Origin of the sequence: Bradyrhizobium murdochi (assembly GCF_000472965.1) — a bacterium.
GTDB classification, from domain to species: Bacteria; Pseudomonadota; Alphaproteobacteria; order Rhizobiales; family Xanthobacteraceae; genus Bradyrhizobium; species Bradyrhizobium murdochi.
This window is the reverse complement of sequence record NZ_AXAU01000008.1, coordinates 168,055-281,328: the sequence shown is the minus strand read 5'-3', so window position 1 is coordinate 281,328 and position 113,274 is coordinate 168,055. Positions and strand designations below refer to the sequence as shown.

The 113,274-nt window shown below is 63.3% G+C and carries 112 protein-coding genes (1 of these 112 only partly in view); 68 read left to right on the top strand and 44 right to left on the bottom strand.

What is annotated here, in order from left to right; translation table 11 throughout:
* The 15 genes from YUO_RS0117885 to YUO_RS0117820 form a co-directional block, all read left to right on the top strand.
* Positions 1–396 carry the end of a glutamate-5-semialdehyde dehydrogenase gene (locus YUO_RS0117885; protein ID WP_028348526.1) on the top strand. The gene continues 897 nt to the left of window position 1, outside the view, so the window shows 396 of its 1,293 coding nt (coding positions 898–1,293); its start codon lies off the left edge, out of view; the stop codon is at positions 394–396.
* A gap of 31 nt (positions 397–427) precedes the next feature.
* Positions 428–1,060 carry a nicotinate-nucleotide adenylyltransferase gene (locus YUO_RS0117880; RefSeq protein ID WP_028348525.1) on the top strand — a complete coding sequence of 211 codons (633 nt, stop codon included), beginning with the start codon at positions 428–430 and terminating at the stop codon, positions 1,058–1,060.
* Positions 1,061–1,290: 230 nt separating this feature from the next.
* Positions 1,291–1,644 carry a ribosome silencing factor gene (gene rsfS / locus YUO_RS0117875; RefSeq protein ID WP_028348524.1) on the top strand — a complete coding sequence of 118 codons (354 nt, stop codon included), beginning with the start codon at positions 1,291–1,293 and terminating at the stop codon, positions 1,642–1,644.
* Positions 1,645–1,739: 95 nt separating this feature from the next.
* A complete protein-coding gene (gene rlmH / locus YUO_RS0117870) occupies positions 1,740–2,222 on the top strand; it encodes a 23S rRNA (pseudouridine(1915)-N(3))-methyltransferase RlmH (protein ID WP_028348523.1) in 483 nt (160 codons plus the stop codon).
* 100 nt (positions 2,223–2,322) lie between these two features.
* Positions 2,323–3,645, top strand: coding sequence for a murein hydrolase activator EnvC family protein (locus YUO_RS0117865; protein WP_035726926.1), 1,323 nt, complete (start codon positions 2,323–2,325; stop codon positions 3,643–3,645).
* The gene (locus YUO_RS0117860; RefSeq protein ID WP_028348521.1) at positions 3,642–4,997 is read left to right on the top strand and encodes a S41 family peptidase; all 1,356 of its coding nucleotides are present in this window, start codon (positions 3,642–3,644) and stop codon (positions 4,995–4,997) included. Before YUO_RS0117865 ends, YUO_RS0117860 begins: the two co-directional genes overlap by 4 nt.
* Before the next feature lie 173 nt (positions 4,998–5,170).
* Positions 5,171–6,382, top strand: a complete 1,212-nt coding sequence (locus YUO_RS0117855; RefSeq protein WP_028348520.1) for a divergent polysaccharide deacetylase family protein — start codon at positions 5,171–5,173, stop codon at positions 6,380–6,382.
* Positions 6,383–6,478: 96 nt separating this feature from the next.
* Positions 6,479–6,982, top strand: a complete 504-nt coding sequence (locus YUO_RS0117850) for an RNA pyrophosphohydrolase (RefSeq protein ID WP_028348519.1) — start codon at positions 6,479–6,481, stop codon at positions 6,980–6,982.
* 28 nt (positions 6,983–7,010) lie between these two features.
* Positions 7,011–7,532, top strand: coding sequence for an RNA pyrophosphohydrolase (locus YUO_RS0117845; protein ID WP_430649547.1), 522 nt, complete (start codon positions 7,011–7,013; stop codon positions 7,530–7,532).
* Between the two features lie 157 nt (positions 7,533–7,689).
* Complete coding sequence (locus YUO_RS44800) at positions 7,690–7,920, top strand: DUF4349 domain-containing protein (protein ID WP_083754622.1); 231 nt, start codon at positions 7,690–7,692, stop codon at positions 7,918–7,920.
* 80 nt (positions 7,921–8,000) lie between these two features.
* Positions 8,001–8,294 (top strand): hypothetical protein, encoded by a 294-nt coding sequence (locus YUO_RS40965; protein ID WP_035726922.1) that lies wholly within the window; start codon positions 8,001–8,003, stop codon positions 8,292–8,294.
* Between the two features lie 193 nt (positions 8,295–8,487).
* Positions 8,488–8,940 carry an Hsp20 family protein gene (locus YUO_RS0117835; protein ID WP_028348517.1) on the top strand — a complete coding sequence of 151 codons (453 nt, stop codon included), beginning with the start codon at positions 8,488–8,490 and terminating at the stop codon, positions 8,938–8,940.
* A gap of 92 nt (positions 8,941–9,032) precedes the next feature.
* A complete protein-coding gene (locus YUO_RS0117830) occupies positions 9,033–9,533 on the top strand; it encodes an Hsp20/alpha crystallin family protein (protein WP_028348516.1) in 501 nt (166 codons plus the stop codon).
* Between the two features lie 78 nt (positions 9,534–9,611).
* On the top strand, positions 9,612–9,941 hold the full coding sequence (locus tag YUO_RS0117825; RefSeq protein ID WP_028348515.1) for a hypothetical protein: 330 nt from the start codon (positions 9,612–9,614) through the stop codon (positions 9,939–9,941).
* Between the two features lie 139 nt (positions 9,942–10,080).
* Entirely contained in the window at positions 10,081–11,187 is a 1,107-nt protein-coding gene (locus YUO_RS0117820) for a trypsin-like peptidase domain-containing protein (protein ID WP_028348514.1), read from the top strand.
* A gap of 260 nt (positions 11,188–11,447) precedes the next feature.
* Here the strand turns inward: YUO_RS0117820 and YUO_RS0117815 are convergent, their stop codons facing one another.
* The 5 genes from YUO_RS0117815 to YUO_RS0117795 all read right to left on the bottom strand — a co-directional run bounded on the left by YUO_RS0117815 (position 11,448) and on the right by YUO_RS0117795 (position 16,510).
* Positions 11,448–11,855, bottom strand: a complete 408-nt coding sequence (locus tag YUO_RS0117815; RefSeq protein ID WP_028348513.1) for a F0F1 ATP synthase subunit epsilon — start codon at positions 11,853–11,855, stop codon at positions 11,448–11,450.
* Positions 11,856–11,951: 96 nt separating this feature from the next.
* Positions 11,952–13,394: a F0F1 ATP synthase subunit beta gene (gene atpD / locus YUO_RS0117810; RefSeq protein WP_028348512.1), complete on the bottom strand. Its 1,443-nt coding sequence runs from the start codon at positions 13,392–13,394 to the stop codon at positions 11,952–11,954.
* Positions 13,395–13,448: 54 nt separating this feature from the next.
* Positions 13,449–14,327 carry a F0F1 ATP synthase subunit gamma gene (locus YUO_RS0117805; RefSeq protein ID WP_028348511.1) on the bottom strand — a complete coding sequence of 293 codons (879 nt, stop codon included), beginning with the start codon at positions 14,325–14,327 and terminating at the stop codon, positions 13,449–13,451.
* A gap of 93 nt (positions 14,328–14,420) precedes the next feature.
* The gene (gene atpA, locus YUO_RS0117800; protein ID WP_028348510.1) at positions 14,421–15,950 is read right to left on the bottom strand and encodes a F0F1 ATP synthase subunit alpha; all 1,530 of its coding nucleotides are present in this window, start codon (positions 15,948–15,950) and stop codon (positions 14,421–14,423) included.
* Positions 15,950–16,510 (bottom strand): F0F1 ATP synthase subunit delta, encoded by a 561-nt coding sequence (locus YUO_RS0117795; RefSeq protein WP_028348509.1) that lies wholly within the window; start codon positions 16,508–16,510, stop codon positions 15,950–15,952. Before YUO_RS0117795 ends, atpA begins: the two co-directional genes overlap by 1 nt.
* A gap of 176 nt (positions 16,511–16,686) precedes the next feature.
* Between YUO_RS0117795 and YUO_RS48485 the strand changes: the two genes are divergently transcribed.
* Entirely contained in the window at positions 16,687–16,821 is a 135-nt protein-coding gene (locus YUO_RS48485; protein WP_283806412.1) for a hypothetical protein, read from the top strand.
* 332 nt (positions 16,822–17,153) lie between these two features.
* On the top strand, positions 17,154–17,648 hold the full coding sequence (locus tag YUO_RS0117785; RefSeq protein ID WP_028348508.1) for a septal ring lytic transglycosylase RlpA family protein: 495 nt from the start codon (positions 17,154–17,156) through the stop codon (positions 17,646–17,648).
* 229 nt (positions 17,649–17,877) lie between these two features.
* Here YUO_RS0117785 and YUO_RS0117775 read toward each other — a convergent pair whose 3' ends face one another.
* Entirely contained in the window at positions 17,878–20,088 is a 2,211-nt protein-coding gene (locus YUO_RS0117775; RefSeq protein WP_028348507.1) for a primosomal protein N', read from the bottom strand.
* A gap of 149 nt (positions 20,089–20,237) precedes the next feature.
* On the opposite strand from YUO_RS0117775, the gene YUO_RS0117770 reads away from it, so the two are divergent.
* Together YUO_RS0117770 and YUO_RS0117765 are read left to right on the top strand one after the other, a co-directional pair.
* A complete protein-coding gene (locus YUO_RS0117770; protein ID WP_028348506.1) occupies positions 20,238–21,209 on the top strand; it encodes a tyrosine recombinase XerC in 972 nt (323 codons plus the stop codon).
* Between the two features lie 115 nt (positions 21,210–21,324).
* Positions 21,325–21,915 carry a DUF4337 domain-containing protein gene (locus YUO_RS0117765; protein ID WP_028348505.1) on the top strand — a complete coding sequence of 197 codons (591 nt, stop codon included), beginning with the start codon at positions 21,325–21,327 and terminating at the stop codon, positions 21,913–21,915.
* Positions 21,916–22,065: 150 nt separating this feature from the next.
* Here the strand turns inward: YUO_RS0117765 and YUO_RS0117760 are convergent, their stop codons facing one another.
* From YUO_RS0117760 to YUO_RS0117705, 12 genes are all read right to left on the bottom strand, one after another.
* Positions 22,066–22,596, bottom strand: a complete 531-nt coding sequence (locus tag YUO_RS0117760) for a hypothetical protein (RefSeq protein WP_028348504.1) — start codon at positions 22,594–22,596, stop codon at positions 22,066–22,068.
* 236 nt (positions 22,597–22,832) lie between these two features.
* A complete protein-coding gene (lpdA, locus tag YUO_RS0117755; protein ID WP_028348503.1) occupies positions 22,833–24,233 on the bottom strand; it encodes a dihydrolipoyl dehydrogenase in 1,401 nt (466 codons plus the stop codon).
* A 37-nt stretch (positions 24,234–24,270) separates the two neighbouring features.
* Entirely contained in the window at positions 24,271–25,017 is a 747-nt protein-coding gene (locus YUO_RS0117750; RefSeq protein WP_028348502.1) for an SDR family oxidoreductase, read from the bottom strand.
* Positions 25,018–25,096: 79 nt separating this feature from the next.
* Complete coding sequence (odhB, locus tag YUO_RS0117745; protein ID WP_028348501.1) at positions 25,097–26,338, bottom strand: 2-oxoglutarate dehydrogenase complex dihydrolipoyllysine-residue succinyltransferase; 1,242 nt, start codon at positions 26,336–26,338, stop codon at positions 25,097–25,099.
* A 160-nt stretch (positions 26,339–26,498) separates the two neighbouring features.
* On the bottom strand, positions 26,499–29,456 hold the full coding sequence (locus tag YUO_RS0117740) for a 2-oxoglutarate dehydrogenase E1 component (RefSeq protein WP_028348500.1): 2,958 nt from the start codon (positions 29,454–29,456) through the stop codon (positions 26,499–26,501).
* 135 nt (positions 29,457–29,591) lie between these two features.
* Entirely contained in the window at positions 29,592–30,476 is an 885-nt protein-coding gene (gene sucD, locus YUO_RS0117735) for a succinate--CoA ligase subunit alpha (RefSeq protein ID WP_028348499.1), read from the bottom strand.
* 39 nt (positions 30,477–30,515) lie between these two features.
* Complete coding sequence (locus YUO_RS0117730; protein WP_028348498.1) at positions 30,516–30,992, bottom strand: DUF1579 family protein; 477 nt, start codon at positions 30,990–30,992, stop codon at positions 30,516–30,518.
* Between the two features lie 2 nt (positions 30,993–30,994).
* Positions 30,995–32,194 carry an ADP-forming succinate--CoA ligase subunit beta gene (gene sucC, locus YUO_RS0117725; RefSeq protein ID WP_028348497.1) on the bottom strand — a complete coding sequence of 400 codons (1,200 nt, stop codon included), beginning with the start codon at positions 32,192–32,194 and terminating at the stop codon, positions 30,995–30,997.
* 132 nt (positions 32,195–32,326) lie between these two features.
* Entirely contained in the window at positions 32,327–33,295 is a 969-nt protein-coding gene (gene mdh, locus YUO_RS0117720) for a malate dehydrogenase (protein WP_028348496.1), read from the bottom strand.
* A gap of 258 nt (positions 33,296–33,553) precedes the next feature.
* Entirely contained in the window at positions 33,554–34,738 is a 1,185-nt protein-coding gene (zapE, locus tag YUO_RS0117715; protein ID WP_028348495.1) for a cell division protein ZapE, read from the bottom strand.
* Between the two features lie 203 nt (positions 34,739–34,941).
* Entirely contained in the window at positions 34,942–35,478 is a 537-nt protein-coding gene (thpR, locus tag YUO_RS0117710) for an RNA 2',3'-cyclic phosphodiesterase (protein ID WP_028348494.1), read from the bottom strand.
* Positions 35,479–35,658: 180 nt separating this feature from the next.
* Positions 35,659–36,369 (bottom strand): arylesterase, encoded by a 711-nt coding sequence (locus YUO_RS0117705; protein ID WP_198028048.1) that lies wholly within the window; start codon positions 36,367–36,369, stop codon positions 35,659–35,661.
* Between YUO_RS0117705 and YUO_RS0117700 the strand changes: the two genes are divergently transcribed.
* The 4 genes from YUO_RS0117700 (at position 36,368) to YUO_RS0117685 (ending at position 41,386) form a co-directional block, all read left to right on the top strand.
* A complete protein-coding gene (locus YUO_RS0117700; protein WP_028348492.1) occupies positions 36,368–37,081 on the top strand; it encodes an ABC transporter ATP-binding protein in 714 nt (237 codons plus the stop codon). The two genes, YUO_RS0117705 and YUO_RS0117700, sit on opposite strands and share 2 nt — an antisense overlap.
* Positions 37,078–39,648, top strand: a complete 2,571-nt coding sequence (locus YUO_RS0117695; RefSeq protein ID WP_028348491.1) for an ABC transporter permease — start codon at positions 37,078–37,080, stop codon at positions 39,646–39,648. Before YUO_RS0117700 ends, YUO_RS0117695 begins: the two co-directional genes overlap by 4 nt.
* 252 nt (positions 39,649–39,900) lie before the next feature.
* Positions 39,901–40,692: a Bax inhibitor-1/YccA family protein gene (locus YUO_RS0117690; RefSeq protein ID WP_028348490.1), complete on the top strand. Its 792-nt coding sequence runs from the start codon at positions 39,901–39,903 to the stop codon at positions 40,690–40,692.
* A 163-nt stretch (positions 40,693–40,855) separates the two neighbouring features.
* Positions 40,856–41,386: a GNAT family N-acetyltransferase gene (locus YUO_RS0117685; RefSeq protein ID WP_028348489.1), complete on the top strand. Its 531-nt coding sequence runs from the start codon at positions 40,856–40,858 to the stop codon at positions 41,384–41,386.
* 288 nt (positions 41,387–41,674) lie between these two features.
* On the opposite strand, the gene YUO_RS0117680 is transcribed toward YUO_RS0117685, so the two are convergent.
* From YUO_RS0117680 to acnA, 3 genes are all read right to left on the bottom strand, one after another.
* Positions 41,675–42,046, bottom strand: a complete 372-nt coding sequence (locus tag YUO_RS0117680; RefSeq protein ID WP_028348488.1) for a DUF2794 domain-containing protein — start codon at positions 42,044–42,046, stop codon at positions 41,675–41,677.
* A 421-nt stretch (positions 42,047–42,467) separates the two neighbouring features.
* Positions 42,468–43,229: a DUF1223 domain-containing protein gene (locus YUO_RS0117675; RefSeq protein WP_028348487.1), complete on the bottom strand. Its 762-nt coding sequence runs from the start codon at positions 43,227–43,229 to the stop codon at positions 42,468–42,470.
* A 158-nt stretch (positions 43,230–43,387) separates the two neighbouring features.
* A complete protein-coding gene (acnA, locus tag YUO_RS0117670) occupies positions 43,388–46,108 on the bottom strand; it encodes an aconitate hydratase AcnA (RefSeq protein WP_028348486.1) in 2,721 nt (906 codons plus the stop codon).
* Positions 46,109–46,333: 225 nt separating this feature from the next.
* Here acnA and ccmA point away from each other — a divergent pair, with 225 nt between their 5' ends.
* The 6 genes from ccmA (at position 46,334) to YUO_RS0117640 (ending at position 49,970) form a co-directional block, all read left to right on the top strand.
* Positions 46,334–46,936: a heme ABC exporter ATP-binding protein CcmA gene (ccmA, locus tag YUO_RS0117665; RefSeq protein ID WP_028348485.1), complete on the top strand. Its 603-nt coding sequence runs from the start codon at positions 46,334–46,336 to the stop codon at positions 46,934–46,936.
* Between the two features lie 163 nt (positions 46,937–47,099).
* The gene (gene ccmB / locus YUO_RS0117660) at positions 47,100–47,768 is read left to right on the top strand and encodes a heme exporter protein CcmB (protein WP_028348484.1); all 669 of its coding nucleotides are present in this window, start codon (positions 47,100–47,102) and stop codon (positions 47,766–47,768) included.
* Between the two features lie 90 nt (positions 47,769–47,858).
* The gene (locus tag YUO_RS0117655) at positions 47,859–48,590 is read left to right on the top strand and encodes a heme ABC transporter permease (protein ID WP_028348483.1); all 732 of its coding nucleotides are present in this window, start codon (positions 47,859–47,861) and stop codon (positions 48,588–48,590) included.
* Between the two features lies 1 nt (position 48,591).
* On the top strand, positions 48,592–48,771 hold the full coding sequence (gene ccmD, locus YUO_RS0117650; protein WP_028348482.1) for a heme exporter protein CcmD: 180 nt from the start codon (positions 48,592–48,594) through the stop codon (positions 48,769–48,771).
* Entirely contained in the window at positions 48,771–49,364 is a 594-nt protein-coding gene (locus YUO_RS0117645; protein ID WP_028348481.1) for a DsbE family thiol:disulfide interchange protein, read from the top strand. The genes ccmD and YUO_RS0117645 overlap by 1 nt, the downstream gene beginning before the upstream one ends.
* Before the next feature lie 246 nt (positions 49,365–49,610).
* Positions 49,611–49,970: a ComEA family DNA-binding protein gene (locus YUO_RS0117640; RefSeq protein WP_028348480.1), complete on the top strand. Its 360-nt coding sequence runs from the start codon at positions 49,611–49,613 to the stop codon at positions 49,968–49,970.
* A gap of 187 nt (positions 49,971–50,157) precedes the next feature.
* On the opposite strand, the gene YUO_RS0117635 is transcribed toward YUO_RS0117640, so the two are convergent.
* Both YUO_RS0117635 and ftsY read right to left on the bottom strand, forming a co-directional pair.
* Entirely contained in the window at positions 50,158–50,760 is a 603-nt protein-coding gene (locus YUO_RS0117635) for a septation protein A (RefSeq protein ID WP_028348479.1), read from the bottom strand.
* Positions 50,760–51,704, bottom strand: coding sequence for a signal recognition particle-docking protein FtsY (ftsY, locus tag YUO_RS0117630; RefSeq protein ID WP_028348478.1), 945 nt, complete (start codon positions 51,702–51,704; stop codon positions 50,760–50,762). Before ftsY ends, YUO_RS0117635 begins: the two co-directional genes overlap by 1 nt.
* Before the next feature lie 151 nt (positions 51,705–51,855).
* Here ftsY and YUO_RS0117625 point away from each other — a divergent pair, with 151 nt between their 5' ends.
* On the top strand, positions 51,856–52,539 hold the full coding sequence (locus YUO_RS0117625) for an RluA family pseudouridine synthase (RefSeq protein WP_028348477.1): 684 nt from the start codon (positions 51,856–51,858) through the stop codon (positions 52,537–52,539).
* Positions 52,540–52,750: 211 nt separating this feature from the next.
* Here the strand turns inward: YUO_RS0117625 and mtaB are convergent, their stop codons facing one another.
* Complete coding sequence (mtaB, locus tag YUO_RS0117620) at positions 52,751–54,016, bottom strand: tRNA (N(6)-L-threonylcarbamoyladenosine(37)-C(2))-methylthiotransferase MtaB (protein WP_028348476.1); 1,266 nt, start codon at positions 54,014–54,016, stop codon at positions 52,751–52,753.
* Between the two features lie 5 nt (positions 54,017–54,021).
* Positions 54,022–54,894, bottom strand: a complete 873-nt coding sequence (dapF, locus tag YUO_RS0117615; protein WP_028348475.1) for a diaminopimelate epimerase — start codon at positions 54,892–54,894, stop codon at positions 54,022–54,024.
* Between the two features lie 182 nt (positions 54,895–55,076).
* On the opposite strand from dapF, the gene YUO_RS0117610 reads away from it, so the two are divergent.
* Both YUO_RS0117610 and YUO_RS0117605 read left to right on the top strand, forming a co-directional pair.
* Complete coding sequence (locus YUO_RS0117610) at positions 55,077–55,775, top strand: GyrI-like domain-containing protein (protein ID WP_028348474.1); 699 nt, start codon at positions 55,077–55,079, stop codon at positions 55,773–55,775.
* Positions 55,776–55,780: 5 nt separating this feature from the next.
* Positions 55,781–56,476 carry an SIMPL domain-containing protein gene (locus YUO_RS0117605; protein ID WP_028348473.1) on the top strand — a complete coding sequence of 232 codons (696 nt, stop codon included), beginning with the start codon at positions 55,781–55,783 and terminating at the stop codon, positions 56,474–56,476.
* Between the two features lie 140 nt (positions 56,477–56,616).
* Here YUO_RS0117605 and YUO_RS0117600 read toward each other — a convergent pair whose 3' ends face one another.
* Complete coding sequence (locus tag YUO_RS0117600; RefSeq protein WP_028348472.1) at positions 56,617–57,681, bottom strand: MBL fold metallo-hydrolase; 1,065 nt, start codon at positions 57,679–57,681, stop codon at positions 56,617–56,619.
* Positions 57,682–58,199: 518 nt separating this feature from the next.
* Between YUO_RS0117600 and ffh the strand changes: the two genes are divergently transcribed.
* The 9 genes from ffh to YUO_RS48665 all read left to right on the top strand — a co-directional run bounded on the left by ffh (position 58,200) and on the right by YUO_RS48665 (position 64,690).
* Positions 58,200–59,750: a signal recognition particle protein gene (ffh, locus tag YUO_RS0117595; RefSeq protein ID WP_028348471.1), complete on the top strand. Its 1,551-nt coding sequence runs from the start codon at positions 58,200–58,202 to the stop codon at positions 59,748–59,750.
* An 85-nt stretch (positions 59,751–59,835) separates the two neighbouring features.
* Complete coding sequence (gene rpsP, locus YUO_RS0117590; RefSeq protein WP_028348470.1) at positions 59,836–60,168, top strand: 30S ribosomal protein S16; 333 nt, start codon at positions 59,836–59,838, stop codon at positions 60,166–60,168.
* 128 nt (positions 60,169–60,296) lie between these two features.
* A complete protein-coding gene (rimM, locus tag YUO_RS0117585; RefSeq protein ID WP_028348469.1) occupies positions 60,297–60,821 on the top strand; it encodes a ribosome maturation factor RimM in 525 nt (174 codons plus the stop codon).
* 10 nt (positions 60,822–60,831) lie between these two features.
* Positions 60,832–61,551, top strand: coding sequence for a tRNA (guanosine(37)-N1)-methyltransferase TrmD (gene trmD, locus YUO_RS0117580; RefSeq protein WP_028348468.1), 720 nt, complete (start codon positions 60,832–60,834; stop codon positions 61,549–61,551).
* Positions 61,552–61,659: 108 nt separating this feature from the next.
* Complete coding sequence (rplS, locus tag YUO_RS0117575) at positions 61,660–62,040, top strand: 50S ribosomal protein L19 (RefSeq protein WP_028348467.1); 381 nt, start codon at positions 61,660–61,662, stop codon at positions 62,038–62,040.
* Between the two features lie 137 nt (positions 62,041–62,177).
* Entirely contained in the window at positions 62,178–62,312 is a 135-nt protein-coding gene (locus YUO_RS48480; protein ID WP_256441681.1) for a hypothetical protein, read from the top strand.
* Positions 62,313–62,384: 72 nt separating this feature from the next.
* Positions 62,385–63,791: a 3-isopropylmalate dehydratase large subunit gene (gene leuC / locus YUO_RS0117565; RefSeq protein ID WP_028348466.1), complete on the top strand. Its 1,407-nt coding sequence runs from the start codon at positions 62,385–62,387 to the stop codon at positions 63,789–63,791.
* Positions 63,792–63,893: 102 nt separating this feature from the next.
* On the top strand, positions 63,894–64,094 hold the full coding sequence (locus YUO_RS0117560) for a hypothetical protein (protein WP_028348465.1): 201 nt from the start codon (positions 63,894–63,896) through the stop codon (positions 64,092–64,094).
* Positions 64,095–64,318: 224 nt separating this feature from the next.
* On the top strand, positions 64,319–64,690 hold the full coding sequence (locus YUO_RS48665; RefSeq protein WP_028348464.1) for a hypothetical protein: 372 nt from the start codon (positions 64,319–64,321) through the stop codon (positions 64,688–64,690).
* A 323-nt stretch (positions 64,691–65,013) separates the two neighbouring features.
* Here the strand turns inward: YUO_RS48665 and YUO_RS0117550 are convergent, their stop codons facing one another.
* The 3 genes from YUO_RS0117550 to YUO_RS0117540 form a co-directional block, all read right to left on the bottom strand.
* Positions 65,014–65,319, bottom strand: coding sequence for a hypothetical protein (locus YUO_RS0117550; protein WP_028348463.1), 306 nt, complete (start codon positions 65,317–65,319; stop codon positions 65,014–65,016).
* Between the two features lie 132 nt (positions 65,320–65,451).
* Positions 65,452–65,721, bottom strand: a complete 270-nt coding sequence (locus YUO_RS44790) for a hypothetical protein (RefSeq protein WP_083754616.1) — start codon at positions 65,719–65,721, stop codon at positions 65,452–65,454.
* A gap of 285 nt (positions 65,722–66,006) precedes the next feature.
* Positions 66,007–66,336 (bottom strand): hypothetical protein, encoded by a 330-nt coding sequence (locus YUO_RS0117540; protein WP_028348461.1) that lies wholly within the window; start codon positions 66,334–66,336, stop codon positions 66,007–66,009.
* A gap of 108 nt (positions 66,337–66,444) precedes the next feature.
* Here YUO_RS0117540 and YUO_RS0117535 point away from each other — a divergent pair, with 108 nt between their 5' ends.
* The 3 genes from YUO_RS0117535 (at position 66,445) to YUO_RS0117525 (ending at position 68,406) form a co-directional block, all read left to right on the top strand.
* Complete coding sequence (locus YUO_RS0117535) at positions 66,445–66,843, top strand: metallopeptidase family protein (protein ID WP_028348460.1); 399 nt, start codon at positions 66,445–66,447, stop codon at positions 66,841–66,843.
* 110 nt (positions 66,844–66,953) lie between these two features.
* The gene (gene leuD / locus YUO_RS0117530; RefSeq protein WP_028348459.1) at positions 66,954–67,559 is read left to right on the top strand and encodes a 3-isopropylmalate dehydratase small subunit; all 606 of its coding nucleotides are present in this window, start codon (positions 66,954–66,956) and stop codon (positions 67,557–67,559) included.
* Positions 67,560–67,617: 58 nt separating this feature from the next.
* On the top strand, positions 67,618–68,406 hold the full coding sequence (locus YUO_RS0117525) for a glycosyltransferase family 32 protein (protein ID WP_028348458.1): 789 nt from the start codon (positions 67,618–67,620) through the stop codon (positions 68,404–68,406).
* Positions 68,407–68,625: 219 nt separating this feature from the next.
* Here YUO_RS0117525 and YUO_RS0117520 read toward each other — a convergent pair whose 3' ends face one another.
* A complete protein-coding gene (locus YUO_RS0117520; protein WP_028348457.1) occupies positions 68,626–69,504 on the bottom strand; it encodes an HpcH/HpaI aldolase/citrate lyase family protein in 879 nt (292 codons plus the stop codon).
* A 102-nt stretch (positions 69,505–69,606) separates the two neighbouring features.
* On the opposite strand from YUO_RS0117520, the gene YUO_RS0117515 reads away from it, so the two are divergent.
* Positions 69,607–70,251 (top strand): carbonic anhydrase, encoded by a 645-nt coding sequence (locus YUO_RS0117515; protein ID WP_028348456.1) that lies wholly within the window; start codon positions 69,607–69,609, stop codon positions 70,249–70,251.
* A 63-nt stretch (positions 70,252–70,314) separates the two neighbouring features.
* On the opposite strand, the gene YUO_RS0117510 is transcribed toward YUO_RS0117515, so the two are convergent.
* Positions 70,315–71,349, bottom strand: coding sequence for an aspartate-semialdehyde dehydrogenase (locus YUO_RS0117510; protein ID WP_028348455.1), 1,035 nt, complete (start codon positions 71,347–71,349; stop codon positions 70,315–70,317).
* A gap of 189 nt (positions 71,350–71,538) precedes the next feature.
* On the opposite strand from YUO_RS0117510, the gene YUO_RS0117505 reads away from it, so the two are divergent.
* Together YUO_RS0117505 and YUO_RS0117500 are read left to right on the top strand one after the other, a co-directional pair.
* Entirely contained in the window at positions 71,539–72,270 is a 732-nt protein-coding gene (locus YUO_RS0117505; protein WP_235782741.1) for a hypothetical protein, read from the top strand.
* A gap of 219 nt (positions 72,271–72,489) precedes the next feature.
* Positions 72,490–72,870, top strand: a complete 381-nt coding sequence (locus tag YUO_RS0117500; protein WP_028348453.1) for a hypothetical protein — start codon at positions 72,490–72,492, stop codon at positions 72,868–72,870.
* A gap of 163 nt (positions 72,871–73,033) precedes the next feature.
* On the opposite strand, the gene leuB is transcribed toward YUO_RS0117500, so the two are convergent.
* Positions 73,034–74,146: a 3-isopropylmalate dehydrogenase gene (gene leuB, locus YUO_RS0117495; protein WP_028348452.1), complete on the bottom strand. Its 1,113-nt coding sequence runs from the start codon at positions 74,144–74,146 to the stop codon at positions 73,034–73,036.
* A 231-nt stretch (positions 74,147–74,377) separates the two neighbouring features.
* Here leuB and YUO_RS0117490 point away from each other — a divergent pair, with 231 nt between their 5' ends.
* The 6 genes from YUO_RS0117490 (at position 74,378) to YUO_RS0117465 (ending at position 82,755) form a co-directional block, all read left to right on the top strand.
* Positions 74,378–75,574 carry a YbfB/YjiJ family MFS transporter gene (locus YUO_RS0117490; protein ID WP_028348451.1) on the top strand — a complete coding sequence of 399 codons (1,197 nt, stop codon included), beginning with the start codon at positions 74,378–74,380 and terminating at the stop codon, positions 75,572–75,574.
* A gap of 273 nt (positions 75,575–75,847) precedes the next feature.
* The gene (locus YUO_RS0117485; protein WP_028348450.1) at positions 75,848–77,017 is read left to right on the top strand and encodes a saccharopine dehydrogenase family protein; all 1,170 of its coding nucleotides are present in this window, start codon (positions 75,848–75,850) and stop codon (positions 77,015–77,017) included.
* Positions 77,018–77,165: 148 nt separating this feature from the next.
* The gene (locus tag YUO_RS0117480) at positions 77,166–78,947 is read left to right on the top strand and encodes a Rieske (2Fe-2S) protein (protein WP_028348449.1); all 1,782 of its coding nucleotides are present in this window, start codon (positions 77,166–77,168) and stop codon (positions 78,945–78,947) included.
* 638 nt (positions 78,948–79,585) lie between these two features.
* Positions 79,586–80,659, top strand: a complete 1,074-nt coding sequence (locus tag YUO_RS0117475) for a TRAP transporter substrate-binding protein (protein WP_028348448.1) — start codon at positions 79,586–79,588, stop codon at positions 80,657–80,659.
* Between the two features lie 133 nt (positions 80,660–80,792).
* A complete protein-coding gene (locus YUO_RS40955; protein WP_051379487.1) occupies positions 80,793–81,353 on the top strand; it encodes a TRAP transporter small permease subunit in 561 nt (186 codons plus the stop codon).
* Positions 81,354–81,372: 19 nt separating this feature from the next.
* A complete protein-coding gene (locus YUO_RS0117465) occupies positions 81,373–82,755 on the top strand; it encodes a TRAP transporter large permease (RefSeq protein ID WP_028348447.1) in 1,383 nt (460 codons plus the stop codon).
* A 118-nt stretch (positions 82,756–82,873) separates the two neighbouring features.
* Here YUO_RS0117465 and YUO_RS0117460 read toward each other — a convergent pair whose 3' ends face one another.
* From YUO_RS0117460 to YUO_RS0117445, 4 genes are all read right to left on the bottom strand, one after another.
* Positions 82,874–83,659: a molybdopterin-dependent oxidoreductase gene (locus YUO_RS0117460; RefSeq protein ID WP_028348446.1), complete on the bottom strand. Its 786-nt coding sequence runs from the start codon at positions 83,657–83,659 to the stop codon at positions 82,874–82,876.
* Positions 83,660–83,676: 17 nt separating this feature from the next.
* Complete coding sequence (locus YUO_RS0117455; RefSeq protein WP_028348445.1) at positions 83,677–84,306, bottom strand: cytochrome b/b6 domain-containing protein; 630 nt, start codon at positions 84,304–84,306, stop codon at positions 83,677–83,679.
* A gap of 181 nt (positions 84,307–84,487) precedes the next feature.
* Positions 84,488–85,042 carry a fasciclin domain-containing protein gene (locus YUO_RS0117450; protein WP_028348444.1) on the bottom strand — a complete coding sequence of 185 codons (555 nt, stop codon included), beginning with the start codon at positions 85,040–85,042 and terminating at the stop codon, positions 84,488–84,490.
* A gap of 315 nt (positions 85,043–85,357) precedes the next feature.
* Complete coding sequence (locus YUO_RS0117445) at positions 85,358–86,119, bottom strand: SDR family oxidoreductase (protein WP_028348443.1); 762 nt, start codon at positions 86,117–86,119, stop codon at positions 85,358–85,360.
* 88 nt (positions 86,120–86,207) lie between these two features.
* On the opposite strand from YUO_RS0117445, the gene YUO_RS0117440 reads away from it, so the two are divergent.
* The 12 genes from YUO_RS0117440 to YUO_RS44780 all read left to right on the top strand — a co-directional run bounded on the left by YUO_RS0117440 (position 86,208) and on the right by YUO_RS44780 (position 100,749).
* Positions 86,208–87,740 (top strand): malonate--CoA ligase, encoded by a 1,533-nt coding sequence (locus YUO_RS0117440; protein ID WP_028348442.1) that lies wholly within the window; start codon positions 86,208–86,210, stop codon positions 87,738–87,740.
* A complete protein-coding gene (locus YUO_RS0117435; RefSeq protein WP_156908662.1) occupies positions 87,737–88,075 on the top strand; it encodes a DUF3658 domain-containing protein in 339 nt (112 codons plus the stop codon). Before YUO_RS0117440 ends, YUO_RS0117435 begins: the two co-directional genes overlap by 4 nt.
* Before the next feature lie 608 nt (positions 88,076–88,683).
* Positions 88,684–89,082, top strand: a complete 399-nt coding sequence (gene sdhC, locus YUO_RS0117430; protein WP_028348440.1) for a succinate dehydrogenase, cytochrome b556 subunit — start codon at positions 88,684–88,686, stop codon at positions 89,080–89,082.
* A 14-nt stretch (positions 89,083–89,096) separates the two neighbouring features.
* Positions 89,097–89,471 (top strand): succinate dehydrogenase, hydrophobic membrane anchor protein, encoded by a 375-nt coding sequence (sdhD, locus tag YUO_RS0117425; protein ID WP_051379494.1) that lies wholly within the window; start codon positions 89,097–89,099, stop codon positions 89,469–89,471.
* A gap of 3 nt (positions 89,472–89,474) precedes the next feature.
* A complete protein-coding gene (gene sdhA, locus YUO_RS0117420) occupies positions 89,475–91,316 on the top strand; it encodes a succinate dehydrogenase flavoprotein subunit (RefSeq protein WP_028348438.1) in 1,842 nt (613 codons plus the stop codon).
* Between the two features lie 126 nt (positions 91,317–91,442).
* Positions 91,443–92,228 (top strand): succinate dehydrogenase iron-sulfur subunit, encoded by a 786-nt coding sequence (locus tag YUO_RS0117415; protein ID WP_028348437.1) that lies wholly within the window; start codon positions 91,443–91,445, stop codon positions 92,226–92,228.
* A gap of 152 nt (positions 92,229–92,380) precedes the next feature.
* Positions 92,381–94,546 carry a hybrid sensor histidine kinase/response regulator gene (locus YUO_RS0117410; RefSeq protein WP_028348436.1) on the top strand — a complete coding sequence of 722 codons (2,166 nt, stop codon included), beginning with the start codon at positions 92,381–92,383 and terminating at the stop codon, positions 94,544–94,546.
* 118 nt (positions 94,547–94,664) lie between these two features.
* Positions 94,665–96,659, top strand: coding sequence for an ABC transporter ATP-binding protein/permease (locus YUO_RS0117405; RefSeq protein ID WP_028348435.1), 1,995 nt, complete (start codon positions 94,665–94,667; stop codon positions 96,657–96,659).
* 241 nt (positions 96,660–96,900) lie between these two features.
* A complete protein-coding gene (locus YUO_RS0117400; protein WP_028348434.1) occupies positions 96,901–97,728 on the top strand; it encodes an FkbM family methyltransferase in 828 nt (275 codons plus the stop codon).
* A 42-nt stretch (positions 97,729–97,770) separates the two neighbouring features.
* Complete coding sequence (locus tag YUO_RS0117395) at positions 97,771–98,157, top strand: VOC family protein (protein ID WP_028348433.1); 387 nt, start codon at positions 97,771–97,773, stop codon at positions 98,155–98,157.
* An 83-nt stretch (positions 98,158–98,240) separates the two neighbouring features.
* Positions 98,241–98,471, top strand: a complete 231-nt coding sequence (locus YUO_RS44785) for a hypothetical protein (protein WP_083754615.1) — start codon at positions 98,241–98,243, stop codon at positions 98,469–98,471.
* A gap of 226 nt (positions 98,472–98,697) precedes the next feature.
* The gene (locus tag YUO_RS44780) at positions 98,698–100,749 is read left to right on the top strand and encodes an OmpA family protein (RefSeq protein WP_083754614.1); all 2,052 of its coding nucleotides are present in this window, start codon (positions 98,698–98,700) and stop codon (positions 100,747–100,749) included.
* 56 nt (positions 100,750–100,805) lie between these two features.
* Here YUO_RS44780 and YUO_RS0117380 read toward each other — a convergent pair whose 3' ends face one another.
* Positions 100,806–101,762 carry a homocysteine S-methyltransferase family protein gene (locus YUO_RS0117380; RefSeq protein ID WP_028348430.1) on the bottom strand — a complete coding sequence of 319 codons (957 nt, stop codon included), beginning with the start codon at positions 101,760–101,762 and terminating at the stop codon, positions 100,806–100,808.
* 202 nt (positions 101,763–101,964) lie between these two features.
* On the opposite strand from YUO_RS0117380, the gene YUO_RS0117375 reads away from it, so the two are divergent.
* Positions 101,965–102,600 carry a TetR/AcrR family transcriptional regulator gene (locus tag YUO_RS0117375; protein ID WP_028348429.1) on the top strand — a complete coding sequence of 212 codons (636 nt, stop codon included), beginning with the start codon at positions 101,965–101,967 and terminating at the stop codon, positions 102,598–102,600.
* Positions 102,601–102,641: 41 nt separating this feature from the next.
* Here YUO_RS0117375 and YUO_RS0117370 read toward each other — a convergent pair whose 3' ends face one another.
* From YUO_RS0117370 to YUO_RS0117335, 7 genes are all read right to left on the bottom strand, one after another.
* Positions 102,642–104,396, bottom strand: coding sequence for an alkaline phosphatase (locus tag YUO_RS0117370; RefSeq protein ID WP_028348428.1), 1,755 nt, complete (start codon positions 104,394–104,396; stop codon positions 102,642–102,644).
* A 244-nt stretch (positions 104,397–104,640) separates the two neighbouring features.
* The gene (argG, locus tag YUO_RS0117365; RefSeq protein WP_028348427.1) at positions 104,641–105,978 is read right to left on the bottom strand and encodes an argininosuccinate synthase; all 1,338 of its coding nucleotides are present in this window, start codon (positions 105,976–105,978) and stop codon (positions 104,641–104,643) included.
* A gap of 105 nt (positions 105,979–106,083) precedes the next feature.
* A complete protein-coding gene (locus YUO_RS0117360; protein WP_028348426.1) occupies positions 106,084–106,845 on the bottom strand; it encodes a phosphatase PAP2 family protein in 762 nt (253 codons plus the stop codon).
* A gap of 235 nt (positions 106,846–107,080) precedes the next feature.
* Entirely contained in the window at positions 107,081–107,572 is a 492-nt protein-coding gene (locus YUO_RS0117350; protein WP_028348425.1) for a hypothetical protein, read from the bottom strand.
* A gap of 29 nt (positions 107,573–107,601) precedes the next feature.
* Entirely contained in the window at positions 107,602–108,801 is a 1,200-nt protein-coding gene (gene rlmN / locus YUO_RS0117345; protein WP_028348424.1) for a dual-specificity RNA methyltransferase RlmN, read from the bottom strand.
* 178 nt (positions 108,802–108,979) lie between these two features.
* Complete coding sequence (locus YUO_RS0117340; RefSeq protein ID WP_051379485.1) at positions 108,980–109,591, bottom strand: invasion associated locus B family protein; 612 nt, start codon at positions 109,589–109,591, stop codon at positions 108,980–108,982.
* A 164-nt stretch (positions 109,592–109,755) separates the two neighbouring features.
* Positions 109,756–110,595, bottom strand: a complete 840-nt coding sequence (locus YUO_RS0117335; protein ID WP_028348422.1) for an SDR family oxidoreductase — start codon at positions 110,593–110,595, stop codon at positions 109,756–109,758.
* A 113-nt stretch (positions 110,596–110,708) separates the two neighbouring features.
* On the opposite strand from YUO_RS0117335, the gene YUO_RS0117330 reads away from it, so the two are divergent.
* Positions 110,709–111,683, top strand: a complete 975-nt coding sequence (locus YUO_RS0117330) for an NADPH:quinone oxidoreductase family protein (protein ID WP_028348421.1) — start codon at positions 110,709–110,711, stop codon at positions 111,681–111,683.
* A gap of 349 nt (positions 111,684–112,032) precedes the next feature.
* A complete protein-coding gene (locus YUO_RS0117325) occupies positions 112,033–113,133 on the top strand; it encodes a hypothetical protein (protein WP_051379484.1) in 1,101 nt (366 codons plus the stop codon).
* The last annotated feature ends 141 nt before the right edge of the window (positions 113,134–113,274 follow it).

The following is a 113,274-nucleotide window of genomic DNA, read 5'->3' as shown; positions in this document are numbered from 1 at the left end:
GAGGTGCGCGGCGACGACGCCGTGCAGAAGGTCGACGCGCGGGTGAAGCCGGCATCCGATGATGACTGGGATACCGAGTATCTTGATGCCATCATCGCCGCGCGTGTCGTCGACGGCGTTGGCGGGGCAATCACGCACATCCGGAACCACGGCTCGCGCCACACCGATGCGATCGTGGCCGAGGATGCCAAAGCGGCCGAGAAATTCCTCAAAGAGGTCGATTCGGCGATCGTGCTGCATAATGCTTCGACGCAGTTCGCCGACGGCGGCGAGTTTGGCTTCGGCGCCGAGATCGGGATTGCCACCGGCAAATTCCACGCCCGCGGGCCGGTCGGAGCCGAGCAACTGACCAGCTTCAAATACCGCGTTCACGGCACCGGGCAGACGCGGCCGTGACCGCCAGCCCGCGCCCGCGGTGACCCCTCCGATGAAATTGCAATCCGCCGCGCAAGCCGTTCCCTTCCATACCAATGGCATGCGCGTCGGCCTGCTCGGCGGCTCATTCAATCCGCCGCACGCGGCGCATCGCGCCATCAGCCTGTTTGCGCTGAAGCGCTTGAAGCTCGATCGCGTTTGGTGGCTGCTGACCCCTGGCAATCCGCTCAAGGATACCGGCCGGCTGCATGGCCTTGGTGAACGGGCGCATGCCGCGCGCGACGTCGCTGACGATCCGCGCATCGATATCAGTTGTCTCGAAGCTGTCATCGGCACCAAATACACTGTCGACACGATCATTCATTTGCGCCGCCGCGTTTCCGGCGTGCGTTTCGTCTGGATCATGGGCGCCGACAATCTCGCGCAGTTCCATCGCTGGAAGGATTGGCGGCGCATCGCTGCCGAGGTGCCGCTCGCCGTGATCGATCGTCCGCCGCAGAGTTTCCGGGCGCTAGCTGCGCCGGCCGCCCAGGCGCTGGCGCGGTATAGATTGCCCGAGAATCAGGCGGCCCGGCTGGCCGATCAGCAGGCGCCGGCCTGGGTTTTCCTCACCGGCATGAAACTGAACCTGTCGTCGACGGGCCTGCGGAACTCTGACGGGAGCTGGAAGGCAAAAAAGAAGTGACAGTTCGGTCTGAACCGGCGGGTGGGTCACTGGAATATTGAAACCATTAACCCCACATGCCTAATATGGTCCGCGGACGTCGGGATTCGGCGTTCGCGATACAGTGAAAGGAATGGTCCCTGGCCACATCTGTATTGTCCAAGTCTAAGTCTGTTTTGCCCAAGGCAACTAGCAAGAATTCTGGCAAGTCCGCCAAGAACACGGGTAAAACACCGACACAAGCTGCAGCCTTGAAGGCGCAACCCGACGCCGACAAGACGCTGAATATGATCCTCTCCCGCCTCGACGATATGAAGGCGGAAGAAACGATCACCATCGACCTTCGCGGCAAATCCGCCTTTTCCGACTACATGATCGTCACGTCAGGCCGGGCCAACCGGCATGTCGGCGCGATCGCGGAAAACGTCACGAAAGCCCTGAAGGAAACCGGCGTCAAGAACATCCATGTCGAGGGCCTGCCCAATTGCGACTGGGTGCTGATCGATTCCGGCGATGTGGTCGTGCACGTGTTCAGACCCGAGGTGCGCGAATTCTACAATCTTGAAAGGTTGTGGACGCAAAACCCGGCGGCGGCAGCGATCTGAAACCTCGGCCGATGCGAATCGGCTAAGGCGCATGTAGTTTGCCAGCGCGCGCGAAAAGCGCGCGTGCCGGAAAGTGCACGCCAGAAACAGCATTCATGCGCCTCGTCGTGGTTTCAATAGGCCGGCTGAAGCAAGGCCCGGAGCAGGAGCTCGCCGAACGCTACCGCGAGCGCTTCGAGGACATCGGCCGCAAGCTCGGTTTTCGCGGGCTTTCGATCCATGAAATTCCCGAAAGCCGCGCACGCGACACTGCGACCCGGATATCGGAGGAGGCCGCCGCGATTTCGGCGGCGATACCGGAGAAATCCATGCTGGTGGCGCTGGACGAGCACGGCAAGAACATCGATAGCGCGACCTTCGCCCGGCAGCTCGGCGATTGGCGGGACGAAGGGATCGCCAACACAATTTTCGCCATCGGCGGCGCGGACGGACTTTCGCCCGATTTGCAGCGCAAGGCTAAATTACGCATTGCGTTCGGCTCGGCGACCTGGCCGCATCAAATGGTTCGCGTCATGCTTCTTGAACAGATTTATCGGGCCGCCACCATTCTGGCCGGCCACCCCTACCACCGCGCGTAAGGCCCGGTGACGTGAATACAGAGAACGCTGAATAGGCCGGATGCATTCAACGCAGCACATTCATTCATGCCCTAACACCGGCCATCGCGGTGCACCGCTGATGTTAGCCGTCTCGCTTCCCCTGATCCTGCTGTCCGCAAGCTTTGCTATGACGTCGCTTTTGCCAGCGGCGGCGCAACCCGCCGCAACCGCGCAGCAAGCAACTGCCGTTTCGCCCGATGCCATCAAGCAGCGTGAGCAGGAGCTGGAAGCCGCGCGCGAGGAGCAGCGCAAGGCGGCCGAATTGCAGCAGAAGCTGAAGGCCGACATCGCCGCGATCGGGCAGGACCGCTCCAAGCTCAACCAGCAACTGATCGACATCGCAACCCAGGTGCGCAGCATCGAAACCCGCATCGGCGAGACCGAGGGGCGGCTGCGCCCGCTCGACAGCCGCGAACAGCAGGCCCGCGCCTCGCTCGATTCACGCCGCGCTGAAATCATCGAGGTGCTGGCGGCCTTGCAGCGCGCCGGCCGGCGCACGCCGCCGGCGCTGCTGGTCCGACCTGAGGACGCACTGCAATCGCTGCGCACCGCCATGCTGCTCGGCGCTGTCGTCCCCGAACTGCGCGGCCGCGCGGAGAAGCTTGCCGCCGATCTCGGCGAGCTCGTGACCCTGCGCAAGAACATCGCCACCGAGCGCGACATACTTGCGCGGGACCGCGACAGGCTGAAGGACGATTCCATCCGACTGGCGGCGCTGGTGGAAGAACGACAGCGCAAGCAGAGCGCGATCGAAAAGGACATGGAGGCCGAAGGCGCACGCGCCATCACCCTGTCCAGGCAGGTCGACAGCCTGCAGGGCCTGATCGGGAAAATGGAACAAGATCTGAAGAGCGCCGCCAAGGCGGCCGCGACCGCCAGCCTGCAGGGCGCCCCACCTGCCCCGGGCGGCAAGCCCAATCTGGGAGCATTGAAAGATCCCGCCCGGCTGAGCCCGGCGATCGCATTCGCTTCTGCGAAGGGGCTGTTCGCTTTTCCGGTCAATGGCCGCAAGATTCGCAATTTTGGCGGTTCCGACGGCGCGGGCGGCGTGGAAAAAGGCATTTCTTTGGCGACGCGCGCCGGGGCTCAGGTCACAACACCGTGTGACGGCTGGGTTGTTTACGCCGGACCCTTCCGCAGCTACGGACAACTCTTGATCCTCAATGCCGGGGGCGGGTATCATGTCCTGATCGCCGGGATGGAGCGCATTTCGGTAAACATCGGCCAGTTTGTACTTACGGGAGAGCCGGTCGCGACCATGGGAACAACGTCCCAAGTCGCATCCATCCTCGCGACGACCGCGAGCCAGCCGGTGCTCTACGTCGAGTTCCGCAAGGACGGCACTCCAATCGACTCAGGCCCATGGTGGGCGACAAGTGAAGGCGAAAAGGTTCGCGGATGATGCGCAAGACTTCTGTAATTCTTCTCAGCGCCGCCACCGGTGCGGCTTTGACGCTCTTCGTCACGCAGCCTCGTTCCGTGCTGATGGGATCGAGTGCGCGTGCTGCAACGTCGGACACCTACCGCCAGCTCAATCTGTTCGGCGACGTGTTCGAGCGCGTGCGCAGCGACTATGTCGAGAAGCCCGACGACTCCAAGCTGGTCGAATCGGCGATCTCGGGAATGCTGACCGGCCTCGATCCGCATTCCAGCTACATGGACGCCAAGAGCTTCCGTGACATGCAGGTGCAGACCCGCGGTGAGTTCGGCGGGCTCGGCATCGAGGTCACGATGGAAGACGGGTTGATCAAAGTCGTCTCGCCGATCGACGACACGCCGGCGTCGAAGGCCGGCATCATGGCCAACGATATCATCACCAATCTCGACGACGAAGCCGTGCAGGGTCTCACCCTCAATCAGGCGGTCGAGAAGATGCGCGGACCGGTCAACACCAAGATCCGTCTCAAGATCATCCGCAAGGGCCAGGAAAATCCGATCGAAGTGACGCTGGTGCGCGACAACATCCGCGTCCGCTCCGTCCGCGCGCGCATCGAACAGGACGACATCGCCTATATCCGCGTCACCACCTTCAACGAGCAGACCACCGAAGGCCTGAAGCGCGAGATCGGCAACCTCTCGAACCAGATCGGCGACAAGCTGAAGGGCTACATCATCGATCTGCGCAACAATCCCGGCGGCTTGCTGGAGGAAGCGGTCACCGTTTCCGATACCTTCCTGGAGCGCGGCGAGATCGTCTCGACCCGCGGCCGCAATGCCGAGGAGACCCAGCGCCGCGCCGCCCATTCGGGCGACCTGACCAAGGGCAAGCCGATCATCGTGCTGGTCAACGGCGGCTCGGCTTCGGCTTCCGAAATCGTCGCCGGCGCGCTGCAGGACCACAAGCGCGCGACGCTTGTCGGCACGCGCTCATTCGGCAAGGGCTCGGTGCAGACCATCATTCCGCTCGGCAGCGGCAACGGCGCGCTGCGCCTCACCACCGCGCGCTACTTCACGCCGTCGGGCAAGTCGATCCAGGCCAAGGGCATCGTGCCCGATATCGAGGTGCTGCAGGACGTGCCGGACGAATTGAAGGCGCGCACCGACACCAAGGGCGAAGCCTCGCTGCGGGGCCATCTGAAGACCGACGGCGACGAGAAGACCGGCTCGCAGTCCTACGTGCCGCCGGACGCCAAGGACGACAAGGCGCTGAAGACGGCCGCCGACCTGCTGCACGGCATCAAGTCGACGGCAAGCAGCGCTCCAGCGCCCGGCGACAAGGCGGCAGTCGACAAGCCAGCCAAGGCGGCGAACTGATCATAGCCCCGTAAATTTCCCTGAAGAAAAGGCGGCCTCCGGGCCGCCTTTTTGTTGCGCTTCCGGCCCGTCCGCTGCCCTGGCGAGGGCCAGGCGAGGCGCTTTTGCGCGCGGCGCAGCGCTTGAATCCGACTCCTCGTGGTATCGTCGGCGAGGTTGATTCGGGGAGGTCTATGACGGAAACGGCCGACGAACTGAGCACGCCGCTTGGACAGAAGACGGAGCGCCAGAAGCGGCGGTTTCGGCTGCCGTTCACCGCGGTGCAGGCGCTGGCCATGCTGCTCGGCCTGTTCCTGGTCGCCTTCCTGACGATCGCTCTGTTTACCGACAATCCGTTGGGTGGCGAGCCCGTCGCCCACGTCGCATTGCGCGGGCCTGCGGGGGACGACAAGCAGCCGGCGGCTTCCGGCCACACCGAACAGGCCGCAAAAAGTCCGTTACAGCAGGCCCCGGCCGGCGACAATAAGGGTGATAACAGAACCGTCACCATCATCGATGGCTCCAGCGGCAAGCGCCAGGACGTCGTGATCGGCAGCGATGCCGCCGACAAGTCCGGCTCGGACTCCGCGCCGGCAACCGCGATGGCCGGCATCGATCCGCGGCTCCTCGAAAAGTCGCGCTACGGCATGATCCCGGCGGTTGCCGACGGTCTGAAACCCTTCACTGTCTACGCGGCCGACGCCGACCGCACCAAGGCCGCGAAGATGCCGGTGGTCGCCATCGTCATCGGTGGCCTCGGCGTCGGCGCTGCCAAGACGACCGATGCCATCATGAAACTGCCACCGGCCGTGACGCTCGCGTTTACGCCCTATGGGGCGGATCCCGCCAAGTTGGCCGAGCGGGCCCGCGCGCAGCGCCACGAGATCCTGCTGCAGGTTCCAATGGAGCCGTTCGATTATCCCGATAACGACCCCGGCCCGCAGACCTTGCTCACGACGCTGACGTCAGAGCAGAACATCGACCGGCTGTACTGGCACCTCAGCCGGCTCCAGGGCTATGCCGGGATCGCCAATTTCATGGGGGCGCGTTTCACGGCCACCGACACCGTGATGCAGCCGATCATCCGGGAGGCAGCCAAGCGCGGCCTCGGCTATCTCGATGACGGCTCCTCGCCGCGGAGCGCTGCGCCGTCCCTGACGGCTGCCCAATCGATGCCGTTCGCCAAGGCCGATTTCACCATCGATGCCGTACCGACCTCGGCCGAAATCGACCGGACACTGGTGAAACTGGAAACGCTTGCCAAGGAGCGCGGACTGGCTGTGGGCGTCGCCTCGGCGCTACCGGTTTCGATCGAGCGGATTGCCGCCTGGATCAAGACTCTTGAGACCCGCGGCATCATGCTTGTGCCATTGACAACGGCGATGCTGAAATCAAAATCAGGCTAGAGATCAACCTGATGGCAGCAATCCGGGCTCCCTCTGATTGCGCCGCCCCGGCCGGTTTGCGGGTGACTTGCTGCAGCTATAGGAGTCCTGACGGAAATGGCGCGCTACGAGGACCTGCCCTACCGGACCTGCGTCGGCATGATGCTGATCAATGCAGCCGGGCTGGTTTTCATTGGCCGGCGCGCCGGCGGCATTGAACATGTCGACGAATCCCACGTCTGGCAGATGCCGCAGGGCGGGGTCGATCCCGGCGAGGATACATGGGAGGCCGCCAAGCGCGAGCTTTACGAGGAAACCAGCGTTCGCTCGGTGGAGAAGCTTGGCGAAGTCTCGGATTGGCTGATCTACGACATCCCACGCACAGTGGCCGGCCGCGCCTGGAAGGGCCGTTATCGCGGGCAACGGCAGAAGTGGTACGCGGTGCGTTTCACCGGCAAGGATAACGAGATCAACGTCGCCAGCCCCGGCGGCGGGCACAAGGCCGAATTCGTTAGCTGGCGCTGGGAGCCGATGAAGAATCTCCCGAACCTGATCGTACCGTTCAAGCGACCGGTCTATGAGCGCGTGGTCAAGGAATTCGCCAGCCTGGCGGGCAGCTAGCCACTTTCTTTGTGACGCGTCTATCGTGATGCGAACCGGCACTTATCAGGACATGTCCGACAAACCCTATCGCCCCAATGTGGGGATCGCGCTGTTCAACACCTCGGGTCAGGTGCTGATCGGCCGCCGCTTTCGTGATGACGGGCCGGAAATCATCTTGCCGGGTCTGGAATGGCAGATGCCGCAGGGCGGCATCGACGCCGACGAGAACCCGCGCGATGCCGTCATGCGCGAACTCTGGGAAGAGACCGGGGCGGTCAGCGCCGAATACCTCGGCGAGACCGATTGGATGAATTACGAATTTCCGCCGTATGATGGGCCGGTCGACCATCGCTTGGCGAAATTCCGCGGCCAGCGGCAGAAATGGTTCGCATTGCGGTTCACCGGCCGCGACGACGAAATCGACCCACTGACGCAGCGTAACGGCCAGCCGGCCGAATTCGATTCCTGGCGCTGGGAGCGGCTCGAGCGTGTCGCGGACCTCGTGGTGCCATTCCGGCGTGACGTGTACCGGATGGTGGCGCAGCAGTTCGCGGAATTCGCCCGCTAGATTCTATCGAACCGAAAGGCTCTAGACTGCGTCTAACCACACGGTGGATGCGAGGCGCTTGACAGTGGTTTGTCGCTGAATATTTTTGCGCAAAGCGGATTCTCCGCCGTAACCCACTCAGAGGAAACGATAGAGCGACCGTCAAGGGATGACGAAGATGATCGACGAAAAACTGGCCCGTTTGCGTACACATCGCAACAATATCGACCGTTATCGCCGGCTTCTTAAAACCAGGCTGACAGAGCTTGAACAACAGTACATCGAACAGCGGCTCTCCGAAGAACAGTCGGCTCTGGAAAGACTCGCTGCCTCTACATTTCCGCTCACTTTCCAGGCCCCGGAACAACATTCTCGCAGACCGGAGCCGCCGATCTCGTCGGCGGCCTGAGATGTCCGTTGCGGCGCGCCGCTCGTCGACCGACCCGACCAGGGCCGGGAATATTCGGCGTGACCCAATGTTGGTCTGACATGAAGGACGTGACCGTTACCAAGCGCCGCCGGAGTTGGGAATGGCGGGTAACCGACGAGAGCGGCAGGCCGATCATGAGCGGCCGAGAACGCAGCCGGCCGGCCGCCCGCTATCAGGGCTATCGAACCTTGTTCATGCTGCTCGCCATCGGCCAAAGGCCGAATGAAATGCAGGCCCTGCGCTCGGGCCGCAATATCGGGCAAACGGTTGCGCGCGACCGGCCTCACCCGGTCGTGCGAACGGCGCCTCCCGCATCGGCGGGGCCGGGATCGGGTGACTTCACGCCCGATTGAGCATCCGACCAATGGCCTGATGGCGCGGCCCAAAATTTTTCCCGCCCGTCTTGAAACTTTTCGATCGATTTCTAATTCGATTTCTGCCGCGGACAGCGGTGCCGGATGCCAGCCTGGGTCCGGCGAGTTGAGTGGGCGCCGGACGGTGTCCGACGCTCCTTCGTATCCATCTTGCTCTTAGGAGGACTTGGTTATGAGGACCTTCGACTTCTCGCCCCTGTGGCGTTCCACGATCGGCTTCGATCATCTGGCCGACCTGCTCGACAGCAGCTTGCGGCATTCGGCCGACGACAATTACCCGCCCTATAATGTCGAACGTTGCGGCGAAGACGCCTACCGGATTTCGCTCGCGGTGGCCGGTTTCGGCATGGACGATATTGCCGTAACCGCAGAACGCGACACGCTGATCATCGAGGGCAAGAAGCCCGACGCCGAGCACCGCGAATACCTCTATCACGGCATCGCGGCTCGGTCGTTCCGGCGGGTGTTCAATCTCGCCGACTATGTGCAGGTCAAGCAGGCCTCGTTCAAGGATGGTCTGTTGATCGTCGATCTCGTTCGCGAAGTGCCTGACGCGATGAAGCCGCGGCGCATCCCGATCGGCAACGCCGGCGCTTCCCACCAGATCGAGCCGAAGGCGGCTTAAGCCTGCTTCGGCAATACCGGCTTGGTGCGCGGATAACCGGCCGCGCGCAAGCCAATGCAAGCAACATCAGCAATCTCTGTAAGGAGGACATTATGGCTTTTCGCAGTTTGATTCCCTGGTCGAGAAACCAGGAGCTTGCGCCTACGCGCGACACCTTCGATCCCTTCTACACCCTGCACCGGGAGATGAATCGGCTGTTCGACGACGTTTTCCGCGGCTTCCCGACGCCTGCCCGTTTCGGCAGCCCGCTGATGGAAGGTCGCTTCGGATGGCCAAGCATCGAGCTCAGCGAAACCGACAAGGAGCTGAAGGTTTCGGCTGAGTTGCCCGGACTGACGGAAAAAGACGTTCAGGTCGAGATCGCCAACGGCGTTCTGACGCTGCGCGGCGAGAAGAAGTCCGAGCGGACCGACAGTGGCGGCAAATACTTCACCGAACGCTATTATGGCGCGTTCGAACGGCAGATCCCGCTCGACGGCGTCGTAGAAGACAAGGCCGAGGCCAAATTCCATGACGGCGTCTTGACAATCACGCTGCCGAAATCCGAACAGGCTCGTTCGGCCGTCAAGCGCATCCCGATCGTGAACCAATGACGAGAATGGCGGCGGCGCAGTGCGCCGTCGCCACCACCACCAACGTCTCGATCGAAAGGAGAGCAAGGAGACGCGTCGATGAGCAAGGCCGATCTGAGCACCACTGAATTTGCGTTTTTTCATCCCGCCGCACATTACGGCTCCCCAAATGAAGTATTGAACGACCAGCAGCTTTCCGACGCCGAGAAGCGGGTGATCTTGTCGTCGTGGGCATCCGACATGTTCGCGGTCGAATCCTGTCCGAGCCTGCGCGAGATTCCCGGCATGGATCACACCATCCGTCTCGCCGACATTCTCGCCGCTCTGCGCCAGCTTGACGGCGATGAAGAGCTCCGGCCGCGTGCCGAAATCAGCACGCGATGGCGCCCGCGTTGGAAAACCGTATTGCAGGGGCTCTCATCATGCTGACACCAACCATTTTGGCCATTGCATGGGTCAACCACGCAGCCGCCTTGTGGGCGGCGCCATGGCTTGCATTGCAGCATGGCGCGGCACCGCAAGCCGGCTCCTGATCCGCACCTTTCGTAATCCGCGGACGAGAACCCACGTGAACCGACTTTTCGCGATTGTGCTAGCGGGCCTGGTCGGCGCCGCGACCATTGCAGCTCCGGCCTTAGGACAAATTACGAACCTGCGAGGCGGCGGCACGGCGCCGACGCTGGCGCCGCTGGTTCGCGAGGTCACCCCGGCTGTGGTCAACATCGCCGTCCATGGCAAGATCCGTCAGGACAACCCGCTCTATCGCGATCCGCTGTTCCGGGAATTCTTCGACGTCCCGAAACAGCTTGAGAAGGAAATCAACGCTACCGGCTCCGGCGTGATCGTCGATGCGCAGAAAGGCTATGTCCTGACCAACAATCATGTTGTCGATCAGGTCGCCACCGTCCAGATCAAGACCAAGGACGGCCGGCAGTTCTCGGCCAAGGTTGTCGGGCGCGACCCTGGCACCGACATTGCGGTGTTGCGGATTCAATCGCCGGCCGCGCTGAAGGCGATCGCGTTCGGCGACAGCGACGCGCTCGAAGTCGGCGACTTCGTCCTCGCGATCGGCAACCCGTTCGGCCTTGGCCAGACCGTGACCTCCGGTCTCGTCAGTGCACTCGGCCGGACCGGACTCGGCAAACATGGCTATGAGGATTTCATCCAGACCGACGCCGCGATCAACCCGGGCAATTCGGGTGGCGCGCTGGTCAACCTGAAGGGCGAGCTCGTCGGCATCAATTCAGCGATCATTTCACCGGCCGGCGGCAATGTCGGCATCGGCTTTGCAATCCCCGTCAGTATGGCGCGGCGCGTAATGGATCAGATTGTCGAGAACGGGCGCGTCGAGCGCGGCCGGATCGGCATCTCCTTGCGCGAACTAAATCCCGCAACGGACGGCGGGCGCAGCGAGGGGGCGCGGATAGCCGAAGTCAGCCCGGGCTCGCCGGCCGAATTGGCGGGCCTGCGTAAGGGCGACATCGTGCTGAAGGTGGACGACCGCCCTATTCACTCTGCCGCGCAATTGAGAAACCGGATCGGACTCGCGCGGATAGGCGAACAGGTGCGATTGACCGTCGAGCGTTCCGGCGCGCCTCAAATCGTTACCGTTGCGGTGGGACCGGCCACCGAAGCAAGCAGTAGCCAGAGCAACGGCTCGGTTCAGCGACGCTAGAGCCCTTTCGGTTCTGATTGAATCAGAACCGGGCTCTAGATTTTTGTTTTGACGCGTTTTCTTGACGCGAACCGGTGTCCACCCCGGATCAAGTCCGGGGCAGGCTTTCGCTGGAAAACGCTCTAGCTGAGCGGTTCCGGCCGCGCCCCGGCGGCGGCGCTGCGAGAGAAATATTGCCGCAAAAGCTCAGCGCCCGTCACGGTGTGACGAGCGCTGCAAAAACAGGGCCTTCATTGCGCCCCGGAGCGGTGCCCCGGGGCTTAGTGCATAGCGGTGGCGTTGAGCTCGATTTGGATGCTCTTGAAGTGGTCCAGCCGCTCGATGGCGTGATCGAGCTCGGAGCCTTCCTTCTCGGCGAGCTTGGCTTCCATCTCGGCAATGGTCTCGGCGAACTGCGCGCGGTCGACCTCGGCCATCGAGGTAGCGACGTCGGCCAGCACGGTCAGTCCGCCTTCCGACATTTCGGCAAGACCGCCGAGCACGATGATCTTTTGATGTGCGTCGCCTGACGTGATGGTCAGGATACCCGGGCGGATCGCCGCCACGACCGGCGCGTGGCCGGCCAGCACGCCGAAATCGCCTTCCACGCCGGGAACGTCAACCTGATCGACCTCGCCGGAGAAGGCGAGCTTTTCGGGGGAGACGAGATCGAAATGAAAGGTAGCCATGGAGAACCTGCGAATAGCGAATGGCGAATGGCGAATAGCGAATGGTGCAGGAAGTAGCGCTTAACTATTCGCTACTCCCTATTCGCCATTCGCCTCTTAAGCTGCCTCGGCAGCCAGCTTCTTGCCCTTCTCGACGGCTTCCTCGATGGTGCCGACCATGTAGAACGCCGCTTCCGGCAGATGGTCGTACTTGCCTTCGCAGAGGCCGCGGAAGCCCTTGATGGTATCGGCGAGATCGACGAACTTGCCCGGCGAGCCGGTGAAGACTTCGGCGACGTGGAACGGTTGCGACAGGAAGCGCTCGATCTTGCGGGCGCGGGCCACCGCGATCTTGTCCTCTTCGGACAGTTCGTCCATGCCGAGAATGGCGATGATGTCCTGCAGCGACTTGTACTTCTGCAGCACCTGCTGAACCATGCGCGCGGTCTGATAGTGCTCCTCTCCGACGACGAGCGGGGAGAGCATGCGCGAGGTGGAGTCGAGCGGATCCACCGCCGGGTAGATGCCCTTTTCCGAAATCGCGCGGCTCAGCACCGTGGTCGCGTCCAAGTGGGCGAACGAGGTGGCGGGCGCCGGGTCGGTCAAGTCGTCGGCCGGCACGTAGATCGCCTGCACTGAGGTGATCGACCCCTTGTGCGTGGTCGTGATGCGCTCCTGCAGCGCACCCATGTCGGTGGCGAGCGTCGGCTGATAGCCCACCGCCGAGGGGATGCGACCGAGCAGCGCCGACACTTCGGAGCCTGCCTGCGTGAAGCGGAAGATGTTGTCGACGAAGAACAGCACGTCCTGGCCCTGGTCGCGGAAGTGCTCAGCGACCGTCAGACCCGTGAGGCCGACGCGGGCGCGGGCGCCCGGGGGCTCGTTCATCTGGCCGAACACCAGCGCGCATTTTGATTTCACGCTCGGATCGGGATTGCGCGGATCGGCGTTGACCTTGGACTCGATGAACTCGTGATAGAGGTCGTTGCCTTCGCGGGTACGCTCGCCGACGCCGGCGAACACCGAGTAACCGCCATGCGCCTTGGCGACGTTGTTGATCAATTCCTGAATCAGCACGGTCTTGCCGACGCCGGCGCCGCCGAACAGGCCGATCTTGCCGCCCTTGGCGTAGGGAGCGAGCAGGTCGACGACCTTGATGCCGGTCACAAGAATTTCGGCTTCAGTGGACTGGTCAGTGTAGGTCGGCGCTTCCTGATGGATGGCGCGCTTGCCTTCGGACTTGATAGGACCGGCTTCGTCGATCGGTTCACCGATGACGTTCATGATGCGACCGAGTGTGCCATCACCGACCGGAATAGCGATGGGCTCGCCGGTGTCGGTCACTTCCTGGCCGCGCACCAGACCTTCGGTAGCGTCCATCGCAATCGTGCGCACGGTGGACTCACCGAGGTGCTGCGCGACTTCCAGCACCAGGCGGTTGCCCCCGTTCTTGGTCTCCAGCGAATTGAGAATGGCCGGCAGGTGACCTTCGAACTGCACGTCGACAACGGCGCCCATGACTTGGGTGACACGACCGATCTGGTTGGCTGCTGTGGCCATGAATTGCTCTCCTTCGAAATTCTGTACTTGAACGACCGTCAATTGGTTCGTGCGCTAGACCGCCTCGGCGCCGGAGATGATCTCGATCAACTCCTTGGTGATCTGGGCTTGACGGGTTCGGTTGTAGACCAGGGTTTGCTTGCGGATCATTTCGCCGGCGTTGCGGGTGGCGTTATCCATCGCGCTCATCTGCGCGCCGTAGAAAGAGGCGTTGTTTTCCAGGAGCGCTCGGAAAATCTGCACCGCAAGATTGCGCGGCAACAGCCGCGTCAGAATCTCGTCTTCTTCCGGCTCATATTCGTAAGCGGTCGACGGACGGGCATTGGCGGCCGGCTCTTCGACCACCAGCGGAATGACCTGCTGGGCGGTCGGGATCTGTGCGATGACGGACTTGAAGCGCGAATAGAACAGGGTGCAGACATCGAACTCGCCGGCTTCGAACCGTGTCAGGATCTTCTTGGCGATATCCTCGGCGTTGACGAAGCCGAGCTGGCGAACCCCGCGCAGATCGACATGCTCGACGATCTGCTTCTCGAAGGTGCGGCGGAGCTGGTCGTAGCCTTTGCGGCCGACGCAGAAAATCTTGACGTCCTTGCCCTGGCCCATCAAGGAGAGCGCGCGCTCACGGACCAGACGCACGATCGCCGAATTGAACGCGCCACACAGGCCGCGCTCCCCGGTGCAGACGAGCAGCAGATGCACCTGATCCCTGCCAGTGCCGGCCAACAGCGCCGGAGCGCCTGGCGAGGCGGCGGCAGCAGCGGCGATGTTGGAAATCACCGCATCCATCTTTTCGGCGTAGGGCCGAGCCGCTTCGGCGGCGCTCTGCGCGCGCCGCAGCTTCGAGGCCGCGACCATTTGCATGGCCTTGGTGATCTTCTGCGTCGCCTTGGTCGAGGCGATGCGGACCCGCATATCTTTTAGTGAAGCCATTCTCAGTTCACCCCGGCGATCCGGCCATCAGGCCCGACCGCAAGCCACTCTTTCGTCGGGCCCGGCTAGCAGCCGGGCCGCAACGGCAAATCCTCAAGAAAACGTCTTGGCGTAACCTTCGACCACGGTCTTCAGCTTGCCGGCGAGATCGTCGGAGAGGTCGCGGCTGTCGCGGATGCCGTTGAGAATGTCGACGTTCTTGCCGCGCAGCAGCGACAACAAACCGTCCTCGAAGGCGCGCACCCTGTTGAGCGGAAGCGGGTCGAGATAGCCGTTGGTGCCGGCCCAGATCACGCAGACCTGCTCTTCCATCTTCAGCGGCGAGAACTGCGGCTGCTTCAGCAGTTCAGTCAGGCGCGAGCCGCGGTTCAGGAGGCGCTGGGTCGAAGCGTCGAGGTCGGAGCCAAACTGCGCGAAGGCCGCCATTTCGCGGTACTGCGCCAGCTCACCCTTGATCTTGCCGGCGACCTTCTTCATCGCCTTGGTCTGCGCCGAGGAGCCCACGCGCGACACCGACAGACCGACGTTCACCGCGGGACGGATGCCCTGGAAGAACAGGTCGGTTTCCAGGAAGATCTGACCGTCGGTAATCGAAATCACGTTGGTCGGAATGTAGGCCGACACGTCGTTGGCCTGGGTTTCGATGACCGGCAGCGCCGTCAGCGAGCCCGAGCCCTGGTCCTTGTTGAGCTTCGCCGCGCGCTCGAGCAGGCGGGAGTGCAGGTAGAACACGTCGCCCGGATAGGCCTCGCGGCCCGGCGGGCGGCGCAGCAGCAGCGACATCTGGCGGTAGGCGACGGCCTGCTTGGACAGGTCGTCATAGATGATAACGGCGTGCATGCCGTTGTCGCGGAAGTACTCGCCCATCGTGCAGCCGGTGAACGGTGCGATGTACTGCATCGGCGCCGGGTCGGACGCGGTGGCGGCGACGACGATCGAATATTCCAGCGCGCCCTGCTCTTCCAGCACCTTGACGAACTGGGCAACGGTCGAGCGCTTCTGGCCGATCGCGACGTAGACGCAATACAGCTTGATGTTCTCGTCCGGCTGCGCGTTGAGCGGCTTCTGGTTCAGGATGGTGTCGAGCGCGATTGCGGTCTTGCCGGTCTGACGGTCGCCGATGATAAGCTCGCGCTGGCCGCGGCCGACCGGGATCAGCGCATCGATCGCCTTGAGGCCGGTCGCCATCGGCTCGCTCACCGACTTGCGCGGAATGATGCCGGGCGCCTTGACGTCGACGCGCTTGCGTTCGGTGGCCTGGATCGGGCCCTTGCCGTCGATCGGATTGCCGAGCGCGTCGACGACGCGGCCGAGCAGGCCCTTGCCGACCGGCGTATCGACGATGGCGCGGGTACGCTTGACGGTCTGGCCTTCCTTGATCTCGCGGTCGGCGCCAAAGATCACGATACCGACGTTGTCGGTTTCGAGGTTCAGCGCCATGCCGCGGGTGCCGTTCTCGAACTCGACCATTTCACCGGCCTGGACATTGTCCAGACCGTAGACGCGGGCGATACCGTCACCGACGGACAGCACCTGCCCGACTTCGGTAACCTCAGCCTCCTGGCCGAAATTCTTGATCTGGTCCTTGAGGATCGCGGAAATTTCCGCGGCGCGGATGTCCATCAGCCTGCCTCTTTCATCGCGTGCTTGATCGAATTGAGTTTGGTGCGAAGCGAGCTATCCACCATGCGGCTGCCGAGCTTGACCACAAGGCCGCCAATGATGGAGGGATCGACTTTCACGTTGAGCGCGACGTCCTTGCCCGTCACCGATTTCAGTGCGGTCTTCAGCGCGTCGAGATTCTTGTCACTGAGCTGTTCGGCGACGGTGACGTCGGCGGTCGCCTCGCCCTTGAACTTCGCCACCAGCGCGCGGAAGGCGCGGATCACATCGGCGACGGCAAACAGCCGGCGGTTGGCGGTCAACACTTTAAGGAATTTGGCGGTGGTGCCGGTAATTCCCGCCTTGTCGAGCAGGGCATTGAGCGCCTTGGCCTGCGCATCTGCCGAGAAGACCGGGCTGCGGACGAGGCGCTTGAGATCGGCGCTTTCGTTCAGCATGACCTCGAATTTATCGAGATCGGCCCTTACCGCGTCGACGGATTTCTCCTCGCGCGCCAACTCGAACAAGGCCGTAGCATAACGGCCGGACACTCCCGAAACGGACGGATCTTCAGCAGCCACAGAGACGCTCTTTTCAGATGTCAAACTCGCAAGGGAAAAACCGTCGCCGCGGGTAGCAGCGCCTAGCGATCCAAGCCCTTGGAATTCAAGCGGGACTTCGATTTTCGACCGGCACGAGAGGTGCCGGGATCGTTAAAATCGCGGCTTTGCTAACATAGCAAGCGCGCAGGTGCAACATGACGGCGCATGCGGGCGATGCCTTTGTCGCACGTCAATTTTCAGGCCCGGCCGAATACAGTTTGACGGTCAGGCGCGCCGGAATTTTTGACTCGGCGCTTGCAGGCGATCTGGATCGTTCCCCGATCGGCTGATTTGTTCCACCCGTATCTGCATGGCCGCTATGACCGATAACGTTCGGAACGAATCCGGCGGATCGCCTCCATTTCATCATTACTTGCGCAAATCTTTACTCGATGTGCGATGACTGTATTGTTAAGTAATACTGAGTATTGACTTCGTTAAAAACCTATTAACGCGCAAGATTACGGAATATCACTCGACGGTAACAAGATATGTCACCGCGATACATTTCCGATTTACTGCCCAATTCACGCCTCATTGCCTCATCAAACGGCCTCCTGAAGTTGGGACGGGGGTTCCATTTGTCACGTATGTGGCAAATACTATCTGAGGGACTAGTTTAATGTTGCATACCAATAATGTGATGCCGGGAACTCTAACCCGGTCGCGCACGGCGCTCGCCTTGATCGCCGCAACTCTCCTGGTCGGTGGCGCCGTCACCGAAGCTTCCGCAAAATCCAGGCATCATCGCCATCACCACCATCACGCCAGCAAGGCCAAGACGGCTGGCGGCAACTGGCTGGACGCCAATGCCTCGACCGGCTCCCAGAGCACCGGGCGCGGCTTCTCGGGAAAGGCCTCCTTTTACGGCAATGAATCCGGCAGCAAGACCGCATCCGGTCAGCGCTTCAACCAGAACGCCATGACCGCGGCCCACCGCTCGCTGCCGTTCGGCACCAAGCTCCGCGTCACCCATCGCGGCCAGAGCGTGATCGTCACGATCAACGACCGTGGCCCCTTCATCCGGGGTCGCGTGCTCGACCTCTCCAAGGGCGCGGCCCGGGCCATCGGCCTGACCGGCGCCGGCGTCGGCCACGTCACCGCCGAGGTCATCTAAGGCGCGCGATCGCGCGCCGTTTCCGGTCCATCAGATCGCGTAAGCGTTGCGTTGCGTAACCGCCTGCGGAAGTTTCCGCGGCAACAAAGGCCTGCCGTCGCAAAATGACGGCAGGCCTTTTTTTGTTCACCTCTTTGCCGTCATTCCGGGATGGTCCGAAGGACCAGACCCGGAATCTCGAGATTCCGGGTTCGATGCTGCGCATCGCCCCGGAATGACGGCATAGCAATCATAAAAAGCTCTGCGGATCGACGTCGACTTCGAGTTTGAGATTGCCCTTGGTCTTCGGACCCGCAGCGAGCCACTCGCGCAAATATTCCGAGAGGTCGACACTGCGTAGCGACTTCACCAGGATCCGGAACCGATAGCGGCCCTTGATCACCGCAAGCGGCGCTTCGGCAGGTCCCAGCACCTGGATGCGCTCGTCGATCGGCGCCACAGCGGCAAGGCGGCGCGCAAAGCCTTCCGCGGTCGGCCGGTCGCCTGCGGAAATGATCAGGCTGGCGAGCCGGCCGAACGGCGGATAGCCGGTGCGCTCGCGTGAGTCGATTTCGCTGGCGTAAAACGCCTCACGGTCGTTGGCGACCAAGGCCTTCATCACGGGATGCTCGGGCTGATGGGTCTGCAAGTACCCGACGCCGCGGCCCTGATCGCGCCCCGCACGCCCGATCACCTGGTTGAGCAGTTGGAACGTGCGCTCGGCCGCGCGCGGATCACCATTGCCGAGGCCCAGATCCGCATCGACCACGCCGACCAGGTTGAGCCGCGGGAAATTATGGCCCTTCGCGACCAGCTGCGTGCCGATGATGATGTCGACGCGACCTTCGGCGATTTCGTTCAGCTCGCTGCGCATCGTCTCGATCGAGGTGATCAGATCACTCGACAGCACCATGGTGCGCGCTTGCGGAAACAGCGCAGCCGCCTCCTCCAGCAGCCGCTCCACGCCCGGACCGACCGCGACCAGCGATTCCTCGGCCTGGCAATGCGGGCAGATGTTCGGCCGCGGCATCGAGAAGCCGCAATGGTGGCAGACCAGCCGCTGGCGAAAGCGGTGATCGACCAGCCAGGCGTCGCAGATGGTGCAGGCAAAGCGATGGCCGCAGGCGCGGCATAGCGTCAGCGGCGCGTAACCGCGGCGGTTCAAGAACAACAGCGCCTGTTCGCGTTTCTCGATCGCGAACCGAATTTGCTCGGCGAGCGGCGGCGAGATGAAGCGGCCGCGCGGCGGCGGTGCACGGCGCAAATCGATCGCTTCGATATGAGGCATGTGTTGGCCGCCGAAGCGGGACGGCAGCGCGACGCGCTGATAGCGTCCCTTGCGCGCATTGACTTCCGATTCGACCGACGGCGTTGCGGACGCCAGCACGATCGGGATTTTGGCGATATGCGCGCGCACGACTGCCATGTCGCGGGCATGGTAATGCGCGCCGTCATCCTGCTTGTAGGCCTGGTCGTGCTCCTCATCGACAATGATGAGACCCAGATCCGCATAGGGCAGAAACAGCGCCGAGCGCGCGCCGACCACAACAGGCGCTTCACCCGCCGATATCGCCGCCCAATTGCGCTGCCGTGTGCGCGGCGTCAGTTCGGAGTGCCATTCCAGTGGGCGCACGCCGAAACGCTGGGCGAAGCGGTCGAGGAATTGCCCGGTCAACGCGATCTCCGGCATCAGGATCAGCGTCTGCTTGCCGCGCCGGACGGCTTCCGCAATCGCCTCGAAATAGACTTCCGTCTTGCCCGATCCGGTGACGCCGTCGAGCAGCGCGACGTGAAACGTGCCGTTGGCGGCAAGCGCGCGCATCATGTCGACCGCCGCGCGCTGCTGGTGCGAAAATTCCGGCTGCGCAAAGGACGGATTGGGCGCCGGCGGCGCCAGCGGCGGCGGCATCGCCTCGATGGCGAGCGTCCCCTCATCGACAAGGCCGTCGACCACGCCTGAGCTCACGCCCGCCTCCCGCGCCGCATCCGACTTGCCGTGCAGCAGGCCGTCCGACAGCACCTCGATCAGCCGCCGCCGGGCCGGCGTCAGGCGCTGCGGCGCTGGGCCTACCAGCCGCACGCCGAGGCGCATCCGTTCGGGCCCGAGGTTTTCGCCCATCCGCAAAGCCATGCGCAACACCATGCCGCGCGCGGACAGCGTGTAATTGGCGACCCAGTCGACGAGACTGCGCAACTCCTCCTTGAGCGGCGGCACGTCGAGCTTTTCGCCGACGTCCTTCAGGCGGTTGTGCAGGCGCGGATCGGGATTGGCGTTCTCCGCCCACACCACCGCCACCACTTCCCGCGGCCCGAGCGGCACGCAGACCACATCGCCCGCCTTCAGCTCCATGCCGCGTGGCACGCGGTAGGAATAGTTCTGATTGAGCGCGACCGGCACCAGCACGTCGACGACGCGGGTCGACGAGGCCGATGAGCTGGTTTGGCGGGTGGCGTGGTCCATATCAGGGGGAATCAGGCTTGAGGTATCCGGAGCGAAGCTAGCGCCGCCCCGGCCGGTTAGCGAACGGTAAACGAAAGAGGTGCGATATAATGCGCTGAATCACCGTCTCCAAGACAAGCTCTCAAGGCAAGCTCTCGAAGGCAAGGATGATGGCCAGGGAAGTTCCGCCACTGCAAGCGATCGAGCTCGATTGCGTCGACGACGGCCTCGCGCGGGAGACGACGCGCTGGCTGACGCATCTGCGCGCCGAACGGCGGCTATCGCCAAAGACGCTCGAAGCCTACGCCCGCGACCTCCGCCAATGCCTCACTTTCCTCGCCGAACATTGGGGCGACAGGGTCACGTTGAAGAGGTTTGCAGCGCTGGAAGCCACCGACGTCAGGGCTTTCATGGCGATGCGCCGCGCCGACGACATCGCCGGGCGCTCACTGATGCGGGCGCTGGCCGGCCTGCGGTCGTTCGGCCGCTATCTCGAACGGGAAGGCAAAGGCAAGGTCGGAGCCTTGTCCGCGATCCGCGCGCCGAAAATTGCAAAAAGCCTGCCGAAGCCAATCCAGATGGCTGCCGCCAAGCGCTTTGCCGATGCTGACGAGCGCATCGGCGAGGAACGTGATCCCTGGATTCTCGCGCGCGACGCCGCGGTGATGGCGCTGCTTTATGGATCGGGCCTGCGCATCTCCGAAGCGCTGGGACTGAAACGCCAGGACGTGCCCAGACCGGGCGAAGGCGATGTCATTATCGTCACCGGCAAGGGCAACAAGACCCGCATGGTGCCGGTGTTGCAAAATGTGCTGGCGCTGATCGCCGATTACGTTGCGATGTGCCCGCACTCATTGCCGCCGGCCGGCCCGATCTTCGTCGGCTCGCGCGGCGGGCCGCTTTCCCCACGGATCATCCAGCTCACCATGGAGCGACTGCGCGGCGCGCTGGGGCTACCCGACAGCGCCACCCCGCACGCGCTGCGGCATTCTTTCGCAACCCATCTGCTCAGCCGCGGCGGCGATCTGCGCGCGATCCAGGAATTGCTCGGCCACGCCTCGCTCTCGACCACGCAGATCTACACCGGGATCGACAGCGAGCGGCTCTTGGAAGTGTACAAGAGCGCGCACCCGCGCGGATGAATCTCAGCGCTCGGCGCCGACATACTCCCGTCACATCGATGGCCTCTTAGCTTGCCTCTTGCGCTCGTGTTGCGGTTCCGGCAATCGTGCGCCGTCATTCTGGCAGGAGGAATTTATGGGGGCACATGAAAGCATGGAGCATGCGGAGCATGCCGAGCACGCTTCGGGGTCGAACAAGAAGATCGCGTTGCTGATCGCGGTGATCGCCCTGTTTCTGGCGCTGTCGGAAACGCTGGGCAAGGGCGCACAGACCGAAGCCATCAGCAAGAATGTCGAGGCTTCGAATCTCTGGGCATTCTTCCAGGCCAAGAGCATCCGCCGCACCGTGGTGCAGGCGACCGCTGAACACGCCAAGCTCAGCCTCGGCACCGTCGGCGACGATGGCGCAAAGGCGGCGCTGCAAAAGCAGATCGACGACTGGAATAAGACTGCGCAGCGCTATCGCTCGGAGCCGGAGACCGGCGAAGGTTCGGAAGAGTTGGCAAAACGCGCCAAGCGCGCCGAGCACGAGCGCGACGAGGCGACCGCAAAATATCACCACTACGAAATCGCTTCAGCCGCCTTCCAGATCGGCATCGTGCTGGCGTCCGCCACCATCATCACCGGCATGATCGTGCTGGCCTGGGTCTCCGGCATATTGGCAATCGCCGGCATCGGCATCACCGCGCTCGGCCTCTACGCCCCGCATCTGCTGCATTTGCATTGAGGTTGTCATCACCCGCCAACGGGTCGGCCGAATGGCCGCCCGATGACAGGCTCCGGCGGGTGATCCAGTACGCCGCGGCCTGTCGGCTCAAGCACGACCTTCTCTGGGATACTGGATTGCCCGGTTAAGCCGGGCAACGACAGTGAAGAACTACCGTGCCTCGTGCACGCTCTTGCGGAAGCGCGCGATCGTGCGCAGCATGCGCGATGACCAGCTATCACCGTCGCCACGCAAGATTTCCCGGATGCGCTGCTTGATTGGATGGACTAGGGCGGCCGCCTTGGCGCGCATCGCCATGACGAATTCATAGGTCTTCTTGAACCACGCCATTTGCAGCAGCTTCGGCCGCGTGACGTCGAAGATGAACGCGGTGACGCCGACGCCGAGCAATTTGCCGAACACGATCACAACCGCGGCGCTGAACCAGTATTGGTGCGCCAGTAGCCAGAGCCCGGCCAGCTTGAGCGGAAACAGTGGAATCACCGGCACCGCAAATACGATCAGCGTCATCGCCGGCGACAGCGCGTCGACCCGATCGGACAGCCATCGCTTGAAGGCGCGAAGCGGAATCAGCGCAACGATGCGCTCGACGATCGGCTCGAGATGATCCCACAGCCAAGCTTCGATCAGGAAGATGACCGCAAGCAGGACCCAGAACGGCTGAAGTAGGCGGCGCATCATCGATCGTGATCTCTAGAGAGGAATGAGGTCCTTGATTGGTCGCGCCGCTCGATCTCTATGTTCAAAGCATGGTGTTTTCGGGAATGGGATAGTTCTACTGTGTCCTCTCATCCTGAGGAGCCCGCAGGGCGTCTCGAAGGATGTAGGCCACGGACGGGACCTCATGGTTCGAGACGCGCTTCGCGCTCCTCACCATGAGGGTTTATCGCTCTTACCCAGCATGTATCGGGTTCCGATTACATATGGATGGCGCGCTTGCCGACCGCAAGCGCGGCTTCCTTGATCGCTTCCGAGCGGGTCGGATGCGCGTGACAGGTCCGCGCCAGATCCTCGGCAGAACCGCCAAACTCCATGAGAACAGCGGCTTCCTGAATCATTTCGCCGGCCTCGCGGCCGACAATGTGCACGCCGAGCACGCGATCGGTCTTCGCATCCGCGAGAACCTTCACAAAACCCTCAGTGGTCTGGTTGACCTTGGAGCGGCCGTTGGCGGTGAACGGGAATTTGCCTGAGGTGTAGGCAACGCCGGCCTGCTTCAGCTCTTCCTCGGTCTTGCCGACCGACGACACTTCGGGCGTGGTATACACGACGTTTGGGATAACATCGTAGTTCATGTGGCCCGCCTGCCCTGCAATGATCTCGGCGCAGGCAACGCCTTCATCCTCGGCCTTGTGCGCGAGCATCGGTCCCGCCACGACGTCGCCGATCGCATAGACGCCCTTCACGCTGGTCGAAAAATGCGCGTCGATCTGCACGCGGCCGCGGTTGTCGAGCGCGATGCCGGCTTCCTTGCAGCCGAGCCCTTCGGTGTAGGGCACGCGGCCGATGCACACCAGCACCACGTCGGTCTCAATCGTTTCCGCTGCGCCGCCCGCCGCCGGCTCCACCGTCGCCTTCAACATCTTGCCGGAGGCGTCGACCGCCGTCACCTTGGCGCCGAGCTTGAATGCAAAGCCCTGCTTTTCGAGGAGGCGCTGGAATTGCTTTGCGACTTCCCCGTCCATACCGGGCAGGATGCGATCGAGGAATTCGACGACCATGACCTCGGCACCAAGCCGTTTCCAGACCGAGCCGAGCTCCAGCCCGATCACGCCTGCGCCGATGATCAGAAGCTTCTCCGGCACCTTCGCGAGCGACAGCGCGCCGGTCGACGACACCACGCGCTTCTCGTCGATCTCGATGCCCTTCAGCCGCGCGATGTCGGAGCCAGTGGCGATGACGATGTTCCTGGTCTCGACCGTCTGCGACTTGCCGTTAGCGTTGACCTCGACCTTGCCGGCGCTAAGGATCTTGCCGGCGCCGTAGAGGACGTCGATCTTGTTCTTCTTCATCAGGAAATCGACGCCCTTGACGTTGCCGTCGATGCCCTGCTGCTTGAAATTCATCATCGCCGGCAGATCGAGCTTTGGCGCGGAAATGCTGACGCCCATCTTGGCAAAGGAATGTCCGGCTTCCTCGAACATTTCGGAGGCATGCAGCAGCGCCTTCGACGGCATGCAACCGACATTGAGGCAGGTGCCGCCCAGCGTCGCGTTTTTCTCGACCACGGCCACTTTCATGCCGAGTTGCGCCGCGCGCACCGCGCAGACATATCCGCCCGGACCGGTGCCGATGACGACGAGATCGTAGGAAGCCATGATGAAGTCCTGTTAGCTTAAGATAAGGTGTCAGGTGTTACCGGCCGCCCGATACATCCAGGATGGCGCTGGTGACGTAGGAAGCCTCGTCCGAAATCAACCAGACGATGGCGTTGGCGATTTCTTCCGCAGTACCGACGCGCTTCATCGGCACCATATGCGCGAGCCGATGCGCGCGATCGGGTTCGCCGCCGGAAGCATGAATATCCGTATCGATCAGTCCAGGCCGGATCGCGGCGACCCGAATGCCCTCTCCGGCAACCTCATAGCCAAGGCCGATGGTGAAGGAATCAACCGCGCCCTTGGACGCCGCATAATCCACATACGTATTGGGGGACCCGAGTTTCGCCGCGACCGAGGAAAGATTGACGATGACTCCGCCCGCGCCGCCGTTGCGGGTCGACATCCGCTTCACGGCTTCGCGCGCGCACAGGATGCTGCCGGTGACGTTGACCGCCATCATGCGCTGAATGCGCTCGGCCGACATGTCCTCGACTCGTATCGACGGGCCGACAATGCCGGCATTGTTGACGAGCGCGCCAAGCGTTCCGAATTCGTCGGCGGCCTTGAACAGCGCGAGAATGTCCGCCTCGCTGCCGACGTCGCATTTCACGGCGATCGCCTTGCCGTTCTTGCGTTCGATCTGCGAAACGACTTCCTTCGCCGCGGCTTCATTGCTGGCGTAGCCGACCACGACGCGAAAACCGCGCGCGGCGGCGGCGATTGCGGCCGCACGGCCGATGCCGCGGCTGCCGCCAGTGATCACAACAACCTTGTCCGTCACATCAGGCCCCACAAATCAACGTGCATGATCCACGGCTTGTGACGCCGGCGTGAGTGCCGGCGCCGGCAAGCGTGTTGTGTCAGAGATCCAGCACCAGGCGCGCCGGATCTTCCAGGCTCTCCTTGACGCGCACCAGGAACGTCACCGCCTCCTTGCCGTCGATCACGCGGTGATCATAGGAGAGCGCCAGATACATCATCGGGCGGACCTCGATCTTGCCACCGACCACCATCGGCCGCTCCTGAATCTTGTGCATGCCGAGGATGCCGGACTGCGGGGCGTTGAGGATCGGCGTCGACATCAGCGAGCCGTAGATACCGCCATTGGTGATGGTGAAGGTGCCGCCCTGCATCTCGTCGATCTTGAGCTGGCCGTCGCGGGCGCGGCGGCCGAAATCGGCGATCGACTTCTCGATGTCGGATATCGACTTGTGGTCGCAGTCGCGCACCACCGGCACGACCAGGCCCTTGTCGGTGCCGACGGCGACGCCGATGTGGTAGTAGTTCTTGTAGATCAGGTCAGAGCCATCGATCTCGGCATTGACGGCCGGGATGTCCTTCAGCGCCTGCACCACCGCCTTGGTGAAGAAGCCCATGAAGCCAAGCTTACTGCCATGCTTCTTCTCGAACACGTCCTTGTACTGCGCGCGCATCGCCATGATGTGGCTCATGTCGACCTCGTTGAAGGTCGTGAGCATCGCAGCGGTGTTCTGCACGTCCTTCAGCCGCCGCGCGATGGTCTGGCGCAGCCGCGTCATCTTCACGCGCTCTTCGCGCGCGGCATCATCGGCCGGCGATGGCGCGCGGACCTGCACGGAAGCGGCCGGCTGATTTACCGGGGTCGGCGCCGACGCCGCTTTCTCGATCGCGGCCAGCATGTCGCCCTTGGTGACGCGGCCGTCCTTGCCGGAGCCGGGCACGGTCGCGGCATCGATGCCGCTCTCGGCGGAAAGTTTGCGCACCGAGGGCGCCAGCGGCGCGTCTGCTGCCGCAGCCTTCGGAGCCGCAGCAGGCGCAGCGGCGGGCGCTGCAGCCGGAGCGGCGGCCTTGGCGGGTGCGGCCGCGGCCGGCTTGGCGGCGCCGGCCGCGCCTTCATTGATCTGTCCGAGCAGCGCGCCGACGGCGACGGTCTCGCCGTCCTTGGCCGCGATCTCGCCGAGCACGCCGGCGGATGGCGCCGGCACTTCGATGGTGACCTTGTCGGTCTCGAGCTCGACCAGCGGCTCATCCACCGCCACCGCGTCGCCGGCCTTCTTGAACCAGCGGCCGATGGTGGCTTCCGTCACGGACTCGCCGAGCGTCGGAACACGAATTTCAGTCATGGTATGGTTTCCTCAGTAACCTTAAGCGTCATTTAATTCCAAAGTGGTCATCGCCCGCGTAGGCGGGCGATCCAGTACGCCGGGACGGTCGTAGTCGAATTCGAGCGCCATCGGGTACTGGATGCCCCGCCTTCGCGGGGCATGACACAGGATAAGAAGGCTAGTTCAGCGCCTCATCCAGCATGGCCTTGAGCTGCGCCAGATGCTTCGACATCAAACCGGTGGCGGTTGCCGCCGAGGCGGCGCGGCCAGCGTAACGCGGACGCCGGTTCGGCGCGTGGATCTGGTTCAGCACCCATTCCAGATAGGGCTCGATGAAGTGCCATGCGCCCATGTTGCGCGGCTCTTCCTGGCACCACACCACTTCCGCATTCTTGAAGCGGCCGAGCTCCTGTACCAGCGCCTTCAACGGCACCGGATAGAGCTGCTCGATGCGCAGGAGGTAGATGTCGTCGATGCCACGCTTCTCGCGCTCCTCGTAGAGATCGTAATAGACTTTGCCCGAACACAGCACGACGCGGCGGATTTTGTCGTCCGGCGCCAGCCTGGTCTTCTCGTCTGTCAGCATTTGCGCGTCATCGTACAGAATGCGGTGGAAGGTGGTGTCCGCGCTCAGTTCGTCGAGCCGCGAAACCGCGCGCTTGTGCCGCAACAGCGACTTCGGCGTCATCACGATCAGCGGCTTGCGGATCTCGCGATGTAACTGGCGCCGTAGCACGTGGAAGTAATTCGCCGGCGTGGTCGGATACACCACCTGCATGTTGTCTTCGGCGCACATCTGCAGGAAACGCTCGAGCCGCGCCGAGGAATGCTCCGGTCCCTGCCCTTCATAGCCATGTGGCAGCAGGCAGACGAGACCGGACATGCGCAGCCATTTGCGTTCGCCGGATGAGATGAACTGGTCGAACAGCACCTGCGCACCGTTGGCGAAGTCGCCGAACTGGGCTTCCCACATCGCCAGCGCCTTCGGCTCGGCCAGCGAATAACCGTACTCGAAGCCGAGCACCGCCTCTTCGGACAGCAGCGAGTTGATGACCTCGTAATGGCCCTGATCGTGGCCAAGGTGGTTGAACGGCGTGTAGCGGCTCTCGTCTTCCTGGTCGATCAGCACCGAATGGCGCTGCGAGAAGGTGCCGCGTTCGGAATCCTGGCCGGATAGCCGGACGTGGTGGCCTTCCTGCATCAACGTGCAGAAAGCCAGCGCTTCGCCGGTCGCCCAGTCGATGCCGACACCGTTGTCGATGGCCTTGGCGCGGTTTTCCAGGAAACGCTGGATCGTGCGGTGAACCCGGAAACCGTCCGGCACCTTGGTGATCTTGCGGCCGATATCCTTGAGGATACCGACATTGACGCCGGTGACGCCGCGGCGGGCGTCTTCTTCCTGGTCGGCGGATTTGAAGCCGGCCCATTTTCCGTCGAGCCAGTCAGCCTTGTTGGGCTTGTAGCCGGAGCCTGCCTCGAGCTCGGCATCGAGCCGCGCGCGCCAGTCGGCCTTCGCCTTCCCGACCTCGCCTTCGGTCAGCACGCCGTCGGTGACCAGGCGCTTGGCGTAGAGTTCGAGCGTCGACGGATGCGAGGCGATGTGCTTGTACATCACCGGCTGGGTAAACGCCGGCTCGTCGCCTTCGTTATGGCCGTGCCGACGGTAGCAAAACATGTCGATCACGACCGGCTTGTGGAATTTCTGCCGGAACTCGATCGCGACCTTGGCGGCGAACACCACCGCTTCCGGATCGTCGCCGTTCACGTGGAAGATCGGCGCATCGATCATCTTCGCCACGTCGGACGGATATGGCGAGGAGCGCGAATAGCGCGGATAGGTGGTGAAGCCGATCTGGTTGTTGACGATGAAATGCAACGAACCGCCGGTGCGATAGCCCTTCAGGTCGGAGAGGCTGAAGCATTCCGCCACCACGCCCTGCCCCGCGAACGCCGCGTCGCCATGCAAGAGCAGCGGCAGCACCGAGATGCGCATGTCGGGCGGATCGCCGTGCTGATCCTGCTTGGCGCGCACTTTGCCGAGCACGACCGGATCGACGATTTCGAGATGCGAGGGGTTGGCGGTCAGCGACAGATGGATCTTGTTGCCGTCGAACTCGCGGTCGCTTGATGCGCCGAGGTGATACTTGACGTCGCCGGAGCCTTCGACGTCCTCGGGATTGGCGGAGCCGCCCTTGAATTCATGGAACAGCGCGCGGTGCGATTTGCCCATCACCTGGGTCAGCACGTTGAGGCGGCCGCGGTGCGGCATGCCGAGCACGATTTCCTTTACGCCGAGATTGCCGCCGCGCTTGATGATCTGCTCGAGCGCCGGGATCAGCGATTCAGCGCCGTCGAGACCGAAACGCTTGGTGCCGGTGAATTTGAGATCGCAGAATTTTTCGAAACCTTCGGCTTCGATCAGCTTGTTGAGGATGGCGCGGCGCCCTTCCGGCGTAAAACTGATTTCCTTGTCCGGACCCTCGATGCGTTCCTGGATCCAGGCCTTCTGCGCCGCGTTCGAGATGTGCATGAACTCGACGCCGAGCGTCTGGCAGTAGGTGCGCTCGCAGATCGCGACGATCTCGCGCAGCGTGCCGTATTCGAGGCCGAGCACATGGTCGAGGAAGATCTTGCGGTCGAAATCGGCCTCGGTGAAGCCGTAGGTCCGCGGATCAAGCTCCTCGCGATCGCGCGGCGCCTCGATGCCGAGCGGATCGAGCTTGGCGTGGAAATGTCCGCGCATGCGGTAGGCGCGGATCAGCATCAGGGCGCGAACCGAGTCGCGCGTCGCCTGGTTGACGTCGGCAGGGGACAGTTCGGCGCCCTTGGCCTGCGCCTTGGCGGCCAGCCTGGCGCCAACGGCCTTCTCGACGGTGACCCAGTTACCGTCCAGCGCCGAGGTCAGTTCGTCCTGCGGCGTGATCGGCCAGTTGTCGCGGCCCCAGGACGGGCCCTCGGCGTTCTTCTGGACGTCGGCCGAGGGGTCTTTCAGGCTCTTGAAGAATTCCTGCCAGTCGCTGTCGACCGAGCCGGGGTCCTGCTCGTAGCGGGCGTAGAGCTCGTCGATATAGGTGGCGTTGGTGCCTTGCAGAAAAGAGGAAAGGGCAAATGCTGCGTTCGCGTCCTGGCGAGACATGATGACGTCCTGGTGAGTTTCGCTTTGCGCATGGAAAACGGCGCTGTAGCCGGTCCGGAAGGCCCGAACCAGCTCGGTAAGAAGCTTTACCCTATTTAAGACGGATATTCCCGTCTAAAAGGACCAAGAACTGAATTAAGATTTCAATTTTTCGGCAAGGGTATGTCCGAGTCGTGCCGGAGACGGAGACACCGTAATTCCGGCCGCTTCCATGGCCGCCGTCTTGGAGCCGGCGTCGCCCTTGCCGCCGGAAATGATGGCGCCGGCATGGCCCATGCGGCGGCCGGGAGGGGCGGTGACGCCGGCGATGAAGCCAACCATCGGCTTTTTCCGGCCGCGCTTGGCCTCGTCCTTGATAAATTGGGCGGCGTCTTCCTCGGCCGAGCCGCCGATTTCACCGATCATGATGATCGAGGTGGTTTTCTCGTCCTTGAGGAACATCTCCAGCACGTCGATGAACTCGGTACCCTTGACCGGGTCGCCGCCGATGCCGACCGCGGTGGTCTGGCCGAGGCCCTCCTGGGTGGTCTGGAACACGGCCTCATAGGTCAACGTGCCCGAACGGGAAACGATCCCGACGCTGCCCGGTTTGAAGATATTGGCCGGCATGATGCCGATCTTGCATTCGCCCGCGGTCATCACACCCGGGCAGTTCGGCCCGATCAGGCGCGATTTCGATCCCGACAACGAACGCTTCACGCGCACCATGTCCAGCACCGGAATGCCCTCGGTAATGCAGACGATCAGCGGAACCTCCGCATCGATCGCTTCGCAGATCGCGTCTGCCGCACCCGGCGGCGGGACATAGATGACGCTGGCGTCAGCGCCGGTCCTCTCGCGCGCCTCACGAACGGTGTCGAAGACGGGCAAGCCGAGATGGGTCGAGCCGCCTTTGCCCGGCGAGGTGCCGCCGACCATTTTGGTGCCGTACGCGATCGCGGCTTCCGAATGGAACGTGCCGTTCTTGCCGGTGAAACCCTGACAGATGACTTTGGTGTTGCTGTCGATCAGAACGGACATGATTGCGAACGCTTTCTTCGGTGACCGTGAACGAGGGGGTTAATGAATGCGCCGGTACGTGCCGGTGAGCACGTCGGCCCATCCTTCGGCATCAGGCGAGAACTGGATCTTCATGGTGTAGTTGTTGTCGTCGGCGACTTCATAGACGTGGCGCGCATTGCCGCGCAGCGAGCCGCGCACCAGGGTCAGCTTGTTGCCGACCCAGGCGCCGGAGGCAGGTGCCGGCGAATAGTAGCCAAGCGAATCGTGCCAGAATAATTTGTAGGTCCGGTCGTCACGGTCATAGGTGAACACGCCGTGGGTGGCGAAAGTCTCCTTGCCGTCGCGCATCTGGCGGGCATCCTGAATCAGGTAGAACCCGTTAAGATCCATCCGTGCGACCACATGCGAGGTCGCCGGACCGCCCGCGGTCCAGCGCGACGGGTAGACCATTTCCTCGCCCGCCCACTCGCCCGCAAAAACCGCGAGCCGGCGGTGTTCTTCCAGCGGTGTCGGAGCGGCGAGACGGTCAGGCATCGCTAGCCTCCTTTGACGGCTTTCACGATTTTCTGTGCGGCATCGTCGAGATTGTCGGCAGGTACCACGTTGAGGCCGGATTCGCGGATGATCTGCTTGCCGGCGTCGACATTGGTGCCTTCGAGCCGCACCACCAGCGGCACTTTCAGGCCGACTTCCTTCACCGCGGCGACCACGCCCTCAGCAATGATATCGCACTTCATGATGCCGCCGAAGATATTGACCAGGATGCCCTTCACGTTCGGATCGGCAGTGATGATCTTGAACGCCGCCGCCACCTTCTCCTTGCTGGCGCCGCCGCCGACGTCGAGGAAGTTGGCGGGCTCCATGCCGTAGAGCTTGATGATGTCCATGGTCGCCATCGCAAGACCGGCGCCGTTGACCATGCAGCCGATGGTGCCGTCGAGCGTGACGTAGTTGAGATCATACTTCGACGCCTCGACTTCCTTGGCGTCTTCCTCGGTCAAATCGCGCAAGGCCACCGACACTTCGGGATGGCGGAACAGCGCGTTGTCATCGAACGATACCTTGGCATCGAGCACGCGCAGTTCGCCCTGCTTGGTGACGACGAGCGGATTGATCTCCAGCATCGCCATGTCCTTGGCAACGAAGGCCGTGTAGAGCTGCGTCACCAGCTTCTCCGCCTGCTTGGCGAGATCGCCGGTGAGCTTCAGGGCTTTGGCGACCGTGCGGCCGTGATGAGCCATGATGCCGGTTGCCGGATCAACGGAGAAGGTCACGATCTTCTCAGGCGTGTTGTGGGCGACGTCCTCGATATTGACGCCGCCTTCGGTCGAGACCACGAACGCGACTTTAGAAGTTTCACGATCGACCAGGATTGAGAGATAAAACTCCTTGTCGATGTCGGAGCCTTCCTCGATGTAGAGGCGATTGACCTGCTTGCCTTGCGGGCCGGTCTGCACCGTGACCAGCGTCGCCCCCAGCATTTGCTTGGCGAATTCGTTGACCTCGGCGACTGATTTCGCGATGCGGACGCCGCCCTTGTCGCCGGCGGAAGCTTCCTTGAATTTGCCCTTGCCGCGACCGCCGGCATGGATCTGGCTCTTCACCACCCAGATCGGGCCGGGAAGCTGTTTGGCGGCGGCTTCCGAATCCGAGGCCTTCAAGACAGGCGCGCCGCGCGAAATCGGCACGCCGAATTCATGCAGCAGAGCCTTGGCCTGGTATTCGTGGATATTCATTTGGACGCTCCCCAAAATCCCTAGCGGCGAGTTCTACAGTTCACCGGCATTGGTAGTTGGCATACCATATACCAATATTACTGCAACCCTGAAAAAGCTTTCGCCCCAACAAGGGGCGAAAGCCGAATAAAATCAACGACCGAGCAGGTCGGGCGCGATCTTCTTGCAGGCGTCGACCAGACCTTGAACCGCGCCGACCGACTTGTCGAAGGCTTCGCGATCCTTGCCAGCCAGCTCGATCTCGACGATGCGCTCGACGCCCTTCGAACCGATCACGACGGGGACGCCGACATACATGTCCTTTACGCTGTATTCGCCATTGAGATAGGCGGCGCAGGGCAGCACCCGCTTCTTGTCCTTCAGATAGCTCTCGGCCATCGCGATCGCCGAAGCGGCCGGCGCGTAGAATGCCGAACCGGTCTTCAGGAGATTGACGATCTCGGCGCCGCCGTTGCGGGTGCGGTCGACGATCTCGTCGATGCGGGCCTGCGAGGTCCAGCCCATCTTGACCAAATCAGGCAGCGGAATGCCGGCGACCGTGGAGTAGCGCGTCAGCGGCACCATGGTGTCGCCATGGCCGCCGAGCACGAAAGCGGTGACGTCCTCGACCGAGACGTGGAATTCGTCGGCCAGGAAGTAGCGGAACCGCGCGGAGTCGAGCACGCCGGCCATGCCGACCACCTTCTTGTGCGGCAGACCGGAAGCCTTCTGCAGCGCCCACACCATCGCATCCAGCGGGTTGGTGATGCAGATAACGAACGCATCGGGCGCATACTTCTTAATACCGGCGCCGACCTGCTCCATGACTTTGAGGTTGATGCTCAAGAGATCGTCGCGGCTCATGCCGGGCTTGCGCGGCACGCCGGCGGTGACGATGCAGACCTTGGCGCCATCGAGCGCCTCATAGGAATTGGCCCCAGTGAGATGCGCGTCGAAACCGTCGACCGGAGAAGATTGCGCGATGTCGAGCGCTTTACCCTGGGGGACGCCCTCGGCGATGTCGAACATCACGACGTCGCCAAGCTCCTTCAGGCCGACGAGGTGAGCCAGCGTTCCGCCGATCTGACCGGAGCCAATCAAAGCAATCTTGTCGCGCGCCATGGGAAATTTGTCCTTCTGAGACGAAGAGTGAGGGGTGGATCATCAGTCGGATGGCTGGTTATCCCTTTCGAATGGCCGGTTCAAGCCGGGGCATGCCCGATTCTAAGGCCGCGCCTTGAATTCGGTCAGGTATGCCACGACCGTCATCCCCGTCATTGCAAGCGAAGCGAAGCAATCCACCTCTCCACCCGGGGATAGATGGATTGCTTCGTCGCTTTGCTCCTCGCAATGACGGGGAAAGACCAATGACGGAAGAGACTACGTCTCCACCAGCCCGGTGCTCGATCCGCTGGCCGCAGAATCCTTCCGGCCATGCGGGAGCGCCAAATAGGATTCGGAACTCATTTCGATCAGACGCGACGCGGTCCGCTTGAACTCGTTGGCTTCAACGCCCTCGGCAGCGACATACAGCGACACCGGATCGGCCTCGGCCGACGCCATCAGTTTCACTGCATTGTCATAGAGCGTGTCGATCAGCGAGATAAAGCGCTTGGCGGCGTTGCGCTCGGCGTAATCCATCACTGGAATGCGATCGATCAGGATGGTGTGATAATCGTGCGCCAGCCGCAGATAGTCTGACACGGCCAGCGGCTTTTCGCAGATATCGGCAAAGGAAAATCGCGCTACGCCGTGCGCCGAACAGGGCACCCGCAGGACGCGGCCCTTGATCGCAATGTCGCGCGGCTTGCACGGCGCGTTGCCGGTCATCTTGCGCCAGGCGCGGTCGAGCGCGGCGCCAGCTTCATCATCCGGCGGCACCAGCCACATCTTCACGCCGGCCAGTTTTTCCAGCCGGAAATCGGTGCGGGCATCGAGCCGCAGCACGTCCATGCGGTCTTCGATCTGCGAGATGAACGGCAGGAACAGCGCGCGGTTGAGCCCACCCTTGTAGAGGTCTTCGGGGGCGACGTTCGAAGTCGCGACCACGACGGTGCCGAGTTCGAACAGTTTTGAGAACAGCCGCCCCAGGATCATGGCATCGGCGATGTCGGTGACGTGGAATTCGTCGAAGCACAGCAGCCACGCCTCGTCGAAGATCGCGTTGGCCGTCAGCTCGATCACGTCGCTATCTTCGATTTCACCGCGCGCGATATTCTGGCGATAGGCGTAGATCTTCTCATGCGCCTCGGCCATGAATTCGTGGAAATGAGCGCGGCGCTTGCGCTGGACCGGGCACTGCTGAAAGAACAGGTCCATCAGCATGGTCTTGCCGCGGCCGACCTCGCCGTGAATGTAAAGCCCGCGCGGCGGCGGCTCGCTTTTGTCGCCGAACAATCGGCCGAGCAGGCTCAACTTGCGCGCCGGCTTGTAGCTCGACAGCCGCTCCTCAAGTGCGGCAAACGCCTCGGCAGCTTCCGCCTGCGCGGGATCGGCCTCGATCGCGCCGGAGGAAACCAGGGCCTGATAGTGTGCGCGGAACGAGGTGGGGTCAGTCGACAGCATGGCCCCTTTCGGCCTCAAGCGTGCGAAAATTGCAAGCCGTGAATTGGTGCTGGGGGTATGCAAACACAGCCCGTCATGCCCGCGAAAGCGCGTATCCAGTACGCTGTGGCTTCTCGGTTCTATCCGAAGCGTCTCTGGTATACCGGATCATCCGCTTTCGCTTTCGCGGATGATGACAGCGGAAAGGCGGCCAGCGTCTGCCCTCACGCGCTCAGCGCATAGGAATCCTCGACCACATAAGGCCCACCGCCGGTGGAAGCGCGCGAGGAAAACAACACGAAGCGCGAAGCCCAGAACGTGCGGCTCGGGAAATAGCCGCGCACCGAGAGATAATCGGCAACGTCCTGGCTGGAGGCGTCATGCAGCCGCGCCAGCGTCACATGGGGAATGAATTTGCGCCCCTCGGGATCGAGCCCAAGCCGCTGCATCAGCCGTTCGAGTTCGGCCTGCAGCTCGATCAGCGGCCTGCTCGGCTCGACGGAAGCGACCACTGCGCGCGGTTTCTTGCCGCCAAAGCTCTGCAGGCCCTGCACCTTGACCTCGAACGGCTTGCGGTTGACCCGAAACAGCATCGAGGCGATTTCATTCGCCGACATGCCGTCGATATCGCCGATGAAGCGCAAGGTGACGTGATAATTTTCGGGATCGATCCAGCGTGCGCCAGGAAGGCCGCCACGCAAATTGGAAAGGCTCTGGCCGATCTCGGCCGGAATTTCCAGTCCAGCAAACAAACGCGGCATCGCATGACTCCCGATGCTTGGGCATGACCTTGAAAAGGACCATGTCCTGTAACAGCGCCCGGTGACGAATCACCGATAGTTATTTTCTATCCGACTTATGTGACTCTGCGAAGCACGCGGGGCGCGCACTCCGCAATGCTACGGGAAAACCTTGGGGTAACCTCATTCGTTGCTGCTTTTTCAACTCCGCTGCCCGGATATCGTGCCGATAAATGCCTCAACCATGGGCAGAATATTCTTGACGATGATATCGACCCCCTCGGCGGTCGGATGAATTCCGTCGGCCTGGTTGAGCTTGGCCTCGGCGGCAACCCCTTCCAGGAAGAACGGGTAGAGCGGAACGCCGAAGGATTTGGCAAGCTCGGGATAGATCGCGTTGAAGCGCTGGGCGTACTCGCTGCCGTAATTGGGCGGCGCAAGCATGCCACACAAAAGAACCGCGATCTTGCGCGCCTTCAGCCGGGCCAGGATATCGCTCAGTGCCGCGCGGGTGACGGCCGGGTCGATCCCGCGGAGCGCATCGTTGGCGCCGAGTTCGAGAATCACCGCCTCGGTTCCCTCCGGGATCGACCAGTCCAGCCGGTCGCGGCCGCCGGATGTGGTATCGCCGGACACCCCGGCGTTGACCATATCGACCTTTATCCCCTTGTCGCTTAACGCTTTTTGCAGGCGGGCGGGGAACGCCGCCGGCGCAGACAGGCCGAGGCCAGCGCTCAAGGAATCACCGAGGACGACCATTTTAACCGGTTTATCGGATGCAGTGGCCGGGGCTTGAGTCTGGACCAAAACCGGCCCGGCCGTCATCAAAGCCACAATCAACACGCGTATGTGCGCAAACATCCGTTTCAAGCCCTCGACCCGAGCGGTGGAAGTGCCATATGACCGAGCCATGGACAGTCTCATCGAACCCTCTTCACTGACCGGCGTCGGGCCGGACACCATTTCCATCTCCAACGTCAACCTCTCGCTCGGCACAGGCGCCGCCCGCGTTCATATCCTGAAAGATATCAGCCTTCGTGTGGCATCCGGCGAGGCGATCGGCCTGATCGGGCCGTCAGGTTCGGGCAAATCGACCTTGCTGATGGTGATGGCGGGGTTGGAACGTCCTGACAGCGGAGAGGTGGTAGTCAACGGCACGCCGTTCAATGCCCTCGACGAGGATGCGCTGGCCCGCTTCCGCGGCCGCCAGGTCGGCATCGTGTTCCAGTCGTTTCACCTGATCCCGACCATGACGGCGCTGGAAAACGTGTCCGTGCCGCTGGAGCTTGCCGGTAGTCCCGACGCGGCGGAGCGCGCGGCGAAGGAATTGGCGTCGGTCGGCCTCGGCGAGCGCCTGCATCATTACCCGACTCAATTGTCGGGTGGCGAACAGCAGCGCGTGGCGCTGGCTCGCGCCCTGGCACCTGATCCCGCCATTCTGGTCGCAGACGAGCCGACCGGCAATCTCGATGAAACCACCGGCAAGCAGATCGTCGACATGCTGTTCACCAAACATGCCGAGCGCGGCATGACGCTGGTGCTGGTGACGCACGACAGTTCGCTGGCGCAGCGCTGCGACCGGGTGGTGCGGCTGCGCTCGGGCCGAATCGATGGGCACTCATGACGGCGATTTCCGAACCGGTCTACAAGAGCCGCGCATCCTCGCTGGCGCTGCGCTACGCGCTTCGCGAATTGCGCGGCGGCCTGCGTGGCTTTTACGTCTTCATCGCGTGCATCGCGCTCGGCGTCATGGCAATTGCCGGCGTCGGCTCGGTGGCGGCCAGCCTTAGCGAGGGTCTGACCCGCGAGGGCCGAACATTGCTCGGCGGCGATGTCGCATTCTCGCTGATCCAGCGCGAAGCCAAGCCGGAGGAACTCGCCTTCCTGCGCGCGCGGGGCCAGGTGTCGGTTGCGGCCGCGCTGCGGGTGATGGCCCGCGCCAGCGACGGCAAGCTGGCGCTGGTCGAGCTCAAGGCGGTCGACGGCAACTATCCGATGCTCGGACAGTTGACGCTTGATCCCCAGATGCCGATGTCGGATCTGCTGGCCGAACGCGATGGCGCGTTCGGCGCGGCGGTCGATTCCACCCTGCTGGCGCGGCTCGATCTCAAGCTCGGCGACCGCATCGGCATCGGCAACGCCACGGTCCAGATTCGCAGCGTGGTTGGCGCCGAGCCGGACAAGCTCGCCGGCAATGTCGGCCTGGGCCCGCGCGTATTGGTCAGCGAGCAGAGCCTGCGCGCCAGCGGATTGCTGCAGCCGGGCAGCCTGGTGCGCTGGATGTACCGGGTAAAATTGCCGGACAATGCGGCCGACGAACGCGCCGCTGCCCAGTTGGTCAGCAGCGCCCGAAGTGCCTTGCCGGAAGCCGGCTGGTGGATCCGCAGCCGCGACAATGCCTCGCCGCAGCTCGAACGCACCATCAACCGCTTCACCCAATTCCTGACGCTGGTTGGCCTCGCGGCCCTACTGGTCGGCGGCGTCGGCGTCGCCAACGCCGTCAAGAGCCATATCGATCGCCGCCGCGACGTCATTGCATCGTTCAAGGCGCTTGGCGCCACCGGGCGCGACGTCTTCACCATCTACCTGACGCAGGTGATCGTGCTCGCCGGGATCGGCTCGATGATCGGGCTTGCCGCCGGCGCGGCCTTGCCGTTTGTCATCGTCGGCCTGTTCGGCAAGCTACTGCCGCTGCCGGTGATCCCTGCTCTGCACGCCGACGAGCTGGCGCTGTCGTTCCTCTACGGCCTGCTCACTGCGCTCGCCTTCGGGCTGTGGCCGCTCGGCCGGGTCCATGATGTCCCGGTCGCGGCATTGTTCCGCGAAGAGGTCGCCCGCGAATGGCACCGACCGCGCTGGAGCTATCTCGCGCTGATGGCCGTGGTGATCGTACTCCTGGTCACGGTCGCGATCGGGCTGGCCTATGACAAGCGGGTCGCCGCCGTGTTCGTCGTCGCTTCGGTTGCGGTGTTTGCGCTGTTGCGCGGCGTCGCCGCCGGCCTGATGGCGCTGGCGCGGCGCCTGCCGCGGTCCAGCATCACCATGCTGCGGCTGGCAATCGCCAATATCTACCGGCCCGGCGCGCTGACGCCGTCGGTTGTGATGTCGCTCGGGCTTGGGCTCGCGGTCCTCGTCACCATTACCCAGATCGACGGCAATCTGCGCCGGCAGTTCCTGGCCGCGCTGCCGGAGCGCGCGCCCTCGTTCTACTTCATCGACATTCCGACCGCCGACGCCGACCGCTTCGGCGCCTTCCTCAAGCAGATCGCGCCGCAATCTACCGTCGACGACGTGCCGATGCTGCGCGGACGCATCGTTGCCGCCCGCGGCGTCAAGGCGGACGAACTCAAGCCGTCGCAGGATACCGAATGGGTGCTGCAGAGCGACCGCGGCCTGACCTATACCGGCGAAGTTCCAAAAGGCTCGAAGGTGGTCGAAGGCGAGTGGTGGAGTGCGGACTATAAAGGGCCGCCGCTGGTCTCGCTGGAGAAGAAGATCGCCGACGGGCTGAAGCTCAAGATCGGCGACGACATCGTCGTCAACGTACTCGGCCGCGACATCGCGGCCAAAATCAGCAATCTGCGCAACGTCGACTGGCAGGGGCTCGGCATCAATTTCGTGCTGGTGTTCTCACCCAACGCCTTCAAGGGCGCGCCGCACAGTCATGTCGCGACCCTATCCGAGGTCCACCCCGACCCCGCAGGCGACGCCCGAATCATCAAGCAGGTGGCGGACGCCTTTCCGATGGTGACCAGCGTTCGGGTCCGCGAAGCGCTCGAGACCGTCGGCACCGTCGTCACCAACCTCGTGCTAGCCATCCGCGGCGCCAGCGCGGTGACGCTGATCTCGGCGATCCTGGTGCTCGGCGGCGCGCTCGCCGCCGGCCATCGCCACCGGGTCTATGACGCGGTCATCCTCAAGACGCTCGGCGCAACCCGGGTGCGTCTGCTCGGGGCCTATGCGCTCGAGTACCTCATGATCGGCCTCGCGACGGCCATATTCGGCGTGATCGCGGGCTCGATCGCGGCGTGGCTGATCGTGACCAGGCTGATGACGCTCAGCTTCATCTGGCAGGCCGGCAGCGCGGCCGGGGTGGTCGCAGCCGCCCTGATTGTCACGGTGGGGCTGGGGCTCGCCGGCACGTTGTTGGCCCTGAACCAAAAGCCGGCCAGCGTGTTACGGAATTTGTGACAATTTGTAGCGGCAGAAGGCGGGGTTAATACTGCTTTTACCCGGAAATGGCTGGCAGAAGCGACATTCAGCCGCGCGTGGAAGCTTGCATCGAATGTGTTAGTTTCCCACATACCAGCCAAGATCAGTTGGCCGGGTTGATGACGTAATATTCGTAGTATTAACGTCGGCAGATCGGGACATCTGAGATAGAAATCTAACTGGCGCCGCAAACCCCTTGCGCTCCGCCGGGCAACCAACGGGAATTCGACCATGTCGGACCTAGACCGTAACTACGTATCTCCTTTCGGCCGGGCTGCCGGACGCGTTGACGCCGCGGCCGTCGATGCCGGTCTGCGCGCCTACATGCTGCGCATCTACAACTACATGAGCATCGGCCTGGCGATCACCGGCCTTGCGGCGCTCGGCGTCTACATGGCCGCGGTGACGACCGACCAGGCCGGGGCCGCTGCCAGGTTCGGCAACGCCTACCTGACGCAGTTCGGCTACGCGATGTATGTCAGCCCGCTGAAGTGGCTGTTCATCCTCGCGCCGCTGGCGATGGTGTTCGCGATCTCGGCCGGCATCAACCGGCTGCGGCCCGCGACCGCCCAGATGCTGTTCTGGGTGTTCTCGGCGCTGATGGGCATTTCGCTGTCGTCGATCTTCCTGGTGTATACGCACACCTCGATCGTTCGGGTGTTCTTCATCACCGCGGCGACCTTCGGTGCGCTCAGCCTTTATGGCTACACCACCAAGCGTGACATGAGCGGCATGGGGTCGTTCCTGTTCATGGGTCTGATCGGCGTCATCATCGCGAGCCTGGTCAACCTGTTCCTGGCGAGCTCGATGCTGCAGTTCATCGTCTCGGTGGTCGGCGTGCTGGTGTTCGCGGGCCTCACCGCCTGGGATACCCAGCGGCTGAAGAACGAGTACATCTACGGCTACGCTTCGGGAGGTGCTGACGTTGAAGAGCGTGCGGCGATTACCGGCGCACTGTCGCTCTACCTGAACTTCATCAACCTGTTCACGCTGCTCCTGCAGCTCCTCGGCCAGCGCGACTAAGCGCTGCCGATCAGGTTCAAGAGTTAAAGCCCCGGCCTCGCGGCCGGGGCTTTTGTTTTGTCGCTTCGATCTTCCCCTCTCCTCTTGTGGGAGAAGGAAAGATCGCCCGCATTGACGGCAAACGGGAACTTCCTTTCTGCGAAAAAGATTCTAATCTCTTGCCATGTCCGCTGCCGAAATCCGGCCCGCCACCGAGGCCGACCTCCCCGCCATCACCGAGATCTACGAGCACGCGGTGCGCTACGGCACCGCCACGTTCGAACTCGTCCCGCCCGACCTCGCCGAAATGACCCGGCGATTCAGGACGCTGTCGGATGGCGGCTTTCCCTATTTGGTCGCCGCCGTCGAAGGCCAGGTGATCGGATACGCCTATGCCGGCCCCTACCGGCCACGGCCGGCCTACCGCTTCACGGTGGAGAATTCGGTCTATTTGAAACCGGCCACGCACCGGCGCGGCATCGGCCTGCAACTGATGCAGCGGCTGATCGCCGAATGCGAGGCGCGCGGCTACCGGCAGATGATCGCGGTCATCGGCGACTCCGCCAATGCCGGCTCGATCGGCGTTCACACCAAATGCGGCTTCCAGATGATCGGGACGCATCGCAATGTCGGCCTCAAGTTCGGCCGCTGGCTGGACACGGTCATGATGCAGCGCGCGCTCGGCGAAGGCGGCACGACGGTCCCCGCTTCGTAGAGCGTTTTCCAGCGAAGTGGACACCGGTTCGCGTCAAGAAAACGCGTCAAAACAAAACCTAGAGCCCGGTTCTGATTCAATCAGAACCGAAAGGCTCTAGTCTGGATAACGCGTGGTGCCTCTTTCGCGGTACACCGGCAGGGCCAGACTCAAAATCGCGAAAACAACCCCATGCAAAGTAGTTCTGTAGGGTGGGCGAAGCGAAGCGTGCCCACCACTGGGGTAGAGTCCAGGGAGAGATGGTGGGCACGGCGCGATCGCGCCTTTGCCCACCCTACAGCGGCCCGCCTACACCACCGCCAGCTTGCGGTCGATCACCAGCAGCACGCGTTCGAGCTCGTGGCCGCGGCGCAGGATCAGTCCGGTCGCCGAGATCACGCTGTACATGCCCTGCTTGCGCGCGAGCCGCGGATCTTTCTCGATGCGGTAGATCGGAACTTCGGAAGCGCGGCGGAATACGGAGAACACCGCGCGGTCTTTCAGAAAGTCGATGGCATAGTCGCGCCACTCGCCGTCGGCGACCATGCGCCCATACAGATTGAGGATACGGTTGAGTTCGAGACGATTGAACGTGATGCGATTCGGCGGCGTGCTCGCAGTGGCGACGCGCGCCACTGCGCGGCTATCGCTCGGATCGGTGTCCTCCGATATCAGGGTCATGGAGCGCCTCCTGTCATCCAATTTACATGATTGCGCTAACCGCGGGGCGCCGCAAGGGGGTGTAAATGTGAAGGAAACTGCGGCGGATGGCCCGATATCCCAGGAAATATCGATTCACGGGATCGTTAGCGGAATCTTATTGCTGCCCTACTTCCGCCAACCGTCCGCCCCGCTAAATTGCGAAAAGAAAATCCTGCGTTGGCCCGGTCCTTTCGGTTCCGGATTCCTCAGCCCCCAGCCCCCCGGGGCCGTCGGGATCGGGCCTGTTCGCAGGAGGGAGTTAATCCCGATACTGGGCCAACGAAAGTTGGTCCTTTTTCGTTTGGGGGACTGTTCTCGCGGATGTCACGCGCGGCTCAAACTTTGCCGATTGCGCGACGCTAATTCCGAGACAAAGTTAGGCCCGGTAGCCCGAAGCCAATCAGCGCAGCGCCGTCATGGCGGCGCCGAGCATCGCGCCCGGCTTGTCGCGACTGCCGTCCTGGACATAGACGACCGCGGCGTCCACGCCGTCGCGGGAAATATTTTCAAGCGGAATGGTCCAGCTTCCCGAACCGCCGTTCCAATCGCCAACCTTCACGAGGTTGCGCACCACGTTGTAGTAGGTGATCTGCTGGCCGCGATTCTCGCCGCGCCCGATCGAGATCGGCACCGCCTTCGAGACCGAGCAGATCCAGACTTCGCCCCGGCCCGCCGTCGGCACCTTGCTCGCCTCTACCGAGATACTGAGCAGCTTGCCCGACAACGTCATCTTAACCGGCACCGACATCACGCCTTCAGTCTTGCTGGTATTCTTGATGGCGCTTTCGATTGCGGCGCGATCGCTGCCGATCACCTGCGCCGAGCCGTTGACGATCATCTGCGGCGTGTAGAGGTTACGATCGCCACGCACATGCGAATAGGCCTTCTGACGCGCGCTGAAACGCGAGTCCGCCAGCGTGTCCTTCCAGCCAAGATAGTCCCAATAGTCGATCGGCATGCTCAGCGCGATGATGGACGGATCCTTGGCGAGCTCGCCGACGATCTGGTCGGCCGGCGGGCACGACGAACAACCTTGCGAGGTGAACAATTCGACCACGGTGCGCGGATCGGCATGAGCCGGACGGATGATGGCGATGATCGCGCAGACGCCGAGCGCACCAGACCATCGCGATATGCAGTTGTAGGCCATCATCGCTGTCATCGTGCGAACCGGGCGTAGCGTTTTCCATCCGTAATTGTACGGGGCATGATTTAATATCCCAAAGGTGTGCCCCAGACGCACGAAAGCGGCCCTGTCATAGGCCGCCTTCTCTTTGCTCGCTACTCACTTCGAAGTGAGGCACCGATCACAAATCCGCGTTAAGCCGCGAGTTTGCGCAGCACGTAATGCAGAATGCCGCCGTTTCGGTAGTACTCGAGCTCATCGAGGGTATCGATGCGGCAGAGCAGCGGCACGCGCTGCAGCGAACCGTCGCCGGACACGATCTCGGCCGTCAGGGTCTGGCGCGGCTTCAAATCACCCTGGAGCCCGCGAATCGTCACCGTCTCGTCGCCCTTGAGGCCGAGCGATGTCCACGACGTGCCGTCTTCGAAGGTCAGCGGCAACACGCCCATGCCGACCAGGTTGGAGCGATGGATGCGCTCGAAGCTCTGGCAGATCACGGCGCGGACGCCGAGCAGACGGGTGCCTTTCGCCGCCCAATCGCGCGAGGAGCCGTTGCCGTATTCGGCGCCCGCGAACACCACCAGCGGCACGCTTTCCTGCTGATACTTCATTGCCGCGTCGTAGATCGACATCTGCTCGCCGTCGGGCCAGTGCTTGGTTAGTCCGCCCTCCGGAATATTGCCGTCAGCGCCCTTCAGCATGAAATTCTTGATGCGGATGTTGGCGAAGGTGCCGCGCATCATGATCTCGTGGTTGCCGCGCCGCGTGCCGTACTGGTTGAAGTCGGCGGGTCGCACCTGGTGCTCGCTGAGGAATTTTCCAGCCGGCGAAGTCAGCTTGATCGAGCCGGCCGGCGAGATGTGATCGGTGGTGATCTTGTCGCCGAACATCGCCAGGATCCGCGCGTCGACCACGTCCGAGATCGGATCGGGCTGCTTCTTCATGCCTTCGAAATAGGGCGGGTTCTGCACATAGGTCGAGCTCATGTTCCAGCGATAGGTCTCGCTCTCGACCGTCTTGATCTTGCGCCAGTTGGTGTCGCCCTTGAACACGTCGGCGTAGCGCTTCTTGAAGATCGTGGCTGTCACGAATTTCTTCATGAAAGCATTGATCTCCTTGGTGGTCGGCCAGATGTCCTTCAGATACACCGGCTTGCCGTCCTTGCCGGTGCCGATCGGCTCGACCGCGAGGTCCTTGGTCACCGTGCCCGCCAGCGCATAGGCGACGACCAGCGGCGGTGACGCCAGGTAGTTTGCCTGCACGTCCGGGCTGACGCGGCCCTCAAAATTGCGGTTGCCGGACAGCACGGCCGCGGCAACGATGCCGTTGTCGTTGATCGACTTCGAAATGTCCTCCGGCAGCGGGCCCGAATTGCCGATGCAGGTGGTGCAGCCGAAGCCGACCAGGTTGAAGCCGACCTTATCGAGATCCTTCTGCAGGCCGGAATTGGCCAGATATTCCGCAACCACCTGGCTGCCCGGAGCGAGCGAGGTCTTCACCCACGGCTTGGCCGTCAGCCCCTTGGCGGCGGCGTTGCGCGCCAGCAGGCCCGCGCCGATCAGCACGCTCGGGTTGGAGGTGTTGGTGCAGGAAGTGATCGCGGCGATCACCACGTCGCCATGGCCGAGATCGAAATCCCGGCCTTCGACCGGATAGCGGCTCGCAGCCGCATCAGGCTTCTTGTACTCGCTGGTGAGCGCGGTCGCGAAGCCGGTGGAAACCGCCGGCAGCGCAACACGGCCTTCGGGGCGTTTCGGGCCCGCCATCGACGGCACGACGTCCTTGAGGTCGAGCGTCAGGGTTTCCGTGAACACCGGGTCGGCCGATTTCGCCGTGCGGAACAGGCCCTGCGCCTTGGCGTAGGCCGCCACCAGCGCGACGCGGTCGGCCTTGCGGCCCGAGGTCTTGAGATAATCGATGGTCGCGGCATCGACCGGGAAGAAACCGCAGGTGGCGCCGTATTCCGGCGCCATATTGCCGATCGTCGCCTTGTCCGCCACCGAGAGATAGTCGAGGCCAGGGCCGAAGAACTCGACGAATTTGCCGACCACGCCCTGCTTGCGCAGCATCTGCGTGACCGTCAGCACCAGGTCGGTTGCTGTGACGCCTTCCTTGAGCTGGCCCTTGAGCTTGAAGCCGACGACTTCCGGCAGCAGCATCGACAGCGGCTGGCCGAGCATGCAGGCTTCCGCCTCGATGCCGCCGACGCCCCAGCCGAGCACGGCAAGGCCGTTGACCATGGTCGTGTGCGAATCGGTACCAACAAGCGAATCCGGGTAGGCGACCTCGAAGGTGCCGGTCTTCTTGCCGACCGTCATCTTCTCCTTCTTGGTCCACACCGTCTGCGCGAGATATTCGAGATTGACCTGGTGGCAGATGCCGGTGCCGGGCGGCACGACCGAGAAATTCGAGAACGCCTTCTGGCCCCATTTCAGGAATTCGTAGCGTTCCTGGTTCTGCTTGTATTCCTCGACGACGTTCTTGCCGAACGCCTTGTTGTCACCGAAAAAGTTGACGATGACCGAGTGGTCGATGACGAGATCGACCGGCACCAGCGGGTTGATCTTCTCGGCATCGCCGCCGAGCGCCTGCATCGCGTTACGCATCGCGGCGAGATCGACCACCGCCGGCACGCCGGTGAAATCCTGCATCAACACGCGTGCCGGGCGGAACGCGACCTCGTGCTCGAGCTTGCGCTTACGGAGCCATTTCGAAACCGCGACGATGTCAGCCTTCTTGACCGTGCGGTCGTCCTCGTTGCGCAGCAGGTTTTCGAGCAGCACCTTCATCGAATAAGGCAGCTTGGAAATTCCCTTCAGACCGTTCTTCTCGGCGGCGGGCAGGCTGTAATAAACATAGGTCTTGCTGCCGACCTTGAGGGTCTTGCGGCATTTGAAGCTGTCGAGCGAGGTCATGTCAGGAAATCCCAAATTCTAGTTATACCCGGCAAGGGTATTTTAACACCGTCAGCGGAAGGCTGGCTTCTTGGCTTGCAGCCGCCGATTGTGTGCTGCATCAAGTTCCGGGCTTATAGAATCTTTCTAGAAGCGCCGCCACAGCGACAAACGTGCTGCAGCAATGCGGTACCCACAAATTCTGACGCGGTACCCATCAATTTCAGAGGGCTGTGACGAAGCAAAATGCGGCTCTCGGGAAGCCAGATCAGTTGTGTCAGAGGCGGCCGAGAGGTGTTCTCGGGCCTCGATTTCGAGGCCGCTTGCGGCGAAGCGCTGGCGGTGGTCGGCCCGAACGGCTCGGGCAAGACCTCGCTGCTGCGCCTGATTGCGGGTCTCCTGGTGCCGGCGGGCGGGTCGATCGGCCTGGAAGGCGGCGAGGCGGAGCTGACCTTGCCTGAGCAATCCCACTATCTGGGCCACCGCGATGCGCTGAAGCCTGCGTTGAGCGTTGCGGAAAACCTGTCGTTCTGGCGCGATTTTCTGGGTGGGGCGACCGGCAACGTCAGCGAGTGCCTCACTGCTGTGGGGCTCGGCCACGCCACTTATCTGCCGGCGGCATTCCTCTCGGCCGGCCAGCGGCGGCGGCTGTCGATCGCGCGGCTGCTGGTGGTGCGACGGCCGGTCTGGCTGTTGGACGAGCCGACCTCGGCGCTCGACACCGCCGGACAGAAATTATTCGTGGGCGTGATGCGCGAGCACCTGGCCAGCGGCGGCATCATTGTTGCGGCGACACACACTCCGCTCGGCATTGAGGCGCGGGAACTGCGGATGGGGGGCGGGAAGTGATGGTGCATTTCTCTCTCGGTTGGGCCCCGCGCAACAAGCGCATCCATCAAACACCTTTTCCGGGGCTACCCCTCTCCCCCGCCCTCCCCCGCAAGGGGGGAGGGAGCGAGCTGCACCCACGCCTCCAGTGGAGTGCACAAAGCACTCGCTTGGGGCGCCTCGCATGACCGCCCTCGCCGCACTGATTCGCCGGGACATTAAGATCGCACTGCGCGTCGGCGGCGGGGCGCTGATCGGCGTGCTGTTCTTCCTCACCGTCACGGTGCTGATGCCGTTTGCCATCGGGCCCGATCTGCCACTATTGGCCCGGCTCGGCCCCGCCATACTCTGGCTCGGCGCGCTGTTGGCCAGCCTGCTCACGCTCGATCGGCTGTTCACGGCCGATCATGAGGACGGCTCGCTCGACGTGATCGTGATGGGCCGGACACCGTTGGAACTCGCGTGTGCCGCGAAAGCGCTGGCGCATTGGCTCGCGGCCGGCGTGCCGCTGATCGCGGCGACGCCCGTGCTCGGGCTGTTGCTCAACCTCGACGCCGCGGCGACCTCGGCGGTGGCGCTGACCATGCTGGTGGGGACGCCGGCGCTGACGTTCACGGGCATGATCGGCGCGGCGCTCGCCGTGACATTGCACCGCGGGGGCCTGTTGCTCGCGGTACTGGTGCTGCCGCTATCGATCCCGGTGCTGATCTTCGGCGTTGCTGCCTCGCAAGCCGCCATTACCGGCCCGCTATCGTTTGGAACTCCGTTTTCGATCCTTTGCGCGCTCTCGCTGGTTAGTTTCGTGGTCGGACCGTTTGCCGCCGCGGCCAGCCTGCGGCACGGTCTGGACTGAACTCGTTGACACCGATCAACTCTGGCGGAGGGGATGTGAAACAAACCATGCCGCATTGCCTGCTCCGCCGCTGACGACTATCAGGATGCCATGACGCTGATCGACCTCGCCAATCCCTCGAAATTTCTCGCGCTGACGGCGCGCGCGCTGCCGTGGCTTGCGGGCGCGACAGCGATCCTTTTGCTGGTCGGTTGCTATCAGGCGGCGATGGCCCCCGACGATTACCAGCAGGGCGCCACCGTGAAGATCATGTTCATTCACGTGCCGAACGCGTGGCTTTCGATGTTCGTCTGGGGCGTCATGAGCGTCGCCGCGCTGGGCACGCTGGTATGGCGGCATCCGCTCGCCGACGTCGCGGCCAAGGCCGCCGCGCCGATCGGAGCGGCGTTCACGTTTCTGGCGCTGGTCACGGGTTCACTGTGGGGGCGGCCGATGTGGGGCACCTATTGGGAATGGGACGCGCGACTCACATCGGTGCTGGTCCTGTTCCTGATGTATCTCGGTCTGATGGCGCTATGGCGTGCGGTCGAGGACCCGTCGCGGGCGGCACGGGCCGCCGCCGTGCTGACGCTGGTCGGCGCGATCAACCTGCCGATCATCAAGTTCTCGGTCGACTGGTGGAATACCCTGCATCAACCGTCATCGGTGCTGCGGATGGGCGGACCTTCGCTCGACAAGGCGTTCCTGATTCCATTGCTCGTGATGGCGGTCGGTTTCTCGCTGCTGTTCATGACGCTGCACCTGGCGGCGATGCGCAACGAGATCCTGCGCCGCCGCGTACGCAGCTTGCAGATGATGCAAGCCAGCCAGCAGGCGGCATGACGTGACCTCGCTCGGACCCTATGCCTCGTTTATCGTGACCTCTTACGCGCTGGTCGCGGCGACCGTGCTGATCCTGATCGGCTGGATCGCGCTCGACTATCGCCATCAGAAGGAGCGCCTGCGTGAACTCGAGGCCTCTGGCGTAACCCGGCGCTCCGGCCGCCAGGCGACGGAGATTTGATGCGCGCGCCTGCAACATCCGATCAACCGCGCAGCCGGCGCTGGGTGGTGGCGCTGCCGCTGATCGGCTTTCTGGCGGTCGCCGGACTGTTTCTGTTGCGGCTTTACGGCGGTGACCCCTCCAGGATCCCTTCCGCCCTGATCGGCCGCCCGGCGCCGCAAACCACGTTGCCCGCGCTGGAGGGCCTCGTCCACAACGGGACGCCCGTCCCCGGCCTCGATCCGGCCGTGTTCAAGGGCAAGGTCTCCGTCGTCAATGTCTGGGCGTCCTGGTGCGTGCCATGCCACGATGAGGCGCCGCTGTTGACCGCGCTGGCAAGCGACACGCGGCTGCAGATCGTCGGCATCAACTACAAGGATTCTCCCGACAACGCCCGCCGCTTCCTCGGCCGCTACGGCAATCCGTTCACCGTAGTCGGCGTCGACGGCAACGGCCGCGGCTCGATCGAATGGGGCGTCTATGGCGTGCCCGAAACCTTCGTGGTCGGCCGCGACGGCACCATCCGCTACAAGCTGGTCGGGCCGGTGACGCCGGCCAATCTCGATAGCGTGCTGAAAGTCGAAATCGAGAAGGCGTTGAAGGCGGGAAGTTGAACACGGTCCTCATCCTGAGGAGCCGCCAACGGGTCGCGCGAATGCGCGCCCGATGACAGGCTCCGCGGCGTCTCGAAGGATAGCCACGGGCCTCATGGTTCGAGACGCGCGAAGACGCGCTCCTCACCATGAGGGTCAAATAATCTCCCGCTTTTATCTATCGTTCATTTCGCGGCCATGGCGCCGCCATGAATTCGCAGCTAGCTTTGGTGCGTTACCTGAACCGTCCTTGGGAGGGACACCCATATGCGTCATTTCACGCTCGCTTCTCTTCTCGCCACTACGCTCGCGCTGGGCACGCTGACGGCAACGCCGTCGATGGCCCAGACCGCGCAGCCCCCGGCCAAGTCCGACAGCAAGATGGCTCCCGCGCCAAAGGCCTCGGAGTCGAAGATGGCACCGGCGCCGAAGGCCGAGCTGCTGGACATCAATTCCGCGACCGCCGAGCAGCTCGATGCGCTGCCGGGCGTCGGGAAGGCCTATTCGGAGAAGATCATCAAGGGCCGCCCGTACAAGGGCAAGGACGAGCTGGTGCAGAAGAGCATCGTCCCGCAGGCGACCTACGACAAGATCAAGGACAAGATCATCGCCAAGCAGAAGAGCTGAGGCCGCTTACTAACCTCTCCCCGTTCTTGACGGGGAGAGGTCGAAATTCGCGCGAAGCGGGAATTTCGGGTGAGGGGCCGAGGAGGCGCTTGCCACAACCGATAGTCCTTACGACGAGAGACCCCTCACCCCGACCCTCTCCCCGCAAGTGCGGGGCGAGGGAGCATAGCCGAACAAGCGGCCCACCCTACCCCTTGCTCACATCCCCGGCTTCCGCTTCGCTGACCTCCAGCGAAGCCGGTTCCAGATGATAGCGCTTGATCAGCGGCATCTGTGTTACGGCAAACAGCATCGTCAGCGGCACCATGCCGAAGACCTTGAAGGTAACCCAGAAGTCGGTGCTTTGCGTGCGCCAGATGATCTCGTTCAGCACCGCCATCGCGAAGAACCATAACGCCCAGCGCGCGGTCAGGATGCGCCAGCCGTGCGGGGTGAGATTGAACATCTGGTCGAACATGATGGCGATGAAGGAGCGGCCGAACAGCAAGCCGCCACCGAGAATAGCGGCGAACAGCGTGTAGACGATCGTCGGCTTCATCTTGATGAAGGTCTCGTCATGCAGGATCAGCGTCAGCGCGCCGAACACGACGACGACGACCGCAGTGACGATCGCCATCATGGGCACATGCCGCGTCACCATGTAAGACGCGACCATCGCAGCCACCACCGCCACCATGAATGCGCCGGTGGCGACGAACAGGTTCGACTTGGCATTGGCGACGAAGAAGATGAGCAAGGGACCGAGTTCGGTCGCAAGCTTGAACAGCGGATGCGGTACTTTCTTGTCCATTACTCGATTCCTGCAATCGCGTTCGCAAAGTCCCGCGCGGTGAAAGGCGCGAGATCATCGATGCCTTCGCCGACGCCGATGAAGTGCACCGGCAGTTTGAATTTCTCCGCCAGCGCCACCAGAATGCCGCCGCGCGCAGTGCCGTCGAGTTTCGTCATCACAAGCCCGGTGACGCCAGCGGTACGATGAAACGCTTCGACCTGCGACAGCGCATTTTGTCCCACCGTCGCATCGAGCACGAGCAGGACCGCATGCGGCGCCGACGCGTCGACCTTCTTGAGGACGCGAACGACCTTCTCCAGCTCATTCATCAGTTCGGCCTTGTTCTGCAGCCGTCCCGCCGTATCGACCAGCAGCACATCGAGCTTTTGTTCCTTCGCCGCGCTCAGCGCGTTGAAGGCGAGGCTCGCTGAATCCGAACCCTGCGCGCCCGCAACGACCGGCGATTTGGTACGCTCGCCCCACACCTTGAGCTGTTCGATTGCGGCGGCACGAAACGTATCGCCCGCTGCCAGCATCACCTTGCGGCCCTCGGCGCTCAGTTTCGCGGCAAGCTTGCCGATGGTGGTGGTCTTGCCGGAGCCGTTGACGCCGACCACGAGAATGACGAAAGGCTTTTGCGCCGCGTCGATCTCCAGCGGCTTCGCCACCGGCGCCAACACCTTCTCGACCTCCGTCGCGACAACCGTCTTCACTTCGTCGGCGGAAATCGCCTTGTCATACCGGCCGGCGCCGACGGCATCCGCGATCCGCACCGCGACCGCGGTGCCGAGATCGGCGCGCAGCAGCACATCCTCGATATCGTCGAGCATGGCGCGGTCGAGCTTGCGCTTGGTGACGAGGTCGGCGACGGCCGACCCAAGCGAACTCGAAGTCCGCTTCAGGCCGCTCGAAAGCCGCCGCCACCAGCTCAGTTTGGGGGTTCCAGGAGTGGTATCGCTCATGTCGGGGACGTGTTAGCGGTTTCGCGCCATGAGCGGAAGTCACAACAAATCCTTTGCTGTTCCCGGACCATCCCTTGATGTACCCGGGCCATCCCTTGATGTGCCCGGGACGGCCTTTGATGTTCCCAGGACATCGATCGACGTCCAGGGATTGACGGGAGACGAAATCCTGGCCCGCGTGCTCCATCGCGACGGGCTGATGCTGGTCATCGACAAACCGGCCGGCCTGCCGGTGCATCGTGGCCCCAAGGGGGGCGCCAATCTGGAGGCTTCCTTCGATGCCTTGCGATTCGGCCTGCCGCGCCCGCCGGTGCTGGCCCACCGGCTCGACAAGGACACCTCCGGCTGTCTCGTGCTGGGACGCCACCGCAAGGCCACTGCCTCGCTCGGCCTCTTGTTCAAGCACGGCAAGGTCGGAAAGACCTATTGGGCCGTGGTCGAAGGCGGACCTGCCGAAGATGAAGGCACCATCGACATGCCGCTCGGACGGCTGAACGCCGAGCGCGGCTGGTGGCAGAAGCCGGACCCGGAGGGCCAGAAAGCCACCACCACCTGGAAAGTGCTCGGCCGCAGCGACGGTCTCGCCTGGCTGGCGCTGGAACCCCTCACCGGCCGCACCCACCAATTGCGCGTGCACACCTCAGCGATGGGCTGGCCGATCGTCGGCGACAATATCTACGGCAATGGTCCGCGCTTCGGCGAACCGATCCTGCACCTGCATTCCCGCGAGATCGTGGTTCCGATCTCGAAGAACAAGGAGCCGGTGCGGGTGGTCGCGCCGGCGCCGGAGCATATGCGGGAACGGCTCAGGGCGTGTGGGTGGAACGGGGAGTAGCTGGGAGCGTGCTTACTTCCCTTCTCCCCTTGTGAGAGAAGGTGGCATAGGCGGCCGTCGGCCGCCGTACTTAGAAGGACGCCGATGCTTTGCATCGGCTATGGACGCGCAGCGGCAGCGAGACGGATGAGGGGTCTGTCTCCGCGGAAATAACCCCTCATCCGGCGCTGCGCGCCACCTTCTCCCACAAGGGGAGAAGGGAAGAGGCGGTTCACACCGTCAGCCGCGCAGCATCATGGCCCTTCACCGTCAGCGCCCGAACCTCTCCCGGCTTTTCGCCTGATATCGCAACCGGCAGAAAATGCTCGGTGCGACCCTGTTTGTCGCTCTCGATCAAAACCTGGCGCGTCGCGCCGACCTCTGCCGCCAAGCGTCGCTGCAATGCGGCCTCGCCCATCGCGCGCAACCGCTTCGCCCGCGCCTTGATCGCCTCGCCCGCCACCTGCGGCATCCGTGCGGCCGGCGTACCCGGGCGCTTGGAGTAAGGAAACACGTGCAGGAAGGTGAGATCGCACTCCTCCACCAGGTCCTGCGAGCGCGCGAACATTTCTTCCGTCTCGGTCGGAAAGCCCGCGATGATATCGGCGCCGAGCGTAATGTCCGGACGTAGCCGCCGCACCTGCGCGCAGAACTCGATCGCATCCTGCCGCGAATGCCGCCGCTTCATCCGCTTCAAAATGAGATCGTCGCCGGATTGCAGCGACAAATGCAGATGCGGCATCAGCCGCTCATCCTCGGCAATGACGTCGAGCAGATCGCGGTCGGCCTCGATGGAATCGATCGACGAAATCCGCAGGCGCTTCAACTCCGGCACGTGACGCAAAATCTGCTTTGTCAGTTGCCCGAGCTTCGGCGCCCCCGGCAGATCGGCGCCGTAGCTCGTCAGGTCCACGCCTGTGAGCACGATCTCGGCATGACCGCGTTCGGTGAGCGCCCGCACCTGATCCACCACCGCTCCCATCGGCACCGAGCGCGAATTGCCGCGGCCATAGGGGATGATGCAGAAGGTGCAGCGATGGTCGCAGCCGTTTTGCACCTGCACGAACACGCGCGGCAAGCCGGCCTTGAACCCGTCAAGCAGATGCGGCGCCATCTCCTTGACCGCCATGATGTCGGCGACCGCGATCTTTTCGCTTGTCCCGACTCCAAGGCCCAGATCGAACGCCGCGCGCGCATCGCGCCAGGCTTCGCCCCGCATCTTGTCGTCATTGCCGACAACGCGATCGACCTCGGCCATTTCGGCAAACATTTCTGCTTGCGTCTGCGCCGCGCAGCCGGTGACGACGATGCGCACATCCGGCCGTTCGCGCTTCAGCCGGCGGATCGATTGCCGCGCCTGCGCCACGGCCTCATTGGTGACCGCGCAGCTATTGATGACGACGGTATCGGAAAGCCCGGCGCGCTCCGCCTCGCGGGCGATCACCTCGGATTCGAAGGCGTTGAGGCGGCAGCCGAACGTGAGGACGTCGACGCTCATGGCGCTCAGGCGACGTTGGCGAACAGCGCGGGATCGAAGCGGCCTTCATACTCGAAATCGGCCGTCCCCGTCATCAGCACGTGGTCGTCGCGCTCGCGCCATTCGATGGCAAGCTTGCCGCCGGGCAGCGTGATCTCGACCGAGCGATTGGCGCGCTTCAGCCGGGCGGCGGCGACCGCGGTTGCGCAAGCGGCCGAGCCGCAGGCCTTGGTCAAGCCGACGCCACGCTCCCAGGTGCGGATCGTGATGTGATCGCGATCGACGATATGGGCGAGCGTGATGTTGGCGCGCTCCGGAAAGATCGGGTGGTTTTCCAATAGCGGCCCGAAGCGCTCGAGGTCATGCGCATTCACATCGTCGACCCAGAAGATCGCATGCGGATTGCCCATCGAGACCACCGACGGCGAATGCAGCACCGGCGCATCGATCGGCCCGACCTGCAATTCGATGTAGCGGGTGTCGCGAAATTCTTCCGCCAGCGGAATGTCCTGCCAGCCGAACTTCGGCGCCCCCATGTCGACGGTGTAGAGGTCGGGCGCCGGGCCCTGCCAGCAATTCAACAGCCCTGCGCGGGTCTCAAACGTCACGGCGGTTTGGCCGGTCTTCTCGAACAGGTGGCGCACCACGCAGCGCATGCCGTTGCCGCAGGCGCCCGCTTCCGAGCCGTCATTGTTGTAGATGCGGATGAAAGCCTCGGTGCCCTGTAGCCGCGGCGGCTGCAATACCATCAACTGGTCATAGGGCACGCCCGCGGGCGAAGCGACCGCACGCGCCTCTTCGGCCGTCACGGCTGCCTTGGAATCGCGCAGGTCGACCACGACGATTTCGTTGCCGATGCCGTTCATTTTGGCAAATGCGTGGTTGGCCAGCGCGCTCATGGAATTTCCCAATTTATGCCTGCCTTATATGGCGAATGATGGCGCGTTGACCAGTGCAGGGGCCTGTGACGCATCTGTCATGGGACGAAAACGGCCCTTGCGTGTTAGGAATAGCGCCCATCCTGGCGGGCGCGGACCCGGAACATGCCGCCGCCAGGTGGGGTGGATGGAGAATACCTGAAATGAACCGTATCAGCACTTTCCGTGCGGCCGTGGCCGCGCTCGCCATGGTTGCGTTTGGCGGGGCCGCACTGGCGCAATCGCCGGCGCCCTCAGCCCCTCCGGCCACAAACCCGTCGGCGACGCCCAGCCCGGTGCCGGTCCCGCCGCCGGCCGAAACCAAGTCTCCGGCGGATGTCCCGACCGCGGAGAAAGCCCCGACGCCCGTACCCCCGCCGCCCGCCGCCAGCGTCCAGAACGCCGACCCCTTCGGCGAGGAGTTCACGCTGGAGCCCAAGAAAGTCTTGGTGATGAAGGGCACCGCCAACTGGGATGCGGCGTTCGACACCCTGATCGATTCGTTCAAGGCGCTGACCGCGTTGCTCGACAAGCAGGGCATCAAGGCCACGGGCAATTCGATGATCGTCTACACCTCGACCGACGATACCGGTTTTACGTATCTGGCAGAGATTCCGGTCGACCAGGACGTCAAGAACCTGACCAAGGACATCAGCATGGGCAAGTCGCCCGAGGGCAAGGCGCTGAAGTTCGTCCATCGCGGCTCCTACGACAACATGGACAACACCTATGAGGCGATCACCAATCACCTCGACGACAAGAAACTGGAAGCCAAAGACACTTTCATCGAGGAGTACATCACCGATCCCCTCAAGACGGCCGAGGACAAGCTGGTGATCAACGTCTATGTGCCGCTGAGGTGATCGGGATGAAGCACCCGCTTGCCCTTGCCGTCGTTGCCGCGACGTGGCTCGCCGCGCCGGCATTGGCGCAGACAGTGCCGCCGCCCGCGATCTCCGTGACCGGCGAGGCGAACGTATCGGTGGCGCCCGATCAGGCCCAGATCGACGGCGGCGTGACGTCGGACGCCAAGACCGCGCGCGAGGCGTCGGATGCCAACAACGCGGCGATGGGCAAGGTGCTGCTGGCGCTGAAGGGCGCCGGCATCGAAGAGAAGGACTACCAGACTTCGCGGCTGTCGCTGCAGCCGCAATTTGCGCCAAATCGCGCCGGCCCCTCGCCGATCGTCGGCTATCGCGCCAGCAACCGCGTCACGGTCAAAATCCGCGACGTGACCAAGGTTGCGAACTTGATCGACGTGCTGGTCGGCGCCGGCGCCAATGACATCGGCGGCATCCACTTCAGCGTGACGCAGGCATCCAAATATCTCGACGAGGCCCGCGAGAAGGCGGTCGCGGACGCCCGCCGCAAGGCCGAGATTTACGCCAAGACTGCCGGCGTGACGCTCGGCGACCCCATCAGCATCACCGAGGAAGGCGCGCCCGTGCCGCTACATCGCGGCAAGATGGCAGCCCCGATGGCCGCCGGCGCACCGGTGGCGCAAGGCGAGGAGACGCTCTCGGTGACAGTGCTCGTGTCCTGGGCGATCAAGGCGGCGCAGTAGTAGCATCGCCCGCCAAGCACTCGGCCTCATCCTGAGGAGCGCGCCTGCGGCGCGCGTCTCGAAGGATGGGCCACGGGCCACATGGTTCGAGACGGCGCTACGCGCCTCCTCACCATGAGGGCGTAACGCCGCTCTCTAAATCAAATCTCCACCACCTGCCCCGGCTTCAGCGCGCAGAACCGCTCGGGCGGAATCTTCGCTTCCTTCAGCGCATCGGCCAATGCATTGACCGGGGCGTCGATCGCCTCATCGGTGAGCTGGAACGTGCCGTGATGGTGCGCCAGCGCTTCTTGCGCGCCGCAATCGGCCAGCGCCTTCACAGCATCAGCCGGATTCATGTGCTGATCCTTCATGAACCAGCGCGGCTCATAGGCACCGATCGGTAGTATCGCCAGCCGCAGCGGGCCGTGCTGCTCGGCCACGCGGCGGAAATGCGTGCCTTCGCCATAGCCGGAATCGCAGACGATGTAGAGTTTGCCGGCCGGCGTCTCCAGCACAAAACTCGCCCACAGCGCCTTGTTGCGGTCGAACAGGCCGCGCGCCGACCAGTGCCGCGTCGGCACCAGCGTCACCGCGATGCCATTGCCGAGCTCGACGCGATCCTGCCAGTCGAACGCCTCGGCTTTGATCGATGCATCCGCATCGCGCATGGTGACGTCATTGCCGAGCGGCGTGATCACGCGCGGCAAAAACTTTTCGGCGAGTTTTGACAGCGTCGCGATATCGAGATGGTCGTAATGGCCGTGTGAGACCAGCACCACGTCGATCTTGGGCAGTGCGTCGAATGCAATGCCGGGATCGTTGTGCCGGTGCGGCCCGGCCCATGAAACTGGCGAGGCCCGCAACGACCACACCGGATCGACGAGAATATTGAGATCCCGCGTCTGGATCAGCCAGGAGACATGGCCGACAAAGGATAGCCGCACCTTGTTGCCGGAAACGCGCGGCGGCGGCGTATCGCTCTGGGCATTCGGCACCCAATCGGGCCAGCTCGCGCGCTTGCGGTCGGTGCCGAACTGCCAGCGCAGCACGTCCGCCAATGATTTTGGCGGCACGCCGTCGGGATCGAAGAAGCGCATGCCGTCGAAATGATCGGAGACGGGACCGTCATGGGTTTTCATATTGCTGATCCAGACAGACGGCACGCCGATGGCCGTGGCGGCTCCGGCGAGCACTGCAAAGACGCGGCGGCGGGTGATAGGCATCACGACAGACGAGAGAGAACAAGAGACATGGGGCGTTATATGGAGTGCGCGGGTTCAACTTGGAACATGCGACGAAAGGAAGCCTCATCGCCGACCACCCTCCATCTAAAAAACACAGCAACATCAAAGCCTTGCGCCTCAATCGCAGGGCATTACGCCCTAGTTTCTCCTTGACTTTCACCCCAGCCGGGGGTTTAACCCGCCCACTTTCTCGGAAAGACGTTCTTTTCGACCCGCCGCCCGGCCCATGAGACCGGAGGCCAACGCCCGACAGCGCGATGCGCCCTCGGGCGCGAAAGTGTTTGGAATATCGTTTTGGCAGGCGATGCCAAGGCACATACCTGACCGTCATACCCCGCGAAGACGGGGTATCCAGTACGCCGCAGCTTCTCGGTTCAAGCGAGCTGCTCTGGAATACTGGATCACCCGCCCCAGTGCGCAATTGCGCACAAGGCGGGTGATGACAGGAGTGAGTGGATCGACACAGCGCCCGCAAGGGCAGCAACAGGACAACGGCATTGTTCGACAATCTGTCGGAAAAGCTTGGTGGGATACTCGATCGGCTGACGGGCCGCGGCTCGCTGTCGGAGGCGGACGTCGACGCAGCGATGCGCGAGGTGCGCCGCGCGCTGCTGGAAGCCGACGTTGCGCTTGAGGTGGTCCGAAGCTTCACTGAGCGCGTCCGCGAGCAGGCGGTCGGCGCCACTGTCGTCAAGTCGGTCACGCCAGGCCAGATGGTGGTCAAGATCGTCCATGACGAGCTGGTCGCCACCCTCGGCGCGGACGGCCAGACCATCGATCTCAACGCGGTGCCTCCGGTCGCGATCATGATGGTCGGCCTGCAGGGCTCCGGCAAAACCACCACCACCGCAAAACTCGCCCGCCGCATGACCCAGCGCGACAAGCGCAAGGTGCTGATGGCCTCGCTCGACATCTACCGCCCGGCGGCGATGGAGCAATTGGCCGTGCTGGGGCGCGACCTCGACATTCCGACGCTGCCGATCGTGACGGGGCAAAAGCCGGCGCAAATTGCCAAACGCGCGCTCGAAGCCGGCAAGCTCGGCGGCTACGACGTGGTGTTGCTCGACACCGCCGGCCGCACCACGCTCGACGAAGAGATGATGAGCGAGGCGGCCGAGATCAAAGCCACGGCCAGTCCGCATGAAGTGCTGCTGGTCGCGGACTCCCTGACCGGCCAGGACGCCGTCAACCTCGCGCGCGCCTTCGATCAGCGCGTCGGCCTCACCGGCATCGTGCTGACGCGCGTTGACGGCGACGGCCGCGGCGGCGCCGCGCTCTCGATGCGTGCGGTCACGGGAAAACCGATCAAGCTGATCGGCACCGGCGAAAAGACCGACGCGCTGGAAGACTTTCACCCCAGCCGCATTGCCGGCCGCATCCTCGGCATGGGCGACGTGGTGTCGCTGGTCGAACGCGCGGCGGCGAATATCGACGCCGAAAAGGCTGCGCGCACCGCCGAGCGCATGCGCAAGGGCCAGTTCGACCTCAACGACATGCGCGAGCAGTTGCTGCAGATGGCGAACATGGGCGGCATCAGCGGCTTGATGGGCATGATGCCGGGCATTGCCAAAATGAAGAACCAGATTGCGGCAGCCGGCATCGACGACAAGATTCTGAAGCGCCAGGTCGCGATCATCGATTCGATGACGCGGGCTGAGCGCAAGAACCCCGACATTCTGAAGGCCAGCCGCAAGAAGCGCATCGCCGCCGGCGCCGGCCAGAATGTCGAGCAGGTCAACAAGCTCTTAAAGATGCACCGGAACATGGCCGACATGATGAAGGCGATGGGTTCGGGCAAGCGCGGCCCGCTCGCCGGCATCGCGCAGGCGATGGGTTTTGGCGGCGGCATGAAGCCGCCCTCGCCGGAAGAGATGAAGGCGCTGGCGGACAAGATGCAGGGCGGTGCCGGTCCAGGCGGCCTGCCGAATTTGCCGAAGGATCTTCCGATCGGCCTGCGCCAGGGATTGCCGAATCTGCCGGGCCTTACGGGCCTCAGCGGCAAGCCGACCTTGCCGGGCCTCGGCGGCTTCCCGGGGAAGAAGAAATGACCTCTTTCGTCATTGCGAGCGCAGCGAAGCGATGACGGCAACGCACAAGTTCAATCATCCAATTCGTATTTAACAGGAGAACTAAATGTCAGTCGTTATCCGCCTCGCTCGCGCAGGCACCAAGAAGCGTCCGGTCTATCACGTCGTCGTCGCCGATTCGCGCTTTCCCCGCGACGGCCGCTTCATCGAGCGTCTCGGTTACTTCAATCCGCTGCTGCCGAAGGACAATGAATCGCGGCTGAAGCTCGACATGGACAAGGTGAAGTCCTGGCTCGCCAAGGGCGCGCAGCCGTCGGATCGCGTGACGCGCTTCCTGGATGCGGCCGGTGTCGTCAAGCGCGCCGCCCGCAACAACCCGGAAAAGGCCGTGCCGCGCAAGGAGCGCAAGGCTCGCGCCGAAGCCGCCGCGAAGGCGTAAGGCTCTCCGATGATCGTGGCCTCATGCTTCGAGACGCACGGCATTCGCCGTGCTCCTCAGCATGAGGAACTATCCCCTCATCCTGAGGAGTGCGCCTTAGCGCACGTCTCGAAGGATGAGGCCCGGTAATGGCCTCTCATATTTGCGTCGCCCGGATCGGCGCTGCGCATGGCGTGCGCGGCGCGGTGAAGCTGTGGACCTTCACCGAAGATCCGCTGGCCGTAAAGAATTACGGCCCGCTGATGACCAAAGACGGCGTGCGCCAGTTCGAGGTGACGCATGTCCGCGAGGCCAAAGACCATCTGGTGGCGACGCTGAAGGGCATCGCCACCCGCGAGGACGCCGAGCGCCTCAATGGCCTCGAGCTCTATGTCGCCCGCGACAAATTGCCTGAGACCGACGAGGGCGAGTATTACCACGCCGACCTGATCGGACTTGCCGCCGTCAACGCCGCGGGCGAGCCGCTCGGCCGCGTGATCGCGATTCATAATTTCGGGGCCGGCGACATTATCGAGATCGCGCCCCCGCAAGGCACCACTATGCTGCTGCCGTTCACCAATGCAGTCGTGCCGACGGTCGATCTGGCCAGTGGCCGCGTGGTGATCGAACTGCCGCAGGAAATCGAAGGCGACGACGCCCCGACGCTTACGTGATGGGTTTTGTATGACCTGGCGCGCTACGATTCTCACCCTCTTCCCCGAGATGTTTCCCGGGCCGCTCGGCGTCAGCCTCGCGGGCAAGGCGCTGGCCTCCGGCCTATGGACGCTGGAAGCGCGCGATATCAGGGATTCTGCGACCGACAAGCATCGCAGCGTCGACGATACCCCGGCCGGCGGCGGTCCCGGCATGGTGCTGCGGGCGGACATTCTGGCCGCGGCGATCGACGCCGCGGATATCTCTCCCGACCGACCGCGCCTGCTGATGAGCCCGCGGGGTCGGCCATTGACCCAGTCGCTGGTGGCGGAGCTCGCCGCCGGTCCCGGACCTCTGATCGTCTGTGGCCGGTTCGAGGGGGTCGATCAGCGGGTGATCGAGGCACGGAACCTCGAAGAGGTCTCGGTCGGCGACTACGTGCTGTCAGGAGGCGAAATCGCCGCGATGGCCCTGATCGACGCCTGCGTGCGGCTTTTGCCGGGGGTGATGGGCAAGCAGACCTCGGGCGTAGACGAAAGCTTCTCCGAGGGATTACTAGAATACCCCCAATTTACGCGACCGCAGGAGTTCGAGGGCCGCGGCATCCCCGAAATCCTGATCTCCGGCGATCATGCCAAGGTGGCGGCTTGGCGGAGGGCCGAAGCCGAGGCCCTGACTCGGGCGCGGCGGCCGGATTTATGGGCGGCGAGGGGCGGCCAAAAAGGCACAAAAAAAACGACAGAAGGGTGACAAGCGCGAGCCGATGCCTTATACGGGCGCCAAATCCGCACACGCGCAGGATAGATGGACGTTTGCGCAGCCCCCGAAAGGCTGGGCGCGCCGCCGATGGAGATTTCAATGAACCTCATTCAACAGCTCGAAAAAGAGCAATTCGAAAAACTGTCGGCGACCAAGTCGATCCCCGAATTCGGCCCCGGCGATACCGTGATCGTCAACGTCAAGGTTGTCGAAGGCGAGCGCACCCGCGTGCAGGCCTATGAAGGCGTCTGCATCGGCCGTTCCGGCGGCGGGCTCAACGAGAGCTTCACCGTCCGCAAGATTTCCTACGGCGAAGGCGTGGAGCGCGTGTTCCCGGTGATGTCACCGATGATTGACTCGATCAAGGTGGTGCGCCGCGGCAAGGTACGCCGCGCCAAGCTGTATTACCTGCGCAGCCTGCGCGGCAAGTCGGCCCGCATCGTCGAGAAGCAGGACCGCGCAGCCGCCGTCGGCGAGTAACTTTCTCTCGCAAGGGATGCGACAAAAGCGCGGGGTTTTGCCCCGCGCTTTTTTGTTGCGCCATGCCTATCTAGATCATGCCCCCTGCCCAAATCGATTGATTGTGGCAGCCGCGGCCCCTGTGTTAGAAAATCAGAATGGTTCTAGATCGCACCAGCGCCGCCTTCGGCACCGCCCAGCTCGTCGTCATCGACGACCGCTCGCGGCTGCCTGGCCGCTTCTTCGGGCGGTTCACGACGTCGGCCACGTCCGAGCTTACGCGCGCAGCTTGACACTGCGACGTCTGTTGCTTGCGCCTTTCGCGCTTAACCGCTCACACAGAATTTCCTTTGGAGCTTACGCTCATGTCCAAACCGACCACGCTGTACGACAAGATCTGGACCGACCATCTGGTGCACGAAGCCGAAGACGGCACCTGCCTGCTCTATATTGACCGCCATCTTGTCCATGAGGTGACTTCGCCGCAGGCGTTCGAAGGCCTGCGCGCGACGGGGCGCAAGGTGCGCGCGCCGGCGAAGACGCTCGCTGTCGTCGACCACAACGTGCCGACGACCGATCGCACCAAGCCCAATCCCGACCCTGAGAGCGCCGAGCAGATCAAGGCGCTGGCGGAGAACGCCAAGGAATTCGGCATCGAATATTACAATGAGTTCGACAAGCGCCAGGGCATCGTGCACGTGATCGGCCCCGAGCAGGGCTTTACCCTGCCCGGCACCACCATCGTCTGCGGTGACAGCCACACCTCCACCCATGGCGCGTTCGGAGCGTTGGCGCATGGCATCGGCACGTCCGAAGTCGAGCACGTGCTGGCGACGCAGACGCTGATCCAGAAGAAGGCGAAGAACATGCGCGCGGTGGTCGACGGCAAGTTGCCCGACGGCGTCACCGGCAAGGACATCATCCTCGCGATCATCGGCGAGATCGGCACCGCGGGCGGCACCGGCTACGTGCTGGAATATGCCGGCGATGCGATCCGTGCGCTCACGATGGAAGGCCGCATGACGGTCTGCAACATGTCGATCGAAGGCGGCGCCCGCGCCGGCCTGGTCGCCCCAGATGAAAAGGCGTTCGAGTTCCTGAAAGACCGCCCGAAGTCGCCGAAGGGCGCCGATTGGGACGCCGCAATGCGCTATTGGGAAAAGCTGCGTTCCGATGAGGGCGCGCATTTCGATCACGAGATCCGGCTGGACGCGGCAAAACTGCCGCCGATCGTGACCTGGGGTACCTCGCCCGAGGACGTGGTGTCGATCTCGGGCTTCGTGCCCGATCCCGACAAGATCGAGGACGAGGCCAAGCGGCTCTCAAAGCACCGCGCGCTGAAATATATGGGCCTGACGGCGGGAACGAAGATCACCGACATCAAGCTCGATCGCGTTTTCATCGGTTCCTGTACCAACGGCCGCATCGAGGATCTGCGCGCCGCCGCAAAGATCGCCGAAGGCAAGACCGTTAACGCCAACGTCAACGCGATGATCGTGCCGGGCTCCGGCATCGTGAAGGAACAGGCTGAAGCCGAAGGCCTCGACAAGATCTTCATCAAGGCCGGCTTCGAGTGGCGCGAGCCGGGCTGCTCGATGTGCCTTGCGATGAATCCAGACAAGCTGAGGCCGGAAGAGCGCTGCGCCTCGACCTCGAACCGCAATTTCGAGGGCCGCCAAGGTTTTAAGGGCCGCACCCACCTGGTGTCGCCCGCGATGGCTGCGGCTGCGGCGATCGCGGGGCATTTCGTTGACGTCAGAGAATGGCGTTAACGCTTCCTTTGTCTAGATAGCGAGACGTTCCGGAAACGGCCCGTTAACAGGCAAGAGCACACACTGGTCCCTTGCGAAGCGCTTTCGCGAGGGACTTTTGCCGTGACCGACAAGCCTGAATTTGTCGATATGATCAGCGAGGCGACGCGGCAGGTGCGGCGGCGCAGGACGCGGCACATCGTCGACCTGCAGCCTGTCGCCACCAAGGAAGCCTCGCGCCTCAGTCACTGGCCGCCGGAGCACTGGCAGCAGTGGCGGATGGAGAAGCTCACTCCGTGGAAGATCAAGCCTTGGGAAAGCTAGGATTGGCATTGCGCTGATTGGGATCCAATCCCCGCTCGAAAAACAGGCGCCGAACCGGGCGCCTGTTTCGTTTCAGCCTGATCTTACCAATACCGGTATGCATAATAGCGGTGGCGCCACCACGGACGACAGATCCTGCGCGGCCCGTAATAGGTCAAGATCACCCGGCAGCGGCGCGGATAATAGTAGGCCGGGTAGTAGGCCGGCGCAATGTAGAAGCGGCTGTGGAAGTGACGCCGGTGGTGGAAGTGCCGATGGTGGAAGTGTGGGCGATGAAAGGCGTGACGATGTACGAAGCGGTGTCCGCCGCCATGGAAGACGGGTGCCGGACGAAAGCCGCCACGGTGGATCGCCAACCCACCGCCTCTAAACCCGCCGCCGTGAAAGGCCGCGCCGCCACCGCGGAAGCCGCCGCCATGAAAGGCCGCTCCGCCGCCGCGGAAGCCACCGCCATGGAAACCGCCGCCGCCACCACCGCGAAAGCCACCGCCGGCGAAACCGCCACCGCCACCGCCGCCGCCGCGGAAGCCACCGCCGATCATCGGGCCGCGCTGTTGAACCTCGGTCGTCAGTCCGTCGGTTGCGTATTTCGCTGACGGCGCCGTGCCGGGGGTCGCTAGCGAAAGCGCCTCGGCGCGCTGTTGTGATGCCGCTGCGAGCGCGAATACTGCCGCAGCCGTAACGCCCAGACGGCGGACCAGGCCGCGTCCAGGATCGGATGTTGTCATGGATTTATCCTCCCTAACCGGCGACGCGCGCTGCTCTGCGGCTGGCTCGCGTCGCGTCCTCTGCGATCGCTCCCAACATGACGTTAGAGACAGACACGTGAACGCGCCATGAATGCGCCGACCTCAGCGATGAATGCGCAGGAAAGCGCGTTGAAGAGATTTCTGCGGCTGACAGAAGTTGTGCACGCTTACTACCAGAACGGCCCAAACCCGATGCCGAAGGTGAACGGCGCGGGCGCGTAGTAAGGATACGGCCGATAGTAGACAGGGCGCGCGTAATAGGGCCGGTAGTAATAAGGGCGATAATACGGACGGTAGTACGGACGATAATAGCCATAGTGACGATAGTAGCGCCGTTGCGCGCTCAAATCGGTAGCGTCGGATGTGCCGGCGCTTTGCGCCTTCGCCTGCGGCGCCGCGGCGGCCCTATCAATCGCCACCGGCCCGGCGACCGCGAGCGCGCCGACGACAAGGGCTGCAGAGATCAAGCTCCTCATGATGGACTCCTCTTGCTGAAGCTGATGTCAGAGATAACGGGCGGTAATCTCGCCAGTTTCAAGGCGACCGCTGAAATCGAAACAGGCCCGCGATGAAGCGGGCCTGTGGGCATCTGCACCAAGCTGCCGCAATCACCAGCGGTGCCAGTGACGATGATGATGGTGGTGATGGCGATGATGGTGGTGGTGCCAGCGATGCCACCGATGATGATGGTGATGGTAGCCGCGATGGTAGCCGTGATGTCGCCAATGCACTTCCGTCGTCGCCAACCTGGCATCCTCCTGAACCGCCGCGGCGGCGCCGGGATTGCTGAGCGACAGCGCATTGGCACGCTCGGCCGGAGCGGCAAACGCCAGCAAGGCGCCAACGGCGGCAAGCCCAAAAACCTTCACTACCTGCATATCCAGTCTCCTCGGGTCGTCGGATGCACGTCTGCGCCGAATGGCTTGCATCAACTAACGGCATCGCCGCGACACGTGCACAGACTGAAGCAAGTGACTTGAATGAGGTGTGAATGAGTGCGCCATGAACATGAAGAATGCGCCACGAACATGAACAGATGCTGCTTGCCGCGATCTCGCGCGCACAACTTGCGCAGACGATCGTCAGCAACATCAACAGTGTTTGTCTACAGAACCCGACTCGGCGCCTGTCGCAAAATGCTCGACAGAAAAATAGAGAGGGGTCTAGCCCGGCCGCCACCAGCAGTTCATGCGCGGCGCGATTACCGTGCCGCTCGGCCGGTACTCCTGCACGTAATGTGCGGTGCAATCGCGCACGGCGTTCGGCCCTGGGTTGTAGCGCGGGTAGACACTCGGAGCCCACGGCTCGCTGCGATAGATCGGCACGCGCCGCAGCGGGCGCCGGCCTTGGGCGGAAACATCCGTGACGATCGGCTGCGGCGCCTGCGCGGTCCGCAGCGCCGATGACGCCGTCTGCGCCTGCGCGGCCGCCACGTCAGGGAGCAAAAGCCCGGCCAAGGCAGCCGATATGGCGACCGTCACAATTCGCATCATTGAAGCCCACCCAAAACTGATCCCCCGGTACGGTCACCGATTGGCGCGTCAAAATCAACTCGCAAAACTAGTATGCGTCTGGGCATAACACACGCTAAATACGTCCTGATGTGGACCGAAGCAAAAGCGCCCTCGCTCGCCGAAATGGAAGCCATGGCGCATGAGGTGTTCGAGCGCCTGCCCAAGGGATTTCGTACCCTGTGCGAGGGCGTGATCATCCGCGTGGACGATTTTCCGACCGACGAGGTCCTGGACGAGATGCAGGCGCAGAGCGAATTCGACCTGCTCGGCCTGTTCCAGGGCGTCGGCCTGCCGCAGCAGAGCAACCAGGACATCGCCCGGCTTCCCAACATGATTTGGCTCTACCGCCGCCCGATCCTCGACTACTGGGCGGAGCATGAGGAAACGCTGGGCCACATCGTCCGCCACGTCCTGATCCACGAAATCGGACACCATTTCGGGCTGTCGGACGCCGACATGGAGGCGATCGAGGCCGCCGCGGACTAGGCCGGTTCGCGCCAAAACAGGCGGCCTATGCGCAAATTGGCCTTTTGCCGGGGCCATATTCGCGATAAATCACCGGCCCGTCCCACCTTTTCAACCGGGAAGTGCGATCGATGGAAAAGTTCACCACACTGGAAGGCGTCGCGGCGCCCTTGAAGATCATCAATGTCGACACCGACATGATCATTCCGAAGCAGTACCTGAAGACCATCAAGCGCACCGGCCTCGGCAAGGGCCTTTTCTCCGAACAGCGCTACAAGGACGACGGCAGCGAAAACCCAGACTTCGTCCTCAACCAGCCGGCCTATCGCAACGCCAAGGTGCTGGTCGCCGGCGACAATTTCGGCTGCGGCTCGAGCCGCGAGCACGCGCCGTGGGCTCTGCTCGATTTCGGCATCCGCTGCGTGATCTCGACCTCGTTCGGCGACATCTTCTACAACAACTGCTTCAAGAACGGCATTCTGCCGATCCGCGTCTCGCAGGAAGACCTCGACAAACTGTTCGACGACGCCGAGCGCGGGGCGAATGCCACGCTGACCATCGATCTTCCCAACCAGGAGATCCGCGGCCCCGACGGCGGGAAGGTGAAGTTCGAGATCGATCCGTTCCGCAAGCACTGCCTGATGAACGGCCTCGATGACATCGGTCTCACCATGGAAAAGAAGTCGTCGATCGACGATTACGAGGCCAAGCTTAAGAAAGAGCGCGCCTGGGCCTGATCGTGCTACGAGAGTCCCGACGAAAATCGGGGCTCTTTTGTTTAGGGAGGCGGCGCGAATGCGGCCTGACGTCGTCACCTTCTGGCACGGCCCGCTCGACGGGCTGCGACTGACCTGCCTCAGATCGCAGGTTGCCGCAGGCCACAAGGTCACCGTCTACAGTTTCGATCCACTGCCCGGCCTGCCCGACGGCGTCGGCAATGCTGAGGCCGAAGCGATCCTGCCGCATTCCTTTTCCGAGCGGCTGCGCCCGCCCGAGGCTGATGGAAGCTGGCGCGACTGGACCATTTTGCAGTTCAGCGATTTCTTCCGCATGCGGCTGATGGCAGAAAACGCGGGATTGTGGCTCGACGCCGACGTGCTGCTGCTCAAACCGATCGAGATCGATCCGGCGAAGCCTTACTTCGCGTGGGAGCGCCGGCGCCAGCTCGGCAACTCGGTGTTGTACCTGCCGGCAAATGATCCGATCGTGCGGGCGTTCGAAGGCCTGATGGAGCAGGAGGACCTGACGCCGGACTGGCTGGCGCTGCGTCATCGCCTCACCTTCATGCTGCGCCAGTTGCGTCGCCGATCGAGCCGTCTCTCCGACATACGCGTCGCCATCTACGGCCCCGCCGCGCTCACCGCACTGGCGCGCCGTGCCAACGAATTGCAGCACGCGCTGCCGAAGCAGTCGTTCTACGCGGTGCACGCCGAGCCAAAGCTGTTCTTCGAGCCGACGGATTTTTCAGGCCTGCTCGCCGACCCCGAGATCATCGGCCTGCACATCTCGCCCAAAGGCCGCGGCGGTGAAAAGCCGATCCCCGGCAGCCTCTTTGCTTGGGCGGCGGAGAAGTTCGATAGATAAGCGCCAGGCGCGCTCTTCCCTTCTCCCCTTGTGGGAGAAGGTGGATCGCTGGCGCGAAGCGGCAGCGCGACGGATGAGGGGTCTGTCTCCGCGGAGGGAACCCCTCATCCGGCGCCATAGCCGATGCAAAGCATCGGCGTTCTAAGAGACGGCCGCCATAGGCCGCCTATGCCACCTTCTCCCACAAGGGGAGAAGGGAAGAAACGCCAAGCAAGGATATCAATGCCCCATGGCCGCGATCGCATCCGCAATCGCAATCGTGCGCCGCGCCATGTCGGCGTGCAGCCGTTCCACCATCCGCCCGTCGAGCTGGATCGCCCCGCGCGAGGCGTTTTCCGGTCTTTCGAAAGCAGCAATGATCTTGCGCGCCTGCTCGACCTCCTCGGCCGGCGGCGTGAAGATCGCGTTGCAGGCCTCGATGTGGCTCGGATGGATTAGCGTCTTGCCGTCGAAGCCGAGGTCGCGGCCTTGCGCGCATTCGGTCGCAAAGCCGTCGATGTTGCTGATGTCGCTGTAGGGCCCGTCGAGAATTTCCAGCCCGTGCGCGCGCGTCGCCAGGATGCAGTGCGTGATCATCGGAATCATCGTGGCGCGGCCCGGCTGCATGCGGATCCGCGTTTCCCGCGAAATGTCGTTCGGCCCGAACACGAATCCCGCAAGCCTGGTTTCGGAATCCCGCGATGCCGCGGCAAGCTTGTCGGCGTCCAGCACCGCGCGCGCGGTTTCGATCATGGCCCAGACCCGGATCGAGGTGGGCGCGTTGATGTCGCTGAGGCGATTGGCGATCGCATTGAGATCGTCGACGGTGGAGATCTTGGGAACCAGAATGCCGTCGGGCCGCGCCTTGCCGGCCATGGTGACGTCCTCGACCCACCACGGCGTATCGAGGCTGTTGACCCGGATCAGCACCTCGCGCTTGCCGAACCCGCCCGCCGCAATGGCTTTGGCAATCTGGTCGCGGGCCATTGCCTTGGCGTCCGGCGCCACCGAATCCTCGAGATCGAGGATGATTCCGTCGGCCGGCAGGTTGCGCGCCTTTTCCAGCGCCCGCGCGTTAGATCCGGGCATGAACAACAGGCTGCGGCGCGGACGGATCATGGGCTGGTTTCCTTGGGTGACCTTGAGGCCTCCGCGATATCATCTCGCGCGGCGGCCTGAAAGCCTTGTTCCCGTCATCGGCTTATGGTTAGGCATGGCACCATGACCTCTTTCCCGCAACATCTGCTCGACGGTTATAGGACCTTCACCTCGCAACGGCTGCCGACCGAACAGACGCGCTACCGGGAACTCTCCGAGCGCGGCCAGTCGCCCGCCGTGATGGTGATCGGCTGCTGCGATTCCCGTGTCTCGCCGGAAGTGATTTTCGACGCCGGCCCTGGCGAACTGTTCGTGGTGCGCAACGTCGCCAACCTGGTGCCGGTCTATCAGCCGGACGGCGGCGCCCATGGCGTCTCCGCGGCGCTGGAATATGCGGTCAACGTGCTGCGCGTCAAACATATCGTCGTGCTCGGCCATGCCCAGTGCGGCGGCATTCGCGCCTTCATCGACAAGATCGACCCGCTGTCGCCGGGCGACTTCATCGGCCGCTGGATGGCGATGTTCATCAAGCCGGGCGAGGTCGTCGAACAGCGCGAGCGCGAGACGATGCAGGAGTTCACGATCAGGATCGAGAAGGCCGCGATCTTCCGCTCACTGGAAAATCTGATGACGTTCCCGTTCGTGCGCGCCCGCGTCGAGCGCGGCCAGATGGAATTGCACGGCGCCTATTTCGGCGTCGCCGAGGGTTCGCTGTTCGTGCTCGATCAGAAGGCGAAGGAGTTTCGCAGCGTGCAGGAGGGCGAATAGCGAATGGCGAGTAGCGAATAGAATGAATTCCATTCGCCATTCGCTACTCCCCATTCGCCAGGCTCACGCCGCCTTCTTCTTCGCGGTGATCAGCTTGCGGTTGATCAGGGATTCGGCGATCTGCACCGCGTTCAGGGCTGCGCCCTTGCGCAGATTGTCGGAGACGCACCACAGCGCGAGGCCGTTCTCCACCGTCGCGTCCTCGCGGATGCGGCTGATATAGGTGGCGTCCTCGCCGGCCGCTTCGTAAGGCGTGACGTAGCCGCCGGGCTCGTGCTTGTCGATCACGAGGCAACCCGGCGCGTTGCGCAGGATGTTGCGCGCTTCATCGGCCGTGATCGGATTCTCGAATTCGATGTTGACGGCCTCCGAATGGCCGACGAACACCGGCACCCGTACGCAGGTGGCGGAAAGCTTGATCTTGGGATCAAGAATCTTCTTGGTCTCCGCCATCATCTTCCATTCTTCCTTGGTGTAGCCGTCCTCCATGAACACGTCGATCTCGGGGATGACGTTGAAGGCGATACGCTTGGGGAATTTCTTGTTGATCAGCTCGTCATTGGTGTAGACGGCCTTGGTCTGCGAGAACAGTTCGTCCATCGCATCCTTGCCGGCGCCGGAGACCGATTGATAGGTCGCGACCACGACCCGCTTGATGGTGGCCTTGTCGTGCAGCGGCTTCAGCGCCACCACGAGCTGCGCGGTCGAGCAGTTCGGGTTGGCGATGATGTTCTTCTTGGCAAAGCCCGCGGCCGCATCGGCGTTCACTTCCGGCACAATCAGCGGCACGTCCGGGTCCATCCGCCAGGCCGACGAATTGTCGATCACGACCGCACCCGCGGCGCCGATCTTGGGCGACCATTCCTTCGACACCGCGCCGCCTGCCGACATCAGGCAGATGTCGACGTCGGAGAAATCGTAGTGCTCGAGCGCTTTGACCTTCAGGGTGTGGTCGCCATAGGACACTTCGACGCCGACGCTGCGGCGCGAGGCCAGCACCACGACCTCGTCGGCGGGGAATTTGCGCTCGTCGAGAATATTGAGCATTTCGCGCCCGACATTGCCGGTCGCACCGACGACAGCGACTTTGTAACCCATCGTTCACTCTCCGAGGAAAAATGCCGCCCCACCGCGTCAAGCGGAAAGGGAGAAGGCAGCGCTTCTATGCGAGAAACGCCGATATGACAACGTTTGGCGGTTGCGTTTGGGCGTTTGATGCATTCGTTTCCGGCCGGTTCGGCCGATTCCCACTATAGAACGACAATTCACCCGGCGCTGGTAAGCTTGGTGGACGAGGTCTGCGGCACGCTGGCACGGCTCTGCGCCTATCTAATGATGCTGGCGCTAATGGCCATTGGCGGTATCGCGCTATGGCAGCATTTGCCCGATATCACGGCGATGGAGACGGCGCCGAAGGCCTGGAGCCAGGCCGGGCGCACAGCACCGGCGTTCGCCGTCAGCCCTTTCATTTTTCCAGGCAAGACAGAGACTTACGAGGTTTTTCGACATCTCGGGGGTGGCCGCAAAGACGTATTCCGCTGGAGCGGGCTCGGCGGCACGCCGGTCGCCGAACTCGAAATCTATCGTCCGGGCGAGGAGATCGATCAGGTCGGCTCGGCGGCGGGCTACCTCGCCGCAAGGATGGACCCGGCTGGCCCGCGTGAACTGGAGGCTGCCGGGATCATCGACAGCAAGTTCGGCGCTGTGACGCTGTTTCGCCGGGTCGGCGGCACGGAGGCCACCAGCGCATGTCTCCGATTTTTCAAACACATCGATGACCCGAAATTCCGTCTCTCGGGCTGGTCATGCCTGCGCGAGGATGTGCCGGCCCGCCGCGCAGCGATCGGCTGCATGCTGAATCGGCTGATCCTGCTTTCGGCCGGCAACGACACGAAACTCACGGAATTGTTCGCCCGCCACGAGGTCAGGCGCAGCGATTGCGCGGCGTCAGGCGCCCCGGCGCTGTCTGCCGATTGGGTGATGGACGCCGATAACCCGCGGCTGCGCGGCACCCTTTAGGCCCCACCTTGGCGGCGTCAAATTCCGCCGCACCTCACGATTGTGGCAACAAGCGGCCAAGACACTTGTTTTCACGAAACTTTTTCGCTTCGCATCGCATTATTCCGGCTCGGTGTGGCGCAATTGACCTAGCGACGACGGTCTTGCCACGGCTACAATGCACGCAACCAGATTTGACGATCCGCCGGCCCGTCGCGGGCGGACAATGACGAGGATGCAATGACCGGAAAATTCCCTGCTGCGAGCAAGCTCGCGATGTTGCTTGCCGCGGCCGCCCTCGTCGCTATTGGCACGACCTCGGCCGACGCCCAGTCCAGGCAGCAATATGACCGCGACGGCCGCCCCTATTACGGTCCGAACGGCCCCAACCGGTCGTACCAGCAGGGCCCGCGCACCCGCGTCTACGTCACGACGCGCTCCTGGCTCGATGCCGGCACCGAAGTGCTGCCGGGCGACCGCAAGTTCCAGGACTACGCCTTCCCACCGGATCTTGGATATCCGTCGTTCGGACGTGAAAACCTCAACCGGCCGATCGACCGCCAGCCGCTCAACCCGCCGTCGGACATGGGCGGCTATCCGCAGCGCTTCCCGCTGTATTGATAGCGATCGAATAACCGCGCCGCGTCGTCCCTGCGAAAAGCAGGGACCCATACGCCGCGGCTTCTCGATTTAGGAATGCCGGTCGACGGCTTTCGCTTCACGACCAAAGGCTGTGGTTATGGGTCCCTGCGTTCGCAGGGACGACACCGAATTTGCTGCGCGCTTACGCGTGCAGCTTCTGCAATTCCTTCAAAATCGCTTCGCCCATCTGCGTGGTTGAGGCTGCCGTCGTGCCCTCGGACTTGATATCCGCCGTACGCAATCCACTCGCCAGCACCGCTGCGATCGCCGCGTCGACTTTGTCGGCCAGCGCGCCCATGTCGAAGGAATAGCGCAGCGCCATCCCGAACGACGAAATCATCGCGATCGGATTAGCGAGCCCCTTACCGGCGATGTCGGGCGCCGAGCCGTGCACCGGCTCGAACAGCGAGCGGCGCTTTTTGGTCTTGGCGTCGATCTCGCCGAGCGAAGCCGAGGGCAGCATGCCGAGCGATCCTGTGAGCATCGCCGCGATATCGGACAGCATGTCGCCGAACAAATTGTCGGTCACGATGACGTCGAATTGCTTCGGCGCCTTCACCAGCATCATGCCGCCGGAATCAGCGAGCTGATGCTCCAGCGTCACGTCGTTGTATTCGCGCGCGTGGACGGCCGTCATGACCTCGTTCCAGAGCACGCCCGACTTCATGACGTTGCGCTTTTCCATCGACGTCACCTTGTTGCGGCGTTTGCGCGCCAGATCGAAGGCGACGCGTCCGATGCGCTCGATCTCGTAGGTGTCGTAAACCTGGGTATCGATGGCGCGCTTCTGGCCGTTGCCGAGATCGGTGATGGTTTTCGGCTCGCCGAAATAGACGCCGCCGGTCAGTTCGCGCACGATCATGATGTCGAGGCCTTCGACCGCCTCGCGCTTCAGGCTGGAAGCATCGGCGAGCGCCGGGTAGCACACGGCGGGGCGCAGATTGGCGAACAGGCCGAGATCCTTGCGCAGGCGCAACAAGCCCGCTTCAGGGCGCACCTCGTAGGGAACGCTGTCCCACTTGGGACCACCGACCGCACCGAAGATGATGGCATCGGCCGACTTGGCTTTGTCCATGTCGCCTTCCGAGATCGACACCTTATGCGCGTCATAGGCGGAGCCGCCGACCAGCCCCTGCTCGGTCTCGAACGACGCGATGCCTGCCGCGTTCAGCCAGTCGATCAGGCGCTGCACCTCCCCCATCACTTCGGGGCCGATACCGTCGCCGGGGAGAAGCAGCAGTTTATGGGTCGCCATGTCGTTTACCTCCGGTTCGTCATGGCCGGGCTTGTTCCGGCCATCCACGTCTTTTGTGCGTTGGCAGCAAGACGTGGATGCCCGGCACAAGGCCGGGCATGACGGAAAATGAGAAATCCGGGCGGAGTGCTAGAGCGGCATTGCGCGGTTGGCAAGACACCATTGCGGCCGCAGAGCCTGGGCATGCCCCTGGCGGCCTGCCACAATGCCGTTCCGCCGGAGCAAAATTCCTTGCACGCCCCCGACCGTCCCACGAGCTACGCGCATCCCGCACGGCTGATCCTGATTCTGTCGCTGGCGCCGACCGTCGGTCTCGGCATCGGCCGCTTTGCCTATGCGCTGGTGCTGCCTGACATGCGCGACACCCTGGCCTGGAGCTATTCCGCGGCCGGTTTCATGAACACCATCAACGCGGCCGGCTATCTCGCGGGCGCCCTGCTCGCCTCGCGCATGATCCGGCATTTTGGACTGGCCGCTTCGGTTCGATGGGGCACGCTGGCCTGCGTGTTGTCGCTGGCGCTCTGCGCCACCACGGGCAATTTCTACGTCCTGAGTTTCGCGCGGCTTCTGGCGGGCGTCGGCGCCGCGGCCGGATTTGTCGGCGGCGGCGCGCTGGCGGCGACGATTGCGCAGTCGCGCCCCGAGCGGGCGAATTTTCTGCTCAGCCTGTTCTATGCCGGCCCCGGGATGGGCATCCTGGCGTCGGGACTGGTGGCGCCGTTCGTGCTGCAGGGCTTTGGGCCGGGCTCGTGGTGGATGGTCTGGTGGGCGATGACCGCGCTGGCTGTCGCCATGACGATTCCGGTCTTACTCGCACCGTTTCATGCCGGTGCAGCCCTGACCGAAACGTCGGCAGCCAAATTCGCCGTCGCGCCGGTCGTAATCTATCTCGCCGGCTACTTTCTGTTTGGCGCCGGCTACATCGCCTACATGACCTTCATGATCGCCTATATCCGCGACGCCGGTGGCGGTGCCGCGGCGCAGAGCGCGTTCTGGAGCCTGATCGGTGTCAGTGCTTTCATCACGCCCTGGGTATGGCGCCGCGTGCTGGCGCTCGACCGCGGCGGCCTCGCCACCACGATCATTCTCGGCGTCAACGCCATCGGCGCGGCGATGCCGATCTTTGGGCACTCGGTGTGGTTGCTCGCCACATCGGCGCTGGTATTCGGCGTCGCGTTCTTCGCCGTGGTCGGCTCCACCACCGCCTTCGTCCGCTTCAACTACCCGCCGCAGGCCTGGCCCACCGCGATTGCGGCGATGACGATTTCATTCGGCATCGGCCAGACGCTAGGCCCGATCGTGGTCGGCGCAATCACGGATGCGCTGGGCAGCCTGTCGTTCGCGCTGAATGTTTCCGCGGCGATGCTGGCGCTGGGCGCGGTGCTCTCGGCGTTTCAGAGGAAGGTAGTGCGGAAATCTCCGCCGTGATGCGTTCTCCATCCGCGGGTCGTCCCTGCGAACGCAGGGACCCATAACCACAGGATTTCGTGGTTATGGGAAGCTGTTCCTCCAGCCTTCTCGAAAATTCAGATCACGCGGTATGGGTCCCTGCGTTCGCAGGGACGACGGGAGTAGCAGTTTGCGGCATAAAGTGACGTCGCCTGATGGTAAGGTGTCTGCTCGGCAGCGGGAACTGTGGTATTCTCCATCAAACGCGATGGGGCGCGGTAGCTCTCCCGGGTCTCGAGGAGGACCAACGTCGTGAAGCGGGACTTCGACCTCGTCGTCTATGGCGCGACGGGTTACACCGGCCGTCTCATCGCCGAATATCTGGCGACGTCCTATCGCGGCGACGATGCTCCGTCCTGGGCGATCGCGGGGCGCTCGACCGACAAGCTCCGGAAGGTGCGTGTCGACATCGGCGCACCGGACGATTTGCCGTTGGTCAAGGCGGATGCCGACGAGCCGGCCAGCCTGCGTTCGATGTGCGAGCGTGCGGCCGTGATCATCACGACTGTCGGGCCCTATCAGCTCCACGGTCCCGGGCTGGTGGCGGCCTGCGCGGCCACGGGAACGGCCTATGTTGATCTCTGCGGCGAACCGGTTTGGATGCGGCGCATGATCGACGCCTATCACGAAGAGGCGAAACGGACCGGCGCGCGCATCGTCTTCTCCTGCGGCTTCGATTCCATCCCGTTCGACCTCGGCGTGCTCACGGTGCAGGAGAAGGCGCGCGAGAAATTCGGACGCCCGGCGCGGCGGGTCAAAGCCCGCCTGCGCAAGGTGAAAGGCGGCATGTCTGGCGGCACCGCGGCGAGCGCCCAGGCGACATTGGCCGCCGCCGCGCGCGACCCGGCCCTGATCGGGCTGCTGACCGACCCCTTCGCGTTGACGCCGGGGTTCACCGGGCCGTCTCAGCCGTCGGGCCTCATCCCCGAATACGACCCGCACATGAACGCGTGGCTCGTGCCGTTCCCCATGGCACCGGTCAACACCAAGAACGTGCACCGCACGAATTTCCTGTTGAGTCATCTCTACGGCAGGGATTTCGTCTACGACGAGATGATGGTCGCGCCGGGATTGGGGGAAATCGCCGGCGTGACGACGGAGACGTTCGCCACGGTGTTCTCCTTGTTCAGGACCGGCGGTCTCAAACCCGGTGCGGGCCCGTCCCGGGAAGAGCGCGAGAAGGGCTTCTACGATATCCTTTTCCTTGGCGAGTTGCCGGATGGCGGACGGGTCGAGACGGTCGTCAAGGGCGACCGCGATCCGGGCTACGGCTCGACCAGCAAGATGATCGCCGAGAGCGCTCTCTGCGTCGTGCGCGACGTGCAAGGCGAGGGCGGCATCTGGACGCCGGGCGCGCTGATGGGTCCGGCGTTGCGCAAGCGTCTGATGGAGCGCGCCGGCCTCACCTTCAGTGCGCGTTGAGGTAACGCTCAGACCTGCAGCGGCGTGATCCAGTGCGGTTCCTTTCGCGCAGCCCCAACACCACCGCACCCTCTCGCCTTTGCGCGAGAGGATGCCTATGTTGCGGAGTACCTGCAGCGCCCCCAAAGCGACAATGGGAGGTATGCTCATGGACGCGCCGAGCAAGGAATTTGCGCTGGCGGGCAGCCTTGAGGAGCTGAAGCTCAAGGGGCGGCTCGTTGTGCGCGGTGACCATCGTCCGATCCTTGTCATCTACGACCGCGGACGTGCCTTCGCCCTCGACAATCGGTGCCCGCATATGGGCTTCCCGCTCGAGCGCGGCAGCGTCGAGGACGGCATCCTGACCTGTCACTGGCACCACGCGCGCTTCGATCTCGAAAGCGGCTGCACCTTCGACCTGTGGGCGGACGACGTGCCGATCTGCCCGGTCGAGGTACGCAATGGTGACGTCTGGGTGAAGACCACGTTCACGCATGCCGATCTCGCCGCGCACTGGCGTCAGCGGCTTGCGAACGGCCTCGCCCACGACCTCGGCCTCGTCATTGCCAAGGCCATACATGGTCAACTCGCGGCCGGCGTACCGCAGACCGAAATCGTACGGCAGGTGGCGCTGTTCGGGGCGCAAAATCGCGACGGCTGGGGCGTCGGTCTTACGATCCTTACGGCACTCGCCAACATCCTGCCTTTGCTGCCGAAGGATGAAGCCTATCTCGCTCTATTCCATGGCGCGCGCCGCGTGGCGGCGGACTGCGACGGCGAGGCGCCGCGGCGGGAACGCGCGCCGCTTGGAAGCCGGCCGGATCCGGCCGCGCTCAAACGTTGGCTGCGGCGTTGGACAAACGTGCGCCATCGCGAGGCGGCCGAGCGCACCCTGCTCACGGCGATTGCGGCCGGCTTCTCCCCGGCTGAACTCGCCGATGCGCTGTTCGCCGCCGAGACCGAGCGGGCGTTCGCCGACACAGGGCACTCGCTCGACTTCATCAACAAGGCGTTCGAGTGCCTCGACCTGATCGGCTGGCAACACGCGGCGGCTCTGCTGCCGACTGTCGTCGGTCAGATGGTAGCGGCCCGTGGCGCCGAGGAATCGACTGCCTGGCGCCAGCCCGTTGACCTCGTTGCGTTGTGTGAAGAATCAACCAGCGAACTCGCGGACCTGTTCGCTGCCGGACGCGGCTCGCGCGACTGGTCGGGCCACGCCGCACTTGCTCAAGAGCTGCTCGGTGACGATCCGGCCAGGATCGTTGACGCGCTCAAGGGGGCGATCCGCGCCGGTGCCGCTCCTGCCGACCTTGGCCAGTCCCTCGCCTACGCGGCAGCGCTCAGGGTGGCGCGCTTCGGCAATGCCAACGAGCACGCCGACTGGGAGACGGCGCATCACGTGTTCACCTACGCCAACGCAGTCCACCAGATGCTGATCCGCATCGGGACTGCCAACATCGACACTCACGTCACGGCCGTGCGCGGCGTATTGCACGGGGCGATGGCGCTTTACCTTGCTCGCTATCTCAATGTGCCGCCGGCGCGCATCCCGGGCGACGGCGGCGAGCAGCTCGATGATCTGCCTGCGGATCCAGAGACGATCAGCGCCGCCTTGCTCGATGCCTTCGACCGGCAGAGACAGGTCGATCTCGCCGCGAGCCTGGTGGCACGGCATCTCACGCTCGGCCATTCGCCGCAGGCGTTGATCACTACGCTCGCGCATGCGGTGCTGCGAGAAGATGCAGGCTTCCATGCGTATCAGATGCTGGAGGCGGGAGTCCGGCAGTTCGGCTCGTGGGGCGATACGAACGAGGGCCGGCACATCCTGATCGCGGTTGCCCGCTATCTGGCGGCCCATTCACCGACAGAACGCGCCTCACTGCAGACAGCCGACATCGCCCGCCGCTTAATGCGGGGTGGCGAGCTGCATCAAGAGGCTGGATCGTCCTGAGGTCACGCGCTGAGGGAGCCCTAAGGGCGATCTGAAGTGACAAAGGCCTGCGCGCCTCAAGGGCACGACCTCGCGCAGGCGCTGGCGGAGATTCCGATCAAGCCATCTTGCTTCTGCCGACGAATGGGCATGGCAGCCGCGTAGTCGTTCGCGGCTCCAGTTTGGATTGGGCCTTTGGCCGAAACCAGCCCGTCGTCGCGTCGGCTGTCAGCGGCAGAGCGAAGATCGGTCCGCGCTCTCTTCGCGGCTGCTTTTGGACCCGAGTCAGACATCGGGGCACTGGTTTGTCCTAATCGTTTGTGCGGCACCCTGGCCAATGTGAGCTCTTTTGGATGGGCGTGGGATCGTGTAGTCTTGTTTAGAGCTGCTCTTCGAGACGGGACGTGCCGACGTCTTCGTTCGGGGCGAATTGGCAGCGGGGAATGCCGTCGGCAGGCATCGCACTCTCAATAGAACCGACAGTCCTTTTGTGCCGGTATCGAGCGCTCGCCGTGCCGCACGGGCACGCGAAATGCTTGCTTTGACTGCGACGAGGGAGCGGCACGCAACCACCTTAACGAACGTACCGTCGAGCAGACATTGCGGCCGTGTGGGCTGCGGGAGTTGGCATTGCGCGCAACGAAGGGAGGAGCTGCAAGATGATGAAATCCACACTGTTAATGGGACTCGCGGGGCTATCGGCCTTGGCGCTCACGGCGGTGACCACAGATGCGAACGCGCAGGACAAAGTCCGCTGGAAGATGCAGAGCGCGTTCGGCAGCCAGCTGCCACACCTCGGCACCTCGGCCGTGCGCTTCTCGAAGAATGTCGAGCGGTTGTCGGGTGGCAAACTGGAGATCAAGTTCTACGAGCCCGGCGCGCTGATCCCGCCGCTCGAGTGCTTCGACGCAGTATCCAAGGGCTCGATCGAGTCGTGCTGGACGACGCCGGGCTATCACACGGGCAAGTACCCCGCGCTCGCCTTCTTCACCACCGTACCGTTCGGCCCGCCCGTCGGCGAGTTTCTCGGCTGGAAGTGGTTCGGCGGCGGCAACCAGTTGCGCGACGAGATCTACGCCAAGCACGGCCTGATTTCGATCGACTCCTTCGCCATCGCACCCGAGACCTCCGGCTGGTTCCGCAACGAGATCAAGTCGGTCGAGGAGCTGAAGGGGCTGAAGATGCGGTTCTTTGGCCTTGGTGCACAGGTGATGCAGAAGCTCGGCGTCTCCACCCAGCTGCTGGCAGCGGCTGACATCTATCCTGCGCTGGAGCGCGGCGTGATCGATGCGACCGAGTTCTCGATGCCGACGATGGACACCAAGTTAGGCTTCCATCAGATCGCCAAGTTCAACTATTTCCCAGGCTGGCATCAGCAGACCTCGGTGAGCGAGCTTCTGATGAACAAGAAGGCGTGGGAGGCGCTGTCGGATCAGAACAAGGCGATCATTGAGATCGCCCTCGGCGAATCCACCATGCACACCTACGTCGAGAGCGACCACTCCCAGTTCGCGGCGATGGCCGAGATGCGCGACAAGCACAACGTTCAAGTCAAGCGCTGGAGCGACCAGGACCTGGCCGCGCTGGAGAAGGCTTGGCTGGAGGTGCTGGCGGAGGAATCGGCCAAGGACCCGCTGTTCAAGAAGGTCGCCGACCACTACCTGGCCTACCGCAAGAAGTTCAAGGTTTGGGGTGACTCGCAGACGATGAAAGCCACCTACCTGAAGGATTGAGCGGAGGCAGCCGGTGCAGCGCGCGGCTGCGCCGGCTCCCGCCGGGGAGGTTTGCCTCGCCGGCCGGTGATGAGATCTGCCGGTTGCGCACGGCGCGCTGCCGCGGGATGCGCCACAGCAGGACTTTGTCGCGATGACTGCATTGCTGAAGCTGTCCGAGAACATACGGCGGGCGCTCGAGGTTGTTGCCCTGGCGTCCGGTTGGCTGCTGGTCATCATGGCGTGCGTGACCACGTTCGATGTCGTCGCGCGGAAGTTTGGCTTGCAGCTGCCGTACACCAAGCTGCAAGAGCTGGAATGGCACTTCCACGCCGCGATCTTCTCGCTCTGGATGGGCTACTGCTACACGATCAACGCGCATCCCCGGGTCGACACGTTCACCGACAAGATGTCGTATCGCAACAGGGCATGGATCGAACTCGCCGGCTGCCTTGTGTTGGCGCTGCCCTACATGGCCCTGGTCGCCTACTACAGCCTGGATTTCGTTACGCAGTCCTATCGGCTCGGCGAGCAGTCCGACAGCACGGTCGGGTTGACCCACCGCTGGATCATCAAGGGCGTCTACGCTGCCGGCCTGTGGATGGTGGTGCTCGGCATCGTCAGCGTACTGCTCCGCGTGATCGTCTTCCTGTTCGGTGAAAAGTCAGAGCGGGAGGTCAATCTGCAAATCGGACACGTGATTACGGACGTCTAGTCCAACGGAGGACTCCAACGTGCTCGACTGGCTGGCCGACAATCTCGCTCTAATCATGTTCGTGTCGATGTTTTTCTTCATTTTCATCGGCTACCCGGTCGCCTTCATCATGGGCGGACTGGCGCTCGTCTTTGCTGTCCTGGGCGCTTGGCTCGGCACGTTCAACCTGATGGGCCTATCCGATATCGTACTGCGCATGTGGGGTGGAGTCGCCAACGATCCGGTCCTGGCGTCGGTCCCCATGTTCATCTTCATGGGCGCAATCCTGGAGCGATCGGGCTCCGCGAAGGACATGCTGGACGCAGCCGAGGTCCTGCTCAAGCGGTGCCCAGGCGCGCTGGCGGTCTCCGTGATGGTGATGGGCACGATCCTGGCAGCGCCGATAGGCGTGGTCGGCGCGGCGGTGATCACGCTGTCGGTGATTGCCCTGCCGCAGATGCTGGCCGCGGGTTACGACAAGCGGCTTGCCATTGGCACCATCGCCTCGGCCGGAACGCTCGGCATCCTGATTCCGCCGGCCATCATGCTGGTGGTAATGGCGGATATGCTGGCGACCTCGGCAGGCAACCTGTTTCTCGCCGCCATCTTGCCGGGCTTCCTGCTCTCCGGCCTCTACCTCGTCTATATATTGCTCGTCGCCATCTTCAGGCCGGGCGCCGCGCCCAAGCTGCCGCCCGGCTACGGGCCGCAGACCCGCCGTGCGTTCTGGTACGCCGTCTGGCGGGGGCTGTTCCCCATGACGGCACTGCTGGTGATCGTGCTCGGCTCGATCTTCGCCGGCTGGGCCACACCCACGGAGAGCGGTGCTGTCGGCGTGCTCGGCTCCATGTTCATCGCCGCGCTGAACAGGCGCCTGACGTTCAAGATGATGAACGAGGCGATCTATTCCTCCTGCCGCGCCAACGGCCTGGTGTTCCTGGTCTTCCTCGGTGCGACCGGCTTCTCCTACGTGTTCCGCGTGCTCGGCGGCGACGACGTGATGATCTCGACGCTTACCCATTTCGGCATCGACACCAAGTGGGAAATGCTCACCTTCATCATGGTTCTGATCTTCCTGCTCGGCTTCCCGTTCGAGTGGATCGAGATCTGCCTGATCGTCCTGCCGGTGTTTGCGCCGATCCTGTTGAAGTACGACTTCTCCGACCACATCGGCAACAACGCTGCCCTGATGACCTGGTTCGGCACGCTGGTTGCGGTCAATCTGCAGACCGCGTTCATGACGCCGCCGTTCGGGGCGACGCTGTTCTACATGAAGGGCACGGCGCCGCCGGGCGTCACCATGAGCGACGTGTTCACGGCCATGTATCCGTTCGTTGCGCTGCAGGTGCTCGGCTTGATGCTGTGCATTTATTTCCCAGGCATCAGTCTGTGGCTGCCGAGACTGGCCGGCTTCGTCGAATAGTCGCCATTCCCTTGGACCGTGGAAATTCGGCTTCGGCAATGGCCCGAAGCGGACTTACGGGAAATGTTCGCTTCGCGCCGATTTCGGACGACATCAAACGCGGCTGATCGGAGCGTCTCTAACTCCCACTGAACGAATTATACCCCTGGTCTTCCCAGAAGCCGCCCTTGTAGTCGTTGGTGACTTCCATCGACATTACGTATTTCGGATTCTTGAAGCCGAGCTTGGTGGGCACCCTGATCTTCATCGGGAAACCATAGGCGCGCGGCAGAATCTCGTCGCCGAATTTGAACGTCATCTGGGTCTGCGCATGCAGCGCGCTCGGCATGTCGAGCGGCGAATTGTAGCCGTCCTTGTCGGCGCACTGGAACCAGACATATTTCGCCCGCGTATCCGCGCCGACCAGTTTGAGGAAATCGCGCAACGGCGTGCCGGTCCAGCTTCCGATCGCGCTCCAGCCTTCGACGCAGATGTGGCGCGTCACCTGCTTGACCTGCGGCAGTTGATAGAGCTCATCCAGCGTCCAGGACTTCTTGTTCTCGACGAGACCGCGCACCTCGAGCTTCCACGTCTTGCCGTCAACTTCAGGCGCCTCGTCGAGGTCGTAATAGGCGTTGAACGGGAACGGCTTTGTAATTGCGCTTTCCGGGAAAGTCGGCGCCATCGCATTAGGATTGAACATCAATGCCTGCACGCCGTCATTGAATTTCGAGACCTGCTTCAGCATCTCCTCGGCCGAGAAACTGTCCGTCACGTCGCAGCCGGTCAGAAACGTCAGCGCGCCAAGGCTGGCGCCGCCCGAGATGAAGCGCCGGCGGGTGAGATCCGGCATGGACTTGACGGCGTCTCTGACGAGAAGCGTCTTGTCGACGCCGGGGATCAGAAGCTTGCGCATGCGGCCCATGGTTGTAACCCCTTAAATTAGCGGCCGATGATCATGGCGCGCAGGCTCTTCGGCACCAGAAGCGCGAGCGCGACATGAACCACCAGGAAGGCGACGATTGCCGCCATGCAGAAGAAATGAACGTAACGGGCACCCTCGTAGCCACCGAACAACGCCGCCAGGTATTGCAGTTGCACCGGCTTCCAGAGCGCCAGTCCCGACAGCACGATGAGGATGCCGACGACGATGATGCCGGCGTAAAGCAGCTTCTGCACATAATTGTATCTGCTGAGGTCGTCGTGCGACAGCTTGCCGGTCAGCGCAGCTCTCGTATCTGAAATCACGCCCTCCGGCGTGATCGGCAGCAGCTTCTTGCGGAAGCGGCCGGTAACAAAGCCCATCACCAGATAGATCAGGCCGTTGACCATCAACAGCCACATCGCGGCGAAATGCCAGAGCAGCCCTCCGGCGAGCCAGCCGCCCAATGTGATCGAACGGGGGAACGTAAAGCCGAATAGCGGTGAGGCGTTATAGATCTGCCATCCCGACATGATCATCAGGACCATCGCAAACGCGTTGGTCCAATGCAGCGCCCGCACCCAGGCCGGCTGAATGATCTTTGCCTTGGTTGACGCGGCGTGTTGGTCGCTGACTGTTACGGCCGACATGGCTCATCCCCGCTTGCAATTCGTATCGAATATACGCCTGGAACCCTGGTTTCGTTACTGCCATGATTCTATCAGAACGATGCATGGCGCGTATCGACTTTCACGAAAAAGCGAGCCGGGTTGCCCCGGCCCGCCAATCCACGCGCCCCTGTTGGGACCAGTCAGGGGCCGCGCGGGGAGCTCAGGACGCCGGCATCAGCACGGTGTCGACCACATGGATCACGCCGTTCGACTGGTTGACGTTGGTGATCGTGACCGTAGAGGCTCCGCCCTTGGCGTCGACGATCCAGGTCTTTCCGTCCTGCTTCTTGACCGTCAGTTCCTCGCCCTCGGCCGTCTTGAGCTTCTTGCCATCGGTGAGGTCGGACGCGGCGAGCTTGCCGGGCACGACATGGTAGGTGAGGATCTTGGTCAGGGTCGCCTTGTTCTCAGGCTTCACGAGCGTCTCGACGGTGCCGGCCGGCAACTTGCCGAAGGCGGTGTTGGTCGGCGCGAACACGGTGAACGGGCCCTTGCCTTCCAGCGTCTCGACCAGACCAGCGGCCTTCACGGCGGCGACCAGCGTGGTGTGGTCCTTCGAATTGACGGCGTTTTGGATGATGTTCTTGGACGGGAACATCGCCGCACCTCCGACCATCACGGTCTTTTCTTCCGCGCTAACTGGCGCGGTGATGGTGGCGGTGAAAGCCAGCGCGCTGAACATGGCGGCGGACAGAAGTGCAATACGCTTCGACATGGAATCTTCTCCCGAGGATTGCTGTGGCCGGCGGGTATCGCCGGTGCTGAAAACAACGACGCTGGTCGATGGACCGGTTGATTTCGTCGTCGTTGGCCCGAGCTACGGGAGGTTTTTGGGTCAGTTTCGGCGACTAATTTATCGTGATGCTTGAAACTTTTGGGGAGCCGGATCGTGTGGTGACACGCCCCGTCGCCCCTGCGAAAGCAGGGGCCCATAACCACAGGCGTGCGTGGCCACCGCTGTGCGCAACCACGAGCCCCGGTGGTTATGGGTCCCTGCGTTCGCAGGGACGACAGTTGGAGAGAGCTCGCTTTAATCCCGGTTATTCGGCGTCTGGATGAAGCCGCGATTATGGGTCGGGCTGATCAGGATCTCGTTGACGCAGACCCGCGGCGGCAGGCTGGCGACGAAGGCGATGGTGCGGCCGCAATCTTCCGGCTGCAGCATTTTTGCCTGCTCTTCCTCCGATGGCACCACCGGCCGCGATTTCAGGATCGGGGTCGCGACCTCGCCCGGAGACAGGCAGCAGGCGCGCAGGCCATTGACGCATTCGTCCATGTTGAAGGAATGGGTTAATGCCAGCACCGCATGTTTTGTCGTTGTGTAGGCCGGGCCCGGCATCTTTGACACATGGCGGCCGGCCCAGGACGCGACGTTGATGATGCAGCCGTCCTTTTGCTTGCGCATCGCCGGCAGCACCGCGCGCATGCAGTAGAGCACGCCATTGAGATTGATATCGACGACCTTGTCCCAGCCCTCCAGTTCCATGTCGGCCCAGCTTCGCTTGGGCACGTTGATGCCGGCACTGTTGACCAAGAGGTCGATCCGGCCGTGTCGGCTGAGGATCTGGTCCGCCGCCTTGTCGACATCGGCCTTGTTGCTGACATCGAGCGCGATCGCCTCGGCCTTGCCGCCCTTTTGGGTGATATTGGCCACGACCTTGTCGAGGGCATCTTTCCGCCGCCCCGAGACCACCACCGTCCAGCCATCGGCTGCAAGCGCCTCGGCGCCGGCCTCGCCAATCCCGCTGCCACCGCCCGTCACCCAGGCCACGCGTTTCCCGTCATTTGTCATGCAAACTGTCTCCGTTGCTTTTTGAAGGGCGTTCTTGCTATTCCAGCCTGCGAAATTCGCAGGCCAGCGCCCTCTAGGGGAAGTTTGCATGAACACGACTGCCAACGCCAACCTGTTTTCCCGTCTGTTCGACACGCTCGACGATCCGAACCGGCTCGCGATCGAGATGCTCGATGGCACACGCATCAGCTATGGCGAACTGATCGCCCGCGCCGGCCAGACGGCGAATGTGCTGGTCTCGCGCGGCGTCAAGCCCGGCGACCGTGTCGCAGCCCAGACTGAGAAATCGGTCCCGGCGCTGGTGCTCTATCTCGCAACCGTACGCGCGGGCGCGGTGTACCTGCCGCTTAACACCGCCTATACGCTGAACGAACTCGACTACTTCATCTCGGACGCCGAGCCCGCGCTGGTCGTCTGCGATCCGTCCAAGGCCGAGGGCATCGGCGCCATCGCGGCGAAGGTGAAGGCAAAGGTCGAAACGCTTGGGCCCGACGGCAAGGGGTCACTGACGGACGCCGCCGCCAAGGCCGATGCCGCCTTCGCGACGGTCGCCCGCAGCAATGACGACCTGGCTGCCATTCTCTACACCTCGGGCACCACCGGCCGCTCCAAGGGAGCGATGCTGACGCACGACAATCTGGCGTCGAACTCCTACAGCCTGGTCGATTATTGGCGCTTCTCCGACAAGGACGTGCTGATCCACGCGCTGCCGATCTATCACACCCACGGCCTGTTCGTGGCGAGCAACGTTACGCTGTTCGCGCGCGCCTCGATGATCTTCCTGCCGAAATTCGATCCTGAAATGATCATCAAGCTGATGGCGCGCGCCACCGTGCTGATGGGCGTTCCGACCTTCTACACGCGGCTGTTGCAGAGCCCGGCGCTGTCGAAGGAATCGACCAAGCACATGCGGCTGTTCATTTCGGGCTCGGCGCCGCTGCTCGCCGACACCCATCGCGAATGGGCCGCGCGCACCGGCCACGCCGTGCTGGAACGCTACGGCATGACCGAAACCAACATGAACACGTCAAATCCCTACGATGGCGAGCGCGTCCCCGGCGCCGTCGGCCATCCCCTGCCCGGTGTTTCGGTCCGCGTCACCGATCCCGAGACCGGCAAGGAGCTCGCGCGCGACGAGATCGGCATGATCGAGGTGAAAGGGCCCAACGTGTTCAAGGGCTACTGGCGCATGCCGGAGAAGACAAAAGCCGAGTTTCGCGACGACGGCTTCTTCATCACCGGCGATCTCGGCAAGATCGACGCCAAGGGCTATGTGCACATCCTCGGCCGCGGCAAGGATCTGGTGATTTCCGGCGGCTTCAACGTTTATCCCAAGGAAATCGAAAGCGAGATCGACGCCATGCCGGGCGTGATCGAATCCGCCGTGATCGGCGTGCCGCATGCCGATTTCGGCGAAGGCGTCACCGCGGTGCTGGTCTGCAACAAGGACGCAGACGTCACCGAGGCGGGCGTGCTGAAGGTGCTCGACGGACGACTTGCCAAATTCAAGATGCCGAAGCGCGTCTTCGTCGTCGACGAACTGCCGCGCAACGCCATGGGCAAGGTGCAGAAGAACATTTTGCGGGATACGTATTCGGATATCTATTCAAAGGCGAAATGAGGCGCCGCACTTTCTTCGGGGATCGGTCAATGGACAAGGCACCTTTCGAAGAGATTCCCGTCATCAGTAGTACGCTTCGATGGGAAGAGGTTTCCCTTCCGGCGTCGATATCCGAAGCTGATCTCGATCAGATCATCGTTGCGGCCATGACCTCACGGTTACGGAAGACCGCCATGGTCATCGGTAATGCGGTGGAACGCTGCAAGGAGCTCGGCTGGCCGATCAATGCTGAAATCCTCGGCGCCCGCCTCGGAGCGTTAGCCGAGGCTGATCGGATCGATAGCGCAGGCGATCTCCGCAAATGGCGCCACAGCGAAGTGCGGTTGAAAGGCTGAAGTTACCCGCCCTTACAGCAGGCTGATCACAACCGGCTGCCGACGAAGAAGGGTAAGCGCCGAGCCGATTGCGCCACTCTTCACGGACTGCAAACCGGACCGCAAAATCCGCATATCGGACCGGCTCTGGACGAAGCCTCGATGTGCCCGCCGCCGCGAGGGAATGGGTCGGCCATCGTGGGGTTCGGTCGTGTGAGGCCGAAACCGGAACCGATTTGGCTGCAAGCTGCCTGATGCGCCTGCTCGCCGACTACGAGCCGGCACCGCGGCGCCGCTGCACTTGTTGTTTCAGTCGTCGCGGCTGGCTTCTCCGTAGATCAGAGCCTTCATCGATTATCTCATGGAACGGTGGCACGGAACCGACCCATTCCAGTGAGCAGCCGGCGCGCGTCATTATAAGAATCGAAATTCAATTCTTCAGCGGTGCCAAATGGCCGTGGTATACCAAGCCGCTGATCAAGCGTGTTTCAGAGGTCGCTAACAATGAACCATGGTTCCATTTCAAGCGATTTGGCCGTTGCGCGGACTGACTCGACTCCGTAAATAGAATTTATCTACCGCGTTCCCCGATGGGCCGGCCGCGGTCCCATAAAACATGAAGTCGCCGAATGACCGCCAGGATCGAACGACCGCTATCGCCCCATTTGCAGACCTATCGCATGACCCTGACGATGGCGCTTTCCGTCATCCACCGTGCGACTGGTATTGCGCTCTATTTCGGTACCCTGCTGCTCGCCTGGTGGCTGATCGCAGCCGCCTCCGGCCCCGGGGCGTATGCCCATGTGCAGGCCTTCACCGGCAGCATCATCGGCAAGCTGATCGTGTTCGGCTACACTTGGGCGCTGCTGCACCATCTGGTCAGCGGTATCCGCTACTTCTTCTGGGACCTCGGCTACGGCTTCAAGGCCAACGAGCGCGAAGCCCTCACCTGGGGCGCGCTGATCGCCGGCATTTCGCTGACCGTCCTGGTCTGGATCATCGCCTACACCGTCGGAGGCGGACGATGAGCCGCCCCTCGTCGATGCGCACGCCGCTCGGCCGCGTCCGCTATCTCGGTTCCTCGCATTCCGGCACCAGCGATTTCTGGCGCCAGCGCCTCACGGCGGTGGCGATGACACTCTTGATCGTGCCCGTCATCGTGATCGTACTGATGCTGATCGGCCGCAACCAGGCCGGCGCGGCGCAGATCCTCGGCTCGCTTCCAATCGCGATCATCCTGGTGCTCTTCATCATCGCGAGCGTCTGGCACATGAAGATCGGCATGCAGATCATCATCGAGGACTATGTGCACAACGAGATACTGAAGCTCGCCAGCGTGATGGCCAATAATTTCTTCTGTATCGCGGTCGCCTTGGCGTCGATCTACGCGATCGTTAAATTGTCATCGGGAGTGTAGCCCATGGCTGCTGAAGGTAACGGCAAGGCCACGAGCCGCAGTGGCCCGGCCACCAACGGAAAAGCCTATCCGATCGAGGACCACATCTACGACGTCGTGGTCGTCGGCGCCGGCGGCGCCGGCCTGCGTGCCGTGGTCGGCTGCAGCGAGGCTGGCCTGCGCACCGCCTGCATTACAAAAGTGTTCCCGACACGTTCGCATACTGTCGCGGCCCAAGGCGGCATTTCGGCTTCGCTCGGCAACATGCATCCCGACGACTGGCGCTGGCACATGTACGACACCGTCAAGGGATCGGACTGGCTCGGCGACCAGGACGCGATCGAATACATGGTGCGCAATGCGCCGGAAGCCGTCTACGAGTTGGAGCATTGGGGCGTGCCGTTTTCGCGCACCGAGGACGGCAAGATCTACCAGCGTCCGTTCGGCGGCATGACCATGGACTACGGCAAGGGCCAGGCGCAGCGCACCTGCGCCGCCGCCGACCGCACCGGTCACGCCATGCTGCACACGATGTACGGCCAGGCGCTGCGCCATTCGGCCGAGTTCTATATCGAATTCTTTGCCATCGACCTGATCATGGATGACCAGGGCGTCTGCCGCGGCGTCATCGCGCTCAATCTAGACGACGGCACGCTGCACCGCTTCCGTGCCCAGACCACGATTCTCGCCACCGGCGGCTATGGCCGCGCCTACGCCTCCTGCACCTCGGCGCATACCTGCACCGGTGACGGCGGCGGCATGGTGCTGCGCGCCGGCCTGCCGTTGCAGGACATGGAGTTCGTCCAGTTCCACCCGACCGGGATCTACGGCGCCGGCTGTCTCGTCACCGAAGGCGCGCGCGGCGAAGGCGGCTATCTCGTCAATTCCGAGGGCGAGCGCTTCATGGAGCGCTATGCGCCCTCCGCCAAGGACCTCGCCTCCCGCGACGTGGTCTCGCGCTCGATGACCATCGAGATTCGCGAAGGCCGCGGCGTCGGCAAGAAGAAGGACCACATCTATCTGCACCTCGATCATCTCGATCCGAAGGTGCTTCAGGAACGGCTGCCCGGCATTTCCGAATCGGCGAAGATCTTCGCCAATGTCGACGTCACCCGTGAGCCGATTCCGATCGTGCCGACGGTGCACTACAACATGGGCGGCATTCCCACCAATTATCACGCCGAAGTCCTGACCAAGAAGGACGGCGACGACAATGCGGTGGTGCCGGGCCTGATGGCGATCGGCGAAGCGGCCTGCGTGTCCGTGCACGGCGCCAACCGGCTCGGCTCCAACTCGCTAATCGACCTCGTCGTATTCGGCCGCGCGGCAGCGCTGCGGCTCGCAGAAAAGCTGACGCCCAACGGCAAGCAGCCCGAATTGCCGAAGGATTCCGCCGACATGGCGCTCGGACGGCTCGATCATTACCGCCATGCCTCGGGCGGCACGCCGACCGCGAAGCTGCGGGACAGCATGCAGCATGTGATGCAGAACAATTGCGCGGTGTTCCGCACCGGCGAAATCCTTCACGAAGGCCAGAACCTGATTCACAAGGTGCATGGCGGCATCGGCGACATCGCGACCACCGACCGCTCCCTGGTGTGGAATTCCGACCTGATCGAGACGCTCGAATTCGATAATCTGATCGTGCAGGCGGTGGTCACCATGGATTCGGCGGCGAACCGCACCGAAAGCCGCGGCGCCCATGCGCGCGAGGACTTTGCCGAGCGCGACGACAAGAACTGGATGAAGCACACGCTGGCCTGGATCGATCCGAACGGCAAGACCGTGATCGATTATCGCCCGGTGCACGACTACACGATGACGAACGACGTCCAGTACATCCCGCCGAAGGCGCGGGTGTATTGATGACCAACACCGTCATTCCGGGGCGATGCGAAGCATCGAACTATGGTGCGCAATTGCGCACCTGAGAATCTCGAGATTCCGGGTCTGGTCCTTCGGACCATCCCGGAATGACGAAAGGTTAGAATAATGGCTGAATTCACGCTTCCGAAAAATTCGAAGATCACCGGCGGCAAGGCCTGGCCGAAACCGGCAGGCGCGACCGAAACGCGCGAGTTTCGCGTCTATCGCTGGAATCCGGACGACGGCAAGAACCCGAGCGTCGACACCTATCATGTCGATATCAACGATTGCGGGCCGATGGTGCTCGACGGCCTGATCTGGATCAAGAACAACATCGACCCGACGCTGACCTTCCGTCGCTCCTGCCGCGAAGGCGTCTGCGGCTCCTGTGCCATGAACATCGATGGCCAGAACACGCTGGCCTGTACCAAATCGATGCACGACGTGGCCGCAGGTGGCGCGGTCAAGGTCAACCCGCTGCCGCACCAGCCGGTCGTCAAGGACCTGGTGCCCGATCTCACCAATTTCTATGCGCAATACGCCTCCATCGAGCCGTGGCTGAAGACGACCACGCCGACGCCGCAGAAGGAATGGAAGCAGAGCCACGAGGACCGCGAAAAGCTCGACGGCCTCTACGAGTGCATCCTGTGCGCCTGCTGCTCGACTTCCTGCCCGAGCTACTGGTGGAATAGCGAACGCTTCCTCGGGCCCGCCGCGCTGCTGCAGGCGACGCGCTGGGTGAAGGATTCCCGCGATGAAGCCACCGGCGAACGGCTCGACAACCTCGAAGACCCGTTCCGGCTCTACCGCTGCCATACCATCATGAACTGCGCCAAGGCCTGCCCGAAGGGCCTGAACCCGTCGGAAGCCATCGCCGAGCTCAAGCTGAAGATGGTCGAGCGCCAGATCTAGACGTGATGCCGTAGCCCGGATACCGCGAACGGCTGGATTTGAATCGATTATGATCAATCCGGCTTGGCCGCCGGAAGCGCGAGTTCCCATCGCCGCTCCGCTTTATTCCTAGCACGAGTTTGCGTTAAGCTCGCCACGAAGCCGGAGCGAGCGTGCAGACCGCGCAACCTAATTCGCTGAGACTGCTGCAATGGATGATGGTCGCCTCGTTGGCGCTTCCGTTGGCGCTCTTTGTATTTGCATCTGCTGTCTCCTGGGTCTCGATCCGCGAAACGGCCGACCGTGAAATCGAGCGCACGCTGGATGTCGCGCACGAGCATGCGCTGAAAGTATTCGAGACCATCGACCGCAGCCTGTCGGAGATCGCCGAGATCATCCGCGACCTTCCCGACGCTGACATCGTTGCCCGCGAACAAGCGCTGCATTTGCGGCTGAAGCAGTTGGTCGCCTCCCTGCCGCAGGTGAAGTCGGCCTGGATCTTCGACGCCAAGGGCCATGCCCTCGTCAACAGCCTCGTTGTCCCGGCGCCCGAGATCGATTTTTCCGACCGGGACTATTTCAAGGCCCACGTCGCCGGCGATATCGGAACCTACATTGGCGAGGCGCTCGCGCCGCGGCCACCCTATCAGGGCGCCGCATTCTTCGGCGTCGGCAGACGGCGCCCGAGCGAGGACGGCAGCTTCGCAGGTGTGATCCAGACCTCTGTGCTGCCGCAGTATTTCGAAAGTTACTACGCCCGGATCGGCCGCGAGCCGGGCAGTTTCTTCGCGGTCGGTCGCGCGGACGGCACCGTGCTGGCGCGTTTTCCCACCGCAGGCCGCGAGGTCCGTCTCGACCGCAGCGACCCGATCGGAAAGCCGACCACGGCCGATACCAAAGCCGATACTAAGGCCGATACCAAGTCCGGCCTCGTCACCGTGACCTCGTCGACCGACGGCATCGAACGGCGCCTCGGACATCAGCGGCTGGCCGAATACCCGATCTATGTCAGCGCCGGCCTCGAGACGTCGGTGATCCGGGCACGCTGGCTGTCCACCATGAGCCAGCATCTGATTTTCGGCGCGCCGGCCACCGCGCTGCTGTTTGCCCTGTTGGGGCTCGCCTTGCGCCGGACGCGCCATCTTCATTTCGAGGCCGAGAAGCGCCGGGTGGCCGAGGAAGCGCTGAAGCACGGTCAGCGGCTGGAGGCGCTGGGCCAGTTGACCGGCGGCGTTGCGCACGATTTCAATAATCTGCTGACGGTGATCCTTGCTTCCGTGGACCTGTTGCGGCGGCCTGACCTGCCGGAAGCGCGGCGGCTGCGCTACATCGATGCGATCTCGGATACGGTGACCCGCGCCGCCAAGCTGACCGGTCAATTGCTCGCCTTCGCGCGGCGGCAAACGTTAAAGCCGGAGGTGTTCGACGTTGGGCGGACCGTGCAGATGCTGAGTGAAATGATCGGCACCCTGATCGGTTCGCGCATCGAAATTGTCATCCTTGGGCCGGAAGAGCCGTGCTTCGTCAACGCCGACGCCGGCCAGTTCGAAACCGCCATCATCAATATGGCCGTGAACGCGCGGGACGCCATGGAAGGCCGCGGGCGGCTGACGATTGCGGTCGGAATGGCAGCCAGCCTGCCCAACGCCGCCCCGCAGCCGCAACATCCATATGGTTATGTGGCCGTATCCGTCGCCGATACCGGCAGCGGTATCCCGCCGGACCAGTTCGAACGCATTTTCGAACCCTTCTTCACGACCAAGCAGGCCGGCCATGGCACCGGGCTCGGCCTGTCGCAGGTGTTCGGCTTCGCCAAGCAATCCGGCGGCGAAGTGGCTGTGTCCAGCGAAGTGGGCAAGGGCAGCATTTTCACGCTGTATCTGCCGCGCACCGCCGGCAGCGTCAAATCGCGACAGATGCCGGCAGCAGATGCCGCGGCGATCGACGGAAGCGGGATGTCGGTGCTCGTGGTCGAGGATAATGCCGAGGTCGGACGCTTCGCTACCGATGCGCTGGCCGAACTCGGCTACGCGACCAGACTCGTCGGCAACGCCGTGCATGCACTCGAAGAACTGGCGGCCAGCGCCGAGCATTTCGATGCCGTATTCACCGACGTCGTGATGCCCGGCATGACCGGTATTGAACTCGCCCAGGAAGTCCGCCGCCGCCATCCAGACCTGCCGGTGGTTCTGACCAGCGGCTACAGCCACGTGCTGTCGGAGCACGGCAGCTACGGTTTCGAGCTGCTGCAAAAGCCCTATTCGATCGAGGAGCTCTCCCGTGTGCTGCACCGGGTTGGCCGGCAGAAGGTAGAGCAAAGCGCGGAAACGCGGGCGTGATCCAGGCGCCGTAAGTGCCAATGATTGGCTTCGGCGTTTTCCACGTCATTGCAATGACGGCCGAGGGACACTCAGACTACCAGCGGGAACCATCTGATTTCCCTTACGTTATCGCGGCATGGCCAGATCCGATGTGAAGCCCAAGCCATCTGTCAGGAAATCCTCAGCCAAGAAATCCCCTGAGCAGCAAGAAGATTCGGAGTTCGTGGATGTCACGGCGGAAGGCGGCGAACGTGTCGAACCGCCGCCGCCGGAGGTCGTCGAGCCCGATCCGGAAATGTCTCCGGAGGAGGCTGAGCAGGCCCGCAAAAATTATCTGCTGACCCGGTTCTGGATCAGCGCGCGCGGCTACTGGGGCAGCGGCGGCGACCGGCTGGCGTGGCTGCTATCGATCAGCCTGCTGCTCCTGATCGTCACCAATGTCGGATTTCAGTACGGCATCAATGTCTGGCATCGCGCAATCTTCGACGCTATCGAAAGGCGCGACGCCGCGACCGTCTATTTTCTCACCGCGGTGTTCTTTCCGCTGGCCATCGGCAGCACGTTGCTTGGCATGGCCCAGGTGTTCGCCCGCATGGGCATTCAACGGCGCTGGCGCGCCTGGCTCACGAATGCGGTGATCTCGCGCTGGCTGGCCAACGGCCGCTACTATCAACTCAACCTGGTCGGCGGCGATCATCAGAATCCCGAATACCGCATCGCGGAGGATTTGCGGATCGCAACCGATTCGCCGGTGGATTTCGTTGCCGGCGTCACATCGGCATTTCTGTCAGCCGCCACCTTCATCGTGGTGCTCTGGACCATCGGCGGAGCGCTCACGATCACGCTGGCCGACTCGACGGTCACCATCCCCGGCTTCCTCGTGATCGCCGCGATCATCTACGCTGCGATCGCTTCGGGCTCGATCACGGCGATCGGACGAAGCTTCGTGCAGGTGTCCGAAAACAAGAACCAGGCCGAGGCCGAATACCGCTATGTCCTGACCCGCGTGCGCGAGAACGGCGAGAGCATCGCGCTGCTCGGCGGCGAAGAGGAAGAGCGCGACGGCATCAACAAGACATTCTCAAAAGTGCTGCAGCAATGGGCGCGGCTCGCCGGACAGCACATGCGCACCACGCTGGTGTCGCAGGGATCGCACCTCATCGCTCCGGTGGTTCCGATATTATTATGCGCGCCAAAATTTCTCGAGGGCAGCATGACGCTGGGCCAGGTGATGCAGGCGGCATCCGCCTTCACCATCGTGCAAACCGCGTTCGGCTGGCTGGTCGATAATTATCCCCGGCTGGCCGACTGGAACGCCTGCGCGCGCCGCATCGCTTCGCTGATGATGTCGCTCGACGGCCTGGAGCGTGCCGAGCAGGGCGACGGCATCGGCCGCATCCAGCGTGGGAAGACGGAAGGCGGCGCCATGCTGAGCCTCAACGATCTCTCGGTGTCTCTCGACGATGGCACCGCCGTGGTTGACGACACCGAAGTGGTGATCGAACCCGGCGAGCGACTGCTGGTGGCCGGCGAATCCGGCACCGGCAAGAGCACGCTGGTTCGCGCGCTGGCCGGGCTGTGGCCCTGGGGCGGCGGCAGCGTCAATTTCCATCCCGACCGCCGGCTCTTCATGCTGCCGCAAAAACCCTACATCCCCTCCGGCACGCTGCGCCGCGCGATTACCTATCCCGGCGCTGCCGAGGACTGGCTTACCGAACAGATCTGTGACGCCCTGCACAAGGTCGGCCTCGACCATCTCAAAGAGAAGATCGAGGAAGAGGGACCATGGGACCAGACGTTATCCGGCGGCGAAAAGCAGCGGCTGGCGTTTGCGCGCCTCCTGTTGCACAATCCCGACATCGTGGTACTGGACGAGGCGACGTCGGCGCTCGACGAGAAGAGCCAGGACAAGATGATGGACCTCGTCATCAAGGAATTGCCGAACGCCACCATCGTCAGCGTCGCCCATCGCGCCGAGTTGGAGGCGTTCCATAGCCGCAAGATCGTGCTGGAGCGACGCAAGGGCGGCGCCAAGTTAGTCAGTGACGTCGACCTGATTCCGCGCAAGGACCAACGCCGCCTGCTCGGTCGCTTCCTGCGCCATCGGAAAGCTGCGAACAAGGCGGCGTAGGTCTCTTTCTCGCCGAGTGGCGCGCACGATCCATCCAGCCCGTCATTGCGAGCGCAGCGAAGCAATCCAGCTCCTCACTCGCCGCGCTATGGATTGCTTTGCTGCGCTCGCAATGACGCAGATAGGCCGCAACGTACCGGTGCCCCGCCTTTGCAGACCGATCGATCGCAACAGAAATTGAACCTGTTTCGCTGCCGTAAAACCGGCTATGCATGCGCCGCTTCTACCCGAGGACCACCGTTTGACGCCCGATAACGACCCTTCGCCCGCGCCGTTCGGCGCGTTCGCCCCGAATGCCGCACAGGCCGCCATTATCTCGCTGGCCCACCGCTCGCGGCTGAAACGCGGTGCGTTCCGGCCGATGCTGTCGCGGATGGTGAACCTGTTGCGGACAGGGCCTGTCGACGTGCAATACCAGGGCGCTTCGTTCCGCTTCTATCATCAGGCCAGCGCCACCGAGCGCGGTGCGCTGTTCAATCCAGACTACAATCTCGAAGAACTGAATTTTCTCCGTGCGCATGTGCCCGCCGACGGCGTATTCGTCGATGTCGGCGCCAATGTCGGCACCTACGCGCTTGCGCTGGCGCGCCATGTCGGCGCCGGCGGCAAGGTGATCGCAATCGAGCCGCACCCGGTGACCCATGGGCGGCTTGCCTTCAACAACGCCGCCTCCGGCTACAGGCAGGTGCGGCTGGTCGCGGCCGCCGCCGGTCCCGCCGATGGCGAGTTGATGATCGAAACCGATGGCGACAATCTCGGCGCCAGCCACATCGTATCAAGCGGGGCTTCCGGCAAGGCGATCAAGGTACCGTCGCTGCGACTGCAGCGCATCCTCGAGGAGGCTGGTGTCTCGCATGTCGACGCGCTCAAGATCGACGTCGAAGGATTTGAGGATCGCGTGCTAACCGGCTTCTTCGCCGAGGCTCCGCAAACGCTGTGGCCGCGCGCGATCGTGATCGAGCATCTGTCGAAGGACGAATGGCAGCAAGACTGCATCGCCGACATGCGCTCGCGGGGTTATGCCGAGACCGGCAAGACCCGCAGCAACACGCTATTGGCGCGAGGCTGAATTTCCGTTGCAAACCCATCCCTCAAACCGCAGGAGAGCTTGATGATCGACCACATCGGATTTCCGGTTTCCGACTATGAGCGCTCGAAGGCCTTCTATGTGAAGGCGCTGGCGCCGCTCGATTATGCTCTCGTGATGGAAGTCAAGCAGGACCGCCCAGGCGAGCAGCCCGCCGCAGGTTTCGGCGCCAACGGCAAGCCCGATTTCTGGATCGGCGGCGAGGGCGGACTGGACAAGCCGCTGCATGTCGCGATCGTGGCGAAGGACCGCGCCACGGTTGATGCCTTCTACAAGGCGGCTATGGCCGCGGGCGGGCGCGACAACGGTCCGCCCGGGATCCGCGCGATCTATCATCCGAACTATTACGGCGCGTTCGTGCTCGATCCGGACGGCCACAACATCGAGGCCGTCTGCCACGCACCCGAGTAGCTCGGTTCCATTATTGGATCATGCGGGAACTTGACGCCCGCGTCGCCGTTATCGCTCCCGGAACTTGCAGTCCGGGAGATCTGATGCCGATTGAACCGCCGGAAGTACCGCCGGCGACACCGGGACAACCGACCGAGCCGCCGCGCGAGGAGCCACCGGGCCGTCCTCGTCCGGAGGTGCCGCCACCGGTGCATGAACCGGGCCGGCCGCCCCAGCCGCGGGAATTGCCGGGCGAGATGCCAGACGAGCTACCGGTGCGTGGGCCGAATGGCCCGCGAACGCCTAACCCAGCCACCGATCCGGGGACCGAATGATACAAGCTTTGAAACAAACTTTGAAAGCACCGTCTGAACGCGCAATGAACAAGGGGCCATGCAACCCTTTGCTTTCATGAAATAAAAGGCTACGGGCGATTTGTAAGCCGCCACAATCCGGCCTAATGATTAGCTGCTGATCGACCAACTGATACGTCAATACGGCACTGCCGTTACTGCCAGGCCTTTTCCACTGCCAGGCCTTTTCCGGAGACCAAAGGACATCATGACAAACCTTCGCATCGTGCTGCTTGCCACAACTGCCCTGTCGGTAACGCAGCTAGCGAGCTCCGCATCGCATGCCCAGACCGCTCCGCTCGTCCTGGCGCAAGCCAAGGAAGAGGACGGCAAAGGCAAGGGGCAGCAACCGCCGCCGAAGGGCGCACCGCCGCCGGCCGCCGCTCCTAGCCGACCGACGCCTGCTCCGCCGCCTCCCGCCGCGGCGCCGCCTCCGCGTCCCACGCCTGCTCCACCACCACCGGCGGCTGCCCCACCGCCACGCCAGGCACCGACGCCCCCGCCACCAGCGGCTGCGCCGCCGCCGCGTCCAACGCCGGCGCCGCCTCCTCCGGCAGCCGCGCCGCCGCGTCCAACACCGCCTCCGCCGCCGCCTCCTGCGGCCGCGCCCGCGCGTCCGACTCCGACACCGCCACCTCCCGCGGCGGCACCCGCGCGTCCGACCCCACCACCGCCTCCGCCACCCGCGGCAGCTCCCACTGCGCCGAAGCAGCCGGCGGCACCGACGCCGACACCAACACCGCCTTCCGCTCAGAAAGGGACACCGTCTCCCGTGCCGCCACCCCCGGCGGCCGGCACGAGACCTTCGCCGACACCGGCTCCAGCCGCGTCGCCGACGACGGCCCCAACGCCCGGCACGGCCGCGCCACCGGCGCGTCCCGGCGCCCCGCCCACGACGCCACCAGCCGCGGGTACTCCGACCCCGACGACGCCTCCGGCGGCGGGAGCCCCGACTACACCGCAGGGACGCCCCGGCACACCGCCTCCGGCCGCAGGCGCCCCAACGCCGACGCCAACGCCACCGACGGCCCGCCCCGGCGCACCGCCTCCCGCCGGCGCCCCCGCTGGAACGGCGCCGACTGCGACGCCGACGGCACCCCCGGCTGCCGGCGCTCCGGCGGCTCCGGGCACCACGACCGCGCCCGCGGCGCCGACCGCCGTGCCCGCTGCCCCGGCTGCGACGCCGCCTCCCGGCCGGGTCCAGAACGCACCGCCAACGGTCGCGCCGGCGTTCCAGCGTGCGCCGCAGGTCACGGCACCACTGCCGGCGCCGCCTCCTCCGACCCAAGAGGCGCTCAGGGTGATCGCCCCGGGTACTCGGGCTACAGGGCCGCAGCGCCTCGACGACTTCCGCGGCCAGCGTCGCGAAGTTCAGGAAGGCGGCCGCACGGTTATCACCGAACCCGGCCGGATCATCGTTCGCGATCCAGGCGGACAGGCCTATGTCCGTCACAACGAGGTCGAGCGCTTCCGCTATGGCGCACGCGACATCCAGACCCAGACCGTCGGCGGCGAGACCCGTACTGTCGTCATCAGGCCCGACGGCACCCAGGTCATCACCGTGATGGGCCGCGACGGCCAGTTGCTGCGGCGTATCCGCCGCGACGAGCGCGGCCGCGAGATCATCATCATCGACAACAGCTACCGCGATCCGCGGGCGACCGGCGGCTTCTTCGTCGCGCTGCCGCCGCCCACGATACGCATCCCGTATAACCGCTATATCGTCGATGCCGAGGAAGCGGAACCGGAGGTGATCTACGACACCTTGATGGCGCCGCCGGTGGAACGGATCGAACGGCGTTATTCGCTGGACGAAATCCGTTACAGCCCGACCGTGCGCCAGCGCATGCCGAGCATCGACGTCAACACCATCAACTTCGAAACCGGATCGTGGGAAATCCCGCCCGATCAGGCGGCGAAGCTGCAGGTGATTGCCGACGGCCTCAACCGCGCAATCCAACAAAACCCGCGCGCGGTGTTCCTGATCGAGGGCCACACCGACGCGGTCGGCAACGACGTCGACAATCTATCGCTGTCGGATCGCCGTGCGGAATCCGCCGCCACCTTGCTGACGCAGCAGTTCAACGTGCCAGCGGAAAACCTGACCTCACAGGGTTATGGCGAGCAGTACCTGAAGGAGCAGACCGACGGGCCGAGCCCGATCAACCGGCGCGTCACCATCCGCAACATCACGCCGCTGCTCAGCGGCGGGCAGGCGTCGCTGCCGCCGCCCCCGCCCTGCACCGCGCCGCCGCGCTGAGCCTGGCAGTCGATCAACATAAAATGGCCGGGAACAATCCCGGCCATTTTTTTGAGTTAAGCGCTGAGGGTGCGCGGCGGTATGCACGCCTCGCAAATGGCGGCGGCGTGCCGGTGATCGGTGCCGCAGCAGCCGCCAAGAATGCGCATCGTCGGAAACGCGCTCCTGAGCGCAAGGTAACGCCGCCCGAGATCGGCCGGGTCACCCGCATCGAGCGTTTCGGATTCGTCGAGTTCGGCATGGCTCTTTTTCGAGGCGTTGGCCCTTATGCCATGAATGCGTGCCGTCCAGGCTTCGCCTGCCTTCAACGCGTCTTCGAAATGCGTTGGGTGCGCACAGTTGATCAGGAAGTATTCGGGCGCACCATCTGTCTCGCGATCCACGGTCTCGATCGCCTCACGCAACGTTTCGCCTTTCACCAGGCGGCCATTGGTCTCCACGGTGAACGAGATGGCCGCAGGTATCCCCAGCGCCTTGGCTGCGCGAGCGATGCCGATCGCTTCATTGATGCTGGTAAGGGTATAGGCGGTGACCATGTCGGCGCCGCCTTCGACAAAGGCCGCAATCTGCGCCTGATGATAGGCCTCGGCTTCGTCAGCCTGCATGTTGCCTGCCTTGTAGCCGTCGCCGCGCGGACCGATGGCGCCGCTGATGACGCAGGGTGCGCCTGGCCGCTCCCAGCCGGTGCGCAGCTCCTCGAGTAATGCAATCGAACGGACATTGATCCCAGCGAGCGCGGACGCGTCATAGCCGAGCTTGGTGCCCCAATCCGGATTGGCACGCCATGTCGGGCTGTCGAGCACGAAGCCAACCCCATGCTCGCGCGCGACCGCGAGATAGGCGGCATAATACTGCTTCAGCTTTTCCCGCCCTTCGGCGCTATCCAGCAGCACAAAGGCGGCGAAATGCGGCAGCTCCACGCCTTCATGGAAGATCAGCGTGGTTTCCATGCCGCCATCGGCGAGAAAAACGCCACCGCGGCGCTGCGGCAGGGCGTGTCGATATTTGGCCATTTCAACATCTCCGCGAATTAAAGGACCTCGATACGTCTCTCGCGCATCGGCCAGGTCCGGCGATGTTGGTGCCTCATAGTGTCGCGGCGGCCTAGGCGGCTCGTGGTGCGGATGAACCTTGAGCTGCAAAATGATACGAAATCAAATGGTTGCCGGCAGGGCGCAAAGCTCCTGCGGCTTTCGGCCGTGGAGAAACCGTACCATGAGTGCAGTTTTGGAGGCCCCGAAGGGCAAGGGCGAAGCCACCCGCGAGCGCATTCTCGAGATCGCGGAGGCGGCCGTGCTCGCCAAGGGATTCGGCGCGACCTCGATCGAGGAAGTGATCGCCGAGGCCGGCCTCACCAAGAGCGGCTTCTTCTACCACTTCAAGGACAAGAACGCGCTCGCCCGCGAAATGGTCCGGCGATATGTCGCAACCAATGATCGCCTGTTCGACGAAATCTTCGGGCGCGGCCAACAGCTATCGGACGATCCGCTGCAGGCGTTCCTGATTTCACTGAAGCTGCTTGCGGAAACGATGGCCGATCTGCCGAACGGACATCCCGGCTGCCTGATCGCCAGCATCTGCTATCAGGAACGGCTGTTCGACCGTGAGATACGCGATCTCACCGCGCAATCCGTGCGGGACTGGAATGCGCGCTTCCGCACGATCCTCGACGGCATCGCGGCGGTCTATCCGCCGAGAGAGCCGGTCGACCTCGACGATGTCGCCGACATGCTGTCCTGCATCGTCGATGGTGCCATCATCATGTCCAAGACACTGAACGATCCCGGCCGACTGGAGCGGCAGATCATGTTGTTTCGCAGTCTTGTGAAGCTGATGTTCGCGCCAAACTAGGCCGTCGCCCCGGCGAACGCCTTTCGCCGGGACGACCGTGACTAGCGTCCCGCTGCGGCAAGGCCGAGCGCGTCCACCATGATGCGAAAGACTTCGGTATTGTCCATCGAGCCTCGCACCCGCTCGCTGCCAGGCCCAGTCGCGGTCAGGATGACGTCCTCGCCTGAATGCACGCTCGCGCCGACCATCGCCGGCAGGTTGCCCGGCCGCAGCACCGCGCCGGGAACGTCCTTGTATTTTTCGTTGGCCTTGAAGGTTGCGGGATCGTCGCCCTTCACGGTCGGCTGGTTCGGATGGTCGAGCTTGGGACGGAAGGTCTCGTAGTGGTCGGGAAGGCTGGCGGAGAAGATGGCGAGCCGCCGGCTGACGTCGACGCGCGACGGATAGCCGTCCGCATCAGGCGCCGGATAGTTGGGGAAGCCGGCCTTGTCATAGACGCCGACGCGCTCGCGGAACGGCACGTTCGGCGTCGTGCTCATATCGTCATTGATGGTGCCGACCAAGCTGTTGGGATGGCTGTGGTCCGCCACGACCAGGATCAGGGTGTCGTCGCCGCGCTTGGCTCCCCAGTCGCGGGCAAGGCGCACGGCGTTGTCGAGCATGATGGTGTCATAGACCGCGCGCTCCATGTCGAGCAGATGGGCGTATTTGTCGATCATTCCGGATTCCACCATCAGGAAGAAGCCGGCTTCGTTTCTCGACAGCACGTTCAAGGCGGCCTGAACCTGCTCGGTCAGGTCCGGCTGCTCGGGAAACTTCTTCACGCCGCCACCCTTCAGGAACTTGCGGTCGAGCGCGCCGTCCATGTTTCCGGAGGCAAACAGGCCGAGCAAACGGCGCGTCTCGGGCTTTGCCGAGAGCGCGTTGAGCTCACCCGCGGTCATCGCCACGGGATAGCCGGCCTCGCGGAAACGCGCGATGTAATCGACATCGTCCTTGCGCTTTCCGGACGCAGCCTTTGGCAGGAAATTGGCGCTACCGCCGCCCAAGAGCACGTCGGGCTTCGCCGCGAAAAACTGCTCGACGATAGGATCATACTCGGCACGGCGACGGGTATGGGCCACCATCGCCGCCGGCGTTGCATCCTCGATTTCGGTGTTGCTGACGATGCCGATGCTCAAATTGAGCCGGCGCTTGGCGAGGCTTGCGATGGTCTCGACCTTGGGATCGTCGAGCGGGTCCTTGGTGCGGTCGGCATAGACGCCCATTGCATTGACGGCGCTCTTGTGGCCGGTTGCGTAAGCACTGGCCGAATTTGCGGAGTCGGTGATGATCGAATCAGAACCCGCGGTCGCCACCAGCGCCATATGCGGCATGTCGTCCATCGCAAGCTTGCCGAGGCTTTTCCCTTCAGCGATGCCCTTGGAAAGCAACCGCGCCCCGACGCGATGGGATAGCGACATGCCGTCGCCGATGAACAGGATGACGTTCTTCGCTCTGCGCGGGCCAGTGTCGTAAACGGTCCATGTCACCTTGCGGCTGCGCGTGCCGTCTCCGGCTTCGACGACGACAGGGCCGGGCGCGGTCACCGCGACGTCGCGGAGCATTAGCGCCGACTGGTCCTTGCCGTCCTCACGCTCGACAAACGTTCCGGCGCGGCCGAAGGCAGCGGCATAGTCCTGACCGTTGACCGTTACCTTCAGCTTCGCGGGATCGACCTTGTCGGGAAATTCGACCTTGAAGTCGAACTGCGCGCCGGAAAGGATTTCGGCGCGGTCGATGGGATAAATCGTCTGGGCATCGGCCACTGAGGCCGAAAGCAGAAGGCCGAGGGCGATGGTGACAGGCTTGATCATGATCGAGGCTCCGGTCGGACACACGGAACGGGCAGCGTGCGCGGCTGTTCCGCGAGAATTCAGGCGGGCAAAATCTATCTGTCCCGGATGACGTATCCATAACGGCGACCCGGAGCGCCGTAGGATGGGCAAAGGCGCGCAGCGCCGTGCCCACCATTCTTGCACCGGCCATTTGGTGGGCACGCTTCGCTTTGCCCACCCTACGATTCTACGCGCTGCGTCGCGTCCGGGACACGCGCGTTTCTCAGCCTTTATCGCTCTCGAGCTTGAATATCTCCGAGCCTTCGCTTCCCGCCAGCAGGCCTGTGTCCGAATAAAGCTTCAGCTTGGCGCGGGTATCGGCGATGTCGAGGTTGCGCATGGTGAGCTGGCCGATACGGTCCGCCGGCGAGAACGCGGCATCCTCGACCTTCTCCATGCTCAGCCGCTCCGGCTGATAGGTCAGGTTCGGGCTCTCCGTGTTCAGGATCGAGTAGTCGTTGCCGCGGCGCAGTTCGAGAGTCACTTCGCCCGTGACCGCGCGCGCCACCCAACGCTGGGCGGTTTCGCGCAGCATGAGGGCCTGGGAATCGAACCACCGTCCCTGGTACAGCAATCGGCCAAGGCGCATGCCGCTGATCCGGTACTGCTCGATGGTATCTTCGTTGTGGATGCCCGTGACCAGGCGTTCGTAGGCGATGTGCAGCAGCGCCATGCCGGGCGCTTCGTAGATTCCGCGGCTCTTGGCCTCGATGATCCGGTTCTCGATCTGGTCGCTCATGCCAAGGCCGTGCCGGCCGCCGATGGCGTTGGCCTCGAGGAACAGTGTGACCGGATCGGTGAATGTCTGGCCGTTCAGCGCGACGGGCTGGCCCTCCTCAAAACGCACAGTGACCTGTTCGGCCTTGACGGCGCAGTCGTCGCGCCAGAACGGCACGCCCATGATCGGGTTGACGATCTTGATGCCGCTGTCGAGACGCTCGAGATCCTTGGCCTCATGGGTGGCGCCGAGGATATTGCTGTCGGTTGAATACGCCTTTTCGGCGCTCATCTTGTAGGCGAATCCATTGGCGGTCATGAATGCCGACATTTCCGCACGCCCGCCCAGCTCATCGATGAACTGCTGGTCGAGCCAGGGCTTGTAGATCCGCAAGTTCGGATTGGTCAGCAGGCCGTAGCGATAAAACCGCTCGATATCGTTGCCCTTGAAGGTGGAGCCATCGCCCCAGATGTTGACGCCGTCCTCCTTCATGGCCGCCACCAGCATCGTGCCGGTCACCGCGCGCCCGAGCGGCGTGGTGTTGAAATACGCGATGCCGCCGGTAGAGACGTGGAAGGCGCCCGATTGGATGGCGGCAATACCCTCGTGGACCAGTTGGGTGCGGCAATCCACCAGCCGGGCTTTTTCGCCGCCGAACTCCAGCGCTTTACGCGGAATCTCGTCGTAATCGGTCTCGTCAGGCTGGCCGAGATTGGCGGTATAGGCAAAAACGCGCGCGCCCTTTTGCTTCATCCACAGCAGCGCCGCACTGGTGTCGAGACCGCCCGAGAATGCGATGCCGACTTTTTCCCCCTTGGGCAGGCTTTTCAGGATCGTACTCATCGAGCTTCCAATCGGTCGAAATGGCGGATGTCGTTTGAGGGCGGCGAATAACAAATTTCGCCGCCGTGGGCACGCCTTTAATAGCGCTTGGCGGCTGGGGACGGACTACCCCGCCTCGCGCCCGCGCCAGCGCTGCCACAGGCGGTAGCCGGGCCAGCCCCAGCGCGCCAGCGCGGCTTCGATTTGCGCATCGGTGAGCCTCGTCGACGGCCAGCGGTAGATCCAGGCATAGGCCAGCCAGATCACGAAAAAGCTGACGAGGCCCGCGGCGGCGACGTCAGTAAAGAAATGCCCGCCGAATGCCATTCGTAGCGCGCTGGTCGCGATCCCGAACAGGGTCGCCGCCGTATAGGCCAACGGCCGCCACGCCGGCGGCGTCAGCGCCGCGGGCGCATAGGTCCAGAACGCGGTGGCGCCCTCGCCCGAGAAGAACGAGCAATTACGCCCGCAGGCCCCGCGCGGGTCCCACCACGGCACGAACTCCCAGGGGCCGTTGAACTCCGTCACCACTACCGGCCTTGGCCGTCCCCAATGGCTCTTGAAGGTCAGATTGGTCAGCACGATCGCGGAGAGCAGGATGGTGGCCAACAGAAACACCGCCGCACGTCCCGGAACCAGCATCGGCCGATCCGGCCGCAGCAGCTTCGCGACGATCGCAATCAGCGCCGGCAGCGCCAGCGCCCAGGCGATCCACATCGCGGCATCGCGCGCGAATGCGTAAAGCCCGTTTTGTTTTGCTGGAAACGATGCGCTCGCGGGATCGTAAAACAATGCCGCCAGCTTCAGATCGAGTTCGGGAAAGATTCCAAACAGCAGTCCGACAACGAGCGACAAGCCCAACGCGATAATAAGTCCGGTACGGTTCATGGCGCGGGGTTTAGCCGAGGCGATTGGGGATGAAAAGGCCCGTCATTGCGAGCGAGGCGAAGCAATCCATTTTCTCATTCGCGGACAGAATGGATTGCTTCCGCCTTCGCGCAAAGCGCTTCGGCGGACTCCCGGCCCTGCGAAGCTTGCGCAGCAAGCGGAGAAGGGTCGTCGCTGTCGCTCCCTTGCGCAAACGCTTCGCGTTTGTCGCTGGCAATGACGGCCGTACTCTGCATCACGACAGCGGCCGTGACTGCGATGGCAGCGGCGGCGGCGGCTTTATCGGGGGTGGCGGTTCGCGCCAGGCGCCGGCGGTGCGGCCCGCAATCAGCCAGTAGACGAGGCCGGCGACGATGCCGGCGCCGGTCATGATTTCGAGATGACGGCGCACGATACCATCGAAAGTCAACGTCTCGGGGTCGAAGGGAACGAGGCCGAGATAGCAGGCCGCGCCAACAATCGCGCCACCGACCGCATAAGCCAGCACGCTGCGGATGTAGAACGCCTCTGTGATGAGCACGACCACCAGCGCCGGCAGCAGCGCAAAGCCGGAGAGGAAGATGAAGCCGAAGCCGAGCACGACATTCAGCGCGCCCTGGTCGACCGGTCCGCCGCCGAGATCGCTGAATTCCGGATACAGCACCGCGCCGACCACGATCATTCCCGCCACGAAGCAGGCAGCGAGGAAGGCGAACAGGATGACGAAGAAGCGGCCGACTAGTGCCATGGTTCATGCACCGTCATTGCGAGGGTCGCTCAATCCGTCATCGCCATGGCGCGGAGCGCCTGGCGCTCGCGCGCGGACAGTTTTTCGGTCTCCGACTTCAACTGGCCGCAGGCGGCTAGAATATCGCGGCCGCGCGGCGTGCGGACCGGAGAGGAATAGCCAGCGTTGAAGATGTATTCGGAGAATTTTTCGATCTGCTCCCAGTCCGAGCACTCGTAGCGCGAGCCCGGCCAAGGGTTGAACGGGATCAGGTTGATCTTGGCCGGAATGCCCTTGAGCAGCTTGACCAGCAGCTTGGCGTCGTCGAGGGAATCGTTGACCCCCTTGAGCATCACATATTCGAAGGTGATGCGCCGCGCATTCGACGAGCCCGGGTAATCGCGGCAGGCCTGCAGCAGTTCGGCAATCGGATATTTTCGGTTCAGCGGCACCAGCTCGTTGCGCAACTCGTCGCGCACGGCATGCAGCGAGATCGCGAGCATGACGCCGATCTCCTCACCGGTGCGGACGATGTTCGGCACCACGCCCGAGGTCGACAGCGTAATGCGCCGGCGGGAAATACCGATGCCTTCGTTGTCGGCTGTAATTAGCAGCGCGTCGCGCACCGCGTCGAAATTATAGAGCGGCTCGCCCATACCCATCATGACGATATTGGTGACGAGGCGACTGCCGGTCGGCGTCTCGCGATCGGCCCAGTCGTTGAGACGGTCGCGCGCCACCATGATCTGGCCGACGACTTCGCCCGCGGTAAGGTTGCGCACCAGCCGCTGGGTACCGGTGTGGCAGAACGAGCAATTCAGCGTGCAGCCGACCTGCGAGGAAACGCAGAGCGTGCCGCGATCGGTTTCGGGGATGTAGACGCACTCGACTTCATGCGCTTTCTGGAACGCATCACCGCTCGGCAGGCGCAACAGCCATTTGCGGGTGCCGTCGTTGGAAATCTGCTCGGCCACCACTTCGGGACGATCGACGGTAAAATGCTGCTCGAGTTCCGCGCGCATGTCCTTGGAGACGCTGGTCATCTCCGCAAAGGATTTGGCGCCGCGAAAGTACATCCAGTGCCAAAGCTGTTGCGTGCGCATCTTGCGCTGCGCGGGCGCAACGCCGATCTCGCCGAGCCGGTCGGCGATCTCGGCGCGCGACAGGCCGATCAGCGACGGTTTTGCCGGCGGCACATAGGTTTCGAGCGGAACCTTCTCCAGCGGCGCCACGGAAGATGAAAGCGTCATTAGATCCACGCGGACAGAAAGTTGAAATGGGCGACAATTGTAGGGTGGGCAAAGCGAAGCGTGCCCACCACAAACGCCGATGGTGGGCACGGCGCTGTGCACCTTTGCCCACCCTACGAGGTACTCAAATAGGCCTTCCAGGGCCCCTAAACAACGTCATTCTGGGCTTAAATGCCGTCTAACGCTTGCAATCCTGCGCCAGCCGGTCGAGCGCCTGGGACAGCCCCTTGAGCGAGAAGACGTCCGTGGTCTCGGTGCCCTTGGCAGAAACGCCCTTGATGGTGACCTCGGCAGATTTGCGCATGGCATTGACCATCTGCTCTTCCTCCGCGGCGTTCTTGATCCAGAGCCCATCGCCCTGGGTATACATCGCGTAGGACGCGCCGCCGACCTCAAGAGAGGATTCCGAGCCCGGCTTGAGCGCGTAGCCGATCATGATCGAGACCTCGTTGAAGACCTTTTCTGCCGGACGCGTCGAGACGAAGGCGTAGGCGGGATCGCGAGGACGATTCGGCGGATTGGTTTTCGATGACGACGGCTTCGCCAGCGCGAAGCAAACTTTCTTGCCGTTCGGCGCCGCCGTATAGGCGCCCCAAGTGCCGTACTGACCGATCAAGGTAGGCTCCGCACCGCCGGCCGCCGGTTCCGGCTTCTTTGCCGCCGGTGCAGGTGCCGCCTTGGTTGAGTCCTTGGCGCCCTTCGAAGCAGGGCTCGGTGTTTGCGCGAGGGCTGTCGTCCCGCACAACGCCGCAATCGCAACCAGAAATGCCAGTATTCGCAACACGGACAACTGGTTCCCTCATTATTGTGACTGGAAGATGGCCCGCGGGCGCATCGCGCCGCCGGGGATGGATAGCCGGGAAATGCTTTTTTGGGAAGGCAGTTACGGTGTTACCACCGCCGCGGCGAGGCTTCGTCCCTGATACCTTCGAATTCAGAGCGCGGGTCTCGACTTCAGTCCCTGGAACGGCGCTCGCGCTGCTTCTGCCACTGTGCATCGGTCCATTGCAGCAGATCCTCGGCGCCGGAACTGCGCAAATGCGCGCCGCCATCCTGCACCACCATCTCGCCATTGATGTAGCCGGCCTGGTCGGAAATCAGAAAGCTCGCGAGATTCGCAAGTTCGCCATGCTCGCCGACGCGGCCAAGCGGATTGCGTTGCGCCCAGCTTTCATCGCGGCCCTCGGGACGGAGCTGACCCGACGCGCCCGGAGTCGGAAACGCGCCGGGCGCGATCGCAACCGTCCGCACGCCCTTCGGTCCCCATTCCACCGCAAGGCTTTTGGTCATCGCGAGCACAGCGGACTTCGCCATCGCCGACGGCACCGTGAAAGCACGGCCGGTGATCGTCGAGGTCGAGAGTATGCTCAGCACCACGCCCTTGCGCTTGCTCTCGATCCAGCGCCTGCCCGCGGCGAGGGTGCAATACATTGTGCCATGCAGCGTCGGCGCCAGGATCGCATCCGCCGCGCGGAACGAAAGATGTTCGGTCTGCGCGATGAACGTCGCGGCAGCATTGTTGACCAGCACGTCGATCGGCGCTTCCCGCCAGATCTGGTCCATCATTGCATCGACGGCGGCGCCGTCGCGGATATCGCATCGGACTGCGGTGACCTTGCCGCCGAGTTCGCTGCGCATCTGCGCGGCAGTCGCCTCCAGCAATTCGAGCCGTCGGCCGCAGATGACCAGCTCTGCGCCAAGCTCGACGAAGCGGCGTCCCATCGCGGCTCCAAGGCCCGAGCCGCCACCGGTAACCAATATCCGTTTTCCGGCCAACAGGCTGTTTTCAAACATCGTTTGAATCCCCTTCACCTGCGCGAGACATGCGTCCGAATCGGATTGTAGCCCGGCTTCAAATCCGGCATGAAGCAGTCAGCTCATCGTCGATCCGAAAATCAGGTGTGTCCATGAAAGCCATTCTCTGCTCGCAATATTGCCAACCGGACGATCTCGTGCTGGCCGACGTGCCCGATCCGGTGGCAGAACCGGGACAGGCCGTGATCGCGATCAAGGCCGCGGCGCTGAATTTCTTCGACATCCTGATGATCCAGGGCAAGTACCAGATCAAGCCGCCGTTCCCGTTTTCGCCGGCCGCAGAAGTCGCCGGCGTGATCGAAAGCGTCGGCGCCGGCGTCACCGACCTGAAGGTCGGTGACCGCGTGGTGGCATCCTGCGGCCACAACGGCGCGCGCGAAAAGATCGCGCTGCCGGCAAGCTCGATCGTGAAGATCCCCGACAATCTGGATTTTGACCGCGCCGCGGGGATCATCATCATCTACGGCACGGCACTGCACGCGCTGGAAGATCGTGCCAGCCCGAAGCCCGGCGAGACGCTTGCCGTGCTGGGCGCTGCCGGCGGCACCGGCCTTGCAGCATGCGAGCTCGGCAAGCTGATGGGCCTGAAGGTGATCGCCTGCGCGTCGTCGGACGAGAAGCTGGAATTTGCCAAGACGCACGGCGCCGAGCTGACGCTGAACTACAGCAAGGAAGATTTGAAGGAGGGCTTGCGTCGGCTCACCGGGGGCAAGGGCGTCGACATCATCTTCGATCCGGTCGGCGGCACTTACGCCGAAGCCGCCTTGCGCTCGATCGCCTGGGAAGGCCGCTTCCTGGTGATCGGCTTCGCGGCGGGTGACATTCCGAAGATGCCGCTCAACCTCGCGCTGCTCAAGGGCTGCGATATCCGCGGCGTGTTCTGGGGCGCCTGGACCAGGGTCAATCCCGAGAAGAACCGCGCCAACCTGGAGAAGCTCGTGAAGTGGACGGCGGAAGGCAAGATTTCCTCGCATGTCGACCGCACCTTTCCGCTGGCACAAACCGCCGAAGCGTTGAAGGTGCTTGCCGGCCGCAAAGCGATGGGCAAGGTGATCCTGCATCCCTGAAGTGCGGGATCATCTGTCGGACTTGGCCGCCCATTCGGAAGAAGCGAGAGCGGTCCGCGCATTGCGCGGACGCGGACTAGCGACGCACATTTTTTCGCATCTGCGGCATGAATTTCATCTCACCGATATAGTTTCTCGGTAACAATGCGTGTTTTCAAACGGCAGGATGCCGCTTGTTTGCCTCAATCATACCAAAATATCTCCTCATTCCCACCCGCCGCCGCCGTTTTTTGAGCCCATTCCGTGTGCGATTTTAACCATCAGTGAAGGGGCGCCTGTACGTCAACAAGAGCAAGAAGTAGGTGCAGGGGGACGCCCGTCGTTGCGTTCAGTAGTGGGGAGCATCACCATGGCGGACAACACCAAGCCTGGTCAGGCGAGAGATCCGTTCGACAGATTCGACGAAGCTATCAGCGATCCTCGGTTATACGAGGCCGATCAGCCTCGGTACGAGCAGCTTCGATACGAGCAACCCCGGTACGAACAGCCTCAATACGAACAGCTCCGATACGAGCAGCCGCAATATGAGCAGCCGCAGTATGCGCAGTCTTTTGCACCATCGTTTGAGCGGACAGATGTGCTGCCGGAGGAGCTCCCGCCACACGAGCCGGTGCCGCTTTTCCTTTCCAACTACGAGGAAGAGTCACACCAGCAGCTTTCCGAATATACGTTCGGCAGCGGAAGGTTCGGCAGCGGAGGCCTGAAGAAGGCGCGCGCCGGGCGCATCGTAACCGGCGTCGTGATCGTGTCGGCGATAGCGGCCGTTCTCGCGCTGTTTTCGATCGATTCGACCCGGGCCGTCATATTCAACGCCTCGCTTGGCGGCGGTGGTGGCGGCAGCGCGCCGCCGGCCGCCCAGCTCGCCGCAGCGGTGCCGGAGCCCGCGCCGCCGCAGCGCGTTGCCGCGCCACCGCTGGCCGCCGAGCCATCCGGTGCGGAGATGGCAGCCGCTCGCCGCTCGCCGCCCACTGCGCTGGCATCCGCATCGCCGTCGCGCGACGAAATTGCCGCCGCCTATCAGAGCGCGCTCAAGGGCAAGATCGCCGTGCCTGAGCCGGTGGCGCGCGAAGCATCCAACGACGTCGTCGCTGCGATCAATCCGGCGGCCCCGGTTGCTGCGGCCGCACCGGCGGCACATGAGCCCACGCGCGAAGCGGCTCCGGCACGTCGCATCGATCCGGACGAACTTGCGGCGTTGCTGAAGCGAGCGAAGGGCCTACTTGCGATCGGCGACATTACTTCCGCCCGACTATTGCTTGAGCGCGCGGCGGACGCGCAGGAGGCGGAGGCGGCATTGATGCTGGCCGGAACGTATGATCCGCAAGTGCTGGGCAGCCAGGATTTGCGGAGCGTCACGCCCGATCCGGCGGCGGCGCGGCTCTGGTACCAGAAGGCGGCCCAGCTCGGGTCGCCTGATGCGAAGCGGCGGCTCGGCCAGTTGCAGAACTAGAGCATGATCCGGAAAAGTGGGAACCGGTTTTCCGAAAAGATCATGCTCAAATCAAAGACATAGAGCGAGATGACGATTCGAAGAAAAGTCATCTCGATCTATGCAATTACTCAAGAAAAATTACTCAAGACCAGCGCAGAG

What these genes read in the sequence shown, in the direction of transcription:
- YUO_RS0117880 (WP_028348525.1), top strand. Translation starts at nt 428, where the DNA reads ATGAAATTGCAATCCGCCGCGCAAGCCGTTCCCTTCCATACCAATGGC.
- rlmH (WP_028348523.1), top strand. Translation starts at nt 1,740, where the DNA reads ATGCGCCTCGTCGTGGTTTCAATAGGCCGGCTGAAGCAAGGCCCGGAG.
- YUO_RS0117865 (WP_035726926.1), top strand. Translation starts at nt 2,323, where the DNA reads ATGTTAGCCGTCTCGCTTCCCCTGATCCTGCTGTCCGCAAGCTTTGCT.
- YUO_RS0117860 (WP_028348521.1), top strand. Translation starts at nt 3,642, where the DNA reads ATGATGCGCAAGACTTCTGTAATTCTTCTCAGCGCCGCCACCGGTGCG.
- YUO_RS0117855 (WP_028348520.1), top strand. Translation starts at nt 5,171, where the DNA reads ATGACGGAAACGGCCGACGAACTGAGCACGCCGCTTGGACAGAAGACG.
- YUO_RS0117850 (WP_028348519.1), top strand. Translation starts at nt 6,479, where the DNA reads ATGGCGCGCTACGAGGACCTGCCCTACCGGACCTGCGTCGGCATGATG.
- YUO_RS0117845 (WP_430649547.1), top strand. Translation starts at nt 7,011, where the DNA reads ATGCGAACCGGCACTTATCAGGACATGTCCGACAAACCCTATCGCCCC.
- YUO_RS44800 (WP_083754622.1), top strand. Translation starts at nt 7,690, where the DNA reads ATGATCGACGAAAAACTGGCCCGTTTGCGTACACATCGCAACAATATC.
- YUO_RS40965 (WP_035726922.1), top strand. Translation starts at nt 8,001, where the DNA reads ATGAAGGACGTGACCGTTACCAAGCGCCGCCGGAGTTGGGAATGGCGG.
- YUO_RS0117835 (WP_028348517.1), top strand. Translation starts at nt 8,488, where the DNA reads ATGAGGACCTTCGACTTCTCGCCCCTGTGGCGTTCCACGATCGGCTTC.
- YUO_RS0117830 (WP_028348516.1), top strand. Translation starts at nt 9,033, where the DNA reads ATGGCTTTTCGCAGTTTGATTCCCTGGTCGAGAAACCAGGAGCTTGCG.
- YUO_RS0117825 (WP_028348515.1), top strand. Translation starts at nt 9,612, where the DNA reads ATGAGCAAGGCCGATCTGAGCACCACTGAATTTGCGTTTTTTCATCCC.
- YUO_RS0117815 (WP_028348513.1), bottom strand. Translation starts at nt 11,855, where the DNA reads ATGGCTACCTTTCATTTCGATCTCGTCTCCCCCGAAAAGCTCGCCTTC.
- atpD (WP_028348512.1), bottom strand. Translation starts at nt 13,394, where the DNA reads ATGGCCACAGCAGCCAACCAGATCGGTCGTGTCACCCAAGTCATGGGC.
- YUO_RS0117805 (WP_028348511.1), bottom strand. Translation starts at nt 14,327, where the DNA reads ATGGCTTCACTAAAAGATATGCGGGTCCGCATCGCCTCGACCAAGGCG.
- atpA (WP_028348510.1), bottom strand. Translation starts at nt 15,950, where the DNA reads ATGGACATCCGCGCCGCGGAAATTTCCGCGATCCTCAAGGACCAGATC.
- YUO_RS48485 (WP_283806412.1), top strand. Translation starts at nt 16,687, where the DNA reads ATGACGGCGCATGCGGGCGATGCCTTTGTCGCACGTCAATTTTCAGGC.
- YUO_RS0117785 (WP_028348508.1), top strand. Translation starts at nt 17,154, where the DNA reads ATGTTGCATACCAATAATGTGATGCCGGGAACTCTAACCCGGTCGCGC.
- YUO_RS0117775 (WP_028348507.1), bottom strand. Translation starts at nt 20,088, where the DNA reads ATGGACCACGCCACCCGCCAAACCAGCTCATCGGCCTCGTCGACCCGC.
- YUO_RS0117770 (WP_028348506.1), top strand. Translation starts at nt 20,238, where the DNA reads ATGGCCAGGGAAGTTCCGCCACTGCAAGCGATCGAGCTCGATTGCGTC.
- YUO_RS0117765 (WP_028348505.1), top strand. Translation starts at nt 21,325, where the DNA reads ATGGGGGCACATGAAAGCATGGAGCATGCGGAGCATGCCGAGCACGCT.
- YUO_RS0117760 (WP_028348504.1), bottom strand. Translation starts at nt 22,596, where the DNA reads ATGATGCGCCGCCTACTTCAGCCGTTCTGGGTCCTGCTTGCGGTCATC.
- lpdA (WP_028348503.1), bottom strand. Translation starts at nt 24,233, where the DNA reads ATGGCTTCCTACGATCTCGTCGTCATCGGCACCGGTCCGGGCGGATAT.
- odhB (WP_028348501.1), bottom strand. Translation starts at nt 26,338, where the DNA reads ATGACTGAAATTCGTGTTCCGACGCTCGGCGAGTCCGTGACGGAAGCC.
- YUO_RS0117740 (WP_028348500.1), bottom strand. Translation starts at nt 29,456, where the DNA reads ATGTCTCGCCAGGACGCGAACGCAGCATTTGCCCTTTCCTCTTTTCTG.
- sucD (WP_028348499.1), bottom strand. Translation starts at nt 30,476, where the DNA reads ATGTCCGTTCTGATCGACAGCAACACCAAAGTCATCTGTCAGGGTTTC.
- YUO_RS0117730 (WP_028348498.1), bottom strand. Translation starts at nt 30,992, where the DNA reads ATGCCTGACCGTCTCGCCGCTCCGACACCGCTGGAAGAACACCGCCGG.
- sucC (WP_028348497.1), bottom strand. Translation starts at nt 32,194, where the DNA reads ATGAATATCCACGAATACCAGGCCAAGGCTCTGCTGCATGAATTCGGC.
- mdh (WP_028348496.1), bottom strand. Translation starts at nt 33,295, where the DNA reads ATGGCGCGCGACAAGATTGCTTTGATTGGCTCCGGTCAGATCGGCGGA.
- zapE (WP_028348495.1), bottom strand. Translation starts at nt 34,738, where the DNA reads ATGCTGTCGACTGACCCCACCTCGTTCCGCGCACACTATCAGGCCCTG.
- thpR (WP_028348494.1), bottom strand. Translation starts at nt 35,478, where the DNA reads ATGCCGCGTTTGTTTGCTGGACTGGAAATTCCGGCCGAGATCGGCCAG.
- YUO_RS0117700 (WP_028348492.1), top strand. Translation starts at nt 36,368, where the DNA reads ATGGACAGTCTCATCGAACCCTCTTCACTGACCGGCGTCGGGCCGGAC.
- YUO_RS0117705 (WP_198028048.1), bottom strand. Translation starts at nt 36,369, where the DNA reads ATGGCTCGGTCATATGGCACTTCCACCGCTCGGGTCGAGGGCTTGAAA.
- YUO_RS0117695 (WP_028348491.1), top strand. Translation starts at nt 37,078, where the DNA reads ATGACGGCGATTTCCGAACCGGTCTACAAGAGCCGCGCATCCTCGCTG.
- YUO_RS0117690 (WP_028348490.1), top strand. Translation starts at nt 39,901, where the DNA reads ATGTCGGACCTAGACCGTAACTACGTATCTCCTTTCGGCCGGGCTGCC.
- YUO_RS0117685 (WP_028348489.1), top strand. Translation starts at nt 40,856, where the DNA reads ATGTCCGCTGCCGAAATCCGGCCCGCCACCGAGGCCGACCTCCCCGCC.
- YUO_RS0117680 (WP_028348488.1), bottom strand. Translation starts at nt 42,046, where the DNA reads ATGACCCTGATATCGGAGGACACCGATCCGAGCGATAGCCGCGCAGTG.
- YUO_RS0117675 (WP_028348487.1), bottom strand. Translation starts at nt 43,229, where the DNA reads ATGACAGCGATGATGGCCTACAACTGCATATCGCGATGGTCTGGTGCG.
- acnA (WP_028348486.1), bottom strand. Translation starts at nt 46,108, where the DNA reads ATGACCTCGCTCGACAGCTTCAAATGCCGCAAGACCCTCAAGGTCGGC.
- ccmA (WP_028348485.1), top strand. Translation starts at nt 46,334, where the DNA reads ATGCGGCTCTCGGGAAGCCAGATCAGTTGTGTCAGAGGCGGCCGAGAG.
- ccmB (WP_028348484.1), top strand. Translation starts at nt 47,100, where the DNA reads ATGACCGCCCTCGCCGCACTGATTCGCCGGGACATTAAGATCGCACTG.
- YUO_RS0117655 (WP_028348483.1), top strand. Translation starts at nt 47,859, where the DNA reads ATGACGCTGATCGACCTCGCCAATCCCTCGAAATTTCTCGCGCTGACG.
- YUO_RS0117645 (WP_028348481.1), top strand. Translation starts at nt 48,771, where the DNA reads ATGCGCGCGCCTGCAACATCCGATCAACCGCGCAGCCGGCGCTGGGTG.
- YUO_RS0117640 (WP_028348480.1), top strand. Translation starts at nt 49,611, where the DNA reads ATGCGTCATTTCACGCTCGCTTCTCTTCTCGCCACTACGCTCGCGCTG.
- YUO_RS0117635 (WP_028348479.1), bottom strand. Translation starts at nt 50,760, where the DNA reads ATGGACAAGAAAGTACCGCATCCGCTGTTCAAGCTTGCGACCGAACTC.
- ftsY (WP_028348478.1), bottom strand. Translation starts at nt 51,704, where the DNA reads ATGAGCGATACCACTCCTGGAACCCCCAAACTGAGCTGGTGGCGGCGG.
- mtaB (WP_028348476.1), bottom strand. Translation starts at nt 54,016, where the DNA reads ATGAGCGTCGACGTCCTCACGTTCGGCTGCCGCCTCAACGCCTTCGAA.
- dapF (WP_028348475.1), bottom strand. Translation starts at nt 54,894, where the DNA reads ATGAGCGCGCTGGCCAACCACGCATTTGCCAAAATGAACGGCATCGGC.
- YUO_RS0117610 (WP_028348474.1), top strand. Translation starts at nt 55,077, where the DNA reads ATGAACCGTATCAGCACTTTCCGTGCGGCCGTGGCCGCGCTCGCCATG.
- YUO_RS0117605 (WP_028348473.1), top strand. Translation starts at nt 55,781, where the DNA reads ATGAAGCACCCGCTTGCCCTTGCCGTCGTTGCCGCGACGTGGCTCGCC.
- YUO_RS0117600 (WP_028348472.1), bottom strand. Translation starts at nt 57,681, where the DNA reads ATGCCTATCACCCGCCGCCGCGTCTTTGCAGTGCTCGCCGGAGCCGCC.
- rpsP (WP_028348470.1), top strand. Translation starts at nt 59,836, where the DNA reads ATGTCAGTCGTTATCCGCCTCGCTCGCGCAGGCACCAAGAAGCGTCCG.
- rimM (WP_028348469.1), top strand. Translation starts at nt 60,297, where the DNA reads ATGGCCTCTCATATTTGCGTCGCCCGGATCGGCGCTGCGCATGGCGTG.
- trmD (WP_028348468.1), top strand. Translation starts at nt 60,832, where the DNA reads ATGACCTGGCGCGCTACGATTCTCACCCTCTTCCCCGAGATGTTTCCC.
- rplS (WP_028348467.1), top strand. Translation starts at nt 61,660, where the DNA reads ATGAACCTCATTCAACAGCTCGAAAAAGAGCAATTCGAAAAACTGTCG.
- YUO_RS48480 (WP_256441681.1), top strand. Translation starts at nt 62,178, where the DNA reads ATGGTTCTAGATCGCACCAGCGCCGCCTTCGGCACCGCCCAGCTCGTC.
- leuC (WP_028348466.1), top strand. Translation starts at nt 62,385, where the DNA reads ATGTCCAAACCGACCACGCTGTACGACAAGATCTGGACCGACCATCTG.
- YUO_RS0117550 (WP_028348463.1), bottom strand. Translation starts at nt 65,319, where the DNA reads ATGAGGAGCTTGATCTCTGCAGCCCTTGTCGTCGGCGCGCTCGCGGTC.
- YUO_RS44790 (WP_083754616.1), bottom strand. Translation starts at nt 65,721, where the DNA reads ATGCAGGTAGTGAAGGTTTTTGGGCTTGCCGCCGTTGGCGCCTTGCTG.
- YUO_RS0117540 (WP_028348461.1), bottom strand. Translation starts at nt 66,336, where the DNA reads ATGATGCGAATTGTGACGGTCGCCATATCGGCTGCCTTGGCCGGGCTT.
- YUO_RS0117535 (WP_028348460.1), top strand. Translation starts at nt 66,445, where the DNA reads ATGTGGACCGAAGCAAAAGCGCCCTCGCTCGCCGAAATGGAAGCCATG.
- leuD (WP_028348459.1), top strand. Translation starts at nt 66,954, where the DNA reads ATGGAAAAGTTCACCACACTGGAAGGCGTCGCGGCGCCCTTGAAGATC.
- YUO_RS0117525 (WP_028348458.1), top strand. Translation starts at nt 67,618, where the DNA reads ATGCGGCCTGACGTCGTCACCTTCTGGCACGGCCCGCTCGACGGGCTG.
- YUO_RS0117520 (WP_028348457.1), bottom strand. Translation starts at nt 69,504, where the DNA reads ATGATCCGTCCGCGCCGCAGCCTGTTGTTCATGCCCGGATCTAACGCG.
- YUO_RS0117515 (WP_028348456.1), top strand. Translation starts at nt 69,607, where the DNA reads ATGACCTCTTTCCCGCAACATCTGCTCGACGGTTATAGGACCTTCACC.
- YUO_RS0117510 (WP_028348455.1), bottom strand. Translation starts at nt 71,349, where the DNA reads ATGGGTTACAAAGTCGCTGTCGTCGGTGCGACCGGCAATGTCGGGCGC.
- YUO_RS0117500 (WP_028348453.1), top strand. Translation starts at nt 72,490, where the DNA reads ATGACCGGAAAATTCCCTGCTGCGAGCAAGCTCGCGATGTTGCTTGCC.
- leuB (WP_028348452.1), bottom strand. Translation starts at nt 74,146, where the DNA reads ATGGCGACCCATAAACTGCTGCTTCTCCCCGGCGACGGTATCGGCCCC.
- YUO_RS0117480 (WP_028348449.1), top strand. Translation starts at nt 77,166, where the DNA reads ATGGACGCGCCGAGCAAGGAATTTGCGCTGGCGGGCAGCCTTGAGGAG.
- YUO_RS0117475 (WP_028348448.1), top strand. Translation starts at nt 79,586, where the DNA reads ATGATGAAATCCACACTGTTAATGGGACTCGCGGGGCTATCGGCCTTG.
- YUO_RS40955 (WP_051379487.1), top strand. Translation starts at nt 80,793, where the DNA reads ATGACTGCATTGCTGAAGCTGTCCGAGAACATACGGCGGGCGCTCGAG.
- YUO_RS0117460 (WP_028348446.1), bottom strand. Translation starts at nt 83,659, where the DNA reads ATGGGCCGCATGCGCAAGCTTCTGATCCCCGGCGTCGACAAGACGCTT.
- YUO_RS0117455 (WP_028348445.1), bottom strand. Translation starts at nt 84,306, where the DNA reads ATGTCGGCCGTAACAGTCAGCGACCAACACGCCGCGTCAACCAAGGCA.
- YUO_RS0117450 (WP_028348444.1), bottom strand. Translation starts at nt 85,042, where the DNA reads ATGTCGAAGCGTATTGCACTTCTGTCCGCCGCCATGTTCAGCGCGCTG.
- YUO_RS0117445 (WP_028348443.1), bottom strand. Translation starts at nt 86,119, where the DNA reads ATGACAAATGACGGGAAACGCGTGGCCTGGGTGACGGGCGGTGGCAGC.
- YUO_RS0117440 (WP_028348442.1), top strand. Translation starts at nt 86,208, where the DNA reads ATGAACACGACTGCCAACGCCAACCTGTTTTCCCGTCTGTTCGACACG.
- YUO_RS0117435 (WP_156908662.1), top strand. Translation starts at nt 87,737, where the DNA reads ATGAGGCGCCGCACTTTCTTCGGGGATCGGTCAATGGACAAGGCACCT.
- sdhC (WP_028348440.1), top strand. Translation starts at nt 88,684, where the DNA reads ATGACCGCCAGGATCGAACGACCGCTATCGCCCCATTTGCAGACCTAT.
- sdhD (WP_051379494.1), top strand. Translation starts at nt 89,097, where the DNA reads ATGCGCACGCCGCTCGGCCGCGTCCGCTATCTCGGTTCCTCGCATTCC.
- sdhA (WP_028348438.1), top strand. Translation starts at nt 89,475, where the DNA reads ATGGCTGCTGAAGGTAACGGCAAGGCCACGAGCCGCAGTGGCCCGGCC.
- YUO_RS0117415 (WP_028348437.1), top strand. Translation starts at nt 91,443, where the DNA reads ATGGCTGAATTCACGCTTCCGAAAAATTCGAAGATCACCGGCGGCAAG.
- YUO_RS0117405 (WP_028348435.1), top strand. Translation starts at nt 94,665, where the DNA reads ATGGCCAGATCCGATGTGAAGCCCAAGCCATCTGTCAGGAAATCCTCA.
- YUO_RS0117395 (WP_028348433.1), top strand. Translation starts at nt 97,771, where the DNA reads ATGATCGACCACATCGGATTTCCGGTTTCCGACTATGAGCGCTCGAAG.
- YUO_RS44785 (WP_083754615.1), top strand. Translation starts at nt 98,241, where the DNA reads ATGCCGATTGAACCGCCGGAAGTACCGCCGGCGACACCGGGACAACCG.
- YUO_RS44780 (WP_083754614.1), top strand. Translation starts at nt 98,698, where the DNA reads ATGACAAACCTTCGCATCGTGCTGCTTGCCACAACTGCCCTGTCGGTA.
- YUO_RS0117380 (WP_028348430.1), bottom strand. Translation starts at nt 101,762, where the DNA reads ATGGCCAAATATCGACACGCCCTGCCGCAGCGCCGCGGTGGCGTTTTT.
- YUO_RS0117375 (WP_028348429.1), top strand. Translation starts at nt 101,965, where the DNA reads ATGAGTGCAGTTTTGGAGGCCCCGAAGGGCAAGGGCGAAGCCACCCGC.
- YUO_RS0117370 (WP_028348428.1), bottom strand. Translation starts at nt 104,396, where the DNA reads ATGATCAAGCCTGTCACCATCGCCCTCGGCCTTCTGCTTTCGGCCTCA.
- argG (WP_028348427.1), bottom strand. Translation starts at nt 105,978, where the DNA reads ATGAGTACGATCCTGAAAAGCCTGCCCAAGGGGGAAAAAGTCGGCATC.
- YUO_RS0117360 (WP_028348426.1), bottom strand. Translation starts at nt 106,845, where the DNA reads ATGAACCGTACCGGACTTATTATCGCGTTGGGCTTGTCGCTCGTTGTC.
- YUO_RS0117350 (WP_028348425.1), bottom strand. Translation starts at nt 107,572, where the DNA reads ATGGCACTAGTCGGCCGCTTCTTCGTCATCCTGTTCGCCTTCCTCGCT.
- rlmN (WP_028348424.1), bottom strand. Translation starts at nt 108,801, where the DNA reads ATGACGCTTTCATCTTCCGTGGCGCCGCTGGAGAAGGTTCCGCTCGAA.
- YUO_RS0117335 (WP_028348422.1), bottom strand. Translation starts at nt 110,595, where the DNA reads ATGTTTGAAAACAGCCTGTTGGCCGGAAAACGGATATTGGTTACCGGT.
- YUO_RS0117330 (WP_028348421.1), top strand. Translation starts at nt 110,709, where the DNA reads ATGAAAGCCATTCTCTGCTCGCAATATTGCCAACCGGACGATCTCGTG.
- YUO_RS0117325 (WP_051379484.1), top strand. Translation starts at nt 112,033, where the DNA reads ATGGCGGACAACACCAAGCCTGGTCAGGCGAGAGATCCGTTCGACAGA.